General features: G+C 32.7%; 87 protein-coding genes, 4 tRNA genes and 1 pseudogene (1 of these 92 running past the window's edge). 64 read left to right on the top strand and 28 right to left on the bottom strand.

Annotation, left to right across the window (positions count from 1 at the left end; genetic code table 11):
* Positions 1–103: 103 nt before the first annotated feature.
* The 8 genes from OIU80_RS02460 to OIU80_RS02425 form a co-directional block, all read right to left on the bottom strand.
* The gene (locus OIU80_RS02460) at positions 104–841 is read right to left on the bottom strand and encodes a DUF2490 domain-containing protein (protein WP_264285507.1); all 738 of its coding nucleotides are present in this window, start codon (positions 839–841) and stop codon (positions 104–106) included.
* Positions 842–994: 153 nt separating this feature from the next.
* The gene (locus tag OIU80_RS02455; RefSeq protein ID WP_264285506.1) at positions 995–3,544 is read right to left on the bottom strand and encodes a TonB-dependent receptor; all 2,550 of its coding nucleotides are present in this window, start codon (positions 3,542–3,544) and stop codon (positions 995–997) included.
* 241 nt (positions 3,545–3,785) lie between these two features.
* Positions 3,786–4,199, bottom strand: coding sequence for an RrF2 family transcriptional regulator (locus OIU80_RS02450; protein WP_264285505.1), 414 nt, complete (start codon positions 4,197–4,199; stop codon positions 3,786–3,788).
* Between the two features lie 75 nt (positions 4,200–4,274).
* A complete protein-coding gene (locus OIU80_RS02445; RefSeq protein WP_264285504.1) occupies positions 4,275–5,075 on the bottom strand; it encodes a TPM domain-containing protein in 801 nt (266 codons plus the stop codon).
* Positions 5,075–5,512: a TPM domain-containing protein gene (locus OIU80_RS02440; protein ID WP_264285503.1), complete on the bottom strand. Its 438-nt coding sequence runs from the start codon at positions 5,510–5,512 to the stop codon at positions 5,075–5,077. Before OIU80_RS02440 ends, OIU80_RS02445 begins: the two co-directional genes overlap by 1 nt.
* Before the next feature lie 92 nt (positions 5,513–5,604).
* Complete coding sequence (locus tag OIU80_RS02435) at positions 5,605–6,186, bottom strand: LemA family protein (RefSeq protein WP_264285502.1); 582 nt, start codon at positions 6,184–6,186, stop codon at positions 5,605–5,607.
* 32 nt (positions 6,187–6,218) lie between these two features.
* The gene (locus tag OIU80_RS02430) at positions 6,219–6,551 is read right to left on the bottom strand and encodes a MerR family transcriptional regulator (protein WP_129537403.1); all 333 of its coding nucleotides are present in this window, start codon (positions 6,549–6,551) and stop codon (positions 6,219–6,221) included.
* Between the two features lies 1 nt (position 6,552).
* Positions 6,553–7,530 carry a M23 family metallopeptidase gene (locus OIU80_RS02425; protein WP_264285501.1) on the bottom strand — a complete coding sequence of 326 codons (978 nt, stop codon included), beginning with the start codon at positions 7,528–7,530 and terminating at the stop codon, positions 6,553–6,555.
* Between the two features lie 195 nt (positions 7,531–7,725).
* Between OIU80_RS02425 and alaS the strand changes: the two genes are divergently transcribed.
* Together alaS and OIU80_RS02415 are read left to right on the top strand one after the other, a co-directional pair.
* Positions 7,726–10,365, top strand: a complete 2,640-nt coding sequence (gene alaS, locus OIU80_RS02420; RefSeq protein ID WP_264285500.1) for an alanine--tRNA ligase — start codon at positions 7,726–7,728, stop codon at positions 10,363–10,365.
* A gap of 193 nt (positions 10,366–10,558) precedes the next feature.
* A complete protein-coding gene (locus OIU80_RS02415; protein ID WP_264285499.1) occupies positions 10,559–11,314 on the top strand; it encodes a hypothetical protein in 756 nt (251 codons plus the stop codon).
* A 167-nt stretch (positions 11,315–11,481) separates the two neighbouring features.
* Here OIU80_RS02415 and OIU80_RS02410 read toward each other — a convergent pair whose 3' ends face one another.
* Positions 11,482–13,227, bottom strand: coding sequence for an ABC transporter ATP-binding protein (locus tag OIU80_RS02410; protein WP_264285498.1), 1,746 nt, complete (start codon positions 13,225–13,227; stop codon positions 11,482–11,484).
* Positions 13,228–13,443: 216 nt separating this feature from the next.
* On the opposite strand from OIU80_RS02410, the gene OIU80_RS02405 reads away from it, so the two are divergent.
* The 7 genes from OIU80_RS02405 (at position 13,444) to OIU80_RS02375 (ending at position 26,057) form a co-directional block, all read left to right on the top strand.
* On the top strand, positions 13,444–14,265 hold the full coding sequence (locus tag OIU80_RS02405) for a hypothetical protein (RefSeq protein ID WP_264285497.1): 822 nt from the start codon (positions 13,444–13,446) through the stop codon (positions 14,263–14,265).
* Between the two features lie 208 nt (positions 14,266–14,473).
* Entirely contained in the window at positions 14,474–15,295 is an 822-nt protein-coding gene (locus OIU80_RS02400) for a hypothetical protein (RefSeq protein ID WP_264285496.1), read from the top strand.
* A gap of 95 nt (positions 15,296–15,390) precedes the next feature.
* Positions 15,391–16,347: a GSCFA domain-containing protein gene (locus OIU80_RS02395; RefSeq protein ID WP_264285495.1), complete on the top strand. Its 957-nt coding sequence runs from the start codon at positions 15,391–15,393 to the stop codon at positions 16,345–16,347.
* Between the two features lie 188 nt (positions 16,348–16,535).
* A complete protein-coding gene (locus OIU80_RS02390; protein WP_264285494.1) occupies positions 16,536–21,620 on the top strand; it encodes a translocation/assembly module TamB domain-containing protein in 5,085 nt (1,694 codons plus the stop codon).
* A 4-nt stretch (positions 21,621–21,624) separates the two neighbouring features.
* Positions 21,625–23,919: a translocation and assembly module lipoprotein TamL gene (gene tamL, locus OIU80_RS02385; RefSeq protein ID WP_264285493.1), complete on the top strand. Its 2,295-nt coding sequence runs from the start codon at positions 21,625–21,627 to the stop codon at positions 23,917–23,919.
* 450 nt (positions 23,920–24,369) lie between these two features.
* Positions 24,370–25,377: an LLM class flavin-dependent oxidoreductase gene (locus OIU80_RS02380; protein WP_264285492.1), complete on the top strand. Its 1,008-nt coding sequence runs from the start codon at positions 24,370–24,372 to the stop codon at positions 25,375–25,377.
* A gap of 59 nt (positions 25,378–25,436) precedes the next feature.
* A complete protein-coding gene (locus OIU80_RS02375) occupies positions 25,437–26,057 on the top strand; it encodes a DUF4230 domain-containing protein (protein WP_264285491.1) in 621 nt (206 codons plus the stop codon).
* A gap of 168 nt (positions 26,058–26,225) precedes the next feature.
* Here OIU80_RS02375 and OIU80_RS02370 read toward each other — a convergent pair whose 3' ends face one another.
* From OIU80_RS02370 to OIU80_RS02345, 6 genes are all read right to left on the bottom strand, one after another.
* Positions 26,226–27,983, bottom strand: a complete 1,758-nt coding sequence (locus tag OIU80_RS02370; protein WP_264285490.1) for an aromatic amino acid hydroxylase — start codon at positions 27,981–27,983, stop codon at positions 26,226–26,228.
* 59 nt (positions 27,984–28,042) lie between these two features.
* Entirely contained in the window at positions 28,043–28,432 is a 390-nt protein-coding gene (locus OIU80_RS02365; RefSeq protein ID WP_264285489.1) for a group III truncated hemoglobin, read from the bottom strand.
* Between the two features lie 294 nt (positions 28,433–28,726).
* Positions 28,727–29,971: a threonine ammonia-lyase IlvA gene (gene ilvA, locus OIU80_RS02360; protein ID WP_264285488.1), complete on the bottom strand. Its 1,245-nt coding sequence runs from the start codon at positions 29,969–29,971 to the stop codon at positions 28,727–28,729.
* Positions 29,972–30,181: 210 nt separating this feature from the next.
* Entirely contained in the window at positions 30,182–30,727 is a 546-nt protein-coding gene (locus OIU80_RS02355) for a DUF4136 domain-containing protein (RefSeq protein WP_264285487.1), read from the bottom strand.
* A 35-nt stretch (positions 30,728–30,762) separates the two neighbouring features.
* Positions 30,763–32,739: a urocanate hydratase gene (locus OIU80_RS02350; protein ID WP_264285486.1), complete on the bottom strand. Its 1,977-nt coding sequence runs from the start codon at positions 32,737–32,739 to the stop codon at positions 30,763–30,765.
* Positions 32,740–33,246: 507 nt separating this feature from the next.
* Positions 33,247–33,423, bottom strand: coding sequence for a DUF5522 domain-containing protein (locus tag OIU80_RS02345; protein ID WP_164998635.1), 177 nt, complete (start codon positions 33,421–33,423; stop codon positions 33,247–33,249).
* Positions 33,424–33,537: 114 nt separating this feature from the next.
* Between OIU80_RS02345 and OIU80_RS02340 the strand changes: the two genes are divergently transcribed.
* The 5 genes from OIU80_RS02340 to OIU80_RS02320 all read left to right on the top strand — a co-directional run bounded on the left by OIU80_RS02340 (position 33,538) and on the right by OIU80_RS02320 (position 39,623).
* Positions 33,538–33,873: a hypothetical protein gene (locus OIU80_RS02340; RefSeq protein ID WP_264285485.1), complete on the top strand. Its 336-nt coding sequence runs from the start codon at positions 33,538–33,540 to the stop codon at positions 33,871–33,873.
* 9 nt (positions 33,874–33,882) lie between these two features.
* On the top strand, positions 33,883–34,779 hold the full coding sequence (locus OIU80_RS02335) for a 1-aminocyclopropane-1-carboxylate deaminase/D-cysteine desulfhydrase (protein WP_264285484.1): 897 nt from the start codon (positions 33,883–33,885) through the stop codon (positions 34,777–34,779).
* Complete coding sequence (locus OIU80_RS02330) at positions 34,772–35,647, top strand: glucosaminidase domain-containing protein (protein WP_264285483.1); 876 nt, start codon at positions 34,772–34,774, stop codon at positions 35,645–35,647. The genes OIU80_RS02335 and OIU80_RS02330 overlap by 8 nt, the downstream gene beginning before the upstream one ends.
* Positions 35,648–35,678: 31 nt before the next feature.
* Positions 35,679–36,965 carry a glutamate-1-semialdehyde 2,1-aminomutase gene (gene hemL / locus OIU80_RS02325; RefSeq protein ID WP_264285482.1) on the top strand — a complete coding sequence of 429 codons (1,287 nt, stop codon included), beginning with the start codon at positions 35,679–35,681 and terminating at the stop codon, positions 36,963–36,965.
* 183 nt (positions 36,966–37,148) lie between these two features.
* Positions 37,149–39,623 carry a zinc-dependent metalloprotease gene (locus OIU80_RS02320; protein WP_264285481.1) on the top strand — a complete coding sequence of 825 codons (2,475 nt, stop codon included), beginning with the start codon at positions 37,149–37,151 and terminating at the stop codon, positions 39,621–39,623.
* A 47-nt stretch (positions 39,624–39,670) separates the two neighbouring features.
* Here the strand turns inward: OIU80_RS02320 and OIU80_RS02315 are convergent, their stop codons facing one another.
* Positions 39,671–40,105: a hypothetical protein gene (locus tag OIU80_RS02315; RefSeq protein ID WP_264285480.1), complete on the bottom strand. Its 435-nt coding sequence runs from the start codon at positions 40,103–40,105 to the stop codon at positions 39,671–39,673.
* Positions 40,106–40,239: 134 nt separating this feature from the next.
* Here OIU80_RS02315 and OIU80_RS02310 point away from each other — a divergent pair, with 134 nt between their 5' ends.
* From OIU80_RS02310 to OIU80_RS02265, 10 genes are all read left to right on the top strand, one after another.
* On the top strand, positions 40,240–40,605 hold the full coding sequence (locus tag OIU80_RS02310) for a hypothetical protein (RefSeq protein WP_264285516.1): 366 nt from the start codon (positions 40,240–40,242) through the stop codon (positions 40,603–40,605).
* A gap of 110 nt (positions 40,606–40,715) precedes the next feature.
* Positions 40,716–41,519, top strand: coding sequence for an MbnP family protein (locus tag OIU80_RS02305; protein WP_264285479.1), 804 nt, complete (start codon positions 40,716–40,718; stop codon positions 41,517–41,519).
* 167 nt (positions 41,520–41,686) lie between these two features.
* Positions 41,687–42,724, top strand: coding sequence for a cytochrome-c peroxidase (locus tag OIU80_RS02300; protein ID WP_264285478.1), 1,038 nt, complete (start codon positions 41,687–41,689; stop codon positions 42,722–42,724).
* Positions 42,725–42,958: 234 nt separating this feature from the next.
* Complete coding sequence (locus OIU80_RS02295; RefSeq protein WP_264285477.1) at positions 42,959–43,918, top strand: transporter; 960 nt, start codon at positions 42,959–42,961, stop codon at positions 43,916–43,918.
* Between the two features lie 164 nt (positions 43,919–44,082).
* Entirely contained in the window at positions 44,083–44,427 is a 345-nt protein-coding gene (locus OIU80_RS02290; RefSeq protein WP_264285476.1) for a hypothetical protein, read from the top strand.
* A 180-nt stretch (positions 44,428–44,607) separates the two neighbouring features.
* Positions 44,608–45,528 (top strand): DUF4274 domain-containing protein, encoded by a 921-nt coding sequence (locus OIU80_RS02285; RefSeq protein ID WP_264285475.1) that lies wholly within the window; start codon positions 44,608–44,610, stop codon positions 45,526–45,528.
* Positions 45,529–45,552: 24 nt separating this feature from the next.
* Complete coding sequence (locus OIU80_RS02280; RefSeq protein ID WP_264285474.1) at positions 45,553–45,798, top strand: hypothetical protein; 246 nt, start codon at positions 45,553–45,555, stop codon at positions 45,796–45,798.
* 136 nt (positions 45,799–45,934) lie between these two features.
* Entirely contained in the window at positions 45,935–46,867 is a 933-nt protein-coding gene (locus OIU80_RS02275; protein WP_264285473.1) for a glycerophosphodiester phosphodiesterase family protein, read from the top strand.
* 113 nt (positions 46,868–46,980) lie between these two features.
* A complete protein-coding gene (locus OIU80_RS02270; protein ID WP_264285472.1) occupies positions 46,981–48,006 on the top strand; it encodes a 2-hydroxyacid dehydrogenase in 1,026 nt (341 codons plus the stop codon).
* 69 nt (positions 48,007–48,075) lie between these two features.
* Positions 48,076–48,693, top strand: coding sequence for a hypothetical protein (locus OIU80_RS02265; protein ID WP_264285471.1), 618 nt, complete (start codon positions 48,076–48,078; stop codon positions 48,691–48,693).
* A 250-nt stretch (positions 48,694–48,943) separates the two neighbouring features.
* Here the strand turns inward: OIU80_RS02265 and OIU80_RS02260 are convergent, their stop codons facing one another.
* Positions 48,944–49,603 carry a hypothetical protein gene (locus OIU80_RS02260; protein ID WP_264285470.1) on the bottom strand — a complete coding sequence of 220 codons (660 nt, stop codon included), beginning with the start codon at positions 49,601–49,603 and terminating at the stop codon, positions 48,944–48,946.
* 89 nt (positions 49,604–49,692) lie between these two features.
* The gene (lysS, locus tag OIU80_RS02255) at positions 49,693–51,393 is read right to left on the bottom strand and encodes a lysine--tRNA ligase (protein WP_264285469.1); all 1,701 of its coding nucleotides are present in this window, start codon (positions 51,391–51,393) and stop codon (positions 49,693–49,695) included.
* Between the two features lie 287 nt (positions 51,394–51,680).
* Here lysS and OIU80_RS02250 point away from each other — a divergent pair, with 287 nt between their 5' ends.
* The 3 genes from OIU80_RS02250 to lipB all read left to right on the top strand — a co-directional run bounded on the left by OIU80_RS02250 (position 51,681) and on the right by lipB (position 53,955).
* Entirely contained in the window at positions 51,681–52,409 is a 729-nt protein-coding gene (locus OIU80_RS02250) for a hypothetical protein (protein WP_264285468.1), read from the top strand.
* Positions 52,410–52,499: 90 nt separating this feature from the next.
* A complete protein-coding gene (locus OIU80_RS02245) occupies positions 52,500–53,252 on the top strand; it encodes a hypothetical protein (protein WP_264285467.1) in 753 nt (250 codons plus the stop codon).
* A gap of 4 nt (positions 53,253–53,256) precedes the next feature.
* Complete coding sequence (lipB, locus tag OIU80_RS02240) at positions 53,257–53,955, top strand: lipoyl(octanoyl) transferase LipB (protein ID WP_264285466.1); 699 nt, start codon at positions 53,257–53,259, stop codon at positions 53,953–53,955.
* A gap of 82 nt (positions 53,956–54,037) precedes the next feature.
* On the opposite strand, the gene OIU80_RS02235 is transcribed toward lipB, so the two are convergent.
* The 5 genes from OIU80_RS02235 to OIU80_RS02215 all read right to left on the bottom strand — a co-directional run bounded on the left by OIU80_RS02235 (position 54,038) and on the right by OIU80_RS02215 (position 58,595).
* A complete protein-coding gene (locus OIU80_RS02235; RefSeq protein WP_264285465.1) occupies positions 54,038–54,979 on the bottom strand; it encodes a proline dehydrogenase family protein in 942 nt (313 codons plus the stop codon).
* 234 nt (positions 54,980–55,213) lie between these two features.
* The gene (locus OIU80_RS02230) at positions 55,214–56,008 is read right to left on the bottom strand and encodes a helix-turn-helix domain-containing protein (RefSeq protein ID WP_264285464.1); all 795 of its coding nucleotides are present in this window, start codon (positions 56,006–56,008) and stop codon (positions 55,214–55,216) included.
* 22 nt (positions 56,009–56,030) lie between these two features.
* Entirely contained in the window at positions 56,031–57,128 is a 1,098-nt protein-coding gene (locus tag OIU80_RS02225) for an MBL fold metallo-hydrolase (RefSeq protein ID WP_264285463.1), read from the bottom strand.
* Between the two features lie 316 nt (positions 57,129–57,444).
* Positions 57,445–58,230: a hypothetical protein gene (locus OIU80_RS02220; protein ID WP_264285462.1), complete on the bottom strand. Its 786-nt coding sequence runs from the start codon at positions 58,228–58,230 to the stop codon at positions 57,445–57,447.
* Between the two features lie 71 nt (positions 58,231–58,301).
* Entirely contained in the window at positions 58,302–58,595 is a 294-nt protein-coding gene (locus OIU80_RS02215) for a DUF3861 domain-containing protein (RefSeq protein ID WP_264285461.1), read from the bottom strand.
* A 301-nt stretch (positions 58,596–58,896) separates the two neighbouring features.
* Here OIU80_RS02215 and OIU80_RS02210 point away from each other — a divergent pair, with 301 nt between their 5' ends.
* Positions 58,897–59,850, top strand: coding sequence for a bifunctional helix-turn-helix transcriptional regulator/GNAT family N-acetyltransferase (locus OIU80_RS02210; protein ID WP_264285460.1), 954 nt, complete (start codon positions 58,897–58,899; stop codon positions 59,848–59,850).
* A gap of 204 nt (positions 59,851–60,054) precedes the next feature.
* Here OIU80_RS02210 and OIU80_RS02205 read toward each other — a convergent pair whose 3' ends face one another.
* Positions 60,055–60,711, bottom strand: coding sequence for a ribonuclease HII (locus OIU80_RS02205; protein ID WP_264285459.1), 657 nt, complete (start codon positions 60,709–60,711; stop codon positions 60,055–60,057).
* A 1,084-nt stretch (positions 60,712–61,795) separates the two neighbouring features.
* Between OIU80_RS02205 and OIU80_RS02200 the strand changes: the two genes are divergently transcribed.
* The 11 genes from OIU80_RS02200 to OIU80_RS02150 all read left to right on the top strand — a co-directional run bounded on the left by OIU80_RS02200 (position 61,796) and on the right by OIU80_RS02150 (position 81,896).
* Positions 61,796–64,561 carry an alpha/beta hydrolase family protein gene (locus OIU80_RS02200; protein ID WP_264285458.1) on the top strand — a complete coding sequence of 922 codons (2,766 nt, stop codon included), beginning with the start codon at positions 61,796–61,798 and terminating at the stop codon, positions 64,559–64,561.
* 565 nt (positions 64,562–65,126) lie between these two features.
* Positions 65,127–68,189 carry a SusC/RagA family TonB-linked outer membrane protein gene (locus tag OIU80_RS02195; RefSeq protein WP_264285457.1) on the top strand — a complete coding sequence of 1,021 codons (3,063 nt, stop codon included), beginning with the start codon at positions 65,127–65,129 and terminating at the stop codon, positions 68,187–68,189.
* Between the two features lie 16 nt (positions 68,190–68,205).
* Entirely contained in the window at positions 68,206–69,615 is a 1,410-nt protein-coding gene (locus OIU80_RS02190; protein WP_264285456.1) for a SusD/RagB family nutrient-binding outer membrane lipoprotein, read from the top strand.
* A gap of 355 nt (positions 69,616–69,970) precedes the next feature.
* Positions 69,971–70,306 (top strand): hypothetical protein, encoded by a 336-nt coding sequence (locus OIU80_RS02185; RefSeq protein ID WP_264285455.1) that lies wholly within the window; start codon positions 69,971–69,973, stop codon positions 70,304–70,306.
* Positions 70,307–71,419: 1,113 nt separating this feature from the next.
* Positions 71,420–74,542: a SusC/RagA family TonB-linked outer membrane protein gene (locus tag OIU80_RS02180; protein WP_264285454.1), complete on the top strand. Its 3,123-nt coding sequence runs from the start codon at positions 71,420–71,422 to the stop codon at positions 74,540–74,542.
* 15 nt (positions 74,543–74,557) lie between these two features.
* Positions 74,558–76,039: a RagB/SusD family nutrient uptake outer membrane protein gene (locus tag OIU80_RS02175; RefSeq protein WP_264285453.1), complete on the top strand. Its 1,482-nt coding sequence runs from the start codon at positions 74,558–74,560 to the stop codon at positions 76,037–76,039.
* Between the two features lie 156 nt (positions 76,040–76,195).
* The gene (locus OIU80_RS02170; RefSeq protein WP_264285452.1) at positions 76,196–78,160 is read left to right on the top strand and encodes a putative porin; all 1,965 of its coding nucleotides are present in this window, start codon (positions 76,196–76,198) and stop codon (positions 78,158–78,160) included.
* Between the two features lie 52 nt (positions 78,161–78,212).
* Entirely contained in the window at positions 78,213–79,574 is a 1,362-nt protein-coding gene (locus OIU80_RS02165; protein ID WP_264285451.1) for a pyridoxal-phosphate dependent enzyme, read from the top strand.
* Positions 79,575–79,665: 91 nt separating this feature from the next.
* A complete protein-coding gene (locus OIU80_RS02160; RefSeq protein WP_264285450.1) occupies positions 79,666–80,148 on the top strand; it encodes a 3'-5' exonuclease in 483 nt (160 codons plus the stop codon).
* A 60-nt stretch (positions 80,149–80,208) separates the two neighbouring features.
* Positions 80,209–81,477 (top strand): DUF2851 family protein, encoded by a 1,269-nt coding sequence (locus tag OIU80_RS02155; RefSeq protein WP_264285449.1) that lies wholly within the window; start codon positions 80,209–80,211, stop codon positions 81,475–81,477.
* A 191-nt stretch (positions 81,478–81,668) separates the two neighbouring features.
* Entirely contained in the window at positions 81,669–81,896 is a 228-nt protein-coding gene (locus tag OIU80_RS02150; protein WP_129537458.1) for a PspC domain-containing protein, read from the top strand.
* A gap of 77 nt (positions 81,897–81,973) precedes the next feature.
* On the opposite strand, the gene OIU80_RS02145 is transcribed toward OIU80_RS02150, so the two are convergent.
* Entirely contained in the window at positions 81,974–83,425 is a 1,452-nt protein-coding gene (locus OIU80_RS02145; RefSeq protein ID WP_264285448.1) for an amino acid permease, read from the bottom strand.
* A gap of 232 nt (positions 83,426–83,657) precedes the next feature.
* Here OIU80_RS02145 and OIU80_RS02140 point away from each other — a divergent pair, with 232 nt between their 5' ends.
* The 21 genes and pseudogenes from OIU80_RS02140 to OIU80_RS02040 form a co-directional block, all read left to right on the top strand.
* Positions 83,658–84,545 (top strand): ComEA family DNA-binding protein, encoded by an 888-nt coding sequence (locus OIU80_RS02140; protein WP_264285447.1) that lies wholly within the window; start codon positions 83,658–83,660, stop codon positions 84,543–84,545.
* 10 nt (positions 84,546–84,555) lie between these two features.
* Positions 84,556–85,698, top strand: coding sequence for an acyl-CoA dehydrogenase family protein (locus tag OIU80_RS02135; protein ID WP_264285446.1), 1,143 nt, complete (start codon positions 84,556–84,558; stop codon positions 85,696–85,698).
* Between the two features lie 313 nt (positions 85,699–86,011).
* Complete coding sequence (gene rpsU / locus OIU80_RS02130; RefSeq protein ID WP_039111382.1) at positions 86,012–86,206, top strand: 30S ribosomal protein S21; 195 nt, start codon at positions 86,012–86,014, stop codon at positions 86,204–86,206.
* A gap of 158 nt (positions 86,207–86,364) precedes the next feature.
* A complete protein-coding gene (locus tag OIU80_RS02125) occupies positions 86,365–87,261 on the top strand; it encodes a tyrosine-type recombinase/integrase (RefSeq protein WP_264285445.1) in 897 nt (298 codons plus the stop codon).
* Positions 87,262–87,292: 31 nt separating this feature from the next.
* Complete coding sequence (gene hpf, locus OIU80_RS02120) at positions 87,293–87,595, top strand: ribosome hibernation-promoting factor, HPF/YfiA family (RefSeq protein WP_264285444.1); 303 nt, start codon at positions 87,293–87,295, stop codon at positions 87,593–87,595.
* A 90-nt stretch (positions 87,596–87,685) separates the two neighbouring features.
* Positions 87,686–87,759 (top strand) — tRNA-Thr (locus OIU80_RS02115).
* A 54-nt stretch (positions 87,760–87,813) separates the two neighbouring features.
* Positions 87,814–87,894, top strand: a tRNA-Tyr gene (locus OIU80_RS02110).
* An 81-nt stretch (positions 87,895–87,975) separates the two neighbouring features.
* Positions 87,976–88,047: transfer RNA gene (locus OIU80_RS02105), tRNA-Thr, on the top strand.
* Positions 88,048–88,102: 55 nt separating this feature from the next.
* Positions 88,103–89,290: an elongation factor Tu gene (tuf, locus tag OIU80_RS02100; RefSeq protein WP_264285443.1), complete on the top strand. Its 1,188-nt coding sequence runs from the start codon at positions 88,103–88,105 to the stop codon at positions 89,288–89,290.
* Positions 89,291–89,352: 62 nt separating this feature from the next.
* Positions 89,353–89,423 (top strand) — tRNA-Trp (locus OIU80_RS02095).
* 18 nt (positions 89,424–89,441) lie between these two features.
* On the top strand, positions 89,442–89,639 hold the full coding sequence (gene secE / locus OIU80_RS02090; protein WP_035619188.1) for a preprotein translocase subunit SecE: 198 nt from the start codon (positions 89,442–89,444) through the stop codon (positions 89,637–89,639).
* Between the two features lie 10 nt (positions 89,640–89,649).
* Positions 89,650–90,201 carry a transcription termination/antitermination protein NusG gene (nusG, locus tag OIU80_RS02085; protein WP_039111377.1) on the top strand — a complete coding sequence of 184 codons (552 nt, stop codon included), beginning with the start codon at positions 89,650–89,652 and terminating at the stop codon, positions 90,199–90,201.
* A gap of 67 nt (positions 90,202–90,268) precedes the next feature.
* A complete protein-coding gene (gene rplK, locus OIU80_RS02080; RefSeq protein WP_035619182.1) occupies positions 90,269–90,706 on the top strand; it encodes a 50S ribosomal protein L11 in 438 nt (145 codons plus the stop codon).
* A gap of 13 nt (positions 90,707–90,719) precedes the next feature.
* Positions 90,720–91,409, top strand: coding sequence for a 50S ribosomal protein L1 (gene rplA / locus OIU80_RS02075; RefSeq protein ID WP_039111376.1), 690 nt, complete (start codon positions 90,720–90,722; stop codon positions 91,407–91,409).
* Positions 91,410–91,431: 22 nt separating this feature from the next.
* Positions 91,432–91,935: a 50S ribosomal protein L10 gene (rplJ, locus tag OIU80_RS02070; protein ID WP_264285442.1), complete on the top strand. Its 504-nt coding sequence runs from the start codon at positions 91,432–91,434 to the stop codon at positions 91,933–91,935.
* A gap of 90 nt (positions 91,936–92,025) precedes the next feature.
* Positions 92,026–92,397, top strand: coding sequence for a 50S ribosomal protein L7/L12 (rplL, locus tag OIU80_RS02065; RefSeq protein ID WP_035619173.1), 372 nt, complete (start codon positions 92,026–92,028; stop codon positions 92,395–92,397).
* 266 nt (positions 92,398–92,663) lie between these two features.
* On the top strand, positions 92,664–96,476 hold the full coding sequence (gene rpoB / locus OIU80_RS02060; protein WP_264285441.1) for a DNA-directed RNA polymerase subunit beta: 3,813 nt from the start codon (positions 92,664–92,666) through the stop codon (positions 96,474–96,476).
* Between the two features lie 316 nt (positions 96,477–96,792).
* Entirely contained in the window at positions 96,793–101,103 is a 4,311-nt protein-coding gene (gene rpoC, locus OIU80_RS02055) for a DNA-directed RNA polymerase subunit beta' (protein ID WP_264285440.1), read from the top strand.
* An 11-nt stretch (positions 101,104–101,114) separates the two neighbouring features.
* Positions 101,115–101,426 (top strand): DUF3467 domain-containing protein, encoded by a 312-nt coding sequence (locus tag OIU80_RS02050; RefSeq protein ID WP_129537468.1) that lies wholly within the window; start codon positions 101,115–101,117, stop codon positions 101,424–101,426.
* A 215-nt stretch (positions 101,427–101,641) separates the two neighbouring features.
* Positions 101,642–102,604 carry an alpha/beta fold hydrolase gene (locus OIU80_RS02045; RefSeq protein WP_264285439.1) on the top strand — a complete coding sequence of 321 codons (963 nt, stop codon included), beginning with the start codon at positions 101,642–101,644 and terminating at the stop codon, positions 102,602–102,604.
* Between the two features lie 16 nt (positions 102,605–102,620).
* Positions 102,621–102,764: pseudogene (locus OIU80_RS02040) on the top strand (DUF3467 domain-containing protein); the annotation flags it as partial.
* 269 nt (positions 102,765–103,033) lie between these two features.
* On the opposite strand, the gene OIU80_RS02035 reads toward OIU80_RS02040, so the two are convergent.
* Together OIU80_RS02035 and OIU80_RS02030 are read right to left on the bottom strand one after the other, a co-directional pair.
* Positions 103,034–104,623, bottom strand: a complete 1,590-nt coding sequence (locus OIU80_RS02035; protein WP_264285438.1) for a peptide chain release factor 3 — start codon at positions 104,621–104,623, stop codon at positions 103,034–103,036.
* Between the two features lie 177 nt (positions 104,624–104,800).
* The gene (locus OIU80_RS02030) at positions 104,801–106,234 is read right to left on the bottom strand and encodes an alpha-amylase (protein ID WP_264285437.1); all 1,434 of its coding nucleotides are present in this window, start codon (positions 106,232–106,234) and stop codon (positions 104,801–104,803) included.
* Positions 106,235–106,799: 565 nt separating this feature from the next.
* Between OIU80_RS02030 and OIU80_RS02025 the strand changes: the two genes are divergently transcribed.
* From OIU80_RS02025 to OIU80_RS02010, 4 genes are all read left to right on the top strand, one after another.
* The gene (locus tag OIU80_RS02025; protein ID WP_264285436.1) at positions 106,800–108,230 is read left to right on the top strand and encodes a peptidylprolyl isomerase; all 1,431 of its coding nucleotides are present in this window, start codon (positions 106,800–106,802) and stop codon (positions 108,228–108,230) included.
* 79 nt (positions 108,231–108,309) lie between these two features.
* Positions 108,310–109,263, top strand: coding sequence for an AAA family ATPase (locus OIU80_RS02020; protein ID WP_230604629.1), 954 nt, complete (start codon positions 108,310–108,312; stop codon positions 109,261–109,263).
* 285 nt (positions 109,264–109,548) lie between these two features.
* Positions 109,549–112,320, top strand: coding sequence for a bifunctional aconitate hydratase 2/2-methylisocitrate dehydratase (locus OIU80_RS02015; RefSeq protein WP_264285435.1), 2,772 nt, complete (start codon positions 109,549–109,551; stop codon positions 112,318–112,320).
* Between the two features lie 129 nt (positions 112,321–112,449).
* Positions 112,450–114,714 (top strand): aconitate hydratase, encoded by a 2,265-nt coding sequence (locus OIU80_RS02010; RefSeq protein ID WP_264285434.1) that lies wholly within the window; start codon positions 112,450–112,452, stop codon positions 114,712–114,714.
* A 232-nt stretch (positions 114,715–114,946) separates the two neighbouring features.
* On the opposite strand, the gene OIU80_RS02005 is transcribed toward OIU80_RS02010, so the two are convergent.
* On the bottom strand, positions 114,947–115,343 hold the final stretch of the coding sequence (locus tag OIU80_RS02005) for a Kelch repeat-containing protein (protein ID WP_264285433.1). It continues 983 nt past the right edge of the window; only the last 397 of its 1,380 coding nucleotides appear in the window; the start codon falls outside the window, past its right edge; it ends in the stop codon at positions 114,947–114,949.

Here is a 115,343-nt window from a genome sequence, read left to right as displayed (position 1 = left end):
ATCTAACATCTAACATCTAACATCTAACATCTAACATCTAACATCTAACATCTAACATCTAACATCTAATATCTAACATCTAACATCTAAGATTCTTCACTATTTACATTTTCCGATTAATTCTGTGATAAATAGTAAAACGTATGATGTCCCGGTCATAGAAATCGACTCCGCTGGCTCTTCTTTGAAAGCTTTTTAAATACCCCAGTTCTAAGCCAATATTTGGGGTAGGATGGTAGCGCAGTGCAGCGTAAATCCGATTTTGATCAAAGGTATTTTTCTTGTTGTCTTTTCCCAAATTAAATAATACTTCATCAGAAATTGTTCCTTTAAGGCTTTGTTTTTCTTTTTCCCAGATCGTAAAAGTAGATTGCAAGCGATATCTAAATCGAAAAGAAAAAGAGAAATCATCTAGTAATTCGGTTTTATTTGCTTTTTGAATAAAGCGCTCTTCTAGCTGAAAGCGATTGTGAAAAGTGATTTTTGCAATGTCATTTATAATCGTAATGTCTTGTTGAGCTCTATATTCTGGAACTGAAAAATCGAGATTAATATTTGGGGCTTGGGTATTGACATGAAAATAAGCAAATCCCCCGCCTAAATCTATGCTTTTATTGGCTTTATATCTTCCCTGAGTCCTTAAAACCCATAGGTTTTCATGAATGGGATTAATAAAACTTCGGTTATCAAATTCAGAGTGAAGTGACCACTTTTTTGTTAATGGTATTATATTGTAATATCTAACCCAAGCTAGGGTTTGTTGGTCGATATTTTTTTTGGTTTGTCCTGTCAATAATTGACTTGTAAGTACAAGAATAAAAAGTAATCTACAGGATCTCATTCAGTTGTTATAAATTCAGGCTGCGAATATATACAATTGATGTCGATTATAAATCGGCTTTTAGTTCGATTTTGTGATTTGAATAATAAAAAAACTGGAGCAAGTTATTTTAAAACTTACTCCAGTTAATGGATTTTTAATTTTTAGATGGTACTATAAAGAATATTTTAAAGTAACTCCGTACGTTCTTTGATCGCCTAATACTCCTGCATATTGTCCTGTGTTTCCACCTGCAGGCAATAATTGCTCATAGTAATCCTTGTTTAAAATGTTACGTCCCCAGAACTGAACAGATAAACCTTCGGATGCACGGAAGCCAAAACGAGCGTTAAAAATTGCATAACCCGGAACAATTAAGTATTTAGAAGCAGAAGGGCTTGATGAGAATTCAGAACGAGCGTAAGAATCGATTGCTAAGAAAACTTTACCAACATTTCCGAAAAATTTTGCTTTATCAGAAAGTTCACCTCCTAATGATCCTGCCCATTTAGAAGCGCCTGGTAAAGCAGTTCCCGAAACATCTTTGAATGCTACTGGGGCTCCAGTTTCTTCTAACGGAAGCGGTGCATTTGTGAATTTAACATATTTACCATCAGTATAAGTGGCAGCCCCATTTATGGTTAAATGACTGCTAATTATGAAACTAGCATCTAGTTCAGCACCTCTTACACGTACTTTATCTGCGTTAGCAAGATACCCGCGGTTAACACCTAATTCGGCAGCTTGAACATTGGTTTGAAAGTCTTTAATATCAGTATTAAAGAATGCTAAGTTGAATATTGAATTTTTGAAAGGAGATGTTTTAATTCCTATTTCATAATGATTTACTTTTTCAGGTTTAATTACAGCAAGATCAAGCAATGGCAGTCCTTTTGAATCAGTTGGAAGTCCAGCTACGTTTACGCCTACTGGTTTATAACTTTTTGCATAAGTAGCATATCCATTGATTTTATCCGAAGCTTTATAAGTCACAGTTAAGTTTCCAGAAAAGTCTGTATTATCAGTATCAGATGTAAATGCCTGATCGCTATAAACAGATTTTTTTAAAGCAAGCAATGCTGGATCAGTAGTTTGTAGTCCTCCGTAAGTCGTACGAGAGTAATCAGCTTCTTTTTTGTCAAAGTTATAACGTACACCCGGTAGTACATGCAAACGATCCGTAATTGCCCAATCTAATTGCCCGAATACAGCAGCACTAGATGATCTAATTCTGGCATCGGTTTTTATACCATATCCTTCAAAAAGACCTGGAGTTTTCCATAATGGGCTAGTAGAACTTTGAGAAAATCTCCATTGAGCATTACCAGATTCTTCAGTACCATTAGTTTTTGATGTTTGATCAATAAAAAATACTCCTACAACACCGCTTATTTTAGATGTAAGCTGCCCTGCATAACGAACTTCTTGTGTTATTTGTGTTTGTCTGGTAGGATTTTGAGATTTTGCAAGTACTTGTAATCCTGTAAAATCTCTATCATTTGATGGATCCCAATTCCAAAAACGCCATGCTGTGGTTGAGGTAAGAGTACCATTTCCAATCTTTGAATCTACATTAAGAGATATACCTCCTAAATCTTGACCAGAACGCCATGGGGTATCTTGGTCAATTTTACGATCAAATGCATTTAAAGTTGGAAGTTTGTAATTTAAATCGGCAATAATAGCATTAAATTGGCGGTAAGCAGCTCTTTGTGTTGGAGCAACTCCAGCTACTACTTGTGCATACCCATCTGGACGCTGAGTCGTAATATCTGCAGCAAGGATAATATTAGTGTTTTCTGATGGAGTATAAAGTAATTGACCTCTAATTCCTTGATTGTTTAGTGTGTTTGTTGCTCTGCCAGTTACAATATTATCAATCAAGCCATCACGTTGCGTACCTGAGAATGACAAACGCCCTGCTATTTTACTGCTTAAAGCTCCTGTAACCGAAGCTTTGGCTTGTAAGAATGCATAATTTCCGTAACTAACTTCAAAATCGGCACCCGAAGTAAAACTTGGTTTGCGAGTAGTAATGTTGAATGCTCCCGAGGTTGTGTTTTTACCAAACAAAGATCCTTGTGGTCCACGTAATACCTCGATTTGTTCTACATCGATAAAATCAAGAGTTGTTGCAGCTGGACGTGCATAATATACACCATCAACATAAAAACCTACACCAGGATCGATTCCGTCATTGGTAAGCCCAAAAGGAGAGCCGAGGCTTCGAATATTAATACCTGTATTTCTGGGATTCGATGAATATAGTTGTACTGATGGAACTAGCTCTTTGATACGATTAACGTTGAAAGCGCCAGTTTGTTCTGCTTGCTTACCTGTTATAACTGATATTGCTATAGGAACATCTTGTGCTCTTTCTATTCGGCGTCTTGAAGAAACTACCACTTCTATAAGCGCATTTTCTTCGTTTAGTGTTACTAGTAGAGGAGTGGTTATTGGTAATTGAGTAATTTCTATTTCTGCAGTTTTGTATCCTACATACTGAACTAAAAGGGTTAATGGAAGTTTGCCTTTAGATTCAATGGTGAATTTTCCATTTTGATCTGTAATTGTGTTAGAAGTTGTTCCTTTTATGACAATGTTAGCGGCTTCTAATGGAATGTTTTCACTGTTTGTAACAACGCCTTCAATATTTTGTGCAAATGAGATTGAGAAGGTTAAAACTAGTAGTACTGTAAATGTATTTTTTATAGAATTTTTCATTTTTATATTAAGTATATGTAATTAGTAGAATTTAAATTAAATTTTTTTACTAACACATACACATAATAAGGCTGTTATTGTTTTTTACAATACGTTTTGGGTTGCTACTCTGCAACCGACTTGTTTTTGTAACAAGGATTTTTTTACGTAATTTCATAGGGTTGGTTTTAATTAGTGTGTGTTTATTTTTGGCAAATATATATAAATTCTACATAATTACTAGAATTTAAAATATATTTTTTTATTTTTGCACTAATGAGGCTATGGTAATCCCTTGCATTGCTTGTAAAGTTTTATCTCGAATAAGCATTAAGCCGTGTCTTAAATGACATTCTGACTCCGTTTTACAATCAGAGCAAGGCTCGTAAAAGTTTAAAGATGCACAAGGTAAAAGTGCAATTGCACCATCAAAAAGACGATGAATTTCGGCTAGGGTAATATCGTTTTTAGATTTAATAAGATAATAACCGCCGTATTTTCCTTGCTTGCTGCTCACAAAATGGCCTCTTTTTAGATCGAGTAAAATTTGCTCTAAAAACTTTTTAGGAATATTAGCCCCCTCAGCAATTTCTATAGTTTTAGAAATGTGATTTTCGTCTTGCTCCGCTAAATAAAGTAATGCTTTAAGAGCATATTTGGCTTTATGTGATAACATTATTATAAATTATGAATTGCAAATATATTATAAGTTTTTAAACTGTGACTCGTAACTGTCACTGAAAACTAAAAATTACCAACTTCCGCTAGAACCTCCGCCAGAAAATCCGCCTCCGCCGAAGCCTCCGCCAAATCCACCGCCACCAGATGATCCACCGCCAAAGCCTCCAAAACCACCTCCGCCACTTCGGCCAAGATTACTTAAAATGATAACGTCAAGTAGGCTAGGGCCTCCACCGCCATTATTTCCTGAGTTTCCACCTCCGCCTTTATTTCTTGACATAAGAAATATGACAATAGCTATAATTATAATGAATATAAAAAATGGAAAGCTTTCTCCTTCAGCTGCTTGTTTTCGGGTTCCTTTGTATTTGCCTTTAAAGACATCAAAAAGAGCATCGGCTCCTTTATCGAGACCTTTGTAATAACTTCCTGCTTTAAATTCAGGAATAATAATGTTTCTGATGATTTCACCTCCAATACCAGCAGTTAACCTATCCTCAAGGCCATATCCAGGATTAATAGCAATTTTACGTTCTGATTTTGCAACCAAAATAATAACTCCATTGTCTTCTTTTGCTTGACCTAATCCCCAAGTATGCGCCCATTTGGTGGCAAGTTGGCTAACATCTTCCCCTTTAAGGCTTTCGATGGTAACAACAACAATTTGAGTAGTAGTAGAATCAGAATAACGAATGAGTTTTTCTTCTAACTGTGCTTTTTCTGCAGGGCTTAAAACATTTGCATAATCGTAAACAGAAGTCTGAAATTTTGGTTTTTCAGGAATTGTAAATTGAGCAAAACCTATTTGAGTAAAGAATAGACAAACGATTAATTTTAGGAAAATCGAGGTATTTAGTTTGGGTATAATCATTATCCTTTAGATATTTCGTTTGATAATTCGTTAGTATCATCAGCAGATCCTGGGAAGTATTTTTTTAATTGTTCGCCAGCTACCAAGATACCATCAATAAGTCCTTGTTTGAAGTTTTTTTGTTTGAATTGTGATGACATTGCTTCTTTGGTAGAATCCCAAAAATTAGGATGTACAACATCATTTATTCCTTTGTCTCCACAAATAATAAATTTTTTGTCATCTACGGCAACATAAATTAAAACACCGTTTTGAAGACTTGTTTCATCCATCTTTAATTCATGAAAAACTTCCAAAGCTCTGTCGTAATGAACTTTAGAAGTTGATTTCTCTATATGAACTCTAATTTCGCCAGAAGTGTTTTTTTCGGCCACGCGAATAGCTTCAACAATTGCTTCTTCCTCTTCTTTGGTTAAAAAATCTTCTACTTTCGACATTGAAATTATTTTTAAATGGATAGTAATGATTTTCAATTGTAGAGATTGCTTCTACAATTGAAAATCATTTATTAAAGTTATAAACTTCTTTTTTAGAATTTTACTTCAACAGGTTTATCTGCACCAGTAACAGCTTCAAAATATGGTTTTTCTTTGTAATCTAAGAACCATTTGTTTGGAATAGAAAGGATGTATCCATTATATTCTTGTACAGATTCATTGAAACGTGTTCTAGCAGTAAGAATTTGATTTTCTGTACTAGCCAATTCGTCTTGTAATTTTAAGAAATTTTCATTTGCTTTTAATGTTGGATACTGTTCAACAGATACTAACAATCTTGACAATGAAGATGAAACTCCACTTTGAGCCTGATTAAATTGAGCTAATTGTTCTGGAGTAACATTACTTGGGTCAATTGTAACAGAGGTAGCTTTTGCACGTGCTTCGATAACAGCAGTTAATGTTGATTTTTCAAAATCAGCAGCACCTTTTACAGTGTTTACTAAGTTTCCAATAAGGTCATTACGTCTTTGGTAAGCAGTTTGCACATTACCCCATTCTTTATTAACGGCTTGACTGTACTTTAAACCAGTATTTTTAATTCCGATAGACCAAAAAGCTATAATAGCTATTAATGCAATAATAATTCCTACAGGTATTAACCATTTTTTCATATTTTTCTAATTTTAAGTTTATTAATTTATTGTTACAATTCGTTTTTAATTTCTATCAATTCTTTTTTTATCGACTCTAATTTACGTATTATTTCGAATTTATCTAATGTTTTCTTTTGACCTTCTTTTAAGTGGATTTTAGCTCCTTCGAGTGTAAAGCCGCGTTCTTTGACCAAGTGAAAGATTAACTGCAGGTTTTTTACATCCTCAGGCGTAAACATTCTGTTGCCTTTAGCATTTTTTTTAGGTTTAAGAATATCAAATTCTCCATCCCAAAATCGTATCAAAGAAGCATTCACATTAAATGCTTTGGCAATTTCGCCAATACTATAATATCGTTTATCGGGTTGTAATTCTATATGCATTTTAATCTAATGATTGATTTTCTTGGTTTGCTAATTGTGAAATGGCAACATATTCTACTGCTGAAATATTTCCATAATAAAAATTAAGCGGGTTTACTACTTTACCATCTTTATGCACTTCATAATGACAATGAGGTCCTTCAGATCTTCCAGTGCTGCCTACATAACCTATAACGTCGCCACGTTTTACTCTTTGTCCAGGTCGGCAGTTGTATTTGCTTAAATGGGCATACAGAGTCTCGTAGCCAAAACCGTGCCTAATTACTACGTGATTCCCAAAACCAGATGCATTATTGTCGGCTCTATCTATGACACCATCTCCAGTGGCATAAACGGGAGTTCCTACTTTGGCTGTAAAGTCCATACCTTTATGCATTTTGCGTACTTTGGTAAAAGGATCTGTTCTGTATCCGAAACCAGAAACCATACGTTTTAAATTTTCATTCTGTACTGGCTGAATGGCAGGGATTGCCGATAATAAATCTTCTTTGGCACTCGCTAGTTTCAAAATTTCATCTAAGGATCTCGATTGTATTGCCAATTGTTTAGAAAGTACATCAATTCTTTTGGTTGTTTTGATTACTAATTGCGAATTATTGTAACCCTCCAAAGCTTTATATCTTTCGATTCTCGAAAAACCTGCCTTTCGTATTGAATCTGGAATTTCTTTTTTATTAAAATAAACTCTGTATAAATTATTGTCACGTTCTTCAAGACTCCCAACTACAGCATCAATCTGATCCATTTTTTTATTTAAAATCGAATAATTCAACTTTAAATTTTCAATTTCACGAGTTTGTAAGCGGTCTTTTGGAGTTTCAAAGTAAGGAGTGTTCAACAATATTACAAAAGCCAAAAAGCCAAATAATGTAGAAGCCATTAAAAACAAGACAACAAAGCCAAATTTAGTCCTTTTTTTAGTTTTTATTTTTCGGTAGGCCAAATTTTCCGAATCGTAATAATATTTTACTTTCGCCATATTTTAAAATACCCTATTTTTGCACATTGTAAAAATGTTAGTCGAACAAATTTAATAAATTGTTTCAGTTGTTCTGCCCTTTTTTCAATAATAAAATAATTAGTCAATTAGATAATTTATAAATTCGATAATTAAAAATTGAGTTATCTACCCTAATTGACACATTTTCAAATTGGCACATTTTCAAATTTAAATATGAAATCACAAGACGTACGCAAGCAATTTTTAGACTTTTTTCAGAGCAAAGGGCATTTAATTGTTCCATCTGCTCCAATTGTTCTTAAAGACGACCCAACCTTAATGTTCAATAATTCGGGAATGGCCCAGTTTAAAGAATATTTTTTAGGAAACGGAACGCCAAAAAGTCCTAGAATAGCCGACACGCAAAAATGTCTTCGTGTTTCAGGAAAACATAACGATCTTGAAGATGTAGGTTTTGATACATATCACCATACGATGTTTGAGATGCTTGGAAATTGGTCTTTTGGAGATTATTTCAAAAAAGAAGCAATTAATTGGGCATGGGAATTATTGACTGAAGTTTATAAAATCCCAAAGGAAAATCTTTATGTTTCTGTTTTTGAAGGAAGCAAAGAAGATAATGTTCCTTTTGATCAGGAAGCTTGGGATATTTGGAAGACTCTAATCGATGAAGATCGAATTATTCTTGGAAATAAAAAGGATAATTTTTGGGAAATGGGAGATCAGGGACCATGCGGACCATGTTCGGAGATTCATGTTGATTTACGTACAGAGGAGGAAAAAGCAGAAGTTTCGGGAAAGAGTTTAGTAAATAACGATCACCCGCAAGTGGTAGAAATCTGGAATAATGTATTCATGGAATTCAACCGTAAAGCCGATGGATCTCTTGAAAAGCTTCCAGCACAGCACGTTGATACCGGAATGGGATTTGAGCGTTTGTGTATGGCATTGCAAGGAAAAACGTCTAATTATGATACAGATGTTTTTACACCGCTTATCGAAAAAGTAGAACAAATTACAGGTTTTAAATACACTTCTGATGAAGTTAAAAATATAAGTGAAGAGCAAAACAAAACTAATATTGCGATTCGTGTAGTAGTAGATCACGTTCGTGCTGTTGCATTTGCAATTGCTGATGGACAATTACCATCAAACACTGGAGCAGGCTATGTAATACGTAGAATATTACGTCGCGCTATTCGTTATGGATTTACTTTTTTAGATACCAAAGAGCCTTTTATTTATAAGTTGGTAGATACACTAAGCATACAAATGGGTGTTTCGTTTCCAGAAATTAAATTGCAAAAAGAACTTTGTACAAATGTAATTCGTGAAGAAGAAAATTCTTTTTTACGTACACTGGATCAAGGATTGGTATTGCTAGATAATATTATTGTAAATAATACTGATAAAGTTATTTCGGGTAAAAAAGCATTCGAATTATATGATACCTATGGTTTTCCAATCGATTTAACGGCTTTAATTCTTTCTGAAAAGGGATTGAAATTAGACGAAGCAGGTTTTGAATCAGAATTGCAAAAACAAAAAGAGCGTTCTCGTGCTGCTTCAAAAGTAAAAGCAGGAGATTGGCAAATTTTGATTGATGATGAAGATGAAGAATTTATAGGCTATGACCGTACCGAAGCGATGGTGAAAATCACTCGTTACCGTAAAGTAGAGAGCGCTAAGGATGGAGAAATCTATCAAATCGTATTTAATATGACACCTTTTTATCCAGAAGGTGGAGGACAAGTAGGTGATAAAGGATATTTTGAGGCTAGTAATGGTGATGTGATTTATATTATCGATACTAAGAAAGAAAATAATGTAATCATACATTTTGCTAAAGAAATTCCAAATAATTTATCAGAGACTTTTAAAGCTTATGTAGATGTAAGTACAAGAAAAAGCTCTGCTTCAAATCACTCGGCGACACACTTAATGCATCAGGCATTGCGTACTATTTTAGGAACGCATGTAGAGCAAAAAGGTTCATTGGTAAGTCCAAAATATTTAAGATTTGACTTTTCTCATTTCTCAAAAGTAACCGACGAAGAATTGCAACAAGTCGAAGACTTTGTAAATGCAAGAATCCAAGAGCAATTGCCATTAATAGAGAGAAGAAATGTGCCATTTGAACAAGCTGTTCAAGAAGGTGCAATGGCTTTGTTTGGTGAGAAATATGGAGATCATGTACGTGCAATCAAATTTGGTGATAGTATGGAATTATGTGGTGGAATTCACGTAAATAATACTGCTGATATTTGGTATTTCAAGATTGTAAGCGAAGGAGCAGTTGCATCTGGAGTTCGTCGTATCGAAGCAATAACTTCAGGAGCTGTAAAAGAATATTTTGCAAACCAAGCTGAGAAATTAAAAGAAATAAATGCAGTTTTAAAAAATGCACAAGATCCAATAAAAGCAGTTGTTTCGTTGCAAGATGAAAATGCTAAATTGAAAAAACAGTTGGAATCTTTATTGAAAGATAAAGCTAAAAATATGAAAGGGGATCTGGCTAAGGAATTGCAGGAAATAAATGGTGTACAATTCTTGGCAAAACAAGTTGATCTATCTCCAGAAGGAGCTAAAGATTTGGTTTACGAGCTTGGAAATTTAGGAACTAATTTATTTTTACTTTTGGCTACAGCCGAAGAAGGAAAGCCAATGCTAACGTGTTATATTTCTAAAGAATTAGTTGCAGATAAAAAATTAAACGCAGGACAGGTTGTTCGTGAATTAGGAAAATATATCCAAGGTGGAGGAGGAGGACAGCCTTTCTTCGCAACTGCTGGAGGTAAAAATGTTGATGGAATTCCAGAAGCTCTAGCAAAAGCTATTGAGTACGTGAAGTAAGGTACTAAGGTTCTGAGAAGCTAAGTTTCTAGGATTTAATATTCTTAAAATATAATGTAAGCCCAAACATAATAATAGTTTTATTATTATGTTTGGGCTTTTTATTGTGTTTAAGTAACTTTTTGTTGGGTTATTTGTTAATTTTTGATTTATATTTACTGATTATTATTAATATATAACTTATTAAAAAAAAATGAAAAAAAACCTACTTTGCCTTTTTAGTGCTTTATTAGTGCTGGCATCTTGTTCGAGTGATGTGACTAGAGAAGATGATGATACAACTATAACTAATCCAACTGAGGGTCAGACATTCTTAAAAAAGACAATTGAAAAAGAGGATGGCTTAACATTAACTACCAATTATAAATATAATGGTAATAAATTGGTAAGCAGAATCGATAGTAAGGGAGAATCTATGATTTATACTTATACAGGAGATTTAATTACCAAATTGGAATTTAAACTAGCAGATGGTACCTTAGAACAAGTAAATTCGTATATGTACAGTTCAGATGGTAAGTTGACAACTTTTACACGAGTTGAGCCTCTTGAAGATTATGGATATAGAGAGTCATATACATATAATGCAAATGGTACAATTACAGTAAATTCATATGGAGGAAATGTAGGGGCACAAAATGATGTTGCGGGAAAAAGTACCATTACATTTCTTAATGGAGTAGTGATTGAAATTACTAGTACAAATTCACCAAATCACAAATACACCTATGATACTAAAAATAATCCTTTAAAGAATGTTTTAGGTATGGATAAAATTGCTTTTGTTGATGGTGAAGCTGATGGGAACTTGCATAATATTCTTACTGATCATACTGGTGATGCGGTTTGGGCTAGTTCTGTTTATACTTATAACACAAGTAATTACCCTGCAACAAGTATTGAAACTACTCAAGTAGGAAAAGTCTCTACGGAATATTTCTACCAGTAGTTATTTTAAAAAAAATATAATTTAAGATTTGTTCTTAGGATTATATAATAACAAAAGGCACATACAATTTTTAGAAACCCCTTTCATTTTAGTGAAAGGGGTTTCTGTTTTTAGAATAGAAAACTTAGCTACTTAGAACCTTAAGATCTTAGCAACTCATAGAAAAACTATTTTCGTTCACCAATTTGCTGACGCCACATAGCATAATATAACCCTTTTTCGAGTACTAAAGCGTCATGTTTGCCTTGCTCAATGATTTTACCCTGTTCCAATACAAATATTTTATCAGCATGCATTACAGTAGATAATCGATGTGCAATTAAAACTGTAATTCTGTTTTTGTCGGATATATTTCGGATTGTAGTATTGATTTCTTCTTCGGTGATAGAGTCTAATGCAGAAGTTGCTTCGTCAAAAATTAATAAATTAGGGTTTCTTAAAATGGCACGAGCAATAGACAAACGCTGTTTCTCCCCACCTGAAACCTTAATTCCACCTTCGCCAATTGTAGTGTTTAGACCATCTTCGGCACGATGCAATAGTTTCTCGCAACTAGCTCTTTTTAATGCATCATATAAATCTTCATCTGTAGCTGATGGTCTTACAAATAATAAATTTTCACGAATTGTTCCAGAGAATAATTGTGCATCCTGAGTTACAAATCCCAATTGTTTTCTTAGATCCAATAAATCAATTTCGGTTGAATCGATATCATTATAAAGGACTTTACCTTGAGCAGGTGTATATAATCCAACCAATAATTTTACTAAAGTAGTTTTTCCAGAGCCTGACGGACCTACAAAAGCTACGGTTTCACCTTGTTTAATATCAAAATTAATGTTCTCTACGGCTTTGAACTTAGCTGTTTTATGTTGAAAGCTTACATTCGAAAAAAGTAATGAGCGAATGGCTCCAACGTGTTTTGGGTTTTTTGGACGAAATTCTTTTGGAGCACTTAATAAGGTTTTAAAATTTTCCATAGAAACCTTGGTTTCATTAAGGGCAATTATAAAGTTTCCTAATTCTTGCAAAGGTCCAAAAATGAAAAAAGTAAAGAATACCATAGTTAGTAAATCACCCACAATTATTTTTTGTCCAAACAAGAAATAATACAGCGTAAAAACGACACAAGTTCTTAAAAAGTGAACGGTTGTACCTTGAATAAAACTTAAACTTCTGATGAAACGGATTTTTTGCAATTCCAGTTGCAGGATTTTAAAGGTGTTTAAATTCAAACGTTTTTCTTCCTGATACGTTAATCCAAGGCTTTTTACAAGTTCGATATTTCTTAAGCTTTCGGTAGTAGAACCAGCCAAAGCATTGGTTTGATTTACAATTTTTCGAGAAACAATTTTTATCTTTTTTCCTAAATACGAACTTACTAAGGCGATAATTGGAGCTGTAATTAAGAATATTATAGAGATGCGATAATCAATTCGGGCAACATAAATAATTACAAATATGAATCCGATAACAGTTTGAAAAATTAGAGAAATAGAAAGTGTTATCAATTTTTCAGAATCAGAGCGTACTTTGGTCAGTTTGCTTAATGTTTCACCACTACGCTGGTCTTCGAATTCAGCAAAAGGTAAATCGAGTGATTTTTTAATACCGTCAGTATACATTTGAGCGCCAGTTCGCTGAATAACAACATTGGTGAAATAATCCTGAAAGTTTTTAGTAATTCTTGAAATCATTGCTGCACCAAGTGAAAGACCAAGCCAAAATGCTACAGATTTAATAAAACCAATCTCGTTTCCTTTGTACTTGGCTAATCCAACACCACAATCTTGCATTAATTTACCGGTAATTACAGAATCGGATAAACTGAAGCAGATGTTTATAGTAGCCATAATCAAGGCTAGAAATAACAACATTTTATGTTTGATTATATAGGAATATAGTAATTTCATATATGGATATTAATTTAAAAGAGATGCAAAAGTAATGAATTGATTGGCTTTGTGCTGTTGGTTTTAGGTATTAAAATTGTGATTTTTAGTTTAATTACTGATTTGTTAGATGTTAAAATACGTCTTAATCCATGATAGAAAAAAGACCTTTAATAGTTTGTGTTAGGTTTTTTAAAAAGATACTTTTGCGCAAATTATAAACCTACAAATTTATTTATGAAAAATTTTTTATGTCTATTTAGTGCTTTGACTTTAGTTTTAGCGTCTTGTTCAAATGATGATAATAATAACTCCGAAGATGAGGTAAGTGCTATTGTGCCTAAAACATTAAACTATACAAGTATAGATTTTCCATCTGAAAACGAAACGTATGTGACCACTTATAAGGGTAACAAAATTGTGAGCAGCAAAGACAGTGGAGGAAGAACCGATTATATATATGAGGGTAATTTAATCGTGAAAGAAGTAAATTATGACACAGAAAGTGAGTCAGGTAAAGATGTAAAAAGCGATGAAATTATTTATGTTTATGCGAATGGTAAATTAGCTTCTTCTTATTATAATGAAGGTTTCTCGGCTAGTTTCCCTGATGGACAATACAAAAGAAGAAAAGTATTTACTCACAATATTGATGGTACTGTTAAAGTAGAAAAATATAATACAAATTCTACATCAGGAATAGAAGTAAAAAGCAATTATATTGAAGTGCTTACTTTTGCCAATGGTAACTTGGTTAAAAGTGTAGAATCAAATAGCGAATCTAATGACACTTTTACAGCTACATATGAATACGATGCCAAAAATAATCCTTTAAAAAATATTTTAGGTTTCAGTTTATTAATAGAGCATAGTGAAGGAGAAGGAGCTAATAGTTCAGTTAATAATGTTGTAAAGTATACAGTTTCATACTCTGTTAATGCTGAGTCAAATGTTTACAAAAGAGAATTGGTTTATGATGGGAACGGATTTCCAACAAAAATTACTAATTACAAAAAAGATGGTGTAACAGTGAATTTAATAAATGAATACACATATTAATTAGAATTTTTATAATTATTTAAAAAGCCAAATACTTCTGTATTTGGCTTTTTTGTTTGTAGAAAATGATTGAAATTTGTTTAAAACTTCAAAATATGCAATTCAGAACTCCCGTATCTATTTCGCAAAGCCAGAAGTATCTTATTATTGAAAAGGATTAGGCAATTAGCTTTGGTTTCTTTTAATTTGCCAAAAAATAAATTTATACATGAAAAAATTACTCTATTTATTTACTGCTTCGTTATTTGCTTTAAGTTCGTGTTCATCTGATGAAAATGATAATTCTGTAGATGTTGCAAATGGGATTTTGCCTAAAATATTAAAATACACGGATATAGAAGATCCTTTAGAAAATGCAATATATCTGTCTACTTATGATGGAAATAAAATTTTGAGTACCAAACAAAATAAAGGAAGAACAGATTATACTTATGATGGTAATTTTATTGTAAAAAAAATTAATTATGGTACCGTGGGCATATTTGGTAAAGAAGTAATAAGCGATGTAACAGTTTATTCTTATTTAAACGGTAAATTAGTTGAAACATCTTATGCTGAGGGATACTCGACTGATTTTCCGGATGGAAAATATAAAAGGAGAACAGTATTTACTTACAATGCTGATGGTACAGTTAAAAGAGAGATTTATACGAAAAATTATGGAATTGAAATAGAATATAAAAGTAATTATATTGAAGTTCTTACTTTTGCAAATGGTAACTTGGTTAAAACTGTAGAAACAAATAGCGAAATAAATAGTGTTTTTACATCTACATACGAATATGATAATAAAAACAATCCTTTAAAAAATATTTTAGGTTTTAGTTTATTAATAAATCATAGTGAAGGAGAAGGGGCTATGAGCTCTGTTAATAACATTGTAAGTTATACAGCTTCCTATAATAATAATGTCGTACCAAATGTTTACAAAAGAGAATATGTTTATGATGCGAATGGATACCCAATCAAGATTACATTATACAAAAATGATGGTACAACTAATAATAGAACAAATGAATACACATATTAATTAGAATTTTTATAATTATTTAAAAAGCCAAATACTTCTGTATTTGGCTTTTTTGTTTGTAGAAAATGATTGAAATTTGTTTAAAACTTCAAAATATGCAATTCAGAACTCCCGTACCTATTTCGCAAAGTAATAATCCTATCGATTATAATTCCAAAGTATTGTCTTTAGGTTCTTGTTTTGCAGTTAATATGGCAGAGAAACTAGATTATTTTAAGTTCAATAATAGTTGCAATCCATTAGGGATTTTATTTCATCCTCTGGCAATTGAGAAATTGATAGACTTTGCAGTTTTGCAAAAAAAAATCACAGAAAGTGATGTGTTTTTTCATAATGAACGCTGGCATTCGTTTGATGTACATTCCGATTTAAGTAATGCGAATAAAGAAGATTTGATTCATAATCTCAATCAGATTATTAAAAAGGCATATCAAGAATTAACCGAAGCTACTCATGTTATTATAACTTATGGAACTTCATGGGTATATCGTACCAATGATAATAAAGCTGTAGTTGCGAATTGTCATAAAGTACCACAAAAGCAATTTAGTAAAGAGCTTTTGTCAGTTGAGATAATCAAAGAAAGTATTAAGAATACAATAGATTTAATTGCTTCAGTAAATCCAGAAGCAAAAATCATTTTTACCGTTTCGCCAGTTCGTCATATAAAAGATGGTTTTGTAGAAAATCAATGGAGTAAGTCCAATTTGATTTCTTCTTTGCACAATACTCTGAACACTGAATACGGTAAACTGCAAACTGGATATTTCCCTTCCTATGAAATCATGATGGATGAACTTCGTGATTATCGATTTTATGCTGAAGATATGTTGCATCCTAATCAAATTGCTATCGATTATATTTGGGAAAGATTTAGTGAAAACTACATTTCTAAAGAAGGAATTCTTATAATGAAAGATATATCCGAAATACAAAAAGGACTTTCTCATCGAAGTTTTAATCCAGATTCCGAACAGCATCGTACATTTTTATCAAAATTAGGTAATAAAATAAAAAGGATAGAAGAAAAATGGCCTCATATTAAGTTTTAAACGCGTTCTTTGTTTGAATATTAAGAAGGAATATACTTATAATAGCATTTAATTCTAGAATAAGTTTAAATAATTGTGTAAAGTATTGAAGTATATTTTTTACAATTTTGTAAATTGTATATAGTTAGCTAAATTAGTAACTACATATTGATAATATAAACCAGTTTTACTAGCCTTATTTTCTTTATATGAATAAGAAACGAATTTTTTTTCTGAAAAAAATACTTCGAGTGCTACTTTGGTGCGTCATTACAATAGTGGCACTATTGTTATTGATTATAATTTTAATTCAAGTTCCGGCAGTACAAAATTTTGCCAAAGATAAAGCAATCACTTTTTTGCAAAAAAAGATAAAAACTAAAGTTTCTTTAGATAGGATATCGATTGATTTTCCTAAAGATATTGTATTAGAAGGATTTTATTTTGAAGATCAAAAGAAAGATACTCTGCTTAGTGGTAAACGATTAGAAGTTGATATTGATTTGTTTAAACTTATAGATAGTGAAGTAGAAATAAACTCGATTTCTCTTGAAAACACGACTGCTAATATCTCCAGAAACAAAGATGGAGTTTTTAATTTCGATTATATAATTGCAGCATTCGCTTCTAAAGAATCGGAACCTGTAGATCCTAACAGTAAACCCTTTAAAATATCGGTTGTAAAAATCAATTTGAATAAAATCAATTTTAATTTTAAAGATGATTTGTCCAAAAATGATGTTCGGGTTAAATTGGCTAATTTTCAAACAGAATTTAAAAAATTCGATTTAGACAAAATGGATTTTGATATTCCAAATATTGATTTAAACGGATTAAAATTAGTTTTAAATCAGGATTTGGTTGAGAAAATAGCTGAAGTTTCAGTAAATACAGTAGATACAATTTCTAAAAGGTCAGATTTTAATTTGAAATTAAATAAAATAAAACTGTCCAAAATTGATATTTCATATGATAATAAAGATTCTAAACTTGCTTCAGGGGTAACATTAGATAAATTACAGCTACTAGTCAATACGTTAGATTTAAATAATCAAATGCTTGATTTTGATTCTTTTGAGTTGAAAAATCTAAAAGGAAATTTACGATTAGGGATAAAAGAAAAACAACTTAAAACTCCAGATTTAGATTCTACAGCAATTCCTCAAGCAGGATGGAAATTGAAATTGAAATCTGCCGATATACAAAATGTTGCTTTTAAATATGATGACATGCAATCGAAACCCGCTAAGAGTGGGATTGATTACGGACATCTAGATTTGGATAATTTTAATTTAAAAGCCGGAAAGCTATATTATGCAAATGATACGATTTCGGGAAGTATAAAATCGTTTGCAGTAAATGAAAAAAGCGGACTTAAAATTCAGGAATTCAAATCAGATTTTTTCTATGGGCCTAAAAATGCATATTTGAATAATCTGTATTTAAAAACACCACAGACTTTATTACAAAAGAATATTAAAGTTGCCTATCCATCAATTGCTGCGGTTACTAAAAATATCGATAATCTTAGTTTAGACGCAAACTTAAGTCAGACAAAAATAGGCTTTAAAGATATATTACTTTTTGTTCCAGATTTACAGAACACCAATCCGTTTAAGAGCAATCCTAATGCCATTTTGTCTGTAAATGCACGAGTGAGTGGGAAAGTAAAAGATTTAGCAATTCCGCAGTTTGAAATGAGCGGAATTGGATCTACAAAAGTTTCCATTTCGGGAAAAATTACAGGAATGCCAGATGCACAGAAAGCATATTACGATTTAGATATAAAAAACTTTGTGAGTTCATCCAAAGATGTGATTTCGTTTGTGCCAACAGGAACAATACCCAAAAATATTCAGCTGCCTTCACAATTTAATTTAAAAGGAAAATTTAAAGGATCAGTTAATAATTTTAAAACCAATTTGGCATTAAATAGCAGCTTCGGAAATGCCAAAGTCGATGCTTTATTTGATCAACGAATTAAGAAATCGGAGAAATATGATGCTACAATCTCATTTACAGAATTTGATTTAGGCAAATTAATAAAAAATGATTCATTAGGAAAAATTACGCTTAAAGCAAAAGTAAAAGGGAAAGGACTGGATCCTCAAACAGCGCAAGCGCATTTGGACGGGATTGTACAAAAAGCAGTATTTAATAAATACACATACAAAGATTTAATTTTAAAAGGAGAGATTGCAAAAGGCGCCTTCGCAATTAAATCGGGAATAAAAGATCCAAATTTGAACTTCGGTTTAGTTGCTAACGGAAGATTTGATGATAAATATCCAGCAGTAAAATTAAAATTAAACCTAGATATTGCAGATCTTGAAAAGCTAAATCTTCATGCAGGACCGATGAAACTTCGAGGTAATATTGATGCAGATATAGCCAATAGTAATCCTGATTTTTTGAATGGAAAGGTTTTCTTGTCAAATATTCAGGTTCTAAAAGGCACACAACCGATTGTATTGGACTCAATCAAAATTTTGGCTTATGCAGATAAAGAAAAAAACAATATCAAGATACAGTCACAATTTCTTAAAGCCGAACTTGATGGGAAGTATAAGTTAACGACATTATCGGCAGCATTAAAAAAATCACTGTCAAAATATATGGATCTCCAGGTACCTAAAACAAAAGGCGATTCAGATGAACAACGAGTAACGTTTAGTTTGTCAGTAGATAGTGATCCATTGTTATTTCAGCTTGTTCCAAAACTTAAAGGCTTAGAGCCTATTAAAATTACTGGGAAATATAATAATGTAGCAGATTCATTGGAAGTAAAAGGAACTATTCCGAAAATTATTTATGATACAAACACAATTTCTGATGGTAAAATAAATATAGAAGCAAAAGATAAAGCATTAGAATATCAGGTTTCTGTAGCTCCTGTAGAGAGTGGAGAGTTTAAAATACCATTTGTTGGCTTGTCAGGTAAAATTGAGAACAATATCTTGGAGTATGCATTGCAAATAAAAGATAAAGAAGACAAAGAACAGTATTTTATTAAGGGAGAATTACTTCATGAAAATGCCAAAAGTACTATCAAATTTGATTCAGATAGTTTTGTATTAAATTACGATAAATGGAATTTGAATTCAGAAAACTGTATTGAATTTGGAGACAAAAGACTTTACATTAATAAGTTCTTTTTAGATAATTCGGGTAATGAATTAAAAATTCAATCTCAAAATGAAGGAAAGAATGCACCACTACAAATAGATTTTGTCAATTTTAAAATTGAGACCATTTTAAATATGGTCAAAAAAGACGAATTGTTGGCGCAAGGTTTGATAAATGGGACAGCTTTGGTTGAAAATGTAATGACAAAACCAACTTTTACTTCTGATTTAAAAATAGATGATTTTAGTTTTAAAGGAGAACCGGTTGGGGATATAGGTATAAAAGTAGATTACAAAACCAATAATTTATTAACAGCTAATATTACATTAAGTGAGCAAGGAAATGATGTAAATCTTAGAGGAAATTATAAAATTGATGATAGCACTTTTGATTTTGATGTAGCTATCAATCATTTAAATATTAAGAGTATTCAGGGTTTTAGTATGGGTAATCTTAAAGATGGTTCAGGTTACTTATCAGGAAATTTTAAAATTACAGGAAATGCCGATGCTCCAAAAGTAAATGGAGAATTGGACTTTAATGATACAGCTTTTAAGGTGACAAAATTGGATTCTAATTTTAAAATAGTCAATGAAAAAATAAAGTTAGAGAATGACGCAATTATTTTCGATAACTTCTCAGTTTATGATGAAAATAAGAATGAGTTATTTGTTAATGGAAAAATCAATTCTAATGATTTTAAAAATTATGATTTTGGATTAACTATAAAAGCGGATAATTTTAGAGCCATTAATTCTACAGAAGCTGATAATGATTTGTTTTATGGAGATTTATTTCTAGATGCCAATTTGAGTATAAAAGGAACACTAGATAATCCAGTTGTAGGCGGAAATATAAAAATTAATGAGGATACAAAATTTACTGTTGTTATGCCTCAATCAGATCCTTCTATTGCCGATAGAGAGGGAATTGTAGAGTTTGTAAATGAAGATAATTTATTACTGAAACAAACTGTAGCGATGGAAAGTAAACTTAATCAATCCAAATTGATCGGTATGGATGTAAGCGTTGCTATTTCTATAGATAAAAAGGCAGAACTTACTTTGGTAATCGATAAAGGAAATGGAGATTACTTGAGGTTGTTGGGAGAAGCAGATCTTATTGGTGGGATTGATCCTTCGGGGAAAACTACACTTACAGGAAAATATGAGTTTAGTGAAGGAGCTTATGAAATGAGTTTTAATATGATAAGACGAAAATTTGATATTCAAAAAGGAAGTTATATTATATGGAATGGAGAGCCTACAATGGCAAATTTAAATTTAACAGCAATATATAAAGTAAATACAGCACCAATAGATTTATTGGGAAATCAGTTGGGAACTTTGACTCCAGCACAAAAAAATACATACAAACAAAAAATTCCGTTTCAGACTTTATTAAAGATGAACGGAGAACTTATGAAGCCAGAAATCTCGTTTGATATTGTTCTGCCAGATGGTAATTATGATGTTTCATCAGATATAGTAACAACTTCTCAGGCAAAATTACAGCGTTTACGACAAGATCCGGCAGAATTAAATAAACAGGTTTTTGCACTTTTACTCTTGAATCGATTTGTAGGCGAAAACCCTTTTGCAAGTGAAAGTGGTGGTACAAGTGCCGAATCAATGGCGAGACAAAGTGTGAGTAAAATATTATCGGATCAATTAAATAATCTGGCAGGAGATTTAATAAGTGGTGTCCAATTAGAATTTGATCTTGAATCTACAGATGATTACACTTCGGGGACAAAACAAAATAAAACCGATTTAAATGTGGGGATTTCTAAGAAATTATTGGATGATAGATTAAAAGTAACCATCGGAAGTAGTTTTGGACTAGAAGGCCAAGATAATAATGAGCAGGATAGCAATATTGCAGGAGATGTTGCTATAGATTATCAACTTACAAAAGATGGGCGATATATGGTTAGAGCCTATCGTAAAAACCAATATCAAGTTGCGGTAGAAGGTCAGGTTGTTGAAACGGGAATTGCTTTTGTTATTACGATGAATTACAATAAGTTTAGAGAATTGTTTCATCGCAGTAAGGAAGATAAAGAACTGATTAGAAAAGAAAAATTACGTAAAGAAAGAGAAGACCAAAAAGAGAAAGAAGAGAAAAAGCAAGAAGAATTAGATAATGAACAAAAGCAAAAAACGTAGTAATATGGAAACTAAATATCTAAAATATTTTATAGTGTTTTCTTTGTTTTTTGCTTTTGGATGTAGCAATACCAAATATTTACCAAAAGGGGAATTGTTGTATACGGGAGCTTCGGTGAAAATTGAGGATTCTATTCTTAAAAAGAAAGAAAAAACTGCACTCCAAAATGAGCTACAAAGTTTGTTGCGCCCCTTGCCAAATAAACAATTTTTAGGATTACGTATTAAATTATGGATATACAATATAGCAGGGGAGCCTAAGAAAAAGAAAGGAACAAGATATTGGTTAAGGAATAAAGTTGGAGAAGCTCCAGTGCTTTACAGTAAAGTTGATTTAGATTATAACTCAGCGGTGTTAAGAAATTATGTTGAAAATAAAGGTTTCTTTAAAGTCAGAGTTAGTGCCGATTCTACTGCAAAAGATAAAAGAGCAACAGCAGAATATACGGTTTTACCTAAAAAGCAGTATAAAATAAAAAGTGTTACGTTTCCAGAAGATTCTTCGGCTATAGCAAAAACAATAGCAAAAACCACGCGTAGGTCGTTGCTAAAAGTAGGTAAGCCGTATGATCTAGATGTTATAAAATCAGAGAGAGAGCGTATTGATTCGCGATTGAAAGAAAAAGGATTCTATTATTTCAATCCAGATTATATCTTAGCACAAGTCGATAGTACTAAAGGAGATTATGAGGTAAGTATAAAATTAAAAATAAAAGATGAAACACCAGCAAAAGCTAAAGTAGCTTATACGATTAATGATATAGTTGTATATCCTAATTTTTCTATATTAAAGGATAGCGCAACTTATAAAAAAGAAGATATTGTAAAATATAAAGATTTCACGATTATAGATTCGACAAATACATTTAGGCCAAGAGTATTCGATAGAGCGTTGTATTTTAAGAAAGGAGATCTTTATAATCGATCCGATCACAATCTTTCTTTGAATCGTTTTGTGAATTTAGGAACATTTAATTTTGTGAAAAACGAATTTAAAGAATCTGATAGTATAAAAAATGCTTTAGATGCTTATTATTACCTAACCCTATTGCCAAAGAAATTTATTAGAGTTGAGGTTTTAGGAAAAACCAATTCGGCTAGTTATTCAGGTACAGAGATCAATGCAAACTGGAACAACAGGAACTTACTTAGAGGAGCTGAATTGTTTACATTATCAGTATTTGGAGGAGCTGATTTTCAGATTTCGGGACAAAATAAAGGGAATAATATATATAAAATAGGAGGGGAAGCAAGTTTAACCTGGCCAAGATTAATAACTCCTTTTAATTTTCAGGGTTCTAGTGAATTTGTTCCAAAAACAAAAGCAACTTTAGGATACGAATATCAAAACCGAATTAATCTTTATGCCTTAAATTCATTTAGAGGATCTTTTGGATATTTATGGAAAGAAAATATTAGAAAAGAGCATCAATTGGATATAATAGAGGTTAATTATGTAAGTCCAAATCATGTGACGCCTTATTATTTAGAACAGGTAGAGAAAGATAAATCATTATCTAAAGTACTCGAAAAACAATTGATTTTTGGACCTACGTATTCGTATACTTACACCAATACGATGCAAAAGAGAAAAAAGAATACATTCTATTTTAATGGAGAACTTGATTTAGCGGGTAATATTACGGGCTTGGCAACAAAAGCAAATATCAAGAAAAATGATACCATAAAATTATTTGATGTTCCTTTTAGTCAATATGTAAAATTAAAAACTGATTTCAGGCATTATTTTAAACTAGGAAAAGAAAGCCAATTAGCAAGCCGACTTATTCTTGGTATAGGCTTGCCATATGGTAATTCTTCTTCTTTGCCATCTATCAAGCAATTTGTTGTAGGAGGAACTAATAGTATTCGTGCTTTTAGAGCCCGATCAATTGGTCCGGGTAGTTATAAAGATAAAGATACAACAACTACATTTTTGCCAGACCAATCAGGAGATTTAAAACTAGAATTTAATACAGAGTACAGAGCTAAACTATTTAGTATAGTACGAGGAGCAATATTTCTAGACGCTGGTAATGTTTGGTTACTTAATAATGACACCAATAAACCCGGAGCAAAAATCAGTAAAAACTTTATGAAAGAAATTGCTGTTGGTGCAGGAGTAGGATTACGTTTCGATTTATCATTCTTAGTATTAAGAACCGACATTGCATTTCCGCTAAGAATACCATATTTACCTGAAGGGCAACGCTGGGTAATAGATGATATTAATTTTGGAAGTGGTTCTTGGAGAAAAGACAATCTGATACTAAACATCGCAATTGGGTATCCGTTTTAGGATAATCCAACACAAAATTAGAGTAGTTAAGATTGTAGTTTTGTTGCTATACTTGGTTAAAATAGCATCGTGCTATTAACATCTATACCTTTAAGTAATTGGACGTTAGTTTTTAATAAATTAGATAAAAGCAACTTTTTAGATTTATCCTTATTGCCGCTTATATCTCTGATGATTCTGTAAATATATCGTTTAGTGATATACTTAATTTTTCTACGAGTTTTCATAAATAAGGGATTTATAATTTGTTATCTAAAGTTACAAAAAATAACTTTTGAATTCAACAAGTTGTCCTAATAAATTTAACATCTTTAAACTATTATGTAATCATTCAAAATAAAAACACACGTATTTATCGATGTTATATTTATTTAACGCTGTTAAAAATTTATAATTCAATTAACAATTGAGAATTTATTAATGGTTAATTTTGTAAAAAGATTAATCCAGATGAATAACAATATACCAATTTCCTTATTAGAATTGGCATTAATTACAGAAGGTAGTAATGCCAAAGCAACTTTTCAAAAAACAAAAGAACTTGCACAACTCGCAGATAATTTAGGTTATAACCGATTCTGGCTGGCCGAGCATCATAATATGGCACATGTAGCCAGTACAGCAACAGTAGTTTTAATAGGTTATATAGCGAGTCAGACACAAAATATTCGTGTGGGATCGGGCGGAATAATGCTTCCTAACCATTCACCGCTTATTATTGCAGAACAATTCGGGACTTTGGAAACACTTTATCCAAACCGAATTGATTTAGGTCTTGGCAGAGCACCAGGAACGGATTCTTTAACTGCACAAGCAATTCGAGAAGATTTTTACGAGCAGTCGCAGCGATTCCCTAAAAATGTGCAGGCAATTCACGATTATTTGTCTCCAGATAATGCTTCTGCAAAAGTACGTGCTTTCCCTGCTGAAGGGACAAATGTGCCCATTTGGATATTAGGCTCTAGTATGGATAGTGCTTCATTAGCCGCAGCAAAAGGATTGCCATACGCATTTGCGGGACATTTTGCACCAAGAATGATGTTACAGGCATTTGAGTTTTATAGAGAAAATTTTATTCCTTCAAAATATCTGAGCAGCCCAAAAACAATGGCATGTGTAAATGCTATTGGAGCAGATACAAATGAAGAAGCCGAAGTTTTATCGACTACTTTATATCAAATGTTTTTGGGGCTAATACGTAATAACAGAAAACCAATGCAACCACCATTGCCGTCATTGGAAGGATTGATGAGTGAAGAAGAAAAATTTCATGTAGATCAAATGACAGCATGCACCTTTACAGGAAGCAAAGAGAAGCTAGAAAAGGATTTAAAACAATTTATAAACTATTCACGTATAGATGAATTGATGATTACAAGCCCAATTTTTGATCATCAGGATAAAATGAAAAGTTTAAAAATACTTAAAGAAGTTATCGACAACATAAATAAAGCGTAGTGATTTTTCTAAAAAAATCACTAAATTGGCGACATAATAGTCATCATTAAAACATAATTATGTTGAGAAGAATCTTAATAGGAATTGTAATTATAGTCGGAATCGTTCTTGCATTTAAGTATTGCGAATTCAAGAAAGACGATACATCGAGCTTGGATTATAATACCAATTTAATACAGCAACAAATTGTAAACGTAGGGAAGCTGATAGTTACCGAAGGGCATTTCTCGGAAGTAGTAACCTATAAAAACTCAAATAAGTACTTACTAGATATGATTTCTTTTGAAAAGAAAGCATTGATAGTAGTGAATGCAAATGTTACAGTAGCATACGATTTACATAAAATGAAGTATGAAATTGACGAAAAAAATAAGGTTATAAAAATTGTATCAATTCCAAAAGAGGAAATTACCATCAATCCGGATATTCAATATTATAATGTTGAACAAAGTCAATTAAACGCATTTACAGGAGATGATTATAATAAGATAAACAAATCAGTAAAAGCGAATTTAGCGAAGAAAATAGAAAAATCGTCGCTTAAGACAAATGCACAAAACCGACTGATTAGTGAGTTGTCTAAAATTCTAATCCTTACAAATACAATGGGTTGGAAATTGCAATATGACGGAAAAACAATTCAAAACGAAACGGAGCTTAGTAACGATTTGAAGTTGTAGGATAATAAGGTTCAAAGTTGTAAAGACTCAAAGGCACAAAGTTTTTTTTGTAATCTTGTCATGATGAGCGTACCGAAGCTTCGGGAGGCTCAGCATGACAAGGTTTTTCATATTGAGCGGAGTCGAAACATCGCAACAATATTCATCAAGTTTATGTATAAAATGCTTCTAGCACTTCTCTTTATCAAAAATCAAATCTAAACCTCCAGAAATCAAATGAGCAACTTCAGGTCTTTTTGTTTTTAAACTTTCAAGATACGCCAGTACTTCCTGTAATAACTGAGGTTGATTTTCATTCTTCAAAAGTTCTGTGATCTCTACAACTAATAGCCAGTCATTAGTATGATTTGCTTTAATTTTTTCGAATACAGTAGTTAGTAATGTTTCATGAGAATTGGTTTCTCTTATAGTTCTAACCTGTTTGTATAACTCTTCTAGTTCATCACGTTCTTTAGAATGTTTGGCTTTGATAGTTTTTGTTTTTGGAACTGAATTAATCAGATCGAAACTGTTTACATCGGCTGGTCCAGAAAATGCTGAAACTACTTTCTTGCCAATTGCCATATCATAATTACCCCACTCAGGTTGAAATAAAATAGTATCTCCGTGAGTTACAGTACAATTTTTAAAACTGATTAGGATAATTTCACCATGTAAGTTTCTAGAACCAGTAATGATTTCTCCTTGTACGATGATTCCTCCTTCAAATTCTAGTTTTATATTCTCGTTTTCGACTATTTTGTAGGCATTTAAATCCATCGGGCTCATGTCTTCGATGGCTAAGTTAAAACCTTTTAGTTTTCCGATAGGACTGCCAAAACCTTCAGGATGAGTTAGGGTACCGTGTCCAACTAATTCTTTTTCACGGTAGGATAAAGCAGTTTTACCTGTTGTTTGAATGTAAACAGGTTTGCCTTCTGCTTCAATAACATTGGTAAAAACACCAGAAATTTGTAAACCCGTACTTAGTTCTATAGTTCCTAAAGCATTCGAATTTATTAATTTTTGAATACCTGAAATTCCTCCAGTGCGTAATGCCATTTTATTAGCAAATTCTTCTAGAATAAGGCTTAAATGCGCAAAGGTAGGCGTGACATATAGTTGAGGTTGTAATTTTGTAATATCAAAACTCTGATTGGCTGCCGAGATATCGTAAGGAATTTTGGTAACATTATTGGTCATGCACCAAGCGCTTTCGCCAATTGATGATAATAAACCAGCACCGTAAATTTTAGGGTCTTCGATAGTACCGATTAAACCATACTCAACAGTCCACCAATGTAAGTTTCTAATTTGTGCCATTTCAGACAATTCTCCCATGTTATTTTGCAAATCCTCAACAGCTTTTTCGGCTTGATCAATATCAGCTTGCGGAGTTCCTTCGGCTTCTTTTAAAATCGAAAGCAATCGAATCGCTTCATACATTTGGTAATCTTTGTGCGAAGAAATGGCTTTGCAACCAATTTCGCCAAAACGACGTAAATATTCAGCATATTCAGGATTAGCAATAATAGGAGCATGACCAGCACCTTCATGAATGATATCGGGTGCAGGTGTATATTCAATATGTTCGAGCTGACGAATATCAGAAGCAATTACCAAGACATTATAAGCTTGGAATTCCATAAAAGCATTTGGCGGAATAAAACCATCAACAGCTACGGCAGCCCAACCAATTTCAGTTAAAATTCGGTTCATGCCATACATGCTCGGAATGTTATTAATTTCGATTCCGGTTTTCTTTAATCCATCTAGATACGAATGGTGCGCTACTTTAGATAAATAATCGACATTTTTACGCATTACATATCTCCAAACCGCTTGATTGATTGGAGTATAATCACTATAATCTTGAGGCTTAATAAATTGCTTTAAATGATTAGGCAATCTATCTAATAACGGATTTGTTTCAATAATTGGGTTCATTTCGAAATCGTTGTAGTTCTTTTGCGAAATTACGAATTTATAGCACCATTTTTAGTTTTTTATTTAGTTGTTTTTTGTAAATCTCTAAAATATTCAATTTTATACAGGAACATAGACGCCATATTTACACCTCGCATCTTAGCTTCTTCGGCAAGAATACCTATAAAAAGACTGTCTACTGTTTTTGTAAAAATTTCAATCCATCTGTTGAAATGTGATTGGTTTACAGACAAATGTTTGTGCGGTGGGAATGGACTTCCAGAATAGGTATGTTGTTCTAATAAAATAGTTTGCCAAAACTTATACATTGTTTCTAAATGTTCTGGCCATCTTCCTTGAATTTTTTCATTAAAAATGGGGCCAATGAGATCATCCTTTTGAATTTTACCATAAAAAGTATTAACCAATAACTTTATGTCTTCGATTGTTGTTATATCTAAAATTACCATGGTGTATGTAAAAAAAATTATATGTAAAAATAAGACATAAAAGAGGATTTGTCTTATAAACTTAGTTAAATGAATGTAAAAAAGGTCTTAAAAAAATTAATATACAAGACAAGAGTTGGATTTAGAATCTTTTCATTTTTTAGTACAGATGTAAGTAAGTCGAAAGTTTAAAATCCGGAAAACCATAAGGATTAGCATCGATTAAAATAACAAAAAAAATAATATAATGTTGAGGTTATTATTTAGTTTATATTGAAATCATGTTAGGACTAATCCTGACTATGTTTTTCTTTTTTACCCAATAAGCTGTGTGTATAAATCCTGATTTTCATTGAGATATTGAAACTCAAATCCTTTGTTTACCATATTGGTTTTGATGTTTATAATATCCTTTTTGTTTTTTAGTTCTAATCCTACTACTACAGAGCCAACCTCTCTACTGTTTTTCTTTGCAAATTGAAAATATGTAATATCGTCATTAGGACCTAATATATCATTTACAAATTCTTTAAGTGCGCCTGGACGTTGTGGAAACTGAATCATAAAATAATGCATTAATCCTTCGTAAAGCAAGGAACGCTCTTTTATTTCGGCAGTTCGCTCAATATCGTTGTTGCTTCCGCTTACTACACAAACCACCGTTTTGCCTTTTATTTTGTCTTTGTAAAAATCTAATGCAGCTATAGTTAATGCTCCCGCTGGTTCTACGACCATAGCTTCTTCATTATATAATCGTAAAATAGTGGTACAGACTTTGCCTTCGGGAACAAGAATAATATCGTCTAAGTTTTTACGACATATATCGAAAGTTATGTTACCAACTTGTTTTACTGCTGCGCCATCTACAAATTTATCGATCGTTTTTAAAGGTGTATTCTTACCATCAATAATAGATGTTTTCATTGATGGAGCTCCTTTTGGTTCTATACCAATAATTTTGGTTTCAGGACTTAGATGCTTAAAAACTTCTGAAAGCCCCGATGCAAGCCCACCGCCGCCTATAGGAACAAACACATAATCTATAGGTTCTTTATAAGATTCTAGAATTTCTAATCCTACAGTGCCTTGTCCTGCAATAACTTTTAAATCATCAAAAGGATGGATAAAGATTCTGTTGCTTTTTAGAGCGTCTTCAGTTGCAGAAGCATAAGCATCATCAAAAGTGTCTCCCGTAAGAACAATTTCTACAAAAGACTTTCCAAATAATTGTACTTGTTTTACTTTTTGTTTTGGAGTAGTTTTTGGCATGTAAATCTTGCCTTTTATTTGTAGTAAATTACAAGAATACGCTACACCTTGTGCATGATTTCCTGCGCTTGCACAAACAATGCCTTTTGTTTTTTCGGTTGCATTTAGAGAGGATATTTTATTGTAAGCACCTCTGATTTTATAGGAACGTACAATTTGTAAATCTTCTCTTTTTAATAAGATAGTTGCTTTAAATTCATCTGAAAGATTCAGGTTTTGTGTTAGTGGAGTAGCAGCAACTACATTGCTTAGCTGTTCTTTAGCTGTAATTACTTCGTTAAATAAAGTCATATATTTTGGTTATTTTTTAAAATAAAAAACCTCCCGATTTGGGAGGTTCTAATAAATTGTATTTTGTTTACTTATTTATATAACACCTCGCCATTATTGTAGAATTACAATAATGCTAATAATAGCGATAATAATGTTATTTAAGTTTGTCATTGTTTATTATTTGAAAAAACAAATGTATTAATTATTTAATAAGAACAATAAAAAAGATTATTTTTTTGCAATTGTAGGAGGATACTGAGCTAGTATTTTGCTCACAAAGTCAGCAACTATTTTATCTTTTTTGTCAGCTCCTTGGTTGGTTAAATAACCAACTCCTTCACCTTGCCAAATCATTTCTTTTTTCTTAGCATCGATAAAATCGATGTATAAAGTTCCTTGGGTAGATGTTGAAACAGAAGTTTGATTTCCCATCATTAGGTATGGATTCCATCCATATCCCCATCCGTAACCCCATCCAGCATTAAATTGGTTTACGTTTACTTCTTCTCTGGCTTTAGTAAAAATATTTATTAATAAATCTGGATTGTCACTTTTTGTAAATCCTTTTGCAGCCATCTGTTCGTCGATAGCACGTAAAATTCTTCTTTTATCTAAATCAGAAATCTCTACTTTATCGACACCAGCTTTAAAATAAGCATATGTTTTATATTTAGTAAAATCGACAGATTTATCATAATCTGAGTGTACAGAAATACTACTACAAGATGTTAGAACAAGAAGTAATAGAATCGGTAAAATAAATAATTTTTTCATGTTTAGATGGTTTTAAAGGTTATATCGATTTTGATTTAAAATAATGTTTCGTCAACTATATTAGGGATGGTCACTTTTAATAAAGGTTGCGTACTCATGGCTCTTTTTATTGCAAAAATAGCTTCGTCATTACGTGCCCAGCTTCTTCTTGAAATTCCGTTGTTAACATCCCAAAAAAGCATTGACTCTAAGCGTCTTGACGCTTCTTTACTTCCATCAAGAATCATACCAAAACCACCATTTATAACTTCGCCCCAGCCTACGCCTCCGCCATTATGTATAGAAACCCATGTAGCTCCTCTAAAGCTGTCTCCAATTACATTTTGTATTGCCATATCTGCTGTGTATCTTGAGCCATCATAAATGTTAGATGTTTCTCTGTATGGAGAATCTGTTCCGGAAACGTCATGATGATCGCGTCCTAAAACAACTGCTCCAATTTCTCCTCTTGCAATAGCTTGGTTAAAGGCTTCTGCAATTTTTATACGACCTTCGGCATCAGCATATAAAATTCGTGCTTGTGATCCTACAACTAATTTATTTTCCTGAGCACCTTTTATCCATTTGATGTTATCCTGCATTTGTTGCTGAATTTCGTCGGGTGCTGTTTTTGCCATTTCTTCTAAGACTTGTGAAGCGATGGTATCTGTTTTTTGTAAATCTTCGGGTTTACCTGAAGTACAAACCCATCTAAACGGACCAAATCCATAATCAAAACACATAGGTCCCATGATGTCCTGAACGTAACTTGGGTATTTAAAATCGATATTGTTTTCGGCCATTACTTCAGCACCAGCACGTGAAGCTTCTAGTAAAAATGCATTTCCATAATCAAAGAAATAGGTTCCTTTGGCAGTATGTTTGTTTATCGCATCAGCGTGTCGGCGTAATGTTTCCTGTACTTTTTCTTTAAATAATTCAGGATTATTTGCCATCATTTTATTGGCAGCTTCAAAGGTAATTCCAACAGGATAATACCCGCCAGCCCAAGGATTGTGTAATGAAGTTTGGTCTGAACCCAAGTCAATCTTGATGTTTTCCTGATCAAATTTTTCCCATACCTCAACTACGTTTCCTAAGTATGCAATAGAAACTACTTCTTTATTGGCTTTTGCCAAAGAAACTCTTTTTACTAATTCGTCAAGATCTTCAACAATCTCATTGATCCAACCTTGTTCGTGGCGAATTTTAGTGATTTTTGGGTTCACTTCGGCGCAAACCGTGATGCAGCCCGCGATATTTCCTGCCTTAGGCTGTGCACCGCTCATTCCTCCCAATCCAGAAGTCACAAATAAGTTTCCTTCAGGATTTAGTTTTATTTTTCTAAAACCATTTAAAACCGTAATTGTTGTTCCATGCACAATTCCTTGTGGTCCTATATACATATAACTTCCTGCAGTCATTTGTCCGTATTGAGAAACTCCAAGTGCATTCATTTTTTCCCAATCATCGGGTTTAGAATAATTTGGAATTACCATTCCGTTAGTAACAACTACACGTGGTGCTTCGGCATGAGAAGGAAAAAGACCCATTGGATGACCAGAATACATAGTAAGCGTTTGCTCATTTGTCATTTCTGACAAATATTGCATGGTAAGTAAGTATTGCGCCCAGTTTTGGAAAACAGCGCCATTACCGCCATATGTAATTAATTCATGAGGATGTTGTGCAACGGCATAATCCAGGTTGTTCTGAATCATTAGCATAATTGCTTTTGCTTGCTCTGATTTTCCAGGGTATTCACTAATTGGTCTGGCGTACATTCTGTAATCTGGACGAAAACGGTACATATAAATACGTCCGTATTGTTCTAATTCTTCTGAAAACTCAGTGATTAATTCAGCATGATGTTGTGGTTCAAAATAGCGTAATGCATTTTTTAATGCCAATTTTTTTTCTTCTGCTGAAAGAATTGCTTTTCGCTTTGGAGCGTGATTTATAGCTAAATCGTATATTTTTTTTGGAGGTAATATAGATGGGATTCCTTGTTGAATTTGTTCTTGGAAAGTCATTTTTTAAAGGTGCTTAGTTGCTAAGATTCTAAGTTGCTAAGGTGTTTTAGCTAGATTAACAACGGATTAATTTTTTGTTCTTTAGATTATTGTCGACCCGCTGGGGCTCAAATAGCTCCATAGGAGCGAAATACCTATCAATGCAAATTTGATCTGAAATAATTATCTCATTTTCAAATTGGCACATTGACACATTTTCTAATTAAAAGCTAGGGATACCGAATATCCGACCTGTGATAGGATTTGTGGATGGTAATCCTATATTTTTGTGAACAGATATCCATGTTTTTTTATTTAAAAGGTTCAAGAATTTAAATATCGAAAAAAAATAATTAAAAGAATTATCTTATATTCTAATCAGGATATTTCCTAATTATCTGATTTTAAATATTCGGAAATTTAAAGATTTAAAAACTTGTTTCAAAATAATTTTAGATTTCTTATGATTTTAATAATTTAATAACAGCTTTATCTAATTTTTAAAATTGATACATTTTTAAAATAATCTTATTTTTTAATCTCTCCAGTTTTCTTATCATATCCATACGGACAATGGCGACAGCCACTTTTGCAGCAATAACCTCTTTTTAAATGGTGTTTTTCGGTAAAACATTTATATCCTTCGGGGGTATAATAAAAATCTTCGCCTTCGATTAATTTATTTTCCTTATTTTGTTCATTCATAATCCTGAATTTGGCAAAAGCTATTTTTATCTTAATTTTAAGTAAATTCGGTCGATTATGTTTTTCTTTGTGTAGAAGTAATTTACTAGTACAAATTTATAATTTTTACAGCGAATGTTTTTGATTATTGCTAAATATTTAATTCCGAAAGGATATCGCGGGATGGCTGTGTTTCCGTTTGTGTTGATGAAATACCCTTCGGATAAAAAAAATGAGGTTTTTATTAATCATGAAAAAATACATTTACGCCAACAAATAGAATTATTGATACTGCCTTTTTTTCTTTGGTACTTAATTGAATATGTGGTGCGTTTATTTCAATATAAAAATGCTGATTTAGCCTATCATAATATTAGTTTTGAAAGAGAAGCCTATCGAAATGAAGCGAATATAAATTATTTAAAAAACAGACCTTTTTTTCGGTTTGTACAGTATTTAAATCACAAATAAAATAAGATTTTGAATCAAAATATACATACCCTTTTTCCAAATAATATTTCACTTACAATTAAAAGAGAAGATTTGATTCATCCTTTTATTTCTGGGAATAAGTATCGAAAATTAAAGTATAATTTACTCCAGGCCAGAACCGAAAATCAAGAAACACTACTTACTTTTGGAGGTGCTTTTTCTAATCATATTGCAGCTGTGGCTTATGCAGGAAAAGAAAGCGGATTTAAAACTATCGGAATTATTCGTGGAGAAGAGCTTATTGATAAGATAGAGGGAAATCCGACTTTAAAATTTGCTCAGGAAAATGGAATGCAATTAGAATTTGTTACCAGAGATGACTATCGACTTAAAAGTGAAATTGATTTTCTGGATAATCTAAAGCAGCAATTTGGAACATTTTATCTTGTACCCGAAGGCGGGACAAATGAGCTGGCAGTTCGAGGTTGCGAGGAGATTTTAACCCCCGAAGATGCTGAGTTTGATTATGTATGCTGTGCCGTGGGAACAGGTGGTACTATTTCGGGAATTAGTAATAGTGCATTACCAAATCAGAAAGTTTTAGGGTTTCCAGCGTTAAAAGGGGATTTTTTAAAAGATGAAATTCGTATTTTTGCAAAGAATCAAAATTGGGAACTCATCACTGATTACCATTTTGGAGGTTATGGCAAAGTAAATTCTGAGCTAGTTACCTTTATTAATCAATTTTTTGATGAAAATAAAATTCCTTTGGATCCAATTTATACAGGAAAGATGGTTTTTGGCGTTATAGATTTAATTAAGAAAAATTATTTCCCCAAGAACTCTAAAATTTTGTTGATTCATACAGGAGGATTACAAGGAATAAAAGGAATGAATATGAAGCTGATGAATAAAAACTTACCAATAATTAAAAGCAATGTTTAAAAAGACACTCTTACTCTTACTAACGATAACTTTGATAGGTTGTAATGCAAGCAAGCCTGCTATAGTAACAACCAAAAAGAAAGCTACTACTCAAAAACAAAGAGTAGCAATACAGACCAAGAAAAAGCCCACTTATACCAAGCCATCAGCGAATAATAGAACTGAGGTTATTGAATCAACTTCTAAAACGGTTGTTACTAATAATTTAATTAGTGATTATATTTTTCAGTATAAAGATATTGCAATGGGAAATATGAAAAACTACGGAATTCCTGCAAGTATTATTTTGGCGCAAGGAATTTTAGAATCTGGTGCAGGAAGAGGAGACTTGGCGCTTTCATCAAATAATCATTTCGGAATAAAATGCCATAAGGATTGGGTTGGCGAGAGTGTTCGCCACGATGATGATTCGTTGCAAGAATGTTTTAGAAAATATAAAGACCCATCTGAATCGTTTCGTGACCATGCTTTATTTCTAACTGGGAAAAAACGATACGCGGCATTATTTACTTATGAAAAAGGAGATTATAAAGCTTGGGCAAAAGGATTAAGAGCAGCAGGATATGCTACTGATCCTAGATATCCAGAGAAATTAATTAGCTATATTGAGCGTTACGAATTGCATCAATATGATAATTTAGCTATGGGTAAAGAATATGTAGTAATAGAGAAAACTACCACAGTTGTTGCTACAAAACCTAATACATCAAACAATAATACAGGTAATCTTTCTTCGTATGAAGTTCAAAAAGGAGATACATTGTATTCTATTTCAAAGAAATTCAACGTACTTGTTGATGATTTAAAGCAAAAAAACAATCTTGTCGATAATACCCTTTCTATCGGGCAAAAGTTAATTGTAAAATAAAATTCCAATAAAGATAAAAGTCAAAATTAAGATGATATATCAAAGAAGCAGTCAGCTTTTTGCTGAAGCAGAAAAAGTAATTCCGGGTGGTGTAAATTCGCCTGTAAGAGCATTTAAAGCAGTAGGAGGAACTCCAATTTTTGTAAAAAGCGCCAAAGGAGCTTATTTATATGATGAAGACGGAAACAAATTGATAGATTACATCAATTCATGGGGACCAATGATTTTAGGTCATGCCTATGCTCCAGTTGTTGAAGCTGTAATTGAAAAAGCTAAATTAGGAACATCTTTTGGAATGCCTACAGAATTAGAAACACAAATTGCTGCTTTGGCGGTTTCGATGGTTCCAAATATCGATAAAATTCGTTTTGTAAATTCAGGGACAGAGGCTTGCATGAGTGCAATACGTTTGGCAAGAGGTTTTACAAAGAGAGATAAAATTATAAAATTTGCAGGCTGTTATCACGGACATTCTGATTCATTCTTGATTCAGGCGGGAAGCGGAGCTGTTACTTTCGGGAGCCCAAATAGCCCTGGAGTCACAGAGGGAACGGCAAAAGATACTTTACTTGTAAAATACAATGATCTAGAAAATGTAGCGACATTAATTAACGCTAACAAAAATGAAATTGCTGCTATTATCATAGAACCTGTTGCAGGAAATATGGGTTGTATTCCGCCAAATAAAGGATTCTTAGAAGGCTTACGTCAGTTGTGTACAGAAAACGGAATATTGTTAATCTTTGATGAGGTTATGACTGGTTTTAGACTTGCACGTGGTGGAGTTCAGGAATTATTTAACATCAAAGCTGATATTGTTACTTTTGGAAAAGTTATAGGTGGTGGTTTACCAGTAGGAGCATTTGCTGCTCGTGCAGAAATCATGAATTATCTAGCGCCAATAGGACCTGTTTACCAAGCAGGAACATTATCGGGTAATCCGTTGGCAATGGCAGCAGGATTAGCAATGCTACAAGCTTTAGATAAGGATCGTGCTATTTTTACTCGTTTAGAAGAAAAAACAGCTTACCTAGAAGCAGGAATTGACAGAGTTCTTAAAGCTAATAATGTAGTTTTCACGATTAATAGAGTAGGTTCTATGATTTCGGTACATTTTGATGCTGCTCCGGTAACTGATTTTAAAAGTGCAGCCAATGGTGATAATGAAACATTCAAGAAATTCTTCCACGGATTATTGCAAGAAGGAGTTTATATTGCGCCTTCAGCATACGAAACATGGTTTATTACGGATGCATTGACATACGAAGATTTAGATTTTACAATTCAAGCAATTGATAAAGTTTCTAAAACTTTTTAGTTTTAAAATTTTAGAATAAATAAGGATTTAAGGTTTGACTTTTTAATTAAAGTTGAACCTTTTTTCGTTTCTGATGTTTTGACTCTTTGTTGTTAATGAAAAGTTAAACAAAAGGGAGCTGCTTATAAAATTCCAATCAAAAGTTATTTTTGTTTGTTAAATAACCATTAAACTAATAACTAAGTGAAGAAAATTTTAATTCTTGCTATACTAGCAAATTTTGTGCTATTGCCTGCAAATCTATTTGCACAATCTAAAAAGAAGAAATCAAAAAAAGAGGAAGCAACGGCTGTAGTTCCAGATAAAAAGCTAGAGTCAGCAATTAAAGAATATGGTAAAGTAATTACAAAGGAAGCAGTTTCTGATGAAGGACTTTTTACAGTACATAAAGTAGATAAAAAGTACTATTTTGAGATTCCGAATAAATATTTAAACAAGGACATGCTTTTGGTAAGTAGATTATCAAAATTGCCTTCTAATTTAGGTGGAGGATATGTAAACGCTGGCTCTGAAACCAATGAGCAATTAATAGTTTGGGAGCGTTTTCAGGATAAGATTCTTATTAAATCTAAATCATATAATGCTGTTGCAAATGATACGTTACCGATAAGTATTTCTGTTAAATCAAATAATTATGAACCTACATTATTTGCTTTTGATATAGTTGCTTTTAGTAAAGATTCTGCCAATACAGTTATCGATGTGACTAAATTTTATAGTACAGACGTAAAAGCAATTAGCGGAATATCTGCAGAAATGCGAGAAGTATATAAAGTAAAAGCATTAGATGAATCCAGAAGTTTTATTAACGGAATGAAAAGTTTTCCGATGAATATTGAAGTTATTCAGGATATGACTTACAATGCTTCTAAACCCACAATGTTACAGGAAAGTGAAACAATAAGCATACAAATGAATCAATCGATGATTTTATTGCCAGAAGTGCCAATGAAACCAAGATTAGCAGATCCAAGAGTGGGTTGGTTTACTGTTAGTCAATATGATTATGGAAGTAATGAGTTGAAATCTGATCTTAAAACATATATCCAACGTTGGAGATTGGAACCTAAAGATCCTGAGGCTTATGCAAAAGGAGAATTGGTTGAGCCAATAAAGCCAATAGTATATTATTTAGATCCTGCGACTCCAGTAAAATTGAGAAAATACATTAAACTAGGAATCGAAGAATGGCAGAAAGTATTTGAAACAGCTGGTTTTAAAAATGCAATTATTGCAAAAGATGCTCCAACAAAGGAAGAAGATCCTGATTTTAGTCCAGAAGATATTCGCTATTCTGTGATACGTTATGTTGCTAGTACAACTAGAAATGCTATGGGGCCAAGTGTTTCAGATCCTAGAACTGGAGAAATTATCGAAAGTGATGTAATCTGGTATCACAATCACTTGCGTTCTTATAGAAATAGATATTTGTTAGAAACTGGTGCAGCAAATCCGTCGGCAAGAACTTTAAAGACAAGCGACGAAGAAATGGGGGAGATGATGCGTATGGTTATTGCACATGAAGTAGGACATGCATTGGGCTTTCCTCATAATATGGGAGCAAGTTGTGCTTTTGATACGGAGAGTTATAGAAATGGAGATTTTACGCAACAAAACGGAATTGCTGCGAGTATAATGGATTATGCTCGTTTTAATTATATCGCACAGCCAGGAGATGAAAACATTCGTTTTATTCGTAAAATGGGGGCTTATGATCATTATGCTTTAAACTGGGGATATAGAGTTATTCCAAACGTAAAGTCAGCTGAAGAAGAATTACCAACTTTAGACAAATGGATTCTTGAAAAAGCGGGAAATCCAATTTATAAATTTGGAAAACAGAGCAGTAGTTTTGATCCATCTTCACAAACAGAGGATATTGGAAATAATTCTATGAAAGCAGGTACATATGGACTTAAAAACCTAGAATATGTAGCCAGTCATTTAAATGAGTGGACAAGTAATGTTTCTAATAATTATGATGATTTAGATGAATTATATAAAGAATTATTAGATGTATGGAGCAGATATGTAGGTCATGTTGTGACCAATGTAGGAGGAGTTTATGAAAATCTTAAAAATCCAAATCAAGCTGGAAATGTTTATGAAGTGGTTCCAAAAGCAAAACAAATAGAAGCAATGAACTGGCTTCAGACTAATGCTTTTGCTTCTCCTACTTGGATTGTAAATATGAATACTTTAAAAAACACCAATTATTCAGGTTATACAGAACGATTTAGAAGTTTACAAGTTAGACATTTAAATAGTTTATTGAGTTTTGGTCGTATTGGCAGGTTAATGGATGCCGAAATAATTGGTACAGATACTTATAAAGCATTAGATTTTTTAAAGGATATGCGAAAAGGAATTTGGAAAGAAGCCAATGCTGCAACTAATGTAACTATATACAGAAGAAATTTACAGCGCGCTTACATTGATAGAATGGCATATTTAATGACTGAGGAGATTAAACCATCAGATAGAGCAACAGAGTATTATAATGTTGCCCAGTCTGATATCAGAGCTTTAGTTAGAGGTGAATTGAATGTTTTGAAAAAAACACTGACAACAGCAAAAGCAATGGCTGTAAATACAGAAACAAAATATCATTATGAAGATTGTATTAAAAGAATTGATTTAGTTCTTAATCCAAAATAATTAGATGTTCTATAAATAAAAAAGAGGCCTTTCGGCCTCTTTTTTATTTATAGTTTGTTTTTTCTCTCTTTCATTTTGTCTTTCATCTTTTCTTTGTTTTCATCTCTCATTGCAGTCCATTTTTTGTATTGTTCGGCATTTAAGATTGATTTCATTTGAGCTTCAGTAGCTGTTTTTTCATCCATTATCTCTTTTTTAAGAGCTGCTTTTTCTTCGGCAGTTGGTTTTATACTACTGTCTTTTCTGGCTTTACGCATTTCCATGTGTTTTTGCGCTTTGGCACTTCTGTCAGCTAGTAACTTTGCAACTTGAGCTTGTTGGTTGGTATCTAGATTTAATTCGGTAGTCAGTTTTTTTAAATGTTTCTCATTCCGTTGTTCAGGTGTCAACCTTTCTCTTTGTTGTTTAACAGGTTGAGCAGCATCTTGAGCAAAGCTTACCATTCCAACGAACAATAAAGCAGCGATAAATAATTTTTTCATGATTTTTTTGTTTTAAAAGGTTATTGATGTTAGACATTTATAAAATAAATAGGTTTAACACATTTTTTTTAATTATAATTTATTTAACAGCCGATAAAATAAATTTTGTTTCTTAAATTCGCATTGTGAAAAAAATGGTCTTCATATTGATTCTAGCTATTTTTCTAAAACCAGTATTCCCGGTTATAGAATATATTGTCAATTATGATTACATTTCGACGGTACTTTGCGAGAATAAAGCGCAGCCTGTTATGCAGTGTAACGGAAAGTGTCATTTAATGAAAGAATTGGCCAAAGCTGCCGATACCGAAAAGCCTTCTTCGTCTGATAAAAAAAACACCCTTCTGGATAAAGTCGATTTAATGTTTGAATCGACAAACGCATTTGTATTACAATTTTATCCAAACAATACTAAATCACAAATCAATGCGGCTTACGCTAATTTGTATTCGCATCTTAATGCCGATTTGTTTTTTCATCCACCTGCACGTATTTCTTAAATTTTAATTAAAACACTTTTGTGTCCTGCTATTTCATTTGACTATTGTCATTTGAGGTAAGCCTATGCACATACTATTTTAAATATCTATTAAGAATATACAACTCAAAAATGAAAAAAATATTATACAAAGCAGTAGCTATTTTGGCTATAACTGCTACTATTTCAGCATGTTCAAGTGATGATAATAATGAATCAGTTTCTGGAACTGGTAAAATCGGATTAAAATTTGACAACTCATTTGGATCAAATGATTTAATTCTGGAAACGCAAGGAAATAGAACTTCTAATAATGAGGTTTTAAAAATTACTAACGTTAAATACATTGTAAGTAATATTGTCTTGACAAAAACTGATGGAACAACTTTTACATACCCAAAAGCAAAAAGTTATTTTATTGCTGACGAAGCCACTGAGGCTGGTTACAAATTTATCTTATCGGATGTTCCTGCAGGAGATTATACAAAAGTAAAATTCGGAATAGGAGTAGATAAAGAACAATGGCAATTGGGTGCGTCTGGACAAGGTGATTTTCTTGCACAAGCTCAGGCTGCTGGAATGTTATGGAACTGGACTGCAGGATATAAATTTCTTGCTTTCGAGGGTAATTTTACTTCAGAAACTGTTACAACTGCTATTCCTTTTATGATTCATACTGGACAAACAGGAACGGATTATAACTATACAGAAGTAACGCTAGATTTCCCGACTAAAGCTTTGGTAAGAACTAACATTTCGCCAGATGTACACATTATAACCGATTTGTCTAAGATTCTTGACGGACCTAACAAAATCAAGCTTTCAGATTATAATATGGGCGGCATGGGAGCTATGATTATGGGCGGAGCTGCTTTGCCTTTAATTACTGCCAATGTAGCCACAATGTTTAGAGTAGATCACGTACACAACGATTAATTTCATTTTTAGGAGCACAAAAGTTATTTTTCATTAGGAACTCTTGTCCCGCATCCCGATAGCTATCGGGATACTATGTCTTTTTTATTTAAAAAAAAATAAAAAAGAATACCGTAGGAATTGGGGTTAGAAATGAGCTTTTGTGCTTCTTTTAAAATTTAGAAACCATGAGAATAAAATATTTTCTTTGGGTTATGATTCCGTTATTATACAGTTGTAGTGATCAGGATGATGAATATATAAATGTGCCTTTAGACTTTAAAGTGCCATCTAATTTCCCCGCTTTAACTTATGATATTACTGCAAATCCACCAACTGTAAAAGGATTTGAACTAGGTAAAAAACTTTTCTACGATGGACGTTTGGCTTCTGATGGAATTGTTTCTTGTGGTTTTTGTCATATACAGGAAAACGCATTTACACATCATGGGCACACAGTGAGCCATGGAGTTGGGGATGCATTGGGAACCCGAAATGCACCACCAATTCAGAATTTGGCTTACCAAGCGACTTTTATGTATGATGGAGTAACTAATCATTTAGACTTGCAGCCAATAATTCCGTTAACGAGCGATATCGAAATGAATGGTAATTTAAATACTATTCTAGAAATGATGAAAGGGGATAAAACCTACCGAACTTTATTTGGACAAGCTTTTACCAATGGTGCAATTACTACCGAGAATATGTTAAAAGCACTTTCGCAATTTATGGTAATGGTAACATCTTCTAATTCGCGTTTTGATAAATACCGCCGTAATGAAACAGGAGGAACGCTTACAGCCGATGAATTGGCAGGATATGCATTGTTTAATTCTAAATGTGCTTCATGTCATGCAACTGATTTAATGACCGATGATTCGTTTCGAAACAATGGTTTGGCAGTAAATCCAAAAGTAAATGACGTGGGACGTTATAAGGTTACTGAATTGGTTAGTGATTATTATAAATTTAAAGTGCAGAGTTTACGAAATGTCGAAGTTTCGGCTCCCTATATGCACGACGGACGATTTGGAACACTAGAAGCTGTTTTGGATCATTATGCCAGCGGAATTGAAGCTTCGGCAACTTTAGATCCAATTTTGAGGCAAAATGGAAAACTAGGTATCCAACTTTCAGAAATGGATAAGAAACAAATTATCGCATTCCTGAAAACATTAACCGATCATCAATTCTTAACTGATAAGCGATTTTCGGAGTTTTAAGGTTCTTTCTAACAGGCTTTTTAAATTTGTTAGGATAAGATATAATAAAAATTGGAGTTTTAGCCCCGATTGTAGTGTAAAGCCTTTTTGAGAAAAGCCCTTATTTTTTCTTGGGTTTACAAAGTGACCAGCGGAAACTTTGTAAACATATAGAAAAATGGGATTTTAAGAAAAGCTTGCAACGAAAAGCGGGTCCCGATAGTTATCGGGAGCTCCTAAAAAAATAATAATAAAATGAAAAAAATAATAGTTTTAAGTTTAGTTTTAGTTTGCAATTTTACTTTTGCTACAACAGTAAAAGATAGTATTTCGAGCTTTACATTTCAGCGTTTGGCAATGATGGAAGACTTTGATTGTGATGCTTGTGGCTGTTCTGCAAGTGGTGGGAGCATGGGATTTAGCTCGATGTTAAATACTAATTTTGTCGGAATACGTTATTTCAACCAAAGTTATACGAGTCGCGATGGTATTTTTGCTAACTCTCCCTGGATAGATGAAAATTTTAATACAGTTCAGGCTTGGGCAAGGATTCCTGTAAGCAAGAGAGTTCAGATTTCGGCATTGGTTCCTTATCATTTTCATAATCGAGAATTAACCACAGGAACGGAAAGTATTTCGGGATTGGGAGATATTTCGGTAATGGCACTTTATACAGTGTTTGAAACGCAAAAAGACAGTACTGTTTTTACGCATAAAGTTGAATTTGGTGGAGGAGTAAAAATGCCAACAGGAAGGTTTAATGAAGCGAATAACGCAGGAAGTGTAAATAAAAGTTTTCAGTTAGGAACAGGAAGTTGGGACTATTTACTGGTTTCTGAATATGTAATTAAGAGAAAAAATCTGGGGTTAAACACCATGTTGAATTACGTTATAAAAACCGAAAACGAACAAAAATACCAATACGGAAACCAGTTTAATTATTCGGGAACGTTCTTTTACTTGTTTGATTTGCCATCGGTACAAATAGTTCCTCAGCTAGGTTTTGCGGGTGAAGTTTATGCTACAAACAGACAACACGGATTAGACTTGCCAAATACAGCGGGAGATATCCTGTTTGGTAAATTTGGATTAGAGGTTGGTAAAGACAAATTTTCGGTGGGTGTAAACGGAATGCTTCCTATAAACCAAAATTTATCTAGTGGCGCTATGGAAGCTAATTACCGCTGGAGTATAAATCTGAATTATAGTTTATAACGAGATACTAATTATTTAAAACTTCTATATCGGTGAGCTAAGAGCATTGATATGGGAGTTTTTTTATGTGTTAAATGAAATGGATGCTTAATTTTACTAAAGTTTAATTTATACAAATGAAATTAAGGAAAATAACAGTAGAGGATAACGTTTATCTCTATATAATGACTGGAAAGGTTGATTTACCAGCGCAGGAAGGAACATTGACGATAAAAATATTTTTAAAGGATTATAAGCTAAGTCCGTTATTAGTTGATTTTTTAACCTGGGATGATCCGATTATTGGTCTTCCTTTAAATTTTGGATTTCCGCTCTCTAAGCCATTAACTGGCGAAAAGGAAGTAGTTAATTTGAATAGACCTAAATATGTTAGAGAATGTATTTTATATGGTCTGCAAAAAGGATGGACAGGCGAAAATAAGCAGGAACCACTTGATGGATTAGAAATATTAGCTAATTTGGGATATGATGTTTCTGTTTTATCCGTTAAAAAAGGCGATACTAAATAAACGTTTTTTAATAATTTAAAGACTTCTATATCAATAAGTTTAAAGGCTTTTAAATATAGGAGTTTTTTTACGCATGATGGTTAAGGGAAATTACATCCTATTATGATGGTTTATAAGGATAGGTTTTTAAATTTGTGTAGCGATCAAACAAATTAAAATAGATAGAAGTAAAGGGAAAGAATGGAGTTTAATAAGAAAAGTAAAAATAGGGTTCTTAAAGCTGTTAATAGCGAAATGTCTTATAAGAAATTAACAGCTCCTGAGTTACATCAGTTTGTTCAACACTGGAATTATGATGATGGAATTGAGCCTTTTAATTGGATTGTAAAACAGAAAATTTGTGATAAAGGCACGGCTCTTTGTCTGTATTGGTTTCTTCAACCCGATTATTTCTACAAGTTTAAAAATGAGGATGAAATAAAAGAAGATGTAAATTATGAAACTTATAAGTTAATAAAAGAAATTGAAGAGAAATATTGTGCTGGTTTTTATGAGGATGAGAATTTTTCTTTCAATCCTAAAGATGAATTTCTGGATGAAAATTCTAACACAAAATGTATTCCTAAAGAAATGCTTGAGAAATCAGCAGGAACTGTTTTTGAACGCCAAGATATTGAGTTTGCATTTTTAAGAAAACCCAACGAGAAGGAATTAAAAACGATTGAGACTAAGATAAAAGATGCTATAAAGAGTATTCAGGTTTCAAATCCTGATTTTATTTATGGTGAAACCAATATTGCAATTCAAGCAATAATAGAAAGTGTTGAATACTGGAAAGGGAAAGAATTAGGAAAGATAAAAATTAATAACCTGTCTTACTTATGGATGGACTGTGTTCAGAAACAACACAATTGGGGTTGGATAATTTGGGATTGGGAAACTGGAAATAATGTAGGTGTAACAAACGCTACAAAAGAATTGACTTGTCTTGCTGATACAATTATAAGACACACAATTGATGGATTTATGCCAAGTACAATAATTGCCGATTTATATAAAGATTTGGAAGGAGTAACTAATTTTTACGATTTAAAAAAAGATCCTTATAGCGGTATTGGTTTGCTTTTTAGTACAGATCATATGAGTTTTAAAGATTTATAAGCAGGGTTAAAAAGAACGGAATATATGGAATCAATTATTGCGAAGAGAATAGAGAAAGCTTTTTTAAATGAGTTACCATTAGAATCATTAAGACAACTTACAATCGATTTGAATAAAGAGGGGATTGGCAAGGAAACTATCTTAAAAGAGTTTTATGAGTTTGATGCTTTTTTGATAGCGGAGGGAAGAGCTAATGAAATTGATATCCTTGAAGATGTAATAGACATGATGACAGGTTATTATGTAGGTCGAAATTTAGATTTAAAATAATCGGTAAAAAGCATTTTGTTTAAGGGGTAAATAATAAAGAAAGGTGCACTTGAAGTTTATAGTAATTTCACTTTTAAATAACGTCTTACATAGTTGAAATTGCTTAAGTTTGCAGTCCAATTTTAATAAATATAATATGTTTCAGAATAAAAATTTGTGGTTTGCTGTTTTAGTTTCTTTCATTTTTAGCTTTGGTTTTGCTCAGGAAAATGAATATTTATTAAAATTTAAAAATTCTAAAGAATTACAGAAGTTTTTAAATTATTCTAAAAAAACAATGCCATTGGTAAGTGCACATCGAGGTGGACCAACAGTTGGTTTCCCTGAGAATTGCACACCAACATTTGCCAATGCAATAAAGTACAATCCAACAATTGTAGAAACAGATATTGCTTTGAGTAAGGATTCAGTTCTGGTAATGATGCATGATAATACATTAGACAGAACAACAACAGGAACTGGTGTAATTGAAGGATATACGTATAAAGAATTACAAGAGCTTTTCTTAAAAGATACTGAAGGGAAAGTAACTCCATATAAAATCGAAACTTTAGATCAAATCCTACAATGGGGTAAAGACAAAGTAATTTATAACCTGGATATTAAAAAAGGAGTTCCGATGCAAATGATTATTGATGCAGTAAGAAGAAACAAAGCAGAGGCTTATTCAGTAATTATTACTTATAATGCAACACAAGCAGCAGAGGCTGCTAAGCTGGCACCAGATTTAATGATATCAGTTTCAGCTAGAGGAAAAGAAGATGTAGAGCGTTTGGAGAAATTAGGTGTAAAAGCCAATAAAATGATAGCATTTGTCGGTACTAAAGAACCAGCGCCAGAAGTGTATGAATATTTACACAGCCGAAAGATTTCTTGTATTCTAGGAACAATGGGGAATCTTGATAAAAGTGCTGCAGCCAAAGGAGATGAGTTATATTATAAACTAGTGGCTAATGGAGCAGATGTACTTTCATCTGATCGTAACGTAGAGGCAGGTAAACAACTCCTAAAATATGCGGATGATAAAAAATTAAAATCTAAGCATATTGTAGTTAAGAAAATAAAATAATATATAAAAAAAGAGCTTCAATCGAAGCTCTTTTTTTTTGCCTGTAAAATTACTTTGCGATTAATTGCTTAATTTTAATGAATAAACAATTCTAATTTTAAAGAAAGAGCCATATGGATTTAGATAGAGCAGCAGGTATGAATAAAATAACATTTTTCTCGGCTCAGCCATATGATAAAACTTTTTTTAATAAGCATAATTGTGAATTCGGATTTGATTTGGAGTTTTTTGAAACACAACTTAACAAACATACCGTAAACTTAATTCAGAGCTCAAATATTATTTGCGTTTTTGTAAATGATATTGTTGACGAAGTGGTAATCAAACAATTGGCAGAAAAAGGGGTGAGAATTATTGCTTTACGTTGCGCTGGGTTTAATAATGTTAATCTAGAAGTTGCAAAGCGATACGGAATTCATGTATGTAGAGTTCCTGCTTATTCTCCCGAAGCCGTTGCGGAGCATGCAATGGCAATGATACTTACACTCAATCGCAAAACTCATAAAGCGTATAACAGAGTTCGTGAACAGAATTTTTCTTTGAATGGATTACTAGGATTTGATTTGAATGGGAAAACAATAGGTATAATAGGAACAGGAAATATTGGGAAAGCTTTCTCTAAAATAGGAAAAGGTTTTGGTTGTAAAATCCTTGCTTATGATATTACTATAAATCCCGAAATGGAAAAAGAAGGCGTTGTATTTACCGATTTGGATACTGTTTTTAAAGAAAGTGATATAATCTCATTGCATTGTCCGTTAAACGAAAAAACAAAGCATATTATAAACAAAGGCTCATTGGCACAAATGAAAAATAGTGTTATGATTATTAATACAAGCCGTGGCGGATTAATAGAAACGGCAAGTGTTATTGAAGCGCTTAAAGAAGGTAAAGTAGGGTATCTGGGTATTGATGTATATGAACAGGAAGAAAAATTATTTTTTAGAGATCTTTCTGAAGATATTATAAAAGATGATGCAATCCAGCGGTTAATGAGTTTTCCAAATGTATTGGTGACTGCACATCAGGCATTTTTTACAAACGAAGCCTTAACCCAAATTGCACTTGTAACCTATAATAATATTAAAGAATTACTAATAAAAAAAGAAATCCAAAATAAATTGGCTTTGTTGGTGTAGAGTGGATTTACTAGGATGTAGTATGATTTATTTTTGTAAATTTAATGGTTGTAAAAAATAATAAAAATCATGAAAAAGACAATTTTAATAGGCTTAGCAATAGTTAGTTTGTACTCTTGCCAGAAAAAAGAAACTACTACCGATGTAGCAAAAGATATAGATTCAGCAACTGTTGATACAATAGTACAAACAGAAAATAATAACGATTCAATAATAGTAAATAATAAAAAAGCAATAGCAGATCCTAAGGTTATTGATTTGATCCGTAAACAGTTAAATACAGTATTATTGAAGAATGATTTGGCAGCAATGACAAAAGAAGATCGCTTTTTTTACTACGATGCTTTCGATTTAAATAATGATGAAAAAGACGAGTATATTGTAGGTCTTTCTAGTCCTTATTTTTGTGGAACAGGAGGATGTTCTGGTTTTATTTTAAAGAACGATGGAAGCTTGTTGAACAAATTTACAGTGACCGATTTTCCTATTTTTGTTGGAACAGGTACTTCAGAGAAATTCCGAGATCTTATAGTAAGCAGTAAAGGGATTTTGTATAATGTAAAAATGAAAAACGGAAAGTACCCTTCTAATCCTTCAGTTCAGGAAAAATGGAAAGGTGACGTTCCTGCAGAATCTCCTGAAATTTTAGATATAGATAATAAAAAATACGAGAAGATTTCTTTTTAAAGAGAAGATTAAACAAAGAAAAAGAGCTTCAATTGAAGCTCTTTTTTTATATCTTTTATTCTCGGAAATGTGATTGTAATTAGGTTGATTTTTCTTGTTTTGTTAGCCATTCTAAATCTTCTTCGCTTTTTTCTATTGAAGTAATTTCTTATGCACTCAATTGATGAAATTCTAATTTTAGTTTTTTATACTTTTTTAAGTTATTCATTGAAATATGATTTAATCGCGTGATGCAGTTATGACTTTTCTTTTAGTGTAATTTATTGATTTTTGTTTGTTCTTCTTTTATTTCTTTTCTCATTTGCATTTTGAGTTGATCAAATGATAATTGATATTTTTTAAAAAAAGTTTTTATTTCATAATTATGTTTTTCCATTTCTTCAATGCTGAATGTCATGAATTTGGGAAGGAAGTCATCTGTGAATTTTTTAAAAATTGTGTTATAATTACTTTTTACATCTTCAATTAGATCATATACTTCATCAGATGAATTTAAAATTGAAGGCTGAATTTCGATGTTTAATAATTGATATAAATCATTATACTTTTTTGAAATAGAACTAAATTTTTCATAAAAAGATTCAATTTCATTATTATTTAATTCATCATTTTTAGAATTAAATTCAAAAACAACCAGCAAGAAATCTTCAAAAATTAGATCACGAGTGTCTTTTGAATAATTACTTATTATTTTTAGTAGATTCTCGTATCCCTGGTGTTTTTGATTGTAAATAAATTCAGCTCTTTTATAGTTTAGTTCAATTTCTTTAAATTCATTGCTTAATTTAAGTTCAGATTTTAATTCTTTAGTCCTTCTTTTGTCAGCAAAAAAAATAGGAAGCCAACCAGCAAAAAAGGCTAATATAGGGATAGTAAATTTTAATAATAAATCCCAATCAATTCTACACATATGGATAGTTTTTAATTAAATTCTAATAAATGTAAAACAAAAAATCTGCCTAAAAGGCAGATTTTTTGTTAAATATAAAATAATAAAATTTACCCAACCAATTCGACAAATTTAAATTCGCCTTCAACTGCAACTTTAGTCAAACCGTGTTTTGACAAATTTTTCATTGCAGCGTCCCATTTTTTACCGCTTAAATTAGCTGTAACTTTTAGTTGTGCAAGATCCATTTTGTTTTCGTTTTCTTTAAGGAAGTGTATAATTGCTTTCTCTTCATCAGATAATTCTATAGTTTGTTTTTTCTCTGGACGCATTTGTGGGAACAATAATACTTCTTGTATAGAGGCATTATTGGTTAAGTACATAATCAAACGATCCATTCCGATACCCATTCCAGATGTTGGAGGCATACCGTATTCCAACGCTCTTAAGAAATCTTCGTCGATAATACCATTAGCTTCATCATCACCTTTTTCAGACAAACGCATTTGGTCTTCAAAACGCTCACGTTGGTCAATTGGGTCATTTAATTCAGAATAAGCATTTGCTATTTCTTTACCACAAACCATTAATTCAAAACGTTCTGTAAGTTCTGGATTGTCACGGTGCTCTTTACACAATGGCGACATTTCTTTAGGATAATCAGTGATGAAAGTTGGCTGAATGTAATTCCCTTCGCATTTTGCTCCAAAAATTTCATCAATTAGTTTTCCTTTCCCCATTGTTTTGTCAACTTCAATTCCCATTCCTCTTGCAGCATCGAACAATTCTTCTTCTGTTTTACCAGAAATGTCAAAACCTGTAAAGTGTTTGATAGAATCGGTCATTGTAACACGAGCGTAAGGTGCTTTAAAGTTTATTTGGTGTTCACCAAAAGTAACTTCGCTGGTACCATTTACTGCGATAGCACAATGCTCAAGTAAACCTTCAGCAAATTCCATCATCCAGTTGTAGTCTTTGTAGGCTACATATATTTCCATTGCAGTAAATTCAGGGTTATGTGTTCTGTCCATTCCTTCATTTCTAAAGTTTTTAGAGAACTCATATACACCTTCAAAACCACCAACAATTAATCTTTTTAAATACAATTCGTTTGCAATACGCATGTAAAGCGGAATGTCAAGCGAATTATGATGCGTGATAAATGGTCTTGCCGAAGCTCCTCCTGGAATTGATTGTAAAACCGGAGTTTCCACTTCAAGATAACCTGAATCATTAAAATAGCCACGCATAGCGGTATATAACTTCGTACGTTTGATAAAGTTTTCTTTAACTTGAGGATTCACTGTTAAATCTACATAACGCATTCTGTAACGTAACTCAGGATCATTAAATGCATCGTGTACATTTCCGTCTTCATCTACTTTTGGCAAAGGAAGCGGACGCAATGTTTTACTTAAAAATGTAAATCCGTCAACACGAATACATTGTGCACCAACTTTGGTAGTAAACAATTCACCTTCAATACCAATGAAATCACCTAAGTCAGTTAATTTTTTAAATACCTGATTGTACAACGTTTTATCATCACCTTCACACAAAACATCACGATTAACATATAATTGAATACGTCCTTCGCTATCTTGTAATTCAGCAAAACAGGCTTTTCCCTGATCTCTCACACTCATCAAACGTCCAGCAACAATAACCTTCTTACCCTCTTCAAAAGACTCCTTAATTTGCTTTGAAGTGTGATTTACAGGAAAAAGATTAGCAGGATAAGGATTGATTCCTAAGTTGCGTAAGTTTTGAAGTTTTTCTCTTCGGATGATTTCTTGTTCAGATAAGGCCATTATATACTGTTTTTTAAGTGTGCAAAGATAGTCAAATTTGAAAAAGTGGCAATTTCAAAATTTGAAAATAATTGTAGTTTTTTCAGAACGAGAAATATTGCGATTTTATAAGGAGTTTTTTGTGAGAGAAGAGAGAAGCAAGAACGGTTTCAGGTTTCTAGTTTCAGGTTAAAATAGTACTTGTGTTTTCTTTGTGATTTTTCTATAATAAACTTTGCGGCATAGCTTTTTTCATACAAAAACTTCAGTACATTAGCGATTCAAATTCTAAGGCTCTAAATTAAAACATGAAAAAATATTTCTCCTTTTTTTTACTCATAATTCTTTTTACAAGTTGTCAAGTCACCGAAACGATTTCTTTAAATGCTGATGGGAGTGGAACTATCAATGTGGTTCAGCTTAGAGATGAGCATAGCTATATGCTTTCGGCGGGAGAAAAATATTCAAAAGAAGAACAATTCAAAGATACAGCTTATGTTTTTCAGGATTACATTACAAAGTACAACGAGACGTTTTTTAAATATACACAGTCAGAACAGCAGTTATTTCAAAAATATGCAAATGTAAAAGTGCATGTAAAGAAGAGTTCTTTTGACAAGGAATTTAAAACTATTATTACATTTCCTTTTACCAAAATAGACGTTGTTCCGAATTTATATAACACAGAAGATTATGCAAATGATCTTGAGAATAATTATGCGCTTACAGCCGAAAAACATTTTTTTGATGTACAATATAGTTTTGATGGAACAGTTTTTAAACGGACTTTGAATGTTATCAATGAAGCTGAAATTGAAAAAAACAAAAACCAAATAAAGGATTTTAAATCCAAAACCCATTCCTTAGATTTAACGCTAACTTACTCGCTTAAATATAATTTCCCTCGTAGGATAAAATCGGTTTCGAATGCTGCGGCAATACTTAGTTCGGATAAAAAATCATTAACACTTACGCTTCAACTTTTAGATTGTTTGCAAGACCCAGCGAGTACTAATCTAGAAGTAGTTTTAGAATAAAACAGAAATGTGGTGTCTATAGAACTTAGCATCTTTCTTTCTCTATTTTTAAATAGACTTCGTATCTTTGAAGAAAAATATAATCTACATATGAGACTATTAAAATTTCTTAGTTTTTCCTTTTTATTAGCAACTTTAACGAGTTGTACTTTTACAGAAAACATCAATATTACAGATAGCGGAACAGGTAAATTCTCGTTAGAGATGGATGGATCGGCACTTATGAAGATGGCAGGGGAACAATTAGGAAATGAAGTGAATGATTCAAAACAAAAGATCGATACCACTTTTTCTTTTAAAGAAATGTTTAAAAATAAGAAAGATAGTATTGCTAAACTTTCTCCAGAAGAACAAAAAGAACTTAAAAAATTAGAAAACTTTTTGGTTAATATGAAGATGAATACAACAGAAAATCAGTTTTTGTTGAATTTAAACTCTGATTTCAAAAATGTAAACGAACTTCAGGATATGATGAAAAGCTTGAGTGCAATTCAAAATATTGAAAAAAATAAATCATCAGATGCCAAACTGCCTTTCGATGGTAATTTTAGTAATAATAGTACAGTTAGTTATAATTACGATGGAAAAAAGTTTAATCGAAAAGTTGTTTTAAATCCTAAAGAAACTATTAAGCCTGTAGCTGATTCATTAGGAATGAATAAAATGATTTTTGCTTCTTCGACTTATATTTTAAAATATAATTTCCCGAAAAAGGTGAAAAAAGTATCTAATAGTAATGCTGTATTTAGCGAAGATCGTAAAACGATAACTATCGAATACCCTTTTACCGATTATATGGAAAATCCAACTAAAATGGCGCTAGAAGTAGAGTTTGAAAAATAATATAATGAATAAAAAAATCCAACTTCAAGATTTAGGTCAAAAAGATTATAAATCGACTTGGGAATATCAAGAGGAATTATTTAAGGATGTTGTAGATTTAAAAATTAAGAATAGGAGAGAAGAACTTGATTTACCAACTCCTAATTATTTTCTTTTTGTCGAACATCCACATGTATATACTTTGGGGAAAAGTGGTGATTTGAGCAATTTATTATTGTCTGAAAAGCAACTGGAAGCCAAAGGTGCAACTTTTTATAAAATAAACCGTGGTGGCGATATTACCTATCATGGTCCAGGACAAATAGTAGGATACCCTATTTTGGATTTAGAAAATTTCTTTACAGATATTCATAAATACTTGCGATTACTTGAGGAATCTATTATTCTTACTCTTCAGGAATACGGATTAGAGTGTGGCCGAAGCGAAGGTGAAACTGGAGTTTGGTTAGGGGTAGGAACTCCGTTTGCTCGCAAAATTTGTGCATTGGGAGTACGTGCTTCACGCTGGGTAACTATGCACGGTTTTGCTTTGAATGTCAATGCTGACTTAGGTTATTTCGATAATATTATTCCGTGTGGAATTCGAGGTAAAGCGGTTACTTCACTTCAGGTAGAGCTTGGTGTAGAAAAAGTTGATGAAGCCGAAGTAAAAGCTAAAATTTTAAAACATTTAACAGATTTGTTTGAAGCTGAATTTGTTTAGGATACTCTATTTTTCTTAGAGTCACAAAGAGGCTAAATTTAAGATTTAGTTCTCTGTGACTCTGAGAGAGATTCATGTAAGTTTAGCTTATGATATCATCCAATGCCTGAAATAAATTCAAAGGATATTCGGCTATTCTGTTGCACAAATACAAATACCATTCTTTACCATATACAAAGTATAGTTTAGTTGCATAACCTTGTTCTTTTAGGTTTCTTAATTGCTCTGTTTGGATTCCGTATAGACTTTCGAATTCGTAAACATCATTACTCGTTTTGTAATTTTGAATTAGTGCTACAGCTTCTTTCTGGATATAATCGTGATGCGTTGCAATGGCGCAACGATGATTTTTTGATAGTAGCTGATCAACATAATATAAATAGCGCTCATCTAATGCGGCACCTCTTGGAATTGAAAGGTTGGCTGGAGTATCAAAAGCTCCCTTTACAATGCGTATTCTTCCGTTTTCTTGGATTAATTCTTTAAAATCATCTTGTGATCTGTGCAAATACGCCTGAAGCGTAATTGAAGTGTTTTTATAGGTTTGGGATGCAGTTTTATAAATGTCAATAATAGCGTCTGTTATTTCAACATTTTCGGCACTAATTGTTACTTCGATATTATTTTTTTCGGCTTCTTGGCATATAGAGGATAAATTGTTCAGACATAAATCAGGAGATATAGATAATCCAATATGAGATAAATCTAAAGAAACAGTCGAATTTAGCTTTTGGTTTTTAATTTCTTGTGCTATTCTAATAAATTCTTTGGTAGCTTCATTAGCTTCTATTTCGGTTAGGGTATTTTCTCCCATAAATTCCATAGAGCATTTAAAACCTTCTTTATTTTGTTCTTTTACTTTAAGAATTGTTTCTTCTAATGTTTCTCCGCCTATATATCTGTCTGCTGCCTTTTTTAAAGTGCTAAATAATATTTCGTTAGAAAGTATATGCTCTTTAGCTTTGTTGTTCATAGCAGCTCTTCTTAAAGCATTGGCTCCAAGTAGTATTAAATCTTTGTCCATTATAATGTATTGTTTTAGTGTTTGTAATATAGAAAAAACTTCATGATAAATGAAGTTTTCTAGCACGCAGATTTAGGAGATTTAGCTGATTTTTGCCTTTTGTTTAGATACGCAAGGCATGCTAAGTTTTTCTGAAACTTGAAACTTGAAACAAAAAAACTTGAAACAAAAAAAAATCAAGCATAATTGTATTTTCGGTAAATGGAATTAGACTTATTTAAGTGATAATTAGGATTATGAATTTCCTTTTATCAGGCTTGTTGGGTTGTATCCAAACTGTTTCTTAAATGCAAATGAAAAATGCGAAATGTTTTCGAAACCTAAATCGAGATAAATATCAGATGGTTTTTTTCTTTCTCTTTCAATTTGAAAATGTGCCTCTTGCAGTCTTTTTTGCATTAACCAACGATTAGGAGTATCATTAAAAATTTTTTTAAAATCTCTTTTAAAAGAGGATAAGCTTCTGCCAGTTAGGTAAGCTAGTCTTTCGAGGCTCACATTAAATTTATAATTTCGATATATAAATGCTTCTAGATCTAATTTTTCGGGAATACTTTGGTCAAATAATACATTCGAAATCTCTGGATTGGTTTGTAGTAATATTAATAAAAGTTCTTCTCTTTTTACTTTCGAAAAAGTTTCATCTATAACACCTCCATCATTGTAATACGGCATTAACGAACGCACAAAATTTGGTATTAAAACATCCTTTTTAAGAATAATAAATGCATTTTTAGAGTTTGATTTTACATTTGTAATGGCGTGATTTTTTTTAAACTCAGTCAAAAAAAACTCATCAAAAATGACCACAACTTTTTCAAATTGCCCATTGTCTTTCTGTTTGTTGTATTTAGCCAGATGATTTTTCCTTACAATACAATAATCTCCCGATTTAATGGTATGCATTTCATTTCCGTCATAACCCTCAATTTCTCCTGCTGCCAGATATAAGAAGATGTGTTCTGGAACAAATTGTTCTGGAGAAATTTCAGGACCAATATGACACGATTTTATTTCGGCGATTTTCATCTTAATTTAGATTTAAGTAGTGCTAATTTACATCTTTCCACCATTCTTTAAAAACTTGTGTGTGATCATTTAAATTTACTACTTCGCCAATCATAGGAGTTACCAATGGTAAATGAGCAGCTTTACTAAGTGTTGATAATTTTTCCAAAGGCTCATCCCAAGAATGCATTGCCAACTTAAATTTTGAAGAATGCACAGGAAATAAGGTTTTGGCTTTTAAATCTTGTGCAGCTTTAAGGACTTGTTCAGGAAGCATATGAATGGCTTCCCAAGCCAAATTATATTGTCCGTTTTCTAGAATTGCAAAATCTATCGGGCCAAACTGCTCTCCAATTTCAGCAAAATGGGTGTCGTAACCGCTATCGCCACCAATGTATATTTTTATATTTGGTGTTTGCAAAACATATGATAACCATAGCGTATTGTTTTTAGAAAAACCTCTTCCTGAGAAATGTCTGGCTGGAGTGGTGTGCACTTTAAAACCATCTTCTAGAACAATTGTTTCGTTCCAGTCTTTTTCGATTATTTTATCTGCGGGATATCCCCAACGCTCAAAATGTCCTCCAACTCCAAGACCACAAATAACTTTTTTTACCTTCGATTTTAAAGCAACTATGGTTTCATAATCAAGATGGTCGTAATGGTCGTGGCTAATAATTAAATAATCAATTGCAGGTAAATCATCTACAGTGTAGTCATTTGTTCCCTTAAATGCTGTTACAGTTCTTGGCAGCGGCGAAGCATTTCCGCTAAATACGGGATCAACTAGAAAGCGTTTTCCGTCTATTTGCATGAAATAAGACGAATGTCCAAACCAAACTAAGACATCAGTATCTGGAGAGAGATTGTGCAAATCGGTTTTTACTGATGGAATGGAAGTAACAGGTTCTCGTCTTGGATGGTTGCCAAATAGCTGTTCATAAAGAATACCGCTAAAACTATATCCTTTTGTCAGACTTGGTGTGTCATGGGTATTTTGAAATTTCCCATTGCTATAATTGCTAGAGTTTTTTATTAATTCCAAACGATTACCTTCTGGTGCTTTACCAAATTTGGGATGCATCATATATAAAAAAGTAACCAAGGTTAAAATTGCCAAAATGCTTATTACTGTTATCATAATTCTTTTTGTGATTTTTAAAAACCGTTTCATTCGATTTGTTTTATTATTAATTTTATGGAATCAAATTCAAGTAAATTATTTGTTGTTGCAACGCTTTTTAATTAAAATTTCTATGACTATCTTAATTAATGGTACAAAATTGCATCAAAACAAACTGTCTTACTTTGTTTAAAAGTCCAATTTTACTTTGTTCAAAAGTTCACTTTTAGTATTTAGGCATAAAAAAAGCCAACTCTTTTTTAAGTTAGCTTTTGTATAGAAGCAAATATGTTGATTTTTATTGGTTTATCTGTTTGTGTGAGTGGGAAATGGATTAGTTTTTAATTGTATTAAATTCCGTCACATAATCATAACCCAATTTTCCTTTTATCATACATAATTCAATTTTCCCACCTTGAGTTAGTTCTTCATAAAGTGCTTTTTTTATAGAAAAGCGTTCTTTAGTATTGTTTTCTGTAATTATATGAATAAAGTGTTCTCTTTTGCGTGATCCGCTAGTTCCTTTTTCTAAAATTGTATAGTTTTTACAAGATTTGGTGGTACTTGCATAAAAGTGATTTATAAAACTTGTTGTGGCTGCTGTGAGTAAAAATAGCCCGACAAATAGTCCAAAATGAACTACATATCTTCTTTTGCTTTCGAAATATACAGATGGATTTGTAATTTTTAAAATTATTGTAACTAAAATGGCTAAAGCAATTCCAGCGAAACCAGCTCTCCAAAAAAGTTGAGTACCATTTATAGTGTTATCGATTTTTCTTATTTCAAAAATTAGAAAAACCAAACTTCCAAAAAATAAAGCAGATGAAAAATAATACATAAACTTATCAAATGGTTTAGCGACTTTTTCAAATGCTATTTTAGGAGGAAAAAAATCATCTATTATTAGTTGTGAAAAGCTTACGATTAAAAGTAAATTATACATTCCGATTAAGAAAAACGGAAGAGGAACTAATCTAAAAGTTCCCTTATCGTTTCCAAATACAACAATAGGAATAATGCAAAGGGCAATATAGAGAAGCCGCTTATAAAACTCTTTTCTCATTCCAAATGGTTCAATTTTTTTCTTTTTTGAAATGGGATATTTTCGTTTAATCATTTTAACTTTAGTAAAGGTTTGCTTTAGGGAGATGAGGTTGGGTAAAAAAGCGGTTACTGTTTATGATGTAATTATTGGCTTTTTAGTTTTTTCATGAATTCTCCAAATGCAGGAAAAAAATCCTCAAAAAGTGGATGCTTTCTATTTTTGAGCATTACTTCGCTAAAGAGTTTTAATCCAATTGCAAATTCTGTAGATTGATTTTCATTTTCAAAAAGGTTTTTCTCTTTGATTATATCAATAATTTTAAAAATTTCATCATGATTTTCAAATTCCAATGATAAAGGTTGGGAGAAAATTGCTTCTTCTTTCATTAAAGAAACCTGTTCCAAAGTAAGTTTGTATTTATTAGCTCGTTTTGTCATAATTTTAGTTTTTTGAGTGTCACAGTATCTAAGATCTATTTGTAAAAGTAAGGTTTAGCTTGATTTCACTGAAGGATAATTAAATAGATTTAAGCATTTAATTGTATTCCGATATTTAATTGAGAAATTTTTATGTAGAACGAAAATACAAATTATTTAGTTTTAAAGCCTTGCTTTTTCTGAGATTGCAGCAATTAACTATTTTGATAAATGTGGTATTGGATTCGTTTTTTATCAATTTTAGTTGTGCAATAAAATTTTTTATTACATTTGTATAACTAGTTATATAATTAATTATAATATGGAGTTTTTTAATAAAGTAGGTAAGATGGCTCTAGGAAGCCGATTGCGTTTAATGAGCACAATGATAACCGATGATGCGGCTAAGATTTATGAACTTCATGGGATAGATTTTATTCCAAAATGGTTTCCTGTATTTTATTTGCTCTCCGAAGAAAAGGAAATTACTATAACCGAAATTGCCAACGAAATAGGTCACTCACAGCCATCTGTTAGTAAAATTGTTCAGGAAATGATAGCTGCGGGATTGATTCAGGAAAACGTAAAGACGACTGATAAGCGCAAGAATGTTATTGTTTTAACTGAATACGGCTTGTTGGTTTTGAATAAACTTAAATTGCAATGTATTGATGTAGAAGCTGCAGTAGAAGATCTGATAGGAGAGTCCAACCACAATTTATGGGCAGCTTTGGAAGAATGGGAGTTTTTGCTAGGGCAGAAATCGTTATTTAAAAGAGTTAACGAACAAAAGAAACTACGTGAGAGCAGTGCAGTGCAGATTGTGGAGTATAATGACGGGTATCAGTCGGTTTTTAGAGCACTTAATGAAGAATGGATTTCATCTTATTTTAAAATGGAAGAAGCTGATTATAAGGCTTTGGATAATCCGAAAGAATATATTTTGGACAAGGGAGGAAAGATATTTGTAGCGCTTTATGACAATGAACCTGTAGGTGTTTGTGCTTTGATAAAAATGAATGATCCTGACTATGATTTTGAATTGGCAAAAATGGCTGTTTCGAATAAGTGTCAAGGAAAAAATATTGGCTGGTTACTTGGTCAGGCTGTTACAAATGCAGCAAAAGAACTAGGAGCTTCCAAAATTTATCTGGAAAGCAATACTATTTTAAAACCAGCAATTAATCTTTATCATAAGTTAGGATTTAGCAAAGTGGTAGGGCGCCCAACGCCTTATGAACGTTGTAATATCCAAATGGAACTTCAGTTAAAGTAATACTACAAAAAGGACTATAAACATGGGCCACCAACAGAAAATGAATCTGGCTTATATCAGGATTTATACTTAATAAGCGGGAGACATAAATTGATACGCTAAATTTTGCAGTAGCCAAAGCTGCATTAACAAGTGGTATTGCGGCTGTTCCTGCTATGTTAGGCGAAATGATAAAAGTGAAGTCTGATTTATAAAGAAATTAATTTAAAACAACTCCAATTGATCAGGCAATAACCTAAAAGACATTCGATGGTACTTAGTGGGACCATATTTCTTAATTGCTTCGCGATGCTCCTTGGTTGGATATCCTTTATTTTTCTTCCAATTGTACATTGGGAACTCTTCATGAATCTTGTTCATATATTCATCGCGATAGGTTTTGGCAAGAACAGATGCGGCAGCAATGCTCAAAAATTTAGCATCGCCTTTTATAATACTCTGGTTAGGTATAGATTTTAATAATTCGATTTCTTCTTGTGAGAATTGTTTCCCAGTAGTGTTTTTTAATCCCAGTTTTGCATTTAGCATTCTGTTACCATCTACAATAATAAATTCAGGAGTTTGATTTAATTTCAGGATGCATTCCTGCATTCCTTTCATCGATGCATTCAGGATATTAATTTCGTCTATTTCGTTGGGATGCAAATGAGTAATAGCAAATGAAATAGCCTGTTCTTCGATTATAGGCTTAAGATTTTCTCTCGCTTTTTCAGATAATTGCTTACTATCGTTTAACGTTTTATTCTCAAAATTAGGTGGCAAAATTACTGCAGCAGCAGTTACTGGTCCAGCAAGGCAGCCACGACCAGCTTCGTCGGTTCCCGATTCTAAATTATATCCTGAAAAATTGAGTTGAAGCATACTTTATTTTTAATCACAAATATTATAAATTTTTATGAAAGCAACAAAGAGTATGATTGGGGAAATTATCCGTATCATTTTTTATGAGAACTGTTAGGAGAGCGGGGTATCACATTTCCCAATTTTCATTCTCTTTTTTAAATTTATTTTAGTTGTATTTTTTATTACTTTTATCTCTTGCTTTCTTAACATACTATAACTTCTTGATAAAATTTACAATGAGAATTTCTTCAAATCTAAATTACATTAAATCATCAAATTTATTTTTTATTTCTGCAGGTCTTGGTTTAATTAATTTTTTATTATCCTCTGATATACTTTTGTCGAAATCAGCTACAATAACAAGTGTAATTGTTATTTCTATTATTTTCGTTTTGGGTTTACTAATTAGATTTGAAATTTCCTGGGTTAAATATCTTTTAATCGTTATAATTATTTTTGGTATTAATGCATTTCCATCATTTATAAAAGAAGAGTTTAATTCTCATCCTTTAAATGCTCTTATTACTATATTACAATCAATAGCCCAGATTTATGCTACAGTCTTATTGTTCTTTAAGAAGAAATTAAATTATTGATTTGTTGGAGTTTATTTTCTTCAAGAATTTCAAGAACGTTTTTAGCGATTCTTATTTTGAGTTTGCGGGTGCGAAGTCGGTAAATTTTTATCGGGTTTACAATTTATAAGAGCATAAAAAAATTGCGCAAAGGCAGAGACTTTTGTGCAGCTTTTCATAAGAATACTTCGAGGAGGATTTTATTTGCTAAAACTATAGTAATCGGCTGCCTTATTTTTAATTGTGATAATACTATAAATAGTTGATTCTCCACCAATTTTATGTGAAACAATTAGATGCCAACACATTTGATTCATTACCCAAAATCCTGCAATGAAAAACAAAACGAATTTTGATTTTAAATAAAATGCTAAAGCTATAGCTGTGATGTTGTAGCTTTTGTTTTGTTATAATTTAAGGTTGAAATAATTCTGTAGAGAGGGGTTTGTGGAATGTACATTATTTATGTAGTTTTACGAGGAATAGTTGAATTATTGAACTAGAATTATCCCTAATAAAATAGAATTATGAAGTTTAAAATGTATTTACTTGTTTCTTTATTTTTTGTTGCAATTGCCTCATTTGCACAAAAAAAATCACTTAATGTAGATGATTTTGATAATTGGAAACAAATAGAAAAAGCACAGTTATCTGAAAACGGTGCTTATCTGGTATATGAATATAATCCAGGAAATGGAGATGGTATGCTTGTTGTCGTTAATGTTAAAACGAAAGCATCAGATACAATTCCGAGAGGCTACGATGCCCAAATTAATGGAAAAAGTACGTTTGTATCATTTAAAATAAAGCCAGAAATAGCAGTACGAAGAAAGGCAGAAACTAAGAAACTAAAAAAGGAAAAACTACCAGTTGATTCTTTGGGAATCTATGTGTTTAAAACCAGAGAGATAAAAAAATATCCAAATCTAAATAGCTTCAGTCAGCCTATTGAAGGAGGGGAGTGGCTGGCGTATAAAACAATACTGAAAACAGTAAAATCAAAAGATTCTACAGGAGCAGACAAAAAATCAAAAGCAAAGAGTGATACTCTAGTAGTAGTTTATAACCCTATACATAAAGATAGTATAGCATTTTTGAATATAAAAAGCTTTAGCTGGTCTAAAAAAGCAGATAGATTATTGCTTCATTCAGAAAAAAAGAAAGATTCCTTAATTGCATCGGCCTTATTATATTTTGATGCAACGACTAAAAAGACAGATACTATTTTTAATTCAAAAGGGACAATAACAAAGATTGCTATAGAAGATAAGGGAGAAAAGTTAGGATTCCTTTTTTCATCCGATACAACCAAAATTAAAAAATATAAGTTGTATAAAGGAACGAAATCGGAGTTGACAGAATTAAAAACGAACAGAATTAAAAACCTTCCTGAGAATTGGAATTATTCAGATAAAGGGAATTTATTTTTTTCAGCAAATGGAAAGAGATTGTTTTTTGGAAATGCTTTATTTGAAGGAGAAAAGCTTAAAGATACTTTATTAAATAAAGAACGTGCAACATTAGATATTTGGGCATGGACTGATAAAGAATTACAACCAGAACAGATTGTAAATAGTAAAAAAGAAAAAAACCGAACGTATCAGGCAGTATATGATTTTAGTTCAGACAAAGCAGTACAGTTAGCGAGTAAGATAATTCCTGATGTTACAGTATTAAATAACGGAGATGGAAATTTTGTTTTAGGAGCAGATGATGAATCTTATAAAAGAGCCTCTTCATGGAACGCTTTAGGTATAAAAGATTTTTATAAAATTGATCTTAATACAGGAGAACAAAGCGTAATGATTAAAGAACAAGAGCAGATATGGTTTGGAGGTTCTCAAAAGTATGCTGTTTACTACAACAGAAAGGATAGTATTTATTATACTATTAATTTAAAAACCAATCAGCAGAAGCCATTGACCAAAGGGGTAAATGTGGCTTGGTATGATGAGCGAAATGATCAGCCTAATGAGCCTTCTCCATACGGTATTGCTGGTTGGGAAGAAGGAGATAAATCGGTTTACATCTACGATCGTTATGATATATGGAAATTTGATACCGAATCAAAAATACAACCAAAAAGAATAACCCAAAACGGAAGAGAAACTAAAAAGGTATATCGATATCTTCAGATAGATAATGAGGAGAAATTTATAGATACTAAAAAACAAGTTTTGTTATCAGTTTTTGAAGAAAATACTAAAAAAGTAGGATATGTTTATTCAGATTTTAACAAAGAAAAAACACCTACTGTCATAATAGAAGGAGATTATTTTTTTACAGCACCAAAAAAATCAAAAAATAGTAAAACTATTTTTTATACCAGACAAAATTATCAGCAGTATCCTGATATTTGGGTGACTACGACGGATTTTGAATCTCCTGAGCAAGTAACAAAAGCAAACCCACAACAAATAAATTATAAGTGGGGATCAGTAAGTTTGGTAGAGTGGAAAAATAATGATGCAATTAGTTTACAAGGATTATTGTACAAACCAGAGAATTTTGATCCTAATAAAAAATACCCAATGGTAGTGTATTTTTATGAGTTGAGTTCAGATACGTATCACCGTCATTATGCTCCTCAGCCTAGTAGATCTACAATTAACAGAACGTTATACGCTAGTAATGATTATTTTGTTTTTGTTCCAGATATTATTTATAAAAAGGGTCTTCCGGGAGAGAGCGCCTACAACTGTATTGTGAGCGGTGTGGAGAATATGATAAAACAGTTTCCATCAATCGATGCAAAACATATAGCACTTCAGGGACAAAGCTGGGGAGGATATCAAACAGCATATCTTATAACGCAAACAAATATGTTTGCCGCGGCTATGGCAGGAGCGCCAGTTAGTAATATGACCAGCGCTTATGGAGGTATTAGATGGGAGACAGGTATAAGTAGAATGTTTCAGTATGAACATACGCAAAGCAGAATAGGCGAAACTATTTGGGGTAATTTAGATGCATACATAAAAAACTCTCCCTTGTTTTATGCAGATAAAGTACAAACACCTTTGTTAATGATGCATAATGATAATGATGGAGCAGTGCCATGGTATCAGGGAATTGAATATTTTACAGCATTACGACGTTTAGATAAGCCAGTATGGATGTTAAATTATAATGGAGAACCGCACAATCTTAAAGCTGACAGTTGGGGCAACAGAAAAGATTTGTCAACTAGAATGAAACAATTTTTTGATCATTATCTAAAAGGAGAAAAAACTCCAGAATGGATGATTAAGGGAAGATCAAATCTTGAAAAAGAAAGTAATAAAGCATACTAAAAAAGGAAATAAATATAATTTATAGACCTAATTTATATTGGTAATAGCCCCTTAATTTGTATAATAATAAAAATGACTTATTAAGGAATTTTGTGCTGATTTTAGAATTTTACGATCAGCGCGGAAAAACTCTAACCGATTGTGATTCATATATGTAATAAAGCTTTAGATAGTAAAATTAAAGAAGCTTAAATTATAATAAATCATAAAAACTGTCCAAAAATTTTGGGCAGTTTTTTTTTTGGAAATAATATAGTATAAGTTTTCTAAAAACAGATAAAATAGCAATTAAGACTTATAAAATGCTATTAAATAAAGAATCAATTCCTTTAATTGGAGAATGTTAAAGAATTAACATTTTGTTTCTTGTTAAATTGAAAAGATGATACCTCCGTAGGTTTTTAATCATAATTATTGGTAATGTACTTTGCCTGTGTGTTTTGTAGTTTATTTACTCTTTAAATTTAAAATAAAAGTAGGAATTTTTTCTTAATTGTAATTATTTAATTGTTAATGTAAGAAATTTTCATTTGTTTTGTTGGGTATTAATTATAAAATATTTAACATGAAAGTAAAATTTACATGGGTATTAACATTATTAGCAGCATTGACCATGCAATTTTCTTTTGCACAGGAAAGAGCTGTTTCGGGTGTTGTAACCGATAATTCAGGAATGCCTTTACCGGGTGTAAGTGTATTGGTTAAGGGAACAAAAACTGGAACACAAACTGATTTTGATGGAAAATATTCGATCAAAGCACTACCAAGTCAAACGTTGATATTTAGTTACATTGGGATGAAAACCCAAGAGATCGTAGCTAGCAGCACGACTGTTAATGCTAAATTAAAAGATGACTCTGTAGAACTAGAAGGTGTAGTTGTTACGGCTTTAGGAATTAAAAAAGAAGAGAAAAAACTTGGTTATGCAGTATCTAAAGTATCAGCAGATGAAATTACTAAATCTGGAGAGCAAAACGTTCTTCAAGCATTAGCAGGTAAAGCTGCTGGAGTACAAATCATTGGATCTGGAGGAACTCCTGGTGCTTCTAGTAAAATTATTATTAGAGGAACAAATACTATTACAGGTACAAGTGACCCTCTAATCGTAGTTGATGGAATTCCAATTGACAATACTACAACTCAAACTAGTGCTGGTGACAACCCTTTTAATGCAAACTTATCTGGAATTAACAACTCAAACAGAGCATTAGATATCAACCCTGATGATATCGAGAGTGTGGCTATTCTTAAAGGACCTGCTGCTGCAGCATTATACGGAGCAAGAGCTGGTAACGGTGTTATCATTTACACTACTAAGAAAGGTAAAAAAGGAAAAGGCTTAGGTATTGATTATAATACTTCGTTAGGTATAGATAAAGTAAGTCAATTACCTGCAAGACAAAATAAATATGTTCAAGGTAATTATGACAAAGCTGGAGTTCCAGAATACATAACAAATACTCCAATAAGCTGGGGACCATCTGCGGCATCTTTAGGTCTACCAACTTACGACAATCCACGTAATTTCTTTCAAGAGGGTATTACTCAAACTAATAACATTTCGATATACGGAGGAGATGAAAAAGCTACCTTTAGAGCCTCTTATGGTAACGTTACCCAAACAGGAATGATTCCTGAAACAGGATTAAAAAGAAATACACTAAGACTTGTTGGGGATTTAAAATTAAGTGACAATTGGAAAGCAGGAGCTAGTATGCAATATACTCATACTACTAATACTTTGGCTCAAAACGGTAGCAATGCTTCTGGTGTGATGTTAGGTTTAATGCGTTCTCCTATTAACTATGACTTAAGAAGCTATAAAGATGAGTTTGGAAACAATACCAACTATTTCTCTGGATATGACAATCCTTACTTTACAGTAAATGAAAACCCTGCTACAAGTGATGTAAATCGTGTGTTAGGGAATATCTTCTTATCATACAATCATGCATCTTGGTTGTCTTTAACTGCCAAAGGAGGTATTGACACTTATTCAGACGCTCGTAAACAAATATATGCAGTTTCATCAAATGGTGACGATTTAAATGGAATCGGCGAGGTTGCTTTTAATAGCATCACTAACAAAGATTACTACGGAGATTTAATTGCTTCAGGTTTATTACCAATGCAATCAGAATGGATAAAAATTAACTACACTGCGGGTCTTAATTTACGTTCTAATCAATATTTAGATGTATTTTCAAGAGGGAAAGGTCTTTCTGTACCAGCGGTATATAATTTAGGGAACGCGACTGAATTGTATGCTTCTAACGTAGAAGAAAATACTATTTCAAGAGCCCTTTTTGCACAAGTAGATTTCGATATTAAAGATCAGCTTTTCTTATCAGGTACAATCCGTAAGGAATGGGCATCTACTTATGGTGACAATGTAAAAAGTGCTATATTCCCTTCAGGAACCGCTTCTTGGATTGCATCAAATACTTTTGATTGGGCAAATTTCGTAAAATTAAGCTATGGATATGGAGAAGTAGGTATTGCGCCAGCTGCATATCGTACCGTAAGTGTTTATACAAAACCATTCATGACTGATGGTTTTACAAATGGTTTAAGTTTTCCTTACAATGGAATAAATGGAATGGCTTTACAAGGCCGTCTATCTAATCCTGATTTAAAACCAGAAAGAGTACTAGGTCATGACTTGGGATTAAGTACTAAATTTTTAAACAATCGTTTAGCGATAGATTTGAATTTATACTACAAAACATCTAAAGATCTATTGATTGATGTGCCGTTACCACAATCATCTGGTTTCGCTGCACAATATCAAAATGCTGCTGAATTAGTTAATAAAGGAATTGAACTAGAAATTGGCTACGATATTTTTAAAAAAAGCAATCCATTCCAATGGAATGTTAATTTAAACTGGGCTAAAAACGAAAATAAAGTTACAGATATTTCTGGTGGGTTACCCGAAATTTCTATAGAAAGTGCTTTTTCATCAATTGGATATTACGCTGTAAAAGGGCAACCATTAGGGAGTTTTTATGGAACGAAATGGAAACGTGATGAAAATGGACAAAAAGTAATTGGAAGCAATGGATTAGCTATAGTGGCTGATGAAATAGGAAATTTAGGAACTTCAGCTCCAAAATGGACTGGTGGTATCAGAAACACGTTCTCATACAAAAGAGTAACTTTATCAGCTTTGTTTGATATCAGATACGGTGGAGAAGTTTACAATGGTACACTAGCTAGATTGAACAATATAGGTGTTTCTGAAGCCTCAGCAGACAGAGAAAGAACTTATGTGATTGAAGGAGTTAAAGAAGATGGTACTCCAAATACTAAAGAAATATCAGCACAACAATATTTTCAAAAATATCTTGGTGATGGTGGTGGAGCTGCAGAAGAAGCAGTAGAAACTGTAAATTGGGTTAGACTACGTGATGCAACTATTAGCTATGATTTTAATGTAAAACAATTTCCTTTAATAAGTGCCGCGCAAATATCGCTAACAGGGAGAAATTTGTGGCTAAATACTAACTACAAAGGAGTAGATCCTGAAACGAGTTTAACTGGAGCGGGTTCCAAAATTAATGGATTAGATTATTTCAACAATCCTGGTAGCAAATCATTCATAATGAGTCTACGAGTAAGCTTTTAATTTAAAATAAATAAAAATGAAAAAATACATAAAAGGTGTAATTCTTACAGTGTTTAGTATAACATTACTGAATAGCTGTCAATCAGAATTAGATGATTTTAACAACAATCCTAATAACCCGTCGGTTAGTACTCCAACTTTATTGATGGCTGCCATGGAAGTTTCTACATTTTCTACTCATACAACTGGATTGATGAGATACTCAGGCATTTTTACACAACATTTGGCAGGTACTAATATTGGACAGATGGGGCCAATCGCAAGTTATATCATAACTGAAGGAGATGTAAACAATGAGTGGAACCTTATTTATGGTACTACTTTAATGAATGGACATATCTTAAACAGAGATTTTGCAAAAGATTACCCATATTATAACGGAATAGGTCAGATATTAACTGCGCTAAATTTAGGATATGCTACAGATATGTGGGGAGATGTTCCTTATGATGAATCATTTCTTGCTGAACAAGGAAACAAAGCTCCTAAATACAATACGCAACAAGAAATATACGTAAGATTGCAAGCCATTTTAGATAATGCAATTATAAACTTAGCAAAGCCTATAGCTAATAATGAAAAAATTCCTGGAAAAGATGACCTTATTTTTGCAGGAGATACGAAAAAATGGATAAAAGTTGCTTACGTATTAAAAGCAAGATTTGCTTTAAGATTGACAGTTGTTGAAGGCAATGCAGCGGCTCAAAAAGCCTTAGACTATATTACTTTAGCTGGTATGACTGAAAATGCAGACGATGCAAATACCTTTTTTACAACTGAAACTAACAGTTTAAACCAATGGTATGCTTTTGGATATAACCGTCCGAATTATATGAAAGTTGGGAAATATCTTGTTGATTACTTAAAAAACACCAATGATCCTAGGTTGTCAAAAATGATAGCTTTAACTGTTCCTCCAAAAAATGCACCTGTAGGCTTTGTTCCAGACTATATAGGAAATGCTCCAGAAGATCAAACATCTATTGGGACTTCATATATAGGATCAGCATTTGCTAGTGAAGCTTCTCAAATTGGTATTGTAACTTATGCAGAAGCTAAATTTATTGAAGCTGAAGCTAAAGCTAGATTAGGGCAATCAGGTGTAGATACTGCGCTACAGGAAGCTGTTACTGCATCTGTAAGAAAGATAACAAGTACAGATCCTACCGCTCCTTTCTTAGCTGCAGCAACTGCAGATATTACTATTGCTGGTATAATCCAACAAAAATATATTGCTCTATTTTTAACCATGGAGCCGTATAATGATTTTAGAAGAACTGGATTCCCTGTGTTGGTTCCGAATCAGAATTCTCAGACGAGAACTATTCCAGTAAGACTCCCTACGCCATCAGACGAAAGACAATATAACCCTAATGCAACTGTGGTTAGTAATGTAACTTCTAAAATATGGTGGGATAAAGACTAAATATAATTATTCTGTTTTATTGAGTACAGAGAAAAGTTAGTTATAAAAACTCAATTTTTTTAAGCGATTAGGAAAAAGATAAATCTTTAACTAATCGCTTTTTTATTGCCGATTTTTAGATTAGTTGGTTCGTATTAGTAAATAAATTTAATATATTTTTCAACAAATAGGATAAGCTCACTTTTGTTTGTTAATGCAATGCTATAGGTTGTCGTTTTGTGAAAAAAAAGTATATTGAATGAGAATAATCATAAAATAAACCAGTGATTAACTAATAATTAACATTATTTTTATTGATAAAGTATATATTTGGGATTCTATTTTTATTATCAAAATATTAACCAAAACAAAAAAAATGAAAAAATTAATTTATTTACTAGTTTTTTGTCCTTTTTTAGGATTTTCACAAGATGGCCCTTATAATGGAGTAGATTGTGATGCTAATGATATAATAAAAGAAATATATCAAGAAGGAAATAATACTATTATAAAATGTACCGATAAAGATGGTAATTTTGTTATAAATGCAATACCGAATAATGGAAATCATGGCGGGGGTGCTGCTGGTAATGGAACTGATACAGGTTTATCTCTGGATCCAGGAAAGGAAGATGGTCCTGGTAGATCGTGTATCAATACTTGGGTAAGAGGAGAAAATAACCAGTGGCAGATAGCAGCTTATTGCGGATAATCTAAAAAAAAATGACAATAAGTATTTAGATTGTCGTAGTACAGTTTGATAATCTATATTTATAATTGAATTTAAAAAGACATTCAGTTGAAAGTAAAGAAAAGAGTCGAACGTATTTTTAAAAAAAGGAGTAGAAATCTATTTATGATTTTTGCTCCTTTTTTTTGTTTTTAATATTTTATAGATGTCAGCTTAGATAGGATTTTTGCTTACATGAATAAGAGTTATAATTTGTAATGATTTTTTGCCACAGTAATTTGATGATATCTATATACTTCTCTTATGATAGAAAATATATGGATATCTGATAAACTCAAAAAAAACATTTATTAAAAATTCGTATAACAACCTAATTTTATAGATGTCATTTATTGTACTACATTCAATAAGCAAAGATTTCAGTATAGGATATTTTAAATTATATATTGAGAAGGTCTCAGGAGTTTTATTCGTATTTAATCAATCTAATAAATTTTGATAAGGATAGATATTGTGGGCATGTTTGTAAAATGGTATTATTTTATGTAAAAATATGATTAAGAAAGAACTTAAGTAATTGTATTTTTTCTATTAGTAATTATTCATCACGAGTGGTTTTTGTACTCAGCTTTGTTTTTAAATTTCAATCTCAATTAAGAATAAGCCTAGGAATTAGATTTAATTATGGGATTCATTCTTGTATTCTTTATTATTCATGCATTTAGGGCGCTAATTTTAACAGTTTTAGCGAGCTGATAACGTATGAAAAAGTAAAAAATTGCTTTTTTTTTTATTTTTTTTTAAATATTTTTTTATAGCTTTTTTCTTTCTTTTTTTAAGATGTTGTTTGTTTTGGTGAAGTTATTTTTTAGCCTCTATTTAAATAAAGTATAATAAAATAAATTTAATTGCTTTAAAATTAGTGATTTGTGTGTTTTGTTTTTTGTTTAAGTATAAATTTCGAATAATTCACTTTGAATGTTTTCTTTGTAAAAAGTAAGAAATGTATCATATTTATTAGTTTGCTTAACAAAAAGTGTTTTTCTTGTTAAAAAAAATATATTATGATTAACTTTTGGTTAATTAACTTTTTATTAAGATGTTTGCAGAATTACTAATTCAAAATATATTAATATGAGATTAAAATTTAAATGGATTTTTACACTACTAATGTTAGCGTTATCTATGCAGTTTTCTTTTGCTCAGGAGAAAAACATTAAGGGTGTGGTTACAGATGATTCTGGACCAATTCCTGGAGTGAATGTTGTAGTAAAAGGGACAAAAGTAAGTACACAAACAGACTTTAATGGTGTTTATTCTATTCAGGCAAAAGCAGGAGATGTTTTAGTGTTTTCTTTTATGGGAATGAATGATTCTGCTGTAACTGTTGGAGCATCTAATAGTGTAAATGCGAAATTGACATCAGCTTCTCAATCACTTGATGAGGTTGTGGTAGTTGCTTACGGTAAGCAAAAAACAAAATCTATTGTAGGTTCAGTAGCAACAGTAGGTAAAGACATTTTAGAAAAACAACAAGCTACGAATGTTTTAACAGCAATTCAAGGTAGTGTTGCTGGGGTTAACATTATCTCAGCAGGAGGTCAACCAGGTGAAAGTCCAACCATACGTATTCGTGGTATTGGGTCTATCAGTTCTTCTGCAGAGCCTTTGATTATTTTAGATGGTGCACCTTTTTCAGGGAATATTAACTCAATTAGTGCGGATCAGATAGAAAGCATGAGTGTGTTAAAAGATGCTTCTTCTACTGCTTTATATGGTTCTAGAGGAGCAAATGGTGTAATTATCATTACTACTAAAAGAGGTAAATTTAATACGCCTACAACGGTACACTTAAACTCTGTAGTAGGTGTTGGTAGCAATGCAGTTAAATTACATAAATTATTGTCAACAGATCGTCTTACGGAGTTAAGTTGGGAAGCAGTACGTAATGTAAATCAATATGGTAGAGGGCAAGCTCCTGCATTAGCAGGTCAAAATGCATCTAATTCATTAGTGTCTGCTTTGGGGTACAATCCTTATAAAGCAACAGTTCCTGTTGATGCTAACGGAAAATTAGTTACAACAGATAAATATTGGGATACAGATTGGGAAAAGGCTTTGATTAATAATTCGGCTATAAGGAAAGAAAATTCTATCGCAATTAGTGGTGGTGGTGAAAATGCTGCATTTTCATTTTCTGCTAATAATTTGAACCAAGAAGGGGCTTTAGTTAATTCAAATTTTAAGAGAACTTCAGTTAGAATTAGCGCAGATACCAAAATTAATGAATCACTAACCGCTGGTTTAAGTGTAGGTTATACTACATCAACTCAAAATTTCCCAACGCAATCAGGAAATTCATATCAAAGTCCAATACAATGGATTTATAATGTTTCTTCAATTTATCCATTATATCAACATGATGATCAAGGGAATGAAATGTTTGATAATTTAGGAAGAAAGATTTATGATTATGGAGCAGGTGATGGAGATTTAAACGCAGTGCGTCCAATGATGGGGAATGAAAATGCTTTAGGAGCATTGTATAATTATACTGTTAGAAATAATAGAGATGATATTACTATCAATGGGTATGCAGGTTATAAAATCACAAAAGATTTATCTTTCAAAACTACAATTGGATACCAAAGATATATGCTTGATAATTTTAACTATAGTTCTTCTCTGTATGGTAATGCTGCTGGAGTTAATGGTAGAATAACACAAAATAGAGATATTACAACGTCTATAAATATTACGAATGTGTTAAGCTATAAAAAGCAATTTGGAAATCATACTATTGGTATTGATGGAATTCAAGAGGCTTATAAGTTTAAGTTAGATAGAATGTATGCTCAAGGGGAAGGATTTTTGCCAGGAGTAGAAGTTAATGATGGAGCAACTAACCCAACAGGAGTTGGTGGAACTGTTACAGAAGAGCGTCTTAATAGTTATTTAGGTCGTGCTACATATAATTATGCTAATAGATATTTCCTTGAAGGTTCTTACCGTACAGATGGTTCATCTCGTTTTGCAAGAGATTCACGTTGGGGTAATTTCTTTTCTGTAGGTGGTGCTTGGAGTATTAAAGACGAAAGCTTCTTAGTAGATAGTAAAGTTATTAGTACTTTAAAACTTAAAGGATCTTATGGAGAATTAGGAAATAATAGAGCATTGAATGCTGATGGTACAGATTCTTATTTTCCTTACCAACAATTATATAATTTAGGATGGAGTGAAATGGATTACCCAGGAGTTTCATTGGGAGCACCAGCTGATAAAAAATTGACTTGGGAAAAAACAGCTTCATCGAATATTGGTATTGAATTAGGATTCTTTAATGATAGATTTAAAGCAGGAGCAGACTGGTATCAAAAAAAATCAATTGATTTAATTTATGCAATTCCAGTTGCAGGTTCAACAGGTAATACAACTTATTTAACAAATGCAGGTTCTTTGAAAAACTACGGTTTAGAGGTTTATTTAAGTTCTGTGAATGTTAAGAATACTAACTTTACTTGGACTACTGATTTGAACTTCTCTTTTGATAGAAATGAAGTTACATCTTTAACACAAGATTATATTATTAATGGTAGTAAGCGTTGGGAAGTAGGTAAATCTATTTATGATTTCTGGATTCAGGAATGGGCTGGAGTTGATTCGGCTACAGGTAAAGGACAATGGTATAAAGATGGTGTAGATACTAATGGAAATAGAAATACTACATTTAATTATTCAGAAGCTTCTCGTAACTATGTAGGAAAATCATCATTGCCAGATGTGGTTGGAGGACTTTCAAATTACTTCAAATACAAGAATTTTGATATGAATATCTTGTTCAACTTTAGTTATGGAGCTTACGTTTATGATTCATCATATGCATCATTAATGACAGGATTAAAAGATCCAGGACGTCCAGGATCTGCAGATTTAGAAAACCGTTGGCAACAACCAGGAGATATTACAGATGTTCCAAGATTGTATCAATCAACTCAGGATTATGCTTCTCAATCTACAAGATTTTTATTCAAAAATAATTATATCCGTTTGAAAGCATTGAATATCGGTTATAACTTTCCAAAAGATGTAATGAATTCTATTGGAGTAAATAATATTAGAATTTACTTGCAGGGAGATAATTTGTTGACTTTCCAATCTCATAAAGGAATTGATCCTGAACAAAGTTTTGCAGGTACAACAAATAGTAGAACATACAACCAAAGATTAGCTTCTTTAGGGTTTTCGATTGATTTTTAATAATAAATTTAGTATATGAAAAATATAGTTAGAAATATAACAGCAGCCTTAGTAAGTGTAATTTGCTTAGGTAGTTGTAGTCAGGAATTTTTAGATGAAGTAAAACCTACGACAGGAGTTCCTGTTGAAAGTATTTATGAAAGTAGAACCACTGCTGAAGGGGCTATGGCTGGAATATTGAGACGTTTCAGAGGGCAATTTGAAAATGCAGCAGGTGTTGCTTCTACAGATGTAGGTGGGTTAAATTCAATGTTTTATGCGAGATCGCTTAAAGGTAATGATGTGATATCTTCAAACAACTGGTATGGAAGTGATTACGAGAATAATAATAGAGAGCCTACATATCGTAGAACTACTTTTACTTGGGATTATCCTTTTTTTATGATTAATCAGGTTAATAATTTTATTAAACAAGTTAAAGCTAGTACAAAAATAGTAGAGGATGATAAAAATGAATTGTTGGGACAGGGATATGCATTACGTGCTTTCTTTTACCACCAATTAGTTTTGGAGTTTTCAAAATCATATAATGAGGATCAAAATTATCCAGCGCCGCCTATCTATAAAGAGCCTACTGTAGTGCCTAAAGGGATGTCTACTGTAAAGGAAGTTTATGATTTTATGGTTGAAGATTTGACTACAGCTATCCCTTTATTGTCTGAAGACCGCTTAGGAAAATCTTTTGTGAATAAGGAAGTTGCAAATGCTATATTAGCACAAGTTTATCAGGTAATGGGTAAATGGGATTTGGCAGAAGCTGCTGCTATAGAAGCGTATGGTGGAAATGTCACTTCGGTTTTAGATGCTGGTGGTTATGGTTCAGGTTTTAAAGACAATGCTAGTGTAGAATGGTTATGGGGATCTCCTCAAAGACCTGATCAAAGTAATTACTATTATTTAGCACCTCACGCTTTTTCTGATCATAGATCTCCTGGTTATTATTCTGCATATGTAAATTCAACATTTGTTAGTTTATTCTCTGCTACAGATGTTAGAGGAGGAGTAGGGCCAACTAAATTATTTAATAAAAAATCAGCAACACTTCCATCTACTGATTATAGATATTATGTTTCGAACAAGTTTTCGTTTACATTTAGTTCTCATTCTCCAATCATCAGATATGCTGAGATGATACTAATTGATGCAGAAGCAAAAGCAAGACAAGGAAATAATGGTGGTGCAAAAACTGTATTGTTTGCATTACAAAAAAATAGAGATGCAAATGCGGTACAAAGTTCAAATACAGGACAAGCTCTTATTGATGAAATTTTAGTTGAAAGACGTAAAGAGTTATTCCTAGAAAATGGAATTGAATGGTTTGATGCAAAACGTTTAGGAAAAGGAATGCCTAGAGATGGTAATCAACGTTTAAAAGGACCTAATGCAGGAGTAACTTATGATTTACAGGCTCATGATTTAAGATTTATGCTTAAAGTTCCTCAGTCTGAAATTGATGCAAATCCATTTATTGACAATACTGTTAATAACGGAAAATAATTTCAGCATAATAATATCAAAGTAGATTGCTAAAATCCGCTTTTTTAAAACCCGCTTTTTATAAGCGGGTTTTTTATTTTTAAAAACTTTTTTCATTTACCTTTGCGTCATCCTAAATTGTCGAAAATAATATCTAAATATATATAACCCTTTCAAATGAGAATTCTCTTTTTAATTTATCTTTTAGTACTACCCACACTATTGTTTTCTCAGGCAAAAGCAAATAATAAAAGTAATTTAGACATGAGTGGTGCGCATCATGGGCTTAATGATACTATTAAAGCCAAAAAGAAAGTAGCAAGGATAGATCAATATAGATATATAACACTTGAGCGTGATACAACTTATCTGGATACATCACTTACAATTCAAAAAGAATACAGCCATAATTACTTGCGAAAGGATAATTTTGGACTATTGCCTTTTTCTAATATTGGACAAACATACAATACACTTCAATATAGCTTAACCGATTTTACTCCATATCCTGAAATGGGTTTTAAAGCAAAGCATTTTAATTTTCTAGAAGCCAATCAGATTCAATATTATTCTGTTGCAACTCCATTAACCGAATTGTATTTTAAATCCACAATCAATAAAGGGCAAACGCTAGATTCGTTTATAACCTTGAATATGTCTGAAAGATTTAATGTTTCGGCAGAATACAAAGGATTGCGTTCAGAGGGGAATTATATAAATCAATTGTCGAGCACAGGAAATTTTAAATTAACAGCAAGTTATAGTACAAAAAAAGGACAGTACTATATTAATGCACACTATACTTATCAAGATATTTCTAATGAAGAAAATGGTGGGATAACAACGCCCAATGATTTTGAAAGTGGAGATCCGGATTTTAAAAATCGACAGAGGTTAGAAGTATATCTTACCGATGCGGAATCATTCTTAAAAGGAAAACGATTGTTTTTTGATCATGCATATAGAATAAATGAAACAGAAGGAAATAATAATTTGTATGTAACGCATCAATTTAATTACGAAAACAAATTTTTTGAATACTATCAACCAACAGTTTTATCAACAGTTGGTACGAAAAATGTTCTTCGATTTGGAGATTCGTATGTAACAAGTAATATTAATGATCAGTCACGTTATAATAAAATGTATAACAAGGCTGGGGTAGTTTATGAAAATATATTATTAGGGAAATTCCAATTTTTTATAGATGATTTTAGAAGTAATTCATACTATGGTAGAGTTTTGATTTTTGATAATGGAGTAATTATTCCTAGCTCATTAAGTCAGGATATTAATAGTTTTGGAGGTCAATATGAATATCAAAAAAATAAATGGAACGGAAGATTTTTATATTCAAGATCAATAACAGATCAATCGCTTTCTAATTTAGAAGCAAAGCTTAAACATGATTTTAGTGATAAAATTAAACTTTCATTTGAGTATCAAAACATAAATAAGTTACCAAATAATAACTATAATTTGTATCAGAGTAGTTATGTAGCATACAATTGGTCTAATAAATTCAAGAACGAAAAAATTAACTCTTTAAGCGCAAGCGCAAGTACACCTTGGGTTAATATGTCATTTCAGTATTCTGTATTGAATGATCATATGTATTTTAAAGATGAATCAACAACTACACAAGCTAATGCAGGTACCCAAATTATAAAACCAGCACAATACGATGGTACAATCAACTACTTAGAAGTAAAAGCCAGTAAAGAATTTAAATTCGGACGTTTTGCATTGGATAATACAGTTTTATATCAAAAAGTAGATCAGGCAAATGCGATATTAAATGTGCCAGAAATCGTAACAAGAAACACATTGTATTACACAAATTATTTCTTTAAAAAAGCACTTTTTTTACAAACCGGAATCGTATTTAATTATTTTACTAGTTATTATGGGAATGATTATAATCCTGTAATTGGTGAGTTTTTTGTTCAAAATAAGAAAGAAATAGGAAATTATCCGAACTTTGACTTTTTTATAAATGCAAGAATCAGACAAACAAGAATCTTTTTAAAAGCAGAGCATTTTAATTCGTCGTTTTCAGGTAGTAATTACTATTCAGCACCGAACAATCCATATCGAGATTTTGTCATCCGATTTGGTTTAACTTGGAATTTCTTCCAATAAGATTAATTAATAATAATGGGAATCAGACCTTATAATTTCCAAACTTAATATAATGAAGTACTCAAAAAATATTTTAGAAACAATTGGCAACACGCCTTTAGTAAAGCTTAACAAAATCGTTGCAGAAATTGATGCATTAGTTTTAGCAAAAGTTGAAACATTTAATCCAGGAAATTCTGTTAAGGATAGAATGGCAGTAAAAATGGTAGAAGATGCCGAAGCAGATGGACGTTTAAAGCCAGGAGGAACTATTATCGAGGGAACCTCTGGAAATACAGGAATGGGATTAGCATTGGTTGCTATTATAAAAGGATACAAACTTATTTGTGTAATTTCGGATAAGCAATCAAAAGAGAAAATGGATATCTTACGCGCAGTAGGAGCGAAGGTAGTCGTTTGTCCAACAGATGTAGAACCAACAGATCCTCGTTCCTATTATTCAGTTTCGAAACGATTAGCAGAGGAAACTCCTAATTCTTGGTATGTAAACCAATACGATAATCCATCGAATGCATTAGCACATTATGAGCAAACAGGACCAGAAATTTGGGAACAAACAGAAGGGAAAATAACACATTTTGTAGTTGGAGTAGGTACAGGGGGAACAATATCTGGAGTTGCAAAATATCTAAAAGAAAAAAATCCTAATATTAAAATTTGGGGAATAGATACCTATGGATCAGTTTTTAAAAAATACCATGAAACAGGTATTTTTGATGAAAATGAAATTTACTCTTACATCACTGAGGGAATTGGAGAAGATATTTTACCAAAAAATGTTGATTTCTCATTGATAAATGGATTTACAAAAGTAACAGATAAAGATGCTGCGGTTTATACTAGAAAAATTGCACTCGAAGAAGGGATTTTTGTAGGTAACTCAGCAGGAGCTTGTATAAAAGGATTATTGCAGTTAAAAGAACATTTTACAAAAGATGATGTAGTGGTCGTATTATTTCACGATTCAGGTAGTCGTTACGTAGGTAAAATGTTTAATGATGATTGGATGCGTGAACGTGGTTTTCTAGAAGAGAATATTACTAAAGCAGAAGATGTTATAAAAGATCATATTGATAAGCAGCTAATCGTTGTGAGAACAGAAGAATTGGTTTCGCATGCAATTGAAAGAATGCGTAAATATAAAATTTCACAAATTCCAGTAGTCGATATAACAGGGTTTGTAGGTTCAGTTGATGAAACAGATTTGTTTAGAAGTTACATAGCGGACAAGAATGTAGCCGAAAAACCAATTAAAGAAGTAATGGGAAAACCTTTTCCTATTGTAAAATTAGGGACGCCGATAGAGGAGGTTTCGAAACTTTTTTCAAAAGAAAATGATGCAGTTTTGGTAGATTTAGGAAATGGAAACCATCATATTATAACAAAATACGATATTATTGGTTCGATAAAATAAAACAACAGTTCATACAATTTAAATAGCCACAAATCTAACGATAATTTTCGTTGAATTTGTGGCATTTTTAGCTTATAAAAAATATTAAAATATGACTTTTACTGCTATAGATTTTGAAACTGCTATAGGACACCATCCTTGTTCAGTAGGTATTGTTACGGTAGAGAATGGGGTAATTGTAGATGAATTTGTTACTCTAATCAAGCCACCTAATAATGAATACTCACCATTTACAATTAGAGTACATGGTATTTATCCTCGTGATACGATAAATGCAAAAACCTTTGCTCAAGTATATCCAGAGATAAAAAAACGTCTAGAAAATAGAACTGTTGTTGCTCACAATGAAAGTTTTGATCGTAATGTCTTGATGAAATCTATGGCATTGTATGGTTTAAATTATGATGATTTAAATATTGCTTCACGTTGGGAATGTACGGTTAAGATATATAAAGCGAGAGGACTAAAACCAACAAAGTTGAGTGATTGCTGTCGCGAAATGCAAATTCAGCTCAATCATCACGAAGCATTATCAGATGCTCGAGCATGTGCTAAGTTATATTTATTGAGGTAATTTTCTTTCATTTTTAATTTTTTTGAATTACTTTGGTCGATCATTTTAAATGACTAAATAATGAAAGAAAATTTTCTGCATTACCTATGGAAATATAAAAAGTTCAACACTTTAAATTTAAGAACGTTTAATAATGAGGAGCTTATAATTATAAATGTAGGTCAGTACCTGGAATTGGCTGGACCAGATTTTTTTAATGCTCAAATAATAATTGAAAATCAAAAATGGGCAGGTAACATTGAGATTCATTTAAAATCTTCTGACTGGTATTTGCATCATCACGAAAATGATAAAGCTTATGAGAGTGTAATTTTGCATGTTGTTTGGGAGCATGATAGTGAAATTTTCAGACAAAATAATTCAGAGATACCTGTTTTGATTTTAAAAAATTATGTTTCAGAAGAGATTATTAAAAATTATAAAACCTTACTCACCCCTAAGTCTTGGATTTTTTGCGAAAAAGAAATTAAAGATATTGGTGCGTTTTTATTTATAAATTGGCAAGAACGACTCTTCTTTGAGCGATTAGAGCGTAAATCGAAACCTATTTATGATTTGTTAAAACTAACAAATAACGATTGGGAGGCGATCTTGTTTTGCCTTTTGGCAAAAAACTTTGGATTAAATACTAATGGAGATTCTTTTTTAAAACTGGCACAATCAATTCCGTTTAGTATAATAAGAAAAGAAAGTTTTGAAGTTGAGAATTTAGAAGCGTTGCTTTTTGGAAATGCAGGATTACTGGATGCAGATAAAGAGGATAATTATTATAAAGATTTGAAAATTAGGTATTTTTATCTTTTGCATAAATATCAATTAGAGAGAGTATATGTGGAACAAGTACAGTTTTTTAAACATCGGCCAGATAATTTCCCGACAATTCGGCTTTCTCAATTGGCTAATTTATACCACAAATATCAAAATTTATTTTCGAAGCTTATTAATTTAAATACAGCTCAGGAAATTTATGATTTGCTATTGGTTTCGGCAGCTCCATATTGGCAAAATCACTATCAGTTTGATAAAGAAAGTCCTTTGAAATCTAAGAAAACAGTCCGTTCCTTTGTTGATTTACTTATCATAAATACAATTATTCCAATAAAGTTTGCTTACGCTAAAAAGCAAGGAGAGTCTATTTCTGAGGATCTAATTATACTTTTAAATCAAATTAAACCAGAAAAAAACTCCATTATAGATAAGTTTAAGATGTTTAAAATTAATCCAAAAAATGCATTAGAGACGCAATCTTTATTACAGCTGAAGAATGAATATTGTAATAAGAATAGATGTCTTGATTGTGTTGTTGGAATGGAACTGCTAAAGAGTTAATAGAGGAATAGAGAAATAGAGAAATAGAAAGTTGGGCAATTAAGTTATATCTAAATATAGCTTTTTATTTTATCCCAAAGCTATCAAGATTAGATAGCAAAGAGAAATATGTTGATTTTTAGTTGTTACTAATTCTATTGACTTACTTAGTTAATTTTGTATTTTTGCATAACATCTATCATCTTAAAAGTATGTCAGCAATTATTAAACTTAAGTTCTTTTTTGAAAAATACGGTTTTCATGTTTCTTCCAGATTAGCCGACAGGTTAGGAATGAGAGTTACAAGTGTCCGTTTATTTTTTATATATATATCTTTTGTTACTGCTGGACTTTGGTTTGGGGTATATTTAACTTTGGCATTCTGGATCCGATTAAAGGATTTAGTTCGTGCTAAAAGGACTTCCGTTTTTGATTTGTAACTCATTTATTCTATATAAAAAAAGGGATTATAAAGTATTAACTACTTTTATAATCCCTTTTTTTATATTGTTATAGATTATTTTTTAGGATTGTTTAATTTGCTGTTTTTCTTACCATAAGTAAAGTAAATAACAACACCAAGTCCCATCCAAATTACCAATCTTACCCAGCTTTCGTTTGGTAGAGAGTACATTAATGCAAGACAAATTATAATTCCAGCAATAGGAACAAAAGGTACTAATGGAGTTCTGAAAGATCTTGGGGCATCTGGCATTTTTTTACGCATTACCATAACACCGATGCATACTAATACAAACGCTAATAAGGTACCAATGCTAACCATATGACCTAAATCACTTACAGGAACAAATCCAGCAAATAGACTCACAAATACCAAAAAGAAAATATTAGTTTTCCAAGGAGTACGAAATTTTGAATGAATTTCACTGAAGAATTTAGGTAATAACCCATCTTTACTCATGGTATAAAAGACACGGCTTTGTCCCATTAGCATTACTAGCATTACTGATGTATAACCAGCAAGAATTGCAATGATTAAACCAGTTTGTAAAAATGTATACCCTGTTTTTGCAAAGGCTGTTGCAGCAGGTTTTGCGTCACCAGCAAATTCATAATAAGGTACAAGACCAGTCATTACGTGAGCGAATAAAACGTATAATATAGTGCAGATTACCAAAGAGCCTAAAATACCAATAGGCATTCCTTTTTGTGGATTTTTTGCTTCCTGTGCAGCAGTAGAAACAGCATCAAAACCAATGAAGGCAAAAAATACAGTTCCAGCTCCAGCAGCAATTCCAGACCAGCCAAATTCACCAAAAACGCCTGTGTTTTTAGGGATATATGGAGTGTAGTTTGCAGTGTCAATAAAGCCCCATCCTAATACGATGAAAACAATTACAACAGCAACCTTTAGAACAACTAAAAAGTTATTTATAGATGCGGATTCTCTAGTGCCTCTTATTAATAATAAAGAAAGTAATGAAACGATGATAATAGCAGGAAGATTGATAATACCTCCTTCAATAACAGTTCCATCACTTAATTTTAACGTCTCCCAGGGAGAACAAATTAAATTATGAGGCAGGTGAATATTGTATTTATTAAGTAATTCGAGTAAATAACGAGACCAACTTACACCAACTGTTGCGGCACCTAATGCATATTCTAAAACTAAATCCCATCCAATTATCCAAGCCATAAATTCACCCATTGTTGCATAGGAGTATGTATAAGCACTACCAGCAACAGGTATCATTGAGGCAAACTCTGCATAGCAAAGACCTGCAAAAGCACACCCAATAGCTGCTAGAATAAAGGACAATGTAACTGCTGGTCCAGCATGCTCAGCAGCAGCAATTCCAGTTAATGAAAATAATCCGGCTCCAATAATTGCACCTACTCCTAGAGCTACTAAAGAGCGGGAAGATAAAGTTCTTTTTAAGCCTCTTTCAGATTCGGAAGCTTCATCAAGCAATACCGATAGTGGTTTAGTTTTCCAAATTGACATATTTTATTTTGGTTAATTGTTATTAAGCTCCAAATGTATTCTTTTTTATAAAAAATAAAAACAATTAGTGCATTTTAAGTTGTAAAATAATTAATTTTATGAAGAATTATTGGTTTGCCTTACTTTTTTACTGGATTATATTGCTTGTTTATATCGATAATTTTAAATAAAATCTTGTTAAATTTATATTTTTTTGGTTTAATTTACAACTCCAAATTAAATTTTGTCAAAAATGGATTTTAGAAAAATAGCTCTTTACTTTAAATTTAGTAGAGAACAAAGAATTGGTATTATTTTGCTTTTTGCAATAATTATTGTTTTACAGTTGGTTTATTTTTTTGTTGATTTTAGTTCACCATCACAATTTTTTCCAGACAAAGAAAAATGGATGTCTTTGCAGAGAGAAATAGATTCAATTAAAAATAATAATGAGAATAAAGAAGAAAAAAAATATTTATTCAATCCTAATTTTATTACAGATTATAAAGGGTATAAACTAGGTATGACAGTAGAGCAAATTGACCGACTGTTAGTTTTTAGAAAAGAGAATAAATATGTTAACTCTCCCAAAGAGTTTCAGGAAGTAACAAAAATTTCAGACTCTTTGTTAGATAGTATGATTCCGTATTTTAAATTTCCTGATTGGATAGCTAATAAGAAAGAGATAAAGGAATATAGGAATTATCCAAATCAGAAGATATTCATTAAAAAAGAGAAAAAGATATTAATAGATCTCAATCAGGCTACCCAAGAAGATTTAATTAAAGTTTCGGGAATAGGAGAGGCTCTTTCTTTACGAATTTTAAAACAGAAAGAAGGTTTAGGGTATTTTGTTTCGATGGAGCAACTTAAAGACGTTTGGGGACTTTCGCCTGAAGTTATTTTTAATTTAAGTAATCATTTTAAAATATCAGAGCCAACTTCTTTAAAAAAAATAGCAATAAATGATGCTTCTTTAAAAGAGCTTTCAAGCTTTCCTTATTTTCGATATACATTGGCAAAACAAATCGTCACCTATCGAAGTATGAACGGAAATATAAATAATATTGAGGATTTGATAAAAATTAAGGGCTTTCCTGTTGAAAAAGCAAAAATAATTGGTTTATATTTGGAGTTCTAAAAATATACTAATGAATTTTGATTATAACGAAACGCAATCAATGATTGCCCAGTCCATAAAAGAATTTGCTGAAAAAAATATCCGCCCATATATAATGGAGTGGGATGAGGCACAAACATTTCCAATTCCACTGTTCAAAGAATTAGGGGCAATGGGATTTATGGGAGTTTTGGTTCCAGAAGAATATGGAGGATCAGGACTAGGTTATCATGAATATATAACCATCATTGAGGAAATTTCAAAAGTTGATCCTTCGATTGGATTGTCAGTTGCGGCTCATAATTCATTATGTACAAATCATATTTTGACTTTTGGTAGTGAAGAACAAAAGAAGAAATGGCTTCCTAAATTAGCAACTGCAGAGCATATAGGAGCATGGGGTTTGACGGAGCATAATACCGGATCTGATGCAGGTGGAATGAATACAACAGCAGTAAAAGATGGAGACCATTGGATCGTAAATGGAGCGAAGAATTTCATTACGCATGCTAAATCTGGTGATGTTGCTGTGGTGATTGTACGCACAGGAGAAAAAGGAGACTCGCGAGGGATGACAGCTTTTGTATTTGAAAAAGGAATGCCAGGATTTACATCAGGAAAAAAAGAGAATAAATTAGGAATGCGTGCGAGCGAAACAGCTGAATTGGTTTTTGATAACTGCCGAATTCCTGATGCAAATCGTTTAGGGAATGTAGGAGAGGGTTTTATACAATCTATGAAAATATTAGACGGAGGCCGAATCTCAATAGGTGCTCTATCGCTTGGTATTGCTAAAGGGGCTTATGAAGCGGCATTAAAATACTCAAAAGAAAGATATCAATTCGGGCAGCCAATTAGTAGTTTTCAAGGAATTTCGTTCAAGTTGGCAGATATGGCAACAGAAATCGAGGCTTCGGAATTGTTATTGCATAAAGCAGCATTTTTAAAACAACAACATAAGCCAGTAACCACGATGGGGGCAATGGCTAAAATGTATGCTTCAGAGGTGTGTGTAAAAGTAGCAAATGAAGCGGTTCAAATTCATGGAGGATACGGATATACAAAAGATTTTCCAGTAGAGAAATTCTACCGAGATTCTAAGTTGTGTACTATAGGAGAAGGAACTACCGAAATTCAGAAAGTAGTTATTTCAAGAAACATTTTAAGAGATTAGTTATATAATATGGGCGTGCCCACAAAAAAAAAAGAAGCCATTCAGTTTGTGTTGATTGGCTTCTTTTTTTTTGTGGTCGAGCTTTCCGCTACAATCTTTTTATTCTTAAAGAAAGAACAAAAAGGATTTTCGCTTCAATCTCTCACGCAACCCTAAATGTTGTTAAGGCGAGTATTGATTAGTGAAAATGATTTAAGATCTCACATTTTGCATCCCCATGATAAGTGGAATAAAAAAATAATGGATAGTTTATAGTGTGTAATTAGAATAAATGTTTACTTTTGCACACTTAACGAAAGGGGGTGTCAATATTATGTTAATTATACCAATTAAAGACGGAGAAAATATCGATAGAGCATTAAAGCGCTATAAAAGAAAATTTGATAAAACAGGAACTGTTCGTCAGTTAAGAGCACGTACTGCTTTTATTAAGCCATCTGTAAAAAATAGAATCAAAATTCAAAAAGCTGCTTACATTCAAAACATGAAAGACAACTTGGAGAGTTAGATAAAATCTATATTCAAATAAATGCCGTTAGTCATCAAAATTTTATAACTTTGATGCTAACGGTTTTTTTATTTTATAGAATCAAAGCAATTCTGGATTTAGAATTTGAAAAGGGGTGATGGTGTGGTATTCTTTAGAGAAATAAATAGAGGGTAAGAGTGAAAACAAATAAACAAGCATTCCAGGAATATCTTCAGATGGAGAAAAAGTATTCTTCGCATACTCTGGATGCTTATATGAATGACGTAGTTTCTTTTGAGTCATTTAATAAATTGCATTTCGATCAGGAAAATATTGATCAGGTGAATTATAGTCAAATTAGGTCATGGGTGGTTTCGCTTGTAGATGCTAATGTCTCTAATGTTTCTGTTAATCGTAAAATGGCGTCTCTAAAAGCATTTTATAGATTTTTGTTAAAGACTAAGCAGATAGGAGTTAGTCCGATGCAAAAACATAAAGCATTAAAAACTCCTAAGGTAGTGCAGGTTCCGTTTTCTGAAAAGGAATTGATGGATTTGGTGAATCAAATGAGGGATTCTGAGGGGTTTGAAGGGGTTAGGAATAGGTTGATAATTGATTTGTTTTATGCGACAGGTATTCGAAGGGCGGAGTTGATAGGTTTGCTTCGGGTTAATGTTGATTCGTCCGCTAGTATGATTAAAGTGTTAGGAAAGCGTAATAAAGAGCGTATTATTCCTGTTTTGCCAGTTATCGCTGAGCAGTTTTTATTGTATATAAAAGAGCGTGAAAGTATTGAGAATATAGTTGATAAGGAATATTTTTTTATTACTAAAAAAGGGTTAAAATTAAATGAAACCTTTGTGTATCGATTAATAAATTCATACTTTAGTAAAGTCTCCGAAAAGGTAAAAAAAAGTCCTCATGTCCTCCGACATACATTTGCGACTCATTTATTGAATAACGGGGCTGATTTAAATTCAGTAAAGGAATTATTGGGACATTCAAGTTTGGCATCTACGCAGGTATATACGCATAGTAGTTTAGCGGCTCTTAAAAAAGTGTATGCTGATGCGCATCCTAGGAATAAAAAGTAATTCTAAAATGTTTAATTCTAAAATAACTATTATGAAGGTAAGTATTAATGCGGTTAACTTTGCAGTTGACAGAAAGTTGGTAGATTTCGTTCAAGAAAGAATGGATAAGTTGGAAAAGTATTATGACAGGGTGGTATCAGTAGATGTTTTTTTAAAGGTTGAAAAAACTAGTGACAAAGAGAATAAAATTGCCGAGATAAAAATTAATGTTCCAGGGGATGATTTTTTGGTGAAAAAGCAATGCAAAACCTTTGAAGAGGCAGTTGAGCTTTCGGCGGAATCCTTAGAAAGATTGTTGGTTAAGAGAAAAGAAAAGGTAAGAACACATATTTAATGTAATTTTTTTAAAAAAATGTTTTGATTCAAAGATAAAATAGCTACATTTGCAGTCCGTTAGAAATAGCGGACTTTTTTTATTGAAATTGCCAGCGTAGCTCAGTTGGCTAGAGCAGCTGATTTGTAATCAGCAGGTCGTGGGTTCGAGTCCCTCCGCCGGCTCAAAATAGTTCAAATGCGATTTGAAATTGTTCATGTAATTATTGATAAAAAAATGGGGAGATACTCAAGCGGCCAACGAGGGCAGACTGTAAATCTGCTGTGTGAACTTCGCAGGTTCGAATCCTGCTCTCCCCACAAAAGAAGAAGTTAAAATTGTAGCTTTTGGATTTTAAAATCTAGGAACTAAATTTTAAAATCTGAAATTTAGAATTCTCTGCCGGTGTAGCTCAGGGGTAGAGTGCTTCCTTGGTAAGGAAGAGGTCTCGGGTTCAATTCCCGACATTGGCTCAAGTAAGTAGGAAATTGAAAATTAATATATAACTAAGATTAAAAATTAAGTAAAATGGCAAAGGAGAATTTTAATCGTTCCAAACCGCACTTAAACATAGGTACAATTGGACACGTGGATCACGGAAAAACTACATTAACTGCGGCAATTACTAAAGTATTGTCTGATGCAGGTTACTGTCAAGCTAAATCGTTTGATCAAATCGATAACGCTCCAGAGGAGAAAGAAAGAGGTATTACAATTAATACTTCACACGTAGAGTATGAAACAGCTAATCGTCATTACGCTCACGTTGACTGTCCAGGTCACGCGGATTACGTAAAGAACATGGTTACTGGAGCTGCTCAAATGGATGGAGCTATCTTAGTAGTTGCTGCTACAGATGGTCCAATGCCACAAACACGTGAGCACATCCTTTTAGGTCGCCAGGTTGGTATTCCTAGAATGGTAGTTTTCATGAACAAAGTGGATATGGTTGATGATGCTGAGTTGTTAGAGCTTGTTGAAATGGAAATTAGAGATTTATTATCTTTCTACGAATATGATGGAGATAATGGTCCAGTTATTCAAGGTTCAGCTTTAGGAGGATTGAATAATGATCCTGCTTGGGTTCCTAAAATTCTTGAATTGATGGAAGCTGTTGATGCTTGGATCGAAGAGCCAATCCGTGATACTGCTAAACCATTCTTGATGCCAGTTGAAGATGTATTTACAATTACAGGACGTGGAACTGTTGCTACAGGTCGTATCGAAACTGGTATTGCTAATACAGGAGATGCTGTTGAAATCATTGGTATGGGAGCTGATAAATTAACTTCTACTATTACAGGAGTTGAGATGTTCCGTAAAATCCTTGATAGAGGTGAAGCTGGAGATAACGTAGGTTTATTGTTAAGAGGTGTTGATAAAGAATCTATCAAAAGAGGAATGGTTATCATTAAGCCAGGATCAGTAAAACCACACGCTACTTTTAAAGCAGAGGTTTATATCTTGAAAAAAGAAGAAGGTGGACGTCATACTCCATTCCATAATAACTACCGTCCACAGTTCTACGTACGTACAACTGACGTAACAGGAGTTATTACTTTACCAGAAGGAGTAGAGATGGTAATGCCAGGAGACAACTTGACTATTAATGTTTCTTTATTAAGCCCAATCGCAATGAGCGTAGGTTTACGTTTCGCTATCCGTGAAGGTGGTAGAACAGTTGGAGCAGGTCAGGTAACTGAAATCGTAGGATAATCCTATAAAATAAAATTATAAAAGCCAGTTGATTTTCTTAACTGAAGTCACTGGCTTTAATTACGGGCGTAGTTCAAGGGTAGAATAGCGGTCTCCAAAACCGTTGATGGGGGTTCGAATCCCTCCGCCCGTGCAATAATAAATATATCTCATGACAAAAGTTGTTAATTACATATCAGAAGCATTCGAGGAATTGAAGTCAAATGTAACTTGGCCAGCATGGGCAGAAGTGCAACGATTGACAATTGTAGTAGCTGTATTTTCAGTATTATTCGCTTTGGCAACTTGGGGAGTAGATGAATTTTTTGCAAAAGCATTGGCTGGATTTTTTAATTGGATAAAAGCGTAATTTTTTTGTAATGGCAGATAATAATGTGAAAAAGTGGTATGTAGTTCGAGCGGTAAGTGGACAAGAGAATAAAGTCAAAGCTTACATCGAAACTGAAATTGCCAGATTAGGTATGGGTGATTATGTTTCCCAAGTTTTAGTTCCTACTGAAAAAGTAGTAACTGTGAAAGAGGGTAAAAAAATAGCTAAGGATAAAGTATATTTCCCTGGATATGTTATGATCGAAGCCAATTTAGTTGGTGAAATACCTCATATTATTAAATCGATAACTAGTGTAATTGGTTTTTTAGGCGAAATTAAAGGTGGAGAGCCTGTTCCGCTTAGATTATCAGAGGTAAATAGAATGCTAGGTAAGGTTGATGAACTGGCTGTTAATACAGATACACGTTCAATTCCTTTTAACTTAGGAGAAACAATTAAGGTAATTGATGGACCTTTCAACGGATTCAATGGAACAGTTGAAAAAATCAATGAAGAAAAGCGTAAATTAGAAGTAATGGTTAAGATTTTCGGAAGAAAAACTCCATTAGAGTTAAGTTTTATGCAAGTAGAAAAAGTATAATTTTTGTTACATCTATAATAACCACTACAATTGCTTCCAATAATTGCAGTGTTAAATTTTTTAAAAAATGGCTAAAGAAATTAGTAAGGTAGTTAAACTACAAGTTAAGGGAGGTGCTGCGAATCCGTCGCCACCGGTTGGACCTGCTTTAGGAGCTGCTGGGGTTAATATCATGGAGTTCTGTAAGCAATTTAATGCTAGAACACAAGATAAACCTGGCAAAATATGCCCAGTACAAATTACTGTGTATAAAGACAAATCATTTGATTTTGTTGTAAAAACTCCTCCAGCAGCAGTTCAGTTAATGGAAGCTGCAAAGCTAAAATCTGGTTCAGGAGAGCCTAATCGTAAAAAAGTAGCTAGTGTTACTTGGGAACAAATTAGAGCTATTGCTGAAGACAAGATGCCAGACTTAAATGCATTCACTATGGAGTCTGCAATGAGTATGGTCGCTGGAACAGCTAGATCTATGGGTATAACTGTATCAGGAGATTCTCCTTTTTAATTAAGAGAAAGACATGGCAAAATTGACAAAAAAGCAAAAAGAGGCTGCTTCAAAAATTGAAAAGAACAAACTATACTCTTTGAAAGATGCAGCTGCATTAATTAAAGTTATAGCTTCTGCAAAATTTGATGAGTCTGTTGATATCGCAGTGCGTTTGGGTGTAGATCCAAGAAAAGCGAATCAAATGGTTAGAGGTGTAGTAACATTGCCTCACGGAACTGGTAAAGATGTAAAAGTATTAGCATTAGTTACTCCAGACAAAGAAGCAGAAGCTTTAGCAGCAGGAGCAGACTATGTAGGTCTTGATGATTATTTACAAAAAATAAAAGACGGTTGGACAGATGTTGATGTAATCATCACTATGCCAGCTGTAATGGGTAAATTAGGTCCATTAGGTCGTATTTTAGGACCTAGAGGTTTAATGCCAAACCCTAAAACAGGTACTGTAACTATGGATGTTGCAAAAGCTGTTCAAGAGGTTAAAGCTGGTAAAATTGACTTTAAAGTTGATAAAACTGGTATCGTGCACGCAGGAATTGGTAAAGTTTCTTTTGGAGCTGAACAAATTTATGACAACGCACACGAAATTATTCAAACATTAATCAAACTTAAACCAACTGCTGCTAAAGGTACCTATATTAAAGGTATTCACCTTACAAGCACTATGAGTCCTGCAATTGCATTGGACCCTAAAGCAGTATAATTGGTAGTTAATAATTTTTAGTATGACTAGAGAAGAAAAATCAATCGCGATTGAAGATTTAACTGCACAGTTAGCTGGTACAAATATTATTTATGTATCTGATATTTCTGGATTAAACGCAGAAACAACTTCAAACTTGAGAAGAGCTTGTTTTAAAGCAGGTATTAAATTAGAGGTTGTTAAAAATACTTTGCTTGCAAAAGCAATGGAAGCTTCTGCTAATGACTATGGAGATTTACCTTCAGTATTGACAGGTAATAGTGCTATATTTATTTCAGATATTGCAAATGCACCTGGAAAAATTATCAAAGATTTCCGTAAGAAATCTGATAAACCAGTTTTAAAAGGAGCATACATTAATTCAGAAGTTTACATTGGAGATGATCAATTAGATGCATTAGCAACTATCAAATCTAAAGAAGAACTTCTTGGAGAACTTATTGGATTACTTCAATCTCCAGCTCAAAGAGTTATCTCTGCTTTACAAAATCAATTCGCAAACAGCGAAGAAGAGACAGAAGCATAATAACAAATGCGGGAAATTATATTTCCTTGCTGCTTAATTAGCGCACAATAAATAATTATATTTTACAAATCATTTTAAACGATAGAAAAAATGGCAGATTTGAAACAATTCGCAGAACAATTAGTTAACCTAACAGTTAAAGAAGTTAACGAATTAGCAACAATATTAAAAGACGAGTACGGTATCGAGCCTGCTGCTGCAGCTGTTGTAGTTGCTGCTGGAGGTGATGGTGGTGCTGCTGAAGAAGCACAAACTGAATTTACAGTTGTATTAAAAGAAGCTGGTGCTTCTAAATTAGCTGTAGTTAAATTGGTAAAAGAACTTACAGGTTTAGGTCTTAAAGAAGCTAAAGATGTAGTTGATAGTGCTCCAAGTAACGTTAAAGAAGGTGTTTCTAAAGAAGAGGCTGAAGGTCTTAAAAAATCTTTAGAAGAAGCTGGAGCTGTAGTTGAACTTAAATAAGTTTACTCGGTTTTAAGAACTAGGTTTAGGTCTTGAGTTAAAACTCAATGGCCTAAACCATTTTTCGTATAATAAAATATATCAAGTTTTATTATCAAATAGTTTAAAATACGAAAAAGTTTTTGATCAATACGAAGAAAAAAAATTAGACTGAATTTTAGTTCGTTTATTTTTAAAGATGTATTGATTATAATAAGAAAGTATAGATTAAACAGTGTGTTTTTACACAAAAAATTACTTTTTTTTAATCAAAATTTTGTCCATTGATGATAACAAATCAGACTGAAAGATTGAATTTTGCCTCTACAAAAAATATTCCTGTATATCCAGATTTTCTAGATGTTCAGGTTAAGTCTTTTAAAGATTTTTTTCAATTAGAAACTAAATCTGACGAAAGAGGCAACGAAGGGTTGTACAACACCTTCATGGAAAACTTTCCAATCACAGATACAAGAAATAACTTTGTATTGGAGTTCCTAGATTATTTTGTTGATCCACCACGTTATACAATTCAAGAATGTATAGAGAGAGGTCTTACTTATAGTGTGCCTTTAAAAGCTAGGTTAAAACTATATTGTACAGATCCAGAACATGAAGATTTTGAAACTATTGTACAAGATGTTTATCTAGGTACAATTCCTTATATGACTCCAAGCGGTACTTTTGTTATCAATGGTGCTGAGCGTGTAGTAGTATCTCAACTACACCGTTCTCCTGGGGTTTTCTTTGGACAATCATTCCACGCAAATGGAACAAAACTTTATTCTGCCAGAGTAATTCCTTTTAAAGGTTCTTGGATAGAATTTTCTACAGATATTAATAGCGTAATGTACGCATATATTGATAGAAAGAAAAAATTACCAGTTACAACTTTATTCCGTGCAATTGGATTCGAAAGAGATAAGGATATCCTTGAAATTTTCGACCTTGCTGAAGAAATCAAAGTTTCTAAAACAGGTATTAAAAAATATATTGGAAGAAGACTTGCTGCACGTGTATTGAATACTTGGCACGAGGATTTCGTTGATGAAGATACCGGTGAGGTAGTTTCTATCGAACGTAACGAAATTATCCTTGATAGAGATACTATTATCGACAAAGATAATGTTGAAGAGATCATTGATTCTAACGTTAAATCTATTTTGTTACATAAAGAGGATAATAACCAAGCAGATTATGCTATTATCCACAATACATTACAAAAAGATCCAACAAACTCTGAAAAAGAAGCTGTTGAGCATATCTACAGACAATTGCGTAATGCAGAACCGCCTGATGAAGAAACTGCTCGTGGTATTATAGATAAATTGTTCTTCTCTGATCAACGTTATAACTTAGGTGAAGTTGGTCGTTATAGAATGAACAAAAAACTTGGTTTAGATATCCCAATGGAAAAGCAAGTGCTTACCAAAGAAGATATCATTACCATTGTAAAATATTTGATTGAATTAATCAACTCTAAAGCTGAGATTGATGATATTGATCACTTATCAAACCGTCGTGTTAGAACAGTTGGAGAACAATTATCTCAACAATTCGGTGTTGGTTTAGCGCGTATGGCTAGAACAATTAGAGAGCGTATGAACGTTAGAGATAACGAGGTGTTTACACCAATTGATTTGATTAATGCTAAAACATTATCATCAGTTATCAACTCTTTCTTTGGTACTAACCAGTTGTCTCAATTTATGGATCAAACGAATCCACTTGCTGAGATTACGCACAAGAGAAGATTATCTGCACTTGGACCTGGTGGACTTTCTAGAGAAAGAGCTGGTTTCGAGGTACGTGACGTTCACTATACGCATTACGGACGTTTATGTCCAATTGAAACTCCAGAGGGACCAAATATTGGTTTGATTTCATCTCTTGGTGTTTATGCTAAAGTTAACGGAATGGGTTTCATCGAAACTCCTTACCGTAAAGTAACTAACGGTGTTGTAGATTTAGAAACTACTCCAGTATATTTAAGTGCTGAAGAAGAAGAAGGAATGTTGATTGCGCAAGCAAACATCGAAATGGATGCAACAGGAAAAATTATCGCTGAAAACGTAATTGCACGTCAAGAAGGTGATTTCCCAGTAATCGAGCCAACACAGGTAGATTACACAGACGTTGCTCCAAATCAAATTGCTTCTATTTCTGCATCTTTGATTCCTTTCTTAGAGCATGATGATGCGAATAGAGCCTTGATGGGATCAAACATGATGCGTCAGGCAGTACCTTTGATTCGCCCTGAAGCTCCTATTGTAGGAACAGGTTTAGAGCGTCAAGTTGCGTCTGATTCAAGAGTATTGATTAATGCTGAAGGTGATGGAACAGTAGAATACGTTGATGCAAACATCATTACTATTAAATACGATCGTTCTGAAGAAGAAAGAATGGTTAGTTTTGAGTCTGATGAAAAAACATATAATCTAATTAAATTTAGAAAAACCAATCAAGGAACGAGTATTAACTTGAAGCCAATCGTTAAGAAAGGTGATAGAGTAGCACTTGGTCAAGTATTGTCAGAAGGATATGCTACTCAAAATGGTGAATTAGCTTTAGGTCGTAACCTAAAAGTTGCGTTCATGCCATGGAAAGGATATAACTTTGAGGATGCGATTGTAATTTCTGAAAAAGTAGTTCGTGATGATATCTTTACGTCAATTCACGTAGATGATTATTCATTAGAAGTTAGAGATACAAAATTAGGTAACGAAGAGTTAACTAATGATATTCCTAACGTTTCTGAAGAAGCTACTAAAGATTTAGATGAAAACGGTATGATTAGAATTGGAGCAGAGGTTAAACCTGGCGACATTCTTATCGGAAAAATTACTCCAAAAGGAGAATCAGATCCTACTCCAGAAGAGAAATTGCTTCGTGCAATCTTCGGGGATAAAGCAGGTGATGTTAAAGATGCTTCGTTAAAAGCTTCTCCTTCTTTACATGGTGTAGTTCTTGACAAAAAATTATTTGCAAGAGCCGTAAAAGATAAACGTAAACGTACACAAGACAAAGATGCTTTAGGCGCTTTGGAAATGGAATTTGAAACTAAATTTGTTGAATTAAAAGACAGATTAGTTGAAAAATTATTCTTGATCGTTAACGGAAAAACATCTCAAGGTGTAATGAATGATTTGGGTGAAGAAGTTTTACCAAAAGGTAAAAAATATACTCAAAAAATGCTTTATGCTGTAGAAGATTTTGCTCACTTAAGTAAAGGGCAATGGGTTGCTGATGATGCTACTAATAAAATGGTTAATGATTTAATTCATAACTATAAAATTAAGCTGAACGACTTACAAGGATCTTTAAGAAGAGAAAAATTCACTATTACTGTTGGAGATGAATTGCCAGCTGGAATCTTGAAATTAGCGAAAATATATATCGCTAAAAAACGTAAGTTGAAGGTAGGGGATAAAATGGCAGGACGTCACGGTAACAAAGGTATTGTTGCACGTATCGTTCGTCATGAAGATATGCCTTTCCTTGAAGATGGAACACCAGTAGATATCGTATTGAATCCACTTGGGGTACCATCTCGTATGAACATTGGTCAGATTTATGAAACGGTTTTAGGTTGGGCAGGACAAAATTTAGGTAGAAAATTTGCTACTCCAATTTTTGATGGTGCTACTTTAGATCAAATCAATGAATTGACTGACGAAGCGGGAATACCAAGATTCGGTCATACTTATTTGTATGATGGAGGAACTGGAGAACGTTTTCACCAAAGAGCAACTGTAGGTGTAATCTACATGTTGAAATTAGGACACATGGTAGATGATAAGATGCACGCACGTTCTATCGGACCATACTCGTTGATTACACAACAACCACTTGGAGGTAAAGCTCAATTTGGAGGTCAGCGTTTTGGAGAGATGGAGGTTTGGGCACTTGAAGCTTATGGAGCGTCAAGTACACTACGTGAAATCTTAACTGTTAAGTCTGATGATGTTATTGGTAGAGCTAAAACTTACGAAGCAATCGTTAAGGGAGAGTCTATGCCAGAACCAGGTTTACCAGAATCATTCAATGTATTGATGCACGAATTGAAAGGTCTTGGACTTGATATTCGTTTAGAAGAATAAATAAAGTTTTCAGTTACAGTCTCAGTATTCAGTTTACACTGAAAACTGGGACTTAAGCTGTTTACCAAAATAAAAGTTTTTAGGATTTATACCCGTAACCCGTTCCGATTTTTTATTTAAACCTGAAAAGTTTTATAATTAGCACTTCAAAATCGACGTTTGAAGTTTAGAGAAGTAACCCGAGGTAGTTTTTAAGTCGAAAGTTTCAAAGTCCAAAGTATAAAGTCATTCGTGACTTTAAAAACTGTAAGACATTTGACTTTAGACTAAAACAAGAATCAATTTTTTAATTGCAAATAAATCAATAGTAAAAACTATGATGAATAATAGAAACAATAATAAAGATAAAAATCCAGTTAAAAGATTTAATAAAATCTCAATTGGATTGGCTTCACCAGAATCTATCTTGAAAGAATCAAGAGGAGAGGTTTTAAAGCCAGAAACAATAAACTACAGAACTCACAAACCAGAACGTGACGGACTTTTCTGCGAAAGAATCTTCGGACCTGTTAAGGATTTTGAATGTGCTTGTGGAAAATACAAAAGAATTCGTTACAAAGGTATTATATGTGACCGTTGTGGTGTTGAAGTTACAGAGAAAAAAGTACGTCGTGATAGAGTAGGACACATCAACCTTGTTGTGCCAATTGCTCACATTTGGTATTTCCGTTCTCTTCCTAATAAAATTGGTTATATCCTTGGGCTTCCTTCTAAGAAATTAGATATGATTATTTACTACGAAAGATACGTAGTAATTCAAGCAGGTATTGCTAAAAATGCAGAAGGAGAATCTTTACAAAGATTAGACTTTTTAACTGAAGAAGAATATTTAAATATTTTAGATTCTCTTCCTCAAGACAATCAATATTTAGATGATTTTGATCCAAATAAATTTGTTGCCAAAATGGGAGCAGAGTGTATTATGGATTTATTGGCACGTATAGACTTAGATGAGTTATCTTACCAACTAAGACACAGTGCTAACAATGAAACATCTAAACAACGAAAAACAGAAGCATTAAAAAGATTACAAGTTGTTGAATCTTTCCGTGAGTCTAACTTAAACCGCGAAAACCGTCCAGAATGGATGATTATGAAAGTGGTTCCAGTTATTCCACCAGAATTACGTCCACTTGTGCCACTTGATGGAGGTCGTTTTGCAACTTCAGATTTAAATGATTTATACCGTCGTGTAATTATACGTAACAACCGTTTGAAAAGATTAATGGAGATTAAAGCTCCAGAAGTTATCTTAAGAAACGAAAAACGTATGTTGCAAGAATCTGTAGATTCATTATTTGATAACACTCGTAAAGCTTCTGCTGTTAAAACAGAATCAAACAGACCATTAAAATCATTATCAGATTCATTAAAAGGTAAACAAGGACGTTTCCGTCAAAATCTTTTAGGAAAACGTGTGGATTATTCTGCTCGTTCGGTAATTGTTGTTGGACCGGAATTAAAATTGTTCGAATGTGGTATCCCTAAAGATATGGCATCTGAACTTTACAAACCTTTTGTTATCCGTAAATTGATAGAAAGAGGTATTGTTAAAACGGTAAAATCTGCTAAGAAAATTATAGACAAAAAAGAGCCTGTAGTTTGGGATATCCTTGAAAATGTAATTAAAGGTCACCCAATATTACTGAATCGTGCTCCTACGTTACACAGATTAGGTATTCAGGCATTCCAACCAAAATTAATTGAAGGAAAAGCAATCCAATTGCACCCATTAGTTTGTACGGCGTTTAATGCCGATTTTGATGGGGATCAAATGGCGGTACACTTACCATTAGGACCAGAGGCTATTTTGGAAGCTCAATTGTTAATGTTGGCTTCTCATAATATCTTGAACCCTGCTAACGGTGCGCCAATTACTGTACCTTCTCAGGATATGGTCTTGGGTCTATACTATATGACCAAAGAACGTCTTTCTACTCCAGATCATAAAATTTTAGGTGAAGGCTTAACTTTTTACTCTGCAGAGGAAGTAAATATTGCATTAAACGAAGGAAGATTAGAATTGAATGCTTCAGTGAGAATTAGAGCAAAAGATTTTAATGAAGCTGGAGAATTAGTGTATCAGATTATTAAAACTACCGCTGGTCGTGTATTGTTTAATGAAGTGGTACCAGAAGCTGCAGGATATATCAATGATGTATTGACGAAGAAAAACCTTAGAGATATTATTGGACACGTTTTAAGTGCTACCAATGTACCTACAACGGCTGCTTTCTTGGACAACATGAAAGATATGGGGTATAAATTTGCATTTAGAGGAGGTTTATCATTCTCTCTTGGTGATATTAGAATTCCTGAGCAAAAAACTAAATTGATTGCAGATGCCAGAGAACAAGTTGAAGGTATTTCTGTAAACTATAACATGGGTCTTATTACCAATAACGAGCGTTACAACCAAGTTATTGATGTTTGGACTTCAGCAAATGCTCAACTTACAGAGCTAGCAATGAAAAATATTAGAGAAGACCAACAAGGTTTCAACTCTGTATATATGATGCTTGACTCTGGGGCGAGGGGGTCTAAAGAACAGATTCGTCAGTTAACTGGTATGCGTGGTTTGATGGCTAAGCCTAAAAAATCTACTGCTGGTGGTGGTGAAATTATTGAAAACCCGATTCTTTCTAACTTTAAGGAAGGTCTTTCTATCCTTGAGTACTTTATCTCTACTCACGGTGCTCGTAAAGGTCTTGCGGATACGGCTCTTAAAACTGCCGATGCTGGTTACTTAACTAGAAGATTACATGACGTTTCTCAAGATGTTATTGTTAACATTGAGGATTGTGGTACTCTTAGAGGTGTTGAAGTTTCTGCATTGAAAAAGAATGAAGAGATTGTTGAATCGTTAGGAGAAAGAATTTTAGGACGTGTTGCATTGCAAGATGTAATAAATCCTTTAACTAGTGACTATTTAGTAAGATCAGGTGAGCAAATTACAGAAGTTATAATGAAAGCGATTGAGGCTTCTCCAGTGGAGAAAGTAGAAGTTCGTTCTCCATTAACTTGTGAAGCGCTTAAAGGAATCTGTGCTAAATGTTACGGTAGAAACTTAGCTACTGGTAAAATGACTCAAAGAGGAGAGGCAGTTGGAGTAATTGCAGCTCAATCTATTGGAGAGCCAGGAACACAGTTAACATTACGTACTTTCCACGTTGGAGGGGTTGCGGGTGGTATCTCTGAAGAATCTAGCATCATTACAAGATTTAATGGTAAACTAGAAATCGAAGATTTAAAAACTGTTAAAGGTGAGGATAACGAAGGTAATGCAGTTGATATTGTAGTATCTCGTTCTACTGAATTGAAATTAATTGATGAAAGAACAGGTATCTTATTAAGTACAAATAACATTCCTTATGGTTCAAGTATCTTTGTAAAAGATGGACAATCAGTTGTTAAAGGAGATGTAATCTGTAAATGGGATCCATATAATGGAGTTATCGTTTCTGAGTTTACTGGTAAAATTGCTTACGAAGATTTAGAGCAAGGTCAATCGTTCATGGTTGAAATTGATGAGCAAACAGGATTCCAAGAAAAAGTAATTTCTGAATCAAGAGCTAAAAAATTAATTCCAACTTTATTAGTTTATGGTAAAGAAGGTGAATTAATTCGTTCTTATAACTTACCAGTTGGAGCCCACTTGATGGTTGAAAACGGTGAGAAAATTAAAGCAGGTAAAGTATTGGTGAAAATTCCACGTCGTTCTTCTAAATCAGGAGATATTACCGGAGGTTTACCTAGAATTACAGAGTTGTTAGAAGCTCGTAATCCTTCAAACCCAGCTGTAGTTTCTGAAATTGATGGAGTTGTATCTTTTGGAAAAATCAAAAGAGGTAACCGTGAGATTGTTATCGAATCTAAATTTGGTGATGTTAGAAAATACTTGGTTAAATTATCAAGCCAAATTCTAGTTCAGGAGAATGACTTCGTTAGAGCAGGTGTACCATTGTCAGACGGTGCTATTACTCCAGACGATATTTTAAGAATTCAAGGACCAGCAGCTGTTCAGCAGTACTTGGTAAATGAAATTCAAGAGGTATACCGTTTACAAGGGGTAAAAATCAATGACAAACACTTTGAGGTTGTTATTCGTCAAATGATGCGTAAAGTAAGAGTACAAGATCCAGGTGATACTTTATTCTTAGAAGATCAATTAATTCATACTAAAGATTTCATCGTTCAAAACGATAAATTATACGGAATGAAAGTAGTTGAAGATGCTGGAGATTCTAGCGTATTAAAAGCGGGTCAGATTATTTCTCCTCGTGATTTACGTGATGAAAATTCATTATTAAAACGTACAGATAAAAATCTAGTAGTAGCTAGAGATGTAATTACTGCAACTGCAACGCCGGTTCTACAAGGTATTACAAGAGCTTCGCTACAAACTAAATCATTTATTTCTGCTGCTTCTTTCCAAGAAACGACTAAAGTACTTAACGAAGCTGCAGTAGCAGGTAAAGTAGATTACTTAGAAGGATTGAAAGAAAATGTAATTGTTGGACATAGAATTCCTGCAGGAACAGGTATGAGAGAATACGATCATACAATTGTAGGTTCAAAAGATGATTACAACGAAATGATGGCTAATAAAGAAGAATATATTTATTAATTTAGGGAACTATGAGTAATTCGAATCAACAACAAGAGCAAATTAATATAGAATTAGATGAGAAAATCGCTGAAGGAATTTATTCTAATTTAGCAATTATTAACCATTCTTCTTCAGAGTTTGTTTTAGATTTTGTAAGTATTATGCCAGGTATTCCTAAAGCCAAGGTAAAGTCAAGAATTGTCTTGACGCCACAACATGCTAAGCGATTACTAAAAGCAATTGGAGAAAACATTCATCGTTTTGAAGTCGCTCATGGCGAAATCAAAGAAACTGAACAAGCACCAATACCGCTTAACTTCGGTCCAGCAGGACAAGCATAAATTTTAAAAGCCCCAGTAATGGGGCTTTTTTTATGGGAAAAAGAGTAGTGAAATTCAAAAAAAACAGAGATTAAATCTGGAAACTTTTAGTCTCAAAATAGGATTTGTATAAGAGGGTTTTGATAAATATCGTTAATTGTTTATTGACTACTGACAAAGGGTTGTCACTGTCCAAGTTTACATTTGTGTCATATTAATATCTAAAAAATAAAAAAATGACAAACGTAACTGGTGCAAGTTTTAATCCAATCGAGTTTCCAAGTCCTACTTTAATTTCTATCAATGGAATAAAACTCGAAGTATTTGAGGCAGGTCAACAAAATTCTGATAAGCCTATCGTGCTTTGCCACGGTTTTCCAGAGCATGCCTTTTCTTGGCGCTATCAGATTCCCGAACTTGTCAAAGCTGGCTATCATGTCATTGTTCCTAATCAGAGAGGTTATGGAAAATCATCTCGTCCAATCGAAGTAACAGAGTATGACATTGAACATTTAACAAGTGATCTGGTCGCTCTACTTGATTACTACGGATATAAAGACGCTGTTTTTATTGGTCATGATTGGGGTGCAAATGTTGTTTGGAATCTTGCATTATTGCATCCAGAACGAGTAAATAAAGTGATAAACTTGGCCTTGCCTTATCAAGAGCGTGGAGAAAAACCTTGGATAGAATTCATGGAAGAAGTATTTGGAGGAGACTTCTATTTTGTTCACTTTAATCGACAGCCAGGAGTAGCAGACGCTATAATGGATGAAAACATACCTCAGTTCCTTCGCAATATGTTCCGTAAGAACGTACCTCTTGTGCCGCCTGAACCAGGAATGTGGATGATTAATCTTGCAAGAGCAAAAAAAGTACTCGGCGAACCCATAATGAATGAAGGCGAACTGGACGTTTTAATCTCTGCCTTCGAGTCTTCAAAGTTTACAGGAAGTATAAATTGGTATAGAAACCTTGACCGAAACTGGCACTTATTAGCAAATGTAAACCCAATCATTCAACAACCCGCACTTATGATATACGGTAATCGTGATATGATTCCTAAGTTTGAAAGATTATCAGAGTTCGTGCCTAATGTAGAAGTTGTTAGTTTAGATTGTGGTCATTGGATTCAACAAGAACTTCCAGATGAAACTAATCAAGTGATTTTAAAATGGCTAGAACAATATAATAGCTAAACAAGAAATGGAACATATTGTCTTGATGCCGCAACATGCTAAACGATTACTAAAAGCAATTGGAGAAAACATTCATTATTTTGAAGTCGCTCATGGTGAAATTAAAGAAACTGAACAAGTACTTATACCGCTTAACTTCGGTCCAGCAGGACAAGCATAAATTTTAAAAGCCCCAGTAATGGGGCTTTTTTTATGCAATAAAATTAGAAATTTATATTTCGACTTAAATAAGTTCTTTGAATCTGTTTAAAAGGTATTTTATCTGATTTTTGTTTCACTTTACCGATTAAATTTTATTTTTAGCCTATGTTTTTTTAATTTGCAGGTTCCTAAAAATTGAACACTCGAGGTCGTTTTGTTAATTCAGATTAAAAAAAAGCGCTACTTTTTTAAAGTAGCGCTTTTTTTATATAACATTGAATCCTATAATTATTCAAATTCAGAAGTGAAAAATAATTTCACACTTGGATATTTATTTTGAGTCATTTGTATTGTGAAATCTGAATCGGCTAAAAATACCAATTGACCGTATTTGTCTTTTGCTAAGAATTTTTGTTTGATACGTTTGAATTCTTTGAACTCATCATTTTTAGCATCATCAGGTTTAACCCAGCAAGCTTTGTGAACAGGAAAATTTTCATAAGTACATTTTGCACCATATTCGTGTTCCAAGCGGTATTGAATTACCTCATACTGAAGTGCTCCTACAGTACCAATAACTTTACGGTTATTCATTTCTAGAGTAAACAATTGTGCAACTCCTTCGTCCATTAATTGGTCAACCCCTTTATCTAATTGCTTAGCTTTCATTGGGTCGGCATTGTTAATGTATCTAAAATGTTCTGGAGAGAAACTAGGAATTCCTTTAAAGCTCATTACTTCGCCTTCAGTTAACGTATCTCCAATTTTAAAGTTCCCCGTGTCATGTAAGCCAACAATATCACCAGGATATGAAATATCTACAATTTCTTTTTTCTCTGCAAAGAATGCATTTGGACTAGAAAATTTTAAATTCTTTTTCTGACGTACATGGTAATAAGGTTTGTTTCTTTCGAAAGTACCAGAAACGATTTTTATAAATGCTAAACGGTCTCTATGTTTAGGGTCCATATTGGCATGTATTTTAAATACAAAACCAGTCATTTTTTCTTCGGTAGGATCAACCAAACGCGTTTCAGATTCTTTTGGTCTTGGAGAAGGGGCGATTGTAACAAAACAATCTAGCAATTCACGTACTCCAAAGTTATTTAAAGCAGAACCAAAAAATACAGGTTGTAATTTTCCATCCAAGTAATCCTGACGATCAAATTTAGGATATACTTCGTCTATTAATTCTAATTCTTCTCGTAGTCTGTCAGCAGGTTTTTGACCAATAATTTTTTCTAGTTCAGGATTTTGTACATCCGAGAAAGCTATGGTTTCCTCAATGTTTTTACGACTATCTCCACTAAATAAATTGATGTTTTGTTCCCAAAGGTTGTAGATTCCCTGAAAATCATATCCCATTCCAATAGGGAAACTTAATGGAGTAACGGTTAATCCTAATTTTTGCTCAACCTCATCCATCAAATCAAATGCATCTTTACCTTCACGATCTAATTTGTTTATAAAAACAATAATCGGAATTTTACGCATTCTACATACAGCAACTAATTTCTCCGTTTGTTCCTCAACCCCTTTAGCAACGTCAATTACTACAATTACGCTATCTACAGCAGTTAAAGTTCTAAAAGTATCTTCAGCAAAATCCTTGTGTCCAGGTGTATCAAGGATGTTGATTTTTTTATCTTTATAATTAAAGGCTAATACAGAGGTAGAAACCGAAATCCCTCTCTGACGCTCAATTTCCATGAAATCACTCGTAGCTCCTTTTTTTATTTTATTGTTTTTTACTGCACCAGCCTCCTGAATAGCACCACCAAATAACAGTAGTTTTTCAGTTAATGTTGTTTTACCAGCATCGGGATGCGAAATAATTCCAAATGTTCTTCTACGTTGTATTTCTTTTAAAAAGCTCATATTTAATATCAATAGTTTGCAAAAGTACTATTAATTACGGCTTAAAAAAAATAGTAGCTTCTTAATTTAAGTCTGTTTAGTTTATAAACTTCGTTGTTATTATTTGATTGTTTGAATAAAAAAGAGGCTGATTTAAATAATCAGCCTCAAAATTAAATGTATTTCATTAGGTAATAATTAATTGTTAATCGACCAAACTGTGTAACCTTTTGGTGGACATTGAATTTTAACCCACTGATCAGCTTGTGTTGTAGGATACCAGTTAGAGCTTCCTGTAAAATCTTTTATTTGAGTATTTGTCCAATTGGTTTGGATCCATCTTTCCTGCCATGAAGTTGAATTGTTGATGTACACTACTAATCCTGGGTTTCCATTATATCCATTTCTACGGGCAATATATTCATCATTGTCAGCGTATAAAATAGAAGTGGTTCCAGTGGCCTTATTGTTGTGGATCCATATAAGATTGTTTAATTTATTTTTATCTAGCCATTCTTCGTAATCTCTATAAAAAATAGTTGGATATCCTTCGTGAGTTAATATATAGGAGTAGGCCAATAATTTATTCGAAATTTCGTCAGTGTCATGATTGGTAACAAAAGTAACAGCTTTATAAGGGTTTCTTTTCCACATCATATCGTCATTTAATAATGCTAGATTATTTCCGTCAAACGCATCATTCATTTTGTAATAACAAGCAAAATCAAAAACAGAACTATTGGCATTGTTTGCCCAGTCATTTAATACGTTCACATTCGAATCCCATAATTCTCCAACCGAAAAACCACCTACATTAGCATTCCAAGCATTTACAACCCAAGCGCCAAATCCCTTTACGTAATCAAATCTCCATCCATCAAATTTCATTGTGTTTTTATAATACTTACCTACACCATCAGTTCTTAGCCAAAGCCAGTTTTGAACATTTGGAACTACATGAGCTAAATCAGGAAATCCTCCAAAGGCGCCTTCGTCATTATTTCCGTAAGCGTTTTTATAGAAATCGGCACTTGTTCTTGGGAACTTTCCAGAAGCTACTCCAGTAAAATTAGTCCAGGTATTTGTTCCTGTAAACGGATTAGCTTCGGATTGCCCGCCACTATTATGATTAATTACAATATCTGCATATACTTGCATGTTTTCAGCATGTACTTTGGTAATCAAACTCACGAGTTCAGTTTTTGATCCAAATCGGGTTTCTACAGAACCATTTTGGTTATAATCTCCAAAATCAAAATAATCTGTTGGATCATAACCCATCGAGAAAGCGCCATTTTGTGCTTTTGACACAGGTGGTAACCAAATTGAACCAATTCCAGCATTTGACCAATCTGTAATTTTAGCATTAATAGTATTCCACCAATTGCCACCAGAAGGAACGTCCCAATAAAAAGCTTGCATCATTACTCCGCCACCCGGATTTGCAACATATTTTCCTGTAGTAGAAGTTCCTGTACTAAACGGACGGCCATCGTGATTGGTAACATTTATAACTTTAAATTTGGAATTGGCGGCTTCAATTTCAGATTCAGTATTTTCATTTGAGCTACAGGAATAAAAAAAAGCTGTTAGAGCACTAATTAAATAAAGCTTTACAATTTGTTTTTTCATAAGTAAAAGAATTTAGGTTAGTTTTAGATTTTGGGATTCTAATTGTGATAAATTAAATAATAAATAAGAAGTTTAATTTATTTGTATATTTTTGGGACAAATAATAATAATAACATATCGAATGTAAGTAAAACTTATTTGCATAATCAATTGAAGGTTTTAATTTTTAAACGAAAACGTTGTAGTGTTGAAAACTTTAAGTTATTTAGCTTAAAATGAGTTGCTTGTAAAAGGTTTTTGATAGAGGTTAATCGAGATTTGAGCAAAAAATACTTTAACAGATCTTACAGATTGTTCTAAAAATTAAATGTGGTTAATTCTTAGATGTGAAATTTTTTTTGATTGCATATAATTTTTTGTTAATAGTAATAAGGAAACTTGTATTATGTGATTGAATTGTTATTTTTGTTCGTTATAAGTTAATTAAGCAATGTTTGTTAGATTTGTAAAGATTTTTATTTTCTGAACATTTAAAATATATATTGAAATACGCGGTTTACTATATTTGTAACCGGATAATGCTAAAAAAATAAAGCTACTTTACATTAAATTAAATTTTAAAATAATGCTATTAAAAAAATTACGAATAAAAACTATCAATTGTCAATTTGTATTAACAATAAGTTTTTTGCTTCTTTTCAATCCGCTAACTAGAGCGCAAGAAATTATTAAAGATACGGTTATCGCAAAACCAGTTGTAGTTAAAAGTAATCAAAAACAAAAAATTGATGGTATTATCGCTACAGTAGGTGATTATATTATTTTAGATTCAGATATTGACAAAAGTTATTTAGAGATTAGTAGTCAGGGAGGATCGGTTAAAGATATTTCAAGATGTCAAATGCTTGGAAAACTTCTAGAGGATAAATTATACGCACATCAAGCCATTCAGGATAGTATTATTGTAAGTGATGCCGAAGTAAAAGGTATGATGGACGAACGATTGAATTATATGGTTCAGCAAATTGGAGATATAAACAAGGTAGTTCAGTATTACAAAAAGAATTCTGTTGAAGAATTTAGAACCTATTTTGCTGATATCTTAAAAGAGCAAAAGTTAGCATCAGAGATGCAAAAGAAAATTATCGATGGAGTAGAGATTACTCCAGAAGAGGTGCGTAATTTCTTTAAGAAAATACCAGCAAATGAATTGCCAACATTTGGTGCAGAGATGGAAGTAGCGCAAATTGTTGTGGAACCTAAAGTTTCTAAAGAAGACAAACAAAAAGTTATAGACAGGCTAAATAGTATTAAAAAAGATGTAGAAGATGGTGCCAGCTTTGCAACTAAAGCCGTTTTATATTCACAAGATCCAGGTTCAAGTTCGAATGGAGGATATTATAAGATGACTAGAAAGACACCTTTCGTAAAAGAATTTAAGGATGTTGCTTTTAGTCTTCAGGAAGGTGAAGTTTCAGCTCCTTTTGAAACTACTTTTGGATTCCATATCATAAAAATTGATAAAATTAAAGGACAAGAGGTAGAGTTAAGACATATCTTAATTGCTCCAGTAGTTTCTGAAGATGCTTTAAAAGAGGCAAAAGAAAGAATTACTGCGATTAGAGAAAAAATAGTAGATAAGAAAGTTACTTTTGCCGAAGCAGCAAGAGCAGATTCAGATGAAAAAGAAACACGTGCAAATGGTGGAGCTTTAATTAATCCAAATACACAGGATACTCGTTTTGAATTAACAAAAATGGACCCTACATTGTATACTCAGGTTTCAAACTTAAAAGATACTGATGTTTCGCAGCCAATTTTGAACACAGATGATAAAGGTAAAAAAACATATAAGTTAATTACTGTAACTAATAGAATCGAAGAGCATATTGCTGATTACGGTAAAGACTATATCAAGATTAAAGATTTAGCTTTAAAAGAAAAACAAATCAATGCTATTGCGAAATGGTTTGATGAGAAAATAAAAGAAACTTATATTAAAATCATTGGAGAGTACAGAGATTGTGCTTTTACTAATAATTGGTTGAAAAAATAATTTTTATAAAATAAATAAAAAGAGTTAGTTTTATGAATTCATAGAACTAACTCTTTTTAATTTTAAATACATTCATAAGATGTCTGATGTAACTGCAATTCATAACTTAGTCCAAAAACGTAATGAATTAAAAACTGAAATCGCAAAAATAATTGTAGGTCAGGATGATGTTGTAGATCAAATTTTGATTTGCATTTTTTCTGGTGGGCATGCTCTTTTAATAGGTGTTCCAGGATTGGCAAAAACATTATTGATAAATACATTATCACAGGCTTTAGGGCTTGATTTTAAGAGAATTCAATTTACTCCGGATTTGATGCCATCAGATATTTTAGGAAGTGAAATTTTGGATGAAAATAGACGATTCAAGTTTATAAAAGGACCGGTTTTTTCGAATATTATTTTGGCAGATGAGATTAATAGAACACCGCCAAAAACACAAGCAGCTTTGCTAGAAGCAATGCAGGAACGTTCGGTAACGATAGCTGGTGAAAACCATAAATTAGATTTACCTTACTTTGTATTAGCAACACAAAATCCTATTGAGCAAGAAGGGACTTATCCTTTGCCAGAAGCGCAATTGGATCGTTTTATGTTTGCTATAAAATTAGAATATCCAAGTTTTGAAGAAGAAGTGCAAGTTGTAAAACGTACTACTTCAGACAATACAAGCGTAATTAACCCGTTGTTTACGGCTCAGGAAATTATCGATTTTCAGCATTTAATCCGTCGAATTCCTGTGGCAGATAATGTGATAGAGTATGCGGTAACTTTGGTTAGTAAAACCCGTCCAGATAATAGTTTGACAAATGATTTTGTTAAAAATTATTTAGATTGGGGTGCAGGGCCAAGGGCTTCACAAAATTTAATTTTGGCTGCCAAAGCACATGCGGCATTCAATGGAAAATTTTCGCCAGATATAGAAGATGTAAAAGCTGTAGCAACTGGTATTTTGAGACATCGAATCATTAAAAATTATAAAGCCGATGCCGAAGGAATTACAGAAGAAATTATAATTCAAAAGCTACTATAACGTTATAAAAAAGCTTATTTAGAAAGGTTCTTTGCTTAAAACATAGCAAAGAACCTTTTTCTTTATAACAAAGGATTTCGACTTTGTCAAAGAAAGGATTTTATATTATTAATAATTTAATATTTTGACATTAAAATGCAATTTTGCTAAATTTACGCAATGTAAATCGTTATTTTTTAATAATAACTTTTGAAAAGGCGACTTCTGTTATATTTTTTTTAATTCTCGGCTTTAATTTTTAAATTTGCGTACAAAAAAATAAGATACCTAGAAAATACTTCGATTATGAATACTTATAACGATTACATTAAAGAAATTGCAGAACGAAAAGACCAAGGACTTCACCCGAAGCCAATCGATGGTGCTGAGTTGTTAAGCGTAATTATTGCACAAATTAAAGATTTGGATAACGAGTATCGAGAAGAATCGATTAAACACTTTATTTATAACACTATACCGGGAACTACAAGTGCTGCAGGTGTAAAAGCTAAGTTTTTAAAAGAGATTATTCTTGGAGAATCTGAAGTGAAAGAAATAACACCAGCTTTTGCATTTGAGTTGTTATCACACATGAAGGGTGGACCTTCTATTGAAGTATTGCTAGATTTAGCTTTAGGTGATGATACTGCTATTGCAAAAGAAGCCGGAAATGTTCTTAAAACACAAGTTTACCTTTATGAGGCAGACACAGATCGTTTAAAAGAAGCATTTAAAAATGGTAATCCAATTGCTATAGAAATTATTAAAAGCTATGCGCAGGCAGAGTTTTTTACTAAACTGCCAGAAGTAGTAGAGGAAATTAAAGTAGTTACTTTTATTGCTGGTGAGGGAGATATCTCAACAGATTTGTTATCTCCGGGTAACCAGGCTCACTCACGTTCTGACCGTGAACTTCATGGTCAATGCATGATTACTCCTAAAGCACAGGAAGAAATTAAGGCGCTACAAGCACAACATCCTGATAAAAGTGTGATGTTGATTGCAGAGAAAGGTACGATGGGAGTTGGTTCGTCAAGAATGTCAGGTGTAAACAACGTGGCTCTTTGGACAGGAAAACAAGCAAGTCCATATATTCCATTCGTTAATATTGCTCCAATCGTTGGGGGAACAAACGGTATTTCTCCGATTTTCTTAACAACAGTTGATGTTACGGGTGGTATTGGTTTAGATCTTCAAAACTGGGTTAAAAAGCTTGATGCAGAAGGGAATGTTATTCGTAATGAGAATAATGAGCCAATTCTGGAAGAAGCATATTCAGTTGCTACAGGTACAGTGCTTACTATAAACACTAAAACAAAAAAGCTTTATAATGGAGACAAAGAGCTAATAGATATTTCTAAGGCGTTTACTCCTCAAAAAATGGAGTTTATTAAAGCTGGAGGATCGTATGCAATTGTATTTGGTAAAAAACTTCAGACATTAGCAGCGAAAATTTTAGAGATTGAGGCTCCTCTTGTATTTGCTCCATCAAAAGAGATTTCTGTTGAAGGACAAGGTCTTACAGCAGTAGAGAAAATATTCAACAAAAACGCTGTTGGTATAGCTCCAGGTAAAGTATTACATGCGGGTTCAGATGTTCGTGTAGAAGTTAATATTGTAGGTTCGCAAGATACGACTGGTCTTATGACTGCTCAGGAATTGGAGTCTATGGCTGCTACAGTAATTTCGCCAATTGTTGATGGTGCATACCAGTCAGGTTGTCATACAGCTTCAGTTTGGGATAAAAAAGCACAGGCGAATATTCCAAAATTGATGAAATTTATGAACGATTTCGGTTTAATCACTGCTCGTGACCCGAAAGGAGTTTATCACGCAATGACGGATGTAATTCACAAAGTTCTTAATGATATTACAATAGATGAGTGGGCTATCATTATTGGTGGCGACTCTCATACAAGAATGTCTAAAGGTGTTGCTTTTGGTGCTGACTCAGGAACAGTTGCTCTTGCACTTGCTACAGGAGAGGCTTCAATGCCAATTCCTGAATCTGTGAAAGTGACGTTTAAGGGAGAGATGAAAGATTATATGGACTTCCGTGATGTGGTTCATGCTACACAATCTCAAATGCTTAAGAAGTTTGGAGGAGAGAACGTATTCCAAGGTAGAATTATTGAGGTTCACATCGGAACTCTTACAGCTGACCAAGCATTTACATTTACAGATTGGACTGCAGAAATGAAAGCAAAAGCTTCTATTTGTATTTCTGAAGATGATACCTTGATTGAATCATTAGAGATTGCAAAAGGAAGAATCCAGATTATGATCAATAAAGGGATGGACAATGAAAAACAAGTTCTTCAGGGATTGATTAATAAAGCAGATAAGAGAATTGCAGAAATTAAATCAGCTGAGAAACCAGCTTTAACTCCAGATGCAAATGCGAAGTATTATGCAGAAGTTGTTATTGATCTTGATCAGATTATAGAGCCAATGATTGCCGATCCAGACGTGAATAATGTAGATGTTTCTAAGAGATATACTCACGATACCATCAGACCATTATCATTTTATGGTGGAGTGAAAAAAGTAGATCTTGGATTTATTGGTTCTTGTATGGTTCACAAGGGAGATATGAAGATCCTTGCTCAAATGCTTAAAAATATTGAAGAACAATACGGTAAGGTTGAGTTCAAAGCGCCACTAGTTGTAGCGCCACCTACATATAATATCGTAGATGAACTTAAAGCTGAAGGTGACTGGGAAGTTTTACAGAAATACTCAGGTTTTGAATTTAACGATAGTGCTCCTAAAGGTGCTGCGCGTACAGAATATGAGAACATGTTGTATTTAGAGCGTCCGGGATGTAACCTTTGTATGGGTAACCAAGAAAAAGCTGCAAAAGGCGATACTGTAATGGCAACATCTACACGTCTTTTCCAAGGAAGAGTAGTGGAAGATACAGAGGGTAAAAAGGGAGAGTCATTACTTTCTTCTACGCCAGTTGTAGTTTTGTCTACAATTCTTGGTAGAACTCCTACGCTAGCTGAATATACAGCGGCAGTAGAGGGGATTAGTTTGACTAGGTTTGCGCCTTCTCATAAACTGTTAGTAATGTAATTTACGATAAGTTAAAATGATTATATATAAAAGGCCTGAGTGATAAACTCAGGCTTTTTCTTTTACAGCTATTCTATTTTTTGTAACTTGTCATGTTCAAAAAAGAATAAAAAATAAAACAAGTATATTATGGCATTTGATATTGAAATGATTAAAAAAGTGTATGACAACATGCCAAGTCGTGTTGATAAAGCACGCGAAATTGTTGGTCGTCCACTTACTTTAACGGAGAAAATTTTGTACAATCACCTTTGGGATGGAACCCCAACCAAGGCGTTTGGAAGAGGAGTTGATTATGTTGATTTTGCACCAGATCGTGTTGCTTGTCAAGATGCAACTGCACAAATGGCATTGCTACAATTTATGCACGCAGGTAAATCAAAAGTTGCAGTTCCTACAACAGTACATTGTGATCACTTAATTCAAGCTAAAGTTGATGCTGTGACCGATTTGGCTAGAGCAAAGACACAAAGTAATGAAGTGTTTGATTTTCTTTCATCAGTTTCTAATAAATACGGAATTGGTTTCTGGAAGCCAGGAGCAGGAATTATTCACCAAGTAGTACTTGAGAATTATGCTTTCCCAGGAGGAATGATGATTGGTACCGATTCACATACTGTAAACGCAGGTGGATTAGGGATGGTAGCTATTGGTGTTGGTGGAGCCGATGCAGTAGATGTAATGTCAGGAATGGCATGGGAATTAAAATTCCCTAAATTAATTGGAGTAAAATTAACTGGTAAATTATCAGGATGGACTGCTCCTAAAGATGTTATTCTTAAAGTTGCTGGTATTCTTACTGTAAAAGGGGGAACGGGAGCAATTGTTGAATATTTTGGAGAAGGTGCTACTTCAATGTCATGTACAGGAAAAGGTACTATTTGTAATATGGGTGCTGAGATTGGAGCTACAACTTCAACTTTTGGATATGATGATTCTATGAGTCGTTACCTGCGTTCTACAAATAGAGCCGATGTTGCAGATGCTGCAGATAAAGTAGCTTCTTACTTAACGGGAGATCCAGAAGTATATGCAAATCCAGAACAATATTTTGATCAGGTTATCGAAATTAACTTGTCAGAATTAGAACCTCACTTAAACGGTCCTTTTACGCCAGATTTAGCTACTCCAATTTCTAAAATGAAAGAAGCGGCAATCAAAAATAACTGGCCATTAAAAATTGAAGTTGGTTTAATTGGTTCATGTACCAATTCATCATATGAAGATATTGCTCGTGCAGCATCTTTGGCAAGACAAGTTTCGGCTAAAAAATTAAAAACAAAATCACAGTTTACAATTACTCCAGGTTCTGAGGTGGTTCGTTATACAATCGAGCGTGATGGTTTTATTGATACATTCCATAAAATTGGAGCAACAGTTTTTGCTAATGCTTGTGGACCATGTATTGGTATGTGGGATAGAGAAGGAGCAGAGAAAGAAGAAAGAAATACAATCGTTCACTCTTTTAATCGTAATTTTTCAAAACGTGCTGATGGAAACCCGAATACGTTAGCATTCGTAGGTTCGCCAGAATTGGTAACAGCTATGGCAATTGCAGGTGACTTAAGTTTTAACCCATTAACAGATACTCTAATCAATGAAGATGGAGAAGAGGTAATGTTAGATGAGCCTACAGGAGACGAATTACCTCCAAAAGGATTTGATGTTAAAGATCCAGGATTCCAGGTTCCGGCTGAAGACGGTTCAGGAGTTCAGGTAGCTGTAAGTCCAACATCAGAACGTTTGCAATTATTAGCTCCTTTTGATGCTTGGGATGGTAAGAATATCACAGGTGCTAAATTGTTGATCAAAGCATTCGGAAAATGTACTACAGATCACATTTCTATGGCTGGACCATGGTTGCGTTTCCGTGGACATTTGGATAATATTTCTAACAATATGTTGATTGGTGCTGTAAATGCATTCAACCAAAAAACAAATTCAGTTAAGAATCAATTAACAGGGGTTTACGATGGAGTTCCTGCAGTGGCTCGTGCATACAAAGCAGCTGGAGTTCCGTCTATTGTTGTGGGAGATCATAACTATGGGGAAGGTTCTTCTCGTGAGCACGCAGCAATGGAGCCACGTTTCTTAGGGGTTAAAGCGGTATTAGTGAAATCTTTTGCTCGTATTCACGAAACTAACCTTAAAAAACAAGGACTTTTAGGATTGACATTTGCTAACGAAGCTGATTATGATAAAATCCTAGAAGATGATACAATCAATTTCGTTGATTTAGTAGATTTTGCTCCAGGGAAACCATTAACGTTAGAATTCGTTCACGCAAATGGAACTAAAGATATAATCTTAGCAAATCATACATATAATGCAGGACAAATTGGCTGGTTTGTAGCTGGTTCAGCATTAAACTTAATTGCTGCAGGAAAAGCGTAATTAAAGTTTTAACTATACTAAAACTCTCAAGGTAACTTGGGAGTTTTTTATTTGAAGCTATTTCCAGCTATCCGCTATATCTTTTCTTTTTTAAAGGAAAAAAGAAAAGGATGCCGCTTTTATCTGGGCTAAGAACCTTATTTTAAAAAAAAAATAGTATAAAGATCTTCTAAGAGTTTTTTTACCTGTCAGGTATTATAATTTCACACATTATAACTCTGACATTAAAAAGCTAACCCTGTGTTTTTGCCAGAGTTATTTCTTGAGATAAGTTTTTAATCTTATTCGGATTTGTTAATTTAAATTCATCTAAATCTATGCTAAAAATGTTTGCAGAAGGTATTTTAGAGTAACTATTGTCAATACGTCCGCCTAAAATATATAATTTATTATCGTTATAATACATAGCTGAATATTTCAGGGGGAGGTTAATTTCGTATTCTTTTAATACTTTCAATTTAAAATTGTAAGTATACATTTTTTCATCCTCAAAAAAATAAATAATATCCTCATTGTAAGCAATAGCAGGTCTTTCTAATCCTGAAAATAGTTCCCCCTCAGTTAGCCATTTTTCTGTTACTAAATCAAAGGTTTCTATTTTAGATATTGGTTTTCCGTTGTTTCCGCCA

The organism is Flavobacterium frigoritolerans (assembly GCF_025847275.1).
GTDB lineage: Bacteria > Bacteroidota > Bacteroidia > Flavobacteriales > Flavobacteriaceae > Flavobacterium > Flavobacterium frigoritolerans.
The sequence above is the reverse complement of the archived record's forward strand: the minus strand, read 5'-3'. Positions and strand labels throughout refer to the sequence as shown.

What these genes read in the sequence shown, in the direction of transcription:
- OIU80_RS02460 (WP_264285507.1), bottom strand. Translation starts at nt 841, where the DNA reads ATGAGATCCTGTAGATTACTTTTTATTCTTGTACTTACAAGTCAATTA.
- OIU80_RS02455 (WP_264285506.1), bottom strand. Translation starts at nt 3,544, where the DNA reads ATGAAAAATTCTATAAAAAATACATTTACAGTACTACTAGTTTTAACC.
- OIU80_RS02450 (WP_264285505.1), bottom strand. Translation starts at nt 4,199, where the DNA reads ATGTTATCACATAAAGCCAAATATGCTCTTAAAGCATTACTTTATTTA.
- OIU80_RS02445 (WP_264285504.1), bottom strand. Translation starts at nt 5,075, where the DNA reads ATGATTATACCCAAACTAAATACCTCGATTTTCCTAAAATTAATCGTT.
- OIU80_RS02440 (WP_264285503.1), bottom strand. Translation starts at nt 5,512, where the DNA reads ATGTCGAAAGTAGAAGATTTTTTAACCAAAGAAGAGGAAGAAGCAATT.
- OIU80_RS02435 (WP_264285502.1), bottom strand. Translation starts at nt 6,186, where the DNA reads ATGAAAAAATGGTTAATACCTGTAGGAATTATTATTGCATTAATAGCT.
- OIU80_RS02430 (WP_129537403.1), bottom strand. Translation starts at nt 6,551, where the DNA reads ATGCATATAGAATTACAACCCGATAAACGATATTATAGTATTGGCGAA.
- OIU80_RS02425 (WP_264285501.1), bottom strand. Translation starts at nt 7,530, where the DNA reads ATGGCGAAAGTAAAATATTATTACGATTCGGAAAATTTGGCCTACCGA.
- alaS (WP_264285500.1), top strand. Translation starts at nt 7,726, where the DNA reads ATGAAATCACAAGACGTACGCAAGCAATTTTTAGACTTTTTTCAGAGC.
- OIU80_RS02415 (WP_264285499.1), top strand. Translation starts at nt 10,559, where the DNA reads ATGAAAAAAAACCTACTTTGCCTTTTTAGTGCTTTATTAGTGCTGGCA.
- OIU80_RS02410 (WP_264285498.1), bottom strand. Translation starts at nt 13,227, where the DNA reads ATGAAATTACTATATTCCTATATAATCAAACATAAAATGTTGTTATTT.
- OIU80_RS02405 (WP_264285497.1), top strand. Translation starts at nt 13,444, where the DNA reads ATGAAAAATTTTTTATGTCTATTTAGTGCTTTGACTTTAGTTTTAGCG.
- OIU80_RS02400 (WP_264285496.1), top strand. Translation starts at nt 14,474, where the DNA reads ATGAAAAAATTACTCTATTTATTTACTGCTTCGTTATTTGCTTTAAGT.
- OIU80_RS02395 (WP_264285495.1), top strand. Translation starts at nt 15,391, where the DNA reads ATGCAATTCAGAACTCCCGTACCTATTTCGCAAAGTAATAATCCTATC.
- OIU80_RS02390 (WP_264285494.1), top strand. Translation starts at nt 16,536, where the DNA reads ATGAATAAGAAACGAATTTTTTTTCTGAAAAAAATACTTCGAGTGCTA.
- tamL (WP_264285493.1), top strand. Translation starts at nt 21,625, where the DNA reads ATGGAAACTAAATATCTAAAATATTTTATAGTGTTTTCTTTGTTTTTT.
- OIU80_RS02380 (WP_264285492.1), top strand. Translation starts at nt 24,370, where the DNA reads ATGAATAACAATATACCAATTTCCTTATTAGAATTGGCATTAATTACA.
- OIU80_RS02375 (WP_264285491.1), top strand. Translation starts at nt 25,437, where the DNA reads ATGTTGAGAAGAATCTTAATAGGAATTGTAATTATAGTCGGAATCGTT.
- OIU80_RS02370 (WP_264285490.1), bottom strand. Translation starts at nt 27,983, where the DNA reads ATGAACCCAATTATTGAAACAAATCCGTTATTAGATAGATTGCCTAAT.
- OIU80_RS02365 (WP_264285489.1), bottom strand. Translation starts at nt 28,432, where the DNA reads ATGGTAATTTTAGATATAACAACAATCGAAGACATAAAGTTATTGGTT.
- ilvA (WP_264285488.1), bottom strand. Translation starts at nt 29,971, where the DNA reads ATGACTTTATTTAACGAAGTAATTACAGCTAAAGAACAGCTAAGCAAT.
- OIU80_RS02355 (WP_264285487.1), bottom strand. Translation starts at nt 30,727, where the DNA reads ATGAAAAAATTATTTATTTTACCGATTCTATTACTTCTTGTTCTAACA.
- OIU80_RS02350 (WP_264285486.1), bottom strand. Translation starts at nt 32,739, where the DNA reads ATGACTTTCCAAGAACAAATTCAACAAGGAATCCCATCTATATTACCT.
- OIU80_RS02345 (WP_164998635.1), bottom strand. Translation starts at nt 33,423, where the DNA reads ATGAATGAACAAAATAAGGAAAATAAATTAATCGAAGGCGAAGATTTT.
- OIU80_RS02340 (WP_264285485.1), top strand. Translation starts at nt 33,538, where the DNA reads ATGTTTTTGATTATTGCTAAATATTTAATTCCGAAAGGATATCGCGGG.
- OIU80_RS02330 (WP_264285483.1), top strand. Translation starts at nt 34,772, where the DNA reads ATGTTTAAAAAGACACTCTTACTCTTACTAACGATAACTTTGATAGGT.
- hemL (WP_264285482.1), top strand. Translation starts at nt 35,679, where the DNA reads ATGATATATCAAAGAAGCAGTCAGCTTTTTGCTGAAGCAGAAAAAGTA.
- OIU80_RS02315 (WP_264285480.1), bottom strand. Translation starts at nt 40,105, where the DNA reads ATGAAAAAATTATTTATCGCTGCTTTATTGTTCGTTGGAATGGTAAGC.
- OIU80_RS02310 (WP_264285516.1), top strand. Translation starts at nt 40,240, where the DNA reads ATGGTCTTCATATTGATTCTAGCTATTTTTCTAAAACCAGTATTCCCG.
- OIU80_RS02305 (WP_264285479.1), top strand. Translation starts at nt 40,716, where the DNA reads ATGAAAAAAATATTATACAAAGCAGTAGCTATTTTGGCTATAACTGCT.
- OIU80_RS02300 (WP_264285478.1), top strand. Translation starts at nt 41,687, where the DNA reads ATGAGAATAAAATATTTTCTTTGGGTTATGATTCCGTTATTATACAGT.
- OIU80_RS02295 (WP_264285477.1), top strand. Translation starts at nt 42,959, where the DNA reads ATGAAAAAAATAATAGTTTTAAGTTTAGTTTTAGTTTGCAATTTTACT.
- OIU80_RS02290 (WP_264285476.1), top strand. Translation starts at nt 44,083, where the DNA reads ATGACTGGAAAGGTTGATTTACCAGCGCAGGAAGGAACATTGACGATA.
- OIU80_RS02285 (WP_264285475.1), top strand. Translation starts at nt 44,608, where the DNA reads ATGGAGTTTAATAAGAAAAGTAAAAATAGGGTTCTTAAAGCTGTTAAT.
- OIU80_RS02280 (WP_264285474.1), top strand. Translation starts at nt 45,553, where the DNA reads ATGGAATCAATTATTGCGAAGAGAATAGAGAAAGCTTTTTTAAATGAG.
- OIU80_RS02275 (WP_264285473.1), top strand. Translation starts at nt 45,935, where the DNA reads ATGTTTCAGAATAAAAATTTGTGGTTTGCTGTTTTAGTTTCTTTCATT.
- OIU80_RS02270 (WP_264285472.1), top strand. Translation starts at nt 46,981, where the DNA reads ATGGATTTAGATAGAGCAGCAGGTATGAATAAAATAACATTTTTCTCG.
- OIU80_RS02265 (WP_264285471.1), top strand. Translation starts at nt 48,076, where the DNA reads ATGAAAAAGACAATTTTAATAGGCTTAGCAATAGTTAGTTTGTACTCT.
- OIU80_RS02260 (WP_264285470.1), bottom strand. Translation starts at nt 49,603, where the DNA reads ATGTGTAGAATTGATTGGGATTTATTATTAAAATTTACTATCCCTATA.
- lysS (WP_264285469.1), bottom strand. Translation starts at nt 51,393, where the DNA reads ATGGCCTTATCTGAACAAGAAATCATCCGAAGAGAAAAACTTCAAAAC.
- OIU80_RS02250 (WP_264285468.1), top strand. Translation starts at nt 51,681, where the DNA reads ATGAAAAAATATTTCTCCTTTTTTTTACTCATAATTCTTTTTACAAGT.
- OIU80_RS02245 (WP_264285467.1), top strand. Translation starts at nt 52,500, where the DNA reads ATGAGACTATTAAAATTTCTTAGTTTTTCCTTTTTATTAGCAACTTTA.
- lipB (WP_264285466.1), top strand. Translation starts at nt 53,257, where the DNA reads ATGAATAAAAAAATCCAACTTCAAGATTTAGGTCAAAAAGATTATAAA.
- OIU80_RS02235 (WP_264285465.1), bottom strand. Translation starts at nt 54,979, where the DNA reads ATGGACAAAGATTTAATACTACTTGGAGCCAATGCTTTAAGAAGAGCT.
- OIU80_RS02230 (WP_264285464.1), bottom strand. Translation starts at nt 56,008, where the DNA reads ATGAAAATCGCCGAAATAAAATCGTGTCATATTGGTCCTGAAATTTCT.
- OIU80_RS02225 (WP_264285463.1), bottom strand. Translation starts at nt 57,128, where the DNA reads ATGATAACAGTAATAAGCATTTTGGCAATTTTAACCTTGGTTACTTTT.
- OIU80_RS02220 (WP_264285462.1), bottom strand. Translation starts at nt 58,230, where the DNA reads ATGATTAAACGAAAATATCCCATTTCAAAAAAGAAAAAAATTGAACCA.
- OIU80_RS02215 (WP_264285461.1), bottom strand. Translation starts at nt 58,595, where the DNA reads ATGACAAAACGAGCTAATAAATACAAACTTACTTTGGAACAGGTTTCT.
- OIU80_RS02210 (WP_264285460.1), top strand. Translation starts at nt 58,897, where the DNA reads ATGGAGTTTTTTAATAAAGTAGGTAAGATGGCTCTAGGAAGCCGATTG.
- OIU80_RS02205 (WP_264285459.1), bottom strand. Translation starts at nt 60,711, where the DNA reads ATGCTTCAACTCAATTTTTCAGGATATAATTTAGAATCGGGAACCGAC.
- OIU80_RS02200 (WP_264285458.1), top strand. Translation starts at nt 61,796, where the DNA reads ATGAAGTTTAAAATGTATTTACTTGTTTCTTTATTTTTTGTTGCAATT.
- OIU80_RS02195 (WP_264285457.1), top strand. Translation starts at nt 65,127, where the DNA reads ATGAAAGTAAAATTTACATGGGTATTAACATTATTAGCAGCATTGACC.
- OIU80_RS02190 (WP_264285456.1), top strand. Translation starts at nt 68,206, where the DNA reads ATGAAAAAATACATAAAAGGTGTAATTCTTACAGTGTTTAGTATAACA.
- OIU80_RS02185 (WP_264285455.1), top strand. Translation starts at nt 69,971, where the DNA reads ATGAAAAAATTAATTTATTTACTAGTTTTTTGTCCTTTTTTAGGATTT.
- OIU80_RS02180 (WP_264285454.1), top strand. Translation starts at nt 71,420, where the DNA reads ATGAGATTAAAATTTAAATGGATTTTTACACTACTAATGTTAGCGTTA.
- OIU80_RS02175 (WP_264285453.1), top strand. Translation starts at nt 74,558, where the DNA reads ATGAAAAATATAGTTAGAAATATAACAGCAGCCTTAGTAAGTGTAATT.
- OIU80_RS02170 (WP_264285452.1), top strand. Translation starts at nt 76,196, where the DNA reads ATGAGAATTCTCTTTTTAATTTATCTTTTAGTACTACCCACACTATTG.
- OIU80_RS02165 (WP_264285451.1), top strand. Translation starts at nt 78,213, where the DNA reads ATGAAGTACTCAAAAAATATTTTAGAAACAATTGGCAACACGCCTTTA.
- OIU80_RS02160 (WP_264285450.1), top strand. Translation starts at nt 79,666, where the DNA reads ATGACTTTTACTGCTATAGATTTTGAAACTGCTATAGGACACCATCCT.
- OIU80_RS02155 (WP_264285449.1), top strand. Translation starts at nt 80,209, where the DNA reads ATGAAAGAAAATTTTCTGCATTACCTATGGAAATATAAAAAGTTCAAC.
- OIU80_RS02150 (WP_129537458.1), top strand. Translation starts at nt 81,669, where the DNA reads ATGTCAGCAATTATTAAACTTAAGTTCTTTTTTGAAAAATACGGTTTT.
- OIU80_RS02145 (WP_264285448.1), bottom strand. Translation starts at nt 83,425, where the DNA reads ATGTCAATTTGGAAAACTAAACCACTATCGGTATTGCTTGATGAAGCT.
- OIU80_RS02140 (WP_264285447.1), top strand. Translation starts at nt 83,658, where the DNA reads ATGGATTTTAGAAAAATAGCTCTTTACTTTAAATTTAGTAGAGAACAA.
- OIU80_RS02135 (WP_264285446.1), top strand. Translation starts at nt 84,556, where the DNA reads ATGAATTTTGATTATAACGAAACGCAATCAATGATTGCCCAGTCCATA.
- rpsU (WP_039111382.1), top strand. Translation starts at nt 86,012, where the DNA reads ATGTTAATTATACCAATTAAAGACGGAGAAAATATCGATAGAGCATTA.
- hpf (WP_264285444.1), top strand. Translation starts at nt 87,293, where the DNA reads ATGAAGGTAAGTATTAATGCGGTTAACTTTGCAGTTGACAGAAAGTTG.
- tuf (WP_264285443.1), top strand. Translation starts at nt 88,103, where the DNA reads ATGGCAAAGGAGAATTTTAATCGTTCCAAACCGCACTTAAACATAGGT.
- secE (WP_035619188.1), top strand. Translation starts at nt 89,442, where the DNA reads ATGACAAAAGTTGTTAATTACATATCAGAAGCATTCGAGGAATTGAAG.
- nusG (WP_039111377.1), top strand. Translation starts at nt 89,650, where the DNA reads ATGGCAGATAATAATGTGAAAAAGTGGTATGTAGTTCGAGCGGTAAGT.
- rplK (WP_035619182.1), top strand. Translation starts at nt 90,269, where the DNA reads ATGGCTAAAGAAATTAGTAAGGTAGTTAAACTACAAGTTAAGGGAGGT.
- rplA (WP_039111376.1), top strand. Translation starts at nt 90,720, where the DNA reads ATGGCAAAATTGACAAAAAAGCAAAAAGAGGCTGCTTCAAAAATTGAA.
- rplJ (WP_264285442.1), top strand. Translation starts at nt 91,432, where the DNA reads ATGACTAGAGAAGAAAAATCAATCGCGATTGAAGATTTAACTGCACAG.
- rplL (WP_035619173.1), top strand. Translation starts at nt 92,026, where the DNA reads ATGGCAGATTTGAAACAATTCGCAGAACAATTAGTTAACCTAACAGTT.
- rpoB (WP_264285441.1), top strand. Translation starts at nt 92,664, where the DNA reads ATGATAACAAATCAGACTGAAAGATTGAATTTTGCCTCTACAAAAAAT.
- rpoC (WP_264285440.1), top strand. Translation starts at nt 96,793, where the DNA reads ATGATGAATAATAGAAACAATAATAAAGATAAAAATCCAGTTAAAAGA.
- OIU80_RS02050 (WP_129537468.1), top strand. Translation starts at nt 101,115, where the DNA reads ATGAGTAATTCGAATCAACAACAAGAGCAAATTAATATAGAATTAGAT.
- OIU80_RS02045 (WP_264285439.1), top strand. Translation starts at nt 101,642, where the DNA reads ATGACAAACGTAACTGGTGCAAGTTTTAATCCAATCGAGTTTCCAAGT.
- OIU80_RS02035 (WP_264285438.1), bottom strand. Translation starts at nt 104,623, where the DNA reads ATGAGCTTTTTAAAAGAAATACAACGTAGAAGAACATTTGGAATTATT.
- OIU80_RS02030 (WP_264285437.1), bottom strand. Translation starts at nt 106,234, where the DNA reads ATGAAAAAACAAATTGTAAAGCTTTATTTAATTAGTGCTCTAACAGCT.
- OIU80_RS02025 (WP_264285436.1), top strand. Translation starts at nt 106,800, where the DNA reads ATGCTATTAAAAAAATTACGAATAAAAACTATCAATTGTCAATTTGTA.
- OIU80_RS02020 (WP_230604629.1), top strand. Translation starts at nt 108,310, where the DNA reads ATGTCTGATGTAACTGCAATTCATAACTTAGTCCAAAAACGTAATGAA.
- OIU80_RS02015 (WP_264285435.1), top strand. Translation starts at nt 109,549, where the DNA reads ATGAATACTTATAACGATTACATTAAAGAAATTGCAGAACGAAAAGAC.
- OIU80_RS02010 (WP_264285434.1), top strand. Translation starts at nt 112,450, where the DNA reads ATGGCATTTGATATTGAAATGATTAAAAAAGTGTATGACAACATGCCA.